97 protein-coding genes and 1 tRNA gene (1 of these 98 running past the window's edge) are annotated in these 115,343 nt (G+C 71.3%); 69 read left to right on the forward strand and 29 right to left on the reverse strand.

What is annotated here, in order from left to right; translation table 11 throughout:
- Positions 1 to 71: 71 nt before the first annotated feature.
- From SSP24_RS10190 to SSP24_RS10205, 4 genes are read right to left on the reverse strand one after another with little or no spacing between them, the layout of a single operon-like run.
- Positions 72 to 395: a DUF202 domain-containing protein gene (locus tag SSP24_RS10190; RefSeq protein ID WP_141309172.1), complete on the reverse strand. Its 324-nt coding sequence runs from the start codon at positions 393 to 395 to the stop codon at positions 72 to 74.
- Positions 392 to 784 carry a YidH family protein gene (locus tag SSP24_RS10195; protein WP_141309174.1) on the reverse strand — a complete coding sequence of 131 codons (393 nt, stop codon included), beginning with the start codon at positions 782 to 784 and terminating at the stop codon, positions 392 to 394. Before SSP24_RS10195 ends, SSP24_RS10190 begins: the two co-directional genes overlap by 4 nt.
- 37 nt (positions 785 to 821) lie before the next feature.
- Entirely contained in the window at positions 822 to 1,331 is a 510-nt protein-coding gene (locus SSP24_RS10200; protein ID WP_141309176.1) for an NUDIX hydrolase, read from the reverse strand.
- Positions 1,332 to 1,373: 42 nt separating this feature from the next.
- Complete coding sequence (locus tag SSP24_RS10205) at positions 1,374 to 2,282, reverse strand: DMT family transporter (RefSeq protein ID WP_141309177.1); 909 nt, start codon at positions 2,280 to 2,282, stop codon at positions 1,374 to 1,376.
- A gap of 351 nt (positions 2,283 to 2,633) precedes the next feature.
- On the opposite strand from SSP24_RS10205, the gene SSP24_RS10210 reads away from it, so the two are divergent.
- The 3 genes from SSP24_RS10210 to SSP24_RS10220 all read left to right on the forward strand — a co-directional run bounded on the left by SSP24_RS10210 (position 2,634) and on the right by SSP24_RS10220 (position 5,409).
- Positions 2,634 to 3,584, forward strand: coding sequence for a hypothetical protein (locus tag SSP24_RS10210; protein ID WP_141309179.1), 951 nt, complete (start codon positions 2,634 to 2,636; stop codon positions 3,582 to 3,584).
- A gap of 492 nt (positions 3,585 to 4,076) precedes the next feature.
- Positions 4,077 to 4,802, forward strand: a complete 726-nt coding sequence (locus tag SSP24_RS10215) for a molybdopterin-dependent oxidoreductase (RefSeq protein ID WP_141309181.1) — start codon at positions 4,077 to 4,079, stop codon at positions 4,800 to 4,802.
- Complete coding sequence (locus SSP24_RS10220) at positions 4,786 to 5,409, forward strand: cytochrome b/b6 domain-containing protein (protein WP_141309183.1); 624 nt, start codon at positions 4,786 to 4,788, stop codon at positions 5,407 to 5,409. The genes SSP24_RS10215 and SSP24_RS10220 overlap by 17 nt, the downstream gene beginning before the upstream one ends.
- On the opposite strand, the gene SSP24_RS10225 is transcribed toward SSP24_RS10220, so the two are convergent.
- Genes SSP24_RS10225 through SSP24_RS10240 form a run of 4 tightly spaced genes read right to left on the reverse strand, consistent with a single transcriptional unit; the run spans position 5,406 to position 9,197 of the window.
- A complete protein-coding gene (locus SSP24_RS10225; RefSeq protein ID WP_141309185.1) occupies positions 5,406 to 6,431 on the reverse strand; it encodes an L-idonate 5-dehydrogenase in 1,026 nt (341 codons plus the stop codon). The two genes, SSP24_RS10220 and SSP24_RS10225, sit on opposite strands and share 4 nt — an antisense overlap.
- 17 nt (positions 6,432 to 6,448) lie before the next feature.
- Positions 6,449 to 7,210, reverse strand: coding sequence for an SDR family oxidoreductase (locus SSP24_RS10230; RefSeq protein WP_141309187.1), 762 nt, complete (start codon positions 7,208 to 7,210; stop codon positions 6,449 to 6,451).
- Positions 7,211 to 7,229: 19 nt separating this feature from the next.
- On the reverse strand, positions 7,230 to 8,627 hold the full coding sequence (locus SSP24_RS10235) for a GntT/GntP/DsdX family permease (protein ID WP_141309189.1): 1,398 nt from the start codon (positions 8,625 to 8,627) through the stop codon (positions 7,230 to 7,232).
- A 42-nt stretch (positions 8,628 to 8,669) separates the two neighbouring features.
- A complete protein-coding gene (locus SSP24_RS10240) occupies positions 8,670 to 9,197 on the reverse strand; it encodes a gluconokinase (RefSeq protein ID WP_141309190.1) in 528 nt (175 codons plus the stop codon).
- A gap of 141 nt (positions 9,198 to 9,338) precedes the next feature.
- Here SSP24_RS10240 and SSP24_RS10245 point away from each other — a divergent pair, with 141 nt between their 5' ends.
- Complete coding sequence (locus SSP24_RS10245; protein ID WP_141309191.1) at positions 9,339 to 10,040, forward strand: FadR/GntR family transcriptional regulator; 702 nt, start codon at positions 9,339 to 9,341, stop codon at positions 10,038 to 10,040.
- A 9-nt stretch (positions 10,041 to 10,049) separates the two neighbouring features.
- On the opposite strand, the gene SSP24_RS10250 is transcribed toward SSP24_RS10245, so the two are convergent.
- The gene (locus SSP24_RS10250) at positions 10,050 to 10,472 is read right to left on the reverse strand and encodes a YchJ family protein (RefSeq protein WP_141309192.1); all 423 of its coding nucleotides are present in this window, start codon (positions 10,470 to 10,472) and stop codon (positions 10,050 to 10,052) included.
- 363 nt (positions 10,473 to 10,835) lie between these two features.
- On the opposite strand from SSP24_RS10250, the gene SSP24_RS10255 reads away from it, so the two are divergent.
- From SSP24_RS10255 to SSP24_RS10350, 20 genes are all read left to right on the forward strand, one after another.
- Positions 10,836 to 12,701, forward strand: coding sequence for a phage tail sheath subtilisin-like domain-containing protein (locus tag SSP24_RS10255; protein ID WP_141309193.1), 1,866 nt, complete (start codon positions 10,836 to 10,838; stop codon positions 12,699 to 12,701).
- A gap of 33 nt (positions 12,702 to 12,734) precedes the next feature.
- A complete protein-coding gene (locus SSP24_RS10260; RefSeq protein ID WP_141309194.1) occupies positions 12,735 to 13,259 on the forward strand; it encodes a phage tail protein in 525 nt (174 codons plus the stop codon).
- Positions 13,260 to 13,281: 22 nt separating this feature from the next.
- Entirely contained in the window at positions 13,282 to 14,004 is a 723-nt protein-coding gene (locus tag SSP24_RS10265; RefSeq protein WP_141309195.1) for a T4 family baseplate hub assembly chaperone, read from the forward strand.
- Positions 13,997 to 14,758 (forward strand): serine/threonine-protein kinase, encoded by a 762-nt coding sequence (locus SSP24_RS10270; RefSeq protein ID WP_141309196.1) that lies wholly within the window; start codon positions 13,997 to 13,999, stop codon positions 14,756 to 14,758. Before SSP24_RS10265 ends, SSP24_RS10270 begins: the two co-directional genes overlap by 8 nt.
- Before the next feature lie 163 nt (positions 14,759 to 14,921).
- Positions 14,922 to 15,749 carry a Pvc16 family protein gene (locus SSP24_RS10275; RefSeq protein WP_141309197.1) on the forward strand — a complete coding sequence of 276 codons (828 nt, stop codon included), beginning with the start codon at positions 14,922 to 14,924 and terminating at the stop codon, positions 15,747 to 15,749.
- Positions 15,750 to 15,782: 33 nt separating this feature from the next.
- Positions 15,783 to 17,789, forward strand: coding sequence for an ATP-binding protein (locus SSP24_RS10280; protein ID WP_141309198.1), 2,007 nt, complete (start codon positions 15,783 to 15,785; stop codon positions 17,787 to 17,789).
- Positions 17,780 to 18,052 carry a hypothetical protein gene (locus SSP24_RS10285; protein WP_141309199.1) on the forward strand — a complete coding sequence of 91 codons (273 nt, stop codon included), beginning with the start codon at positions 17,780 to 17,782 and terminating at the stop codon, positions 18,050 to 18,052. The genes SSP24_RS10280 and SSP24_RS10285 overlap by 10 nt, the downstream gene beginning before the upstream one ends.
- Positions 18,049 to 24,642: an eCIS core domain-containing protein gene (locus SSP24_RS10290; RefSeq protein ID WP_141309200.1), complete on the forward strand. Its 6,594-nt coding sequence runs from the start codon at positions 18,049 to 18,051 to the stop codon at positions 24,640 to 24,642. The genes SSP24_RS10285 and SSP24_RS10290 overlap by 4 nt, the downstream gene beginning before the upstream one ends.
- 26 nt (positions 24,643 to 24,668) lie before the next feature.
- Entirely contained in the window at positions 24,669 to 25,283 is a 615-nt protein-coding gene (locus tag SSP24_RS10295) for a hypothetical protein (RefSeq protein WP_141309201.1), read from the forward strand.
- Complete coding sequence (locus tag SSP24_RS10300) at positions 25,280 to 25,966, forward strand: hypothetical protein (protein ID WP_141309202.1); 687 nt, start codon at positions 25,280 to 25,282, stop codon at positions 25,964 to 25,966. The genes SSP24_RS10295 and SSP24_RS10300 overlap by 4 nt, the downstream gene beginning before the upstream one ends.
- 7 nt (positions 25,967 to 25,973) lie before the next feature.
- Positions 25,974 to 26,351 (forward strand): LysM peptidoglycan-binding domain-containing protein, encoded by a 378-nt coding sequence (locus SSP24_RS10305; RefSeq protein ID WP_141309203.1) that lies wholly within the window; start codon positions 25,974 to 25,976, stop codon positions 26,349 to 26,351.
- Positions 26,344 to 27,483 carry a hypothetical protein gene (locus SSP24_RS10310; protein ID WP_141309204.1) on the forward strand — a complete coding sequence of 380 codons (1,140 nt, stop codon included), beginning with the start codon at positions 26,344 to 26,346 and terminating at the stop codon, positions 27,481 to 27,483. The genes SSP24_RS10305 and SSP24_RS10310 overlap by 8 nt, the downstream gene beginning before the upstream one ends.
- A gap of 22 nt (positions 27,484 to 27,505) precedes the next feature.
- Positions 27,506 to 28,042: a phage baseplate assembly protein V gene (locus SSP24_RS10315; RefSeq protein ID WP_141309205.1), complete on the forward strand. Its 537-nt coding sequence runs from the start codon at positions 27,506 to 27,508 to the stop codon at positions 28,040 to 28,042.
- 22 nt (positions 28,043 to 28,064) lie between these two features.
- Complete coding sequence (locus SSP24_RS10320) at positions 28,065 to 28,409, forward strand: hypothetical protein (protein ID WP_141309206.1); 345 nt, start codon at positions 28,065 to 28,067, stop codon at positions 28,407 to 28,409.
- Positions 28,410 to 28,575: 166 nt separating this feature from the next.
- Positions 28,576 to 28,962, forward strand: coding sequence for a GPW/gp25 family protein (locus SSP24_RS10325; RefSeq protein ID WP_141309442.1), 387 nt, complete (start codon positions 28,576 to 28,578; stop codon positions 28,960 to 28,962).
- Positions 28,959 to 32,051 carry a putative baseplate assembly protein gene (locus tag SSP24_RS10330; protein ID WP_141309207.1) on the forward strand — a complete coding sequence of 1,031 codons (3,093 nt, stop codon included), beginning with the start codon at positions 28,959 to 28,961 and terminating at the stop codon, positions 32,049 to 32,051. The genes SSP24_RS10325 and SSP24_RS10330 overlap by 4 nt, the downstream gene beginning before the upstream one ends.
- Positions 32,048 to 35,824, forward strand: coding sequence for a putative baseplate assembly protein (locus SSP24_RS10335; protein ID WP_141309208.1), 3,777 nt, complete (start codon positions 32,048 to 32,050; stop codon positions 35,822 to 35,824). Before SSP24_RS10330 ends, SSP24_RS10335 begins: the two co-directional genes overlap by 4 nt.
- Positions 35,824 to 37,977, forward strand: coding sequence for a hypothetical protein (locus SSP24_RS10340; RefSeq protein ID WP_141309209.1), 2,154 nt, complete (start codon positions 35,824 to 35,826; stop codon positions 37,975 to 37,977). Before SSP24_RS10335 ends, SSP24_RS10340 begins: the two co-directional genes overlap by 1 nt.
- An 86-nt stretch (positions 37,978 to 38,063) precedes the next feature.
- The gene (locus SSP24_RS10345) at positions 38,064 to 39,593 is read left to right on the forward strand and encodes a DUF6519 domain-containing protein (RefSeq protein WP_141309210.1); all 1,530 of its coding nucleotides are present in this window, start codon (positions 38,064 to 38,066) and stop codon (positions 39,591 to 39,593) included.
- Positions 39,593 to 40,480 (forward strand): peptidoglycan-binding protein, encoded by an 888-nt coding sequence (locus SSP24_RS10350; RefSeq protein WP_141309211.1) that lies wholly within the window; start codon positions 39,593 to 39,595, stop codon positions 40,478 to 40,480. The genes SSP24_RS10345 and SSP24_RS10350 overlap by 1 nt, the downstream gene beginning before the upstream one ends.
- A gap of 49 nt (positions 40,481 to 40,529) precedes the next feature.
- Here the strand turns inward: SSP24_RS10350 and SSP24_RS10355 are convergent, their stop codons facing one another.
- Positions 40,530 to 41,549, reverse strand: a complete 1,020-nt coding sequence (locus tag SSP24_RS10355) for an aldo/keto reductase (protein ID WP_141309212.1) — start codon at positions 41,547 to 41,549, stop codon at positions 40,530 to 40,532.
- A gap of 115 nt (positions 41,550 to 41,664) precedes the next feature.
- Here SSP24_RS10355 and SSP24_RS10360 point away from each other — a divergent pair, with 115 nt between their 5' ends.
- Positions 41,665 to 42,255 (forward strand): TetR/AcrR family transcriptional regulator, encoded by a 591-nt coding sequence (locus tag SSP24_RS10360; RefSeq protein ID WP_141309213.1) that lies wholly within the window; start codon positions 41,665 to 41,667, stop codon positions 42,253 to 42,255.
- A 10-nt stretch (positions 42,256 to 42,265) separates the two neighbouring features.
- Here the strand turns inward: SSP24_RS10360 and SSP24_RS10365 are convergent, their stop codons facing one another.
- The 3 genes from SSP24_RS10365 to SSP24_RS10375 all read right to left on the reverse strand — a co-directional run bounded on the left by SSP24_RS10365 (position 42,266) and on the right by SSP24_RS10375 (position 47,930).
- A complete protein-coding gene (locus SSP24_RS10365; protein ID WP_141309443.1) occupies positions 42,266 to 43,636 on the reverse strand; it encodes a M1 family metallopeptidase in 1,371 nt (456 codons plus the stop codon).
- 59 nt (positions 43,637 to 43,695) lie between these two features.
- Entirely contained in the window at positions 43,696 to 47,562 is a 3,867-nt protein-coding gene (locus tag SSP24_RS10370) for a Pls/PosA family non-ribosomal peptide synthetase (RefSeq protein ID WP_141309214.1), read from the reverse strand.
- Between the two features lie 280 nt (positions 47,563 to 47,842).
- Positions 47,843 to 47,930: transfer RNA gene (locus tag SSP24_RS10375), tRNA-Leu, on the reverse strand.
- Between the two features lie 154 nt (positions 47,931 to 48,084).
- Between SSP24_RS10375 and SSP24_RS10380 the strand changes: the two genes are divergently transcribed.
- From SSP24_RS10380 to SSP24_RS10390, 3 genes are all read left to right on the forward strand, one after another.
- Positions 48,085 to 49,410, forward strand: coding sequence for a M20/M25/M40 family metallo-hydrolase (locus SSP24_RS10380; RefSeq protein ID WP_141309215.1), 1,326 nt, complete (start codon positions 48,085 to 48,087; stop codon positions 49,408 to 49,410).
- A gap of 157 nt (positions 49,411 to 49,567) precedes the next feature.
- Positions 49,568 to 49,801 carry a chaplin ChpH gene (gene chpH / locus SSP24_RS10385; RefSeq protein ID WP_141309216.1) on the forward strand — a complete coding sequence of 78 codons (234 nt, stop codon included), beginning with the start codon at positions 49,568 to 49,570 and terminating at the stop codon, positions 49,799 to 49,801.
- Between the two features lie 112 nt (positions 49,802 to 49,913).
- Positions 49,914 to 50,759 carry a chaplin gene (locus SSP24_RS10390; RefSeq protein ID WP_141309217.1) on the forward strand — a complete coding sequence of 282 codons (846 nt, stop codon included), beginning with the start codon at positions 49,914 to 49,916 and terminating at the stop codon, positions 50,757 to 50,759.
- Positions 50,760 to 50,860: 101 nt separating this feature from the next.
- Here the strand turns inward: SSP24_RS10390 and SSP24_RS10395 are convergent, their stop codons facing one another.
- Complete coding sequence (locus tag SSP24_RS10395) at positions 50,861 to 51,049, reverse strand: DUF5703 family protein (protein WP_141309218.1); 189 nt, start codon at positions 51,047 to 51,049, stop codon at positions 50,861 to 50,863.
- Positions 51,050 to 51,096: 47 nt separating this feature from the next.
- On the opposite strand from SSP24_RS10395, the gene SSP24_RS10400 reads away from it, so the two are divergent.
- A complete protein-coding gene (locus SSP24_RS10400) occupies positions 51,097 to 51,813 on the forward strand; it encodes a hypothetical protein (protein ID WP_141309219.1) in 717 nt (238 codons plus the stop codon).
- Positions 51,814 to 51,886: 73 nt separating this feature from the next.
- Here SSP24_RS10400 and SSP24_RS10405 read toward each other — a convergent pair whose 3' ends face one another.
- Together SSP24_RS10405 and SSP24_RS10410 are read right to left on the reverse strand one after the other, a co-directional pair.
- On the reverse strand, positions 51,887 to 54,169 hold the full coding sequence (locus SSP24_RS10405) for a helix-hairpin-helix domain-containing protein (RefSeq protein WP_141309220.1): 2,283 nt from the start codon (positions 54,167 to 54,169) through the stop codon (positions 51,887 to 51,889).
- The gene (locus SSP24_RS10410) at positions 54,166 to 55,152 is read right to left on the reverse strand and encodes an aldo/keto reductase (RefSeq protein ID WP_141309221.1); all 987 of its coding nucleotides are present in this window, start codon (positions 55,150 to 55,152) and stop codon (positions 54,166 to 54,168) included. The genes SSP24_RS10405 and SSP24_RS10410 overlap by 4 nt, the downstream gene beginning before the upstream one ends.
- A gap of 125 nt (positions 55,153 to 55,277) precedes the next feature.
- Between SSP24_RS10410 and SSP24_RS10415 the strand changes: the two genes are divergently transcribed.
- From SSP24_RS10415 to mshC, 6 genes are all read left to right on the forward strand, one after another.
- The gene (locus SSP24_RS10415) at positions 55,278 to 56,333 is read left to right on the forward strand and encodes an LLM class F420-dependent oxidoreductase (RefSeq protein WP_141309222.1); all 1,056 of its coding nucleotides are present in this window, start codon (positions 55,278 to 55,280) and stop codon (positions 56,331 to 56,333) included.
- A gap of 227 nt (positions 56,334 to 56,560) precedes the next feature.
- Positions 56,561 to 57,349 (forward strand): ferritin family protein, encoded by a 789-nt coding sequence (locus tag SSP24_RS10420; protein WP_141309223.1) that lies wholly within the window; start codon positions 56,561 to 56,563, stop codon positions 57,347 to 57,349.
- A 131-nt stretch (positions 57,350 to 57,480) separates the two neighbouring features.
- Positions 57,481 to 58,167 carry a histidine phosphatase family protein gene (locus tag SSP24_RS10425; protein WP_141309224.1) on the forward strand — a complete coding sequence of 229 codons (687 nt, stop codon included), beginning with the start codon at positions 57,481 to 57,483 and terminating at the stop codon, positions 58,165 to 58,167.
- 121 nt (positions 58,168 to 58,288) lie between these two features.
- Complete coding sequence (locus SSP24_RS10430) at positions 58,289 to 58,879, forward strand: DUF3090 domain-containing protein (protein WP_141309225.1); 591 nt, start codon at positions 58,289 to 58,291, stop codon at positions 58,877 to 58,879.
- Positions 58,843 to 59,661, forward strand: a complete 819-nt coding sequence (locus tag SSP24_RS10435) for an SCO1664 family protein (RefSeq protein WP_141309226.1) — start codon at positions 58,843 to 58,845, stop codon at positions 59,659 to 59,661. The genes SSP24_RS10430 and SSP24_RS10435 overlap by 37 nt, the downstream gene beginning before the upstream one ends.
- A gap of 95 nt (positions 59,662 to 59,756) precedes the next feature.
- Positions 59,757 to 60,986 (forward strand): cysteine--1-D-myo-inosityl 2-amino-2-deoxy-alpha-D-glucopyranoside ligase, encoded by a 1,230-nt coding sequence (gene mshC / locus SSP24_RS10440; RefSeq protein WP_141309227.1) that lies wholly within the window; start codon positions 59,757 to 59,759, stop codon positions 60,984 to 60,986.
- Positions 60,987 to 61,041: 55 nt separating this feature from the next.
- On the opposite strand, the gene SSP24_RS10445 is transcribed toward mshC, so the two are convergent.
- From SSP24_RS10445 to SSP24_RS10465, 5 genes are all read right to left on the reverse strand, one after another.
- On the reverse strand, positions 61,042 to 62,016 hold the full coding sequence (locus SSP24_RS10445) for a PAC2 family protein (protein WP_141309228.1): 975 nt from the start codon (positions 62,014 to 62,016) through the stop codon (positions 61,042 to 61,044).
- A gap of 201 nt (positions 62,017 to 62,217) precedes the next feature.
- Positions 62,218 to 63,834, reverse strand: coding sequence for a glycerol-3-phosphate dehydrogenase/oxidase (locus SSP24_RS10450; protein ID WP_141309229.1), 1,617 nt, complete (start codon positions 63,832 to 63,834; stop codon positions 62,218 to 62,220).
- 49 nt (positions 63,835 to 63,883) lie between these two features.
- Positions 63,884 to 65,425 (reverse strand): glycerol kinase GlpK, encoded by a 1,542-nt coding sequence (gene glpK / locus SSP24_RS10455; protein ID WP_141309230.1) that lies wholly within the window; start codon positions 65,423 to 65,425, stop codon positions 63,884 to 63,886.
- Between the two features lie 81 nt (positions 65,426 to 65,506).
- A complete protein-coding gene (locus SSP24_RS10460; RefSeq protein ID WP_141309231.1) occupies positions 65,507 to 66,301 on the reverse strand; it encodes an MIP/aquaporin family protein in 795 nt (264 codons plus the stop codon).
- Positions 66,302 to 66,615: 314 nt separating this feature from the next.
- Positions 66,616 to 67,380, reverse strand: a complete 765-nt coding sequence (locus SSP24_RS10465) for an IclR family transcriptional regulator (RefSeq protein WP_141309232.1) — start codon at positions 67,378 to 67,380, stop codon at positions 66,616 to 66,618.
- A gap of 371 nt (positions 67,381 to 67,751) precedes the next feature.
- On the opposite strand from SSP24_RS10465, the gene metH reads away from it, so the two are divergent.
- The 4 genes from metH (at position 67,752) to SSP24_RS10485 (ending at position 75,787) form a co-directional block, all read left to right on the forward strand.
- The gene (gene metH, locus SSP24_RS10470; protein WP_141309233.1) at positions 67,752 to 71,264 is read left to right on the forward strand and encodes a methionine synthase; all 3,513 of its coding nucleotides are present in this window, start codon (positions 67,752 to 67,754) and stop codon (positions 71,262 to 71,264) included.
- A gap of 147 nt (positions 71,265 to 71,411) precedes the next feature.
- Complete coding sequence (locus SSP24_RS10475) at positions 71,412 to 72,104, forward strand: HAD family hydrolase (protein WP_141309234.1); 693 nt, start codon at positions 71,412 to 71,414, stop codon at positions 72,102 to 72,104.
- 429 nt (positions 72,105 to 72,533) lie between these two features.
- Positions 72,534 to 74,135, forward strand: coding sequence for an ABC transporter substrate-binding protein (locus tag SSP24_RS10480; protein ID WP_141309235.1), 1,602 nt, complete (start codon positions 72,534 to 72,536; stop codon positions 74,133 to 74,135).
- Positions 74,136 to 74,206: 71 nt separating this feature from the next.
- On the forward strand, positions 74,207 to 75,787 hold the full coding sequence (locus SSP24_RS10485) for an ABC transporter substrate-binding protein (protein WP_141309236.1): 1,581 nt from the start codon (positions 74,207 to 74,209) through the stop codon (positions 75,785 to 75,787).
- A 78-nt stretch (positions 75,788 to 75,865) separates the two neighbouring features.
- On the opposite strand, the gene SSP24_RS10490 is transcribed toward SSP24_RS10485, so the two are convergent.
- Together SSP24_RS10490 and SSP24_RS10495 are read right to left on the reverse strand one after the other, a co-directional pair.
- Positions 75,866 to 76,537, reverse strand: coding sequence for a response regulator (locus SSP24_RS10490; RefSeq protein ID WP_141309237.1), 672 nt, complete (start codon positions 76,535 to 76,537; stop codon positions 75,866 to 75,868).
- A 91-nt stretch (positions 76,538 to 76,628) separates the two neighbouring features.
- On the reverse strand, positions 76,629 to 77,687 hold the full coding sequence (locus SSP24_RS10495) for a RecB family exonuclease (protein WP_141309238.1): 1,059 nt from the start codon (positions 77,685 to 77,687) through the stop codon (positions 76,629 to 76,631).
- Between the two features lie 646 nt (positions 77,688 to 78,333).
- Here SSP24_RS10495 and SSP24_RS10500 point away from each other — a divergent pair.
- The 3 genes from SSP24_RS10500 (at position 78,334) to SSP24_RS10510 (ending at position 81,583) form a co-directional block, all read left to right on the forward strand.
- Positions 78,334 to 79,851 carry a site-2 protease family protein gene (locus tag SSP24_RS10500; protein WP_373306679.1) on the forward strand — a complete coding sequence of 506 codons (1,518 nt, stop codon included), beginning with the start codon at positions 78,334 to 78,336 and terminating at the stop codon, positions 79,849 to 79,851.
- Positions 79,852 to 79,903: 52 nt separating this feature from the next.
- Positions 79,904 to 80,806, forward strand: coding sequence for a tRNA (adenine-N1)-methyltransferase (locus SSP24_RS10505; protein WP_129796971.1), 903 nt, complete (start codon positions 79,904 to 79,906; stop codon positions 80,804 to 80,806).
- 207 nt (positions 80,807 to 81,013) lie between these two features.
- The gene (locus tag SSP24_RS10510; protein ID WP_141309239.1) at positions 81,014 to 81,583 is read left to right on the forward strand and encodes a hypothetical protein; all 570 of its coding nucleotides are present in this window, start codon (positions 81,014 to 81,016) and stop codon (positions 81,581 to 81,583) included.
- Between the two features lie 58 nt (positions 81,584 to 81,641).
- Here the strand turns inward: SSP24_RS10510 and SSP24_RS10515 are convergent, their stop codons facing one another.
- Positions 81,642 to 81,947: a ferredoxin gene (locus SSP24_RS10515; protein ID WP_141309240.1), complete on the reverse strand. Its 306-nt coding sequence runs from the start codon at positions 81,945 to 81,947 to the stop codon at positions 81,642 to 81,644.
- A 244-nt stretch (positions 81,948 to 82,191) separates the two neighbouring features.
- On the opposite strand from SSP24_RS10515, the gene arc reads away from it, so the two are divergent.
- The 6 genes from arc (at position 82,192) to prcA (ending at position 88,364) form a co-directional block, all read left to right on the forward strand.
- Positions 82,192 to 83,958 (forward strand): proteasome ATPase, encoded by a 1,767-nt coding sequence (gene arc / locus SSP24_RS10525; protein WP_141309241.1) that lies wholly within the window; start codon positions 82,192 to 82,194, stop codon positions 83,956 to 83,958.
- Between the two features lie 228 nt (positions 83,959 to 84,186).
- Positions 84,187 to 85,698 carry a depupylase/deamidase Dop gene (gene dop / locus SSP24_RS10530; protein ID WP_373306678.1) on the forward strand — a complete coding sequence of 504 codons (1,512 nt, stop codon included), beginning with the start codon at positions 84,187 to 84,189 and terminating at the stop codon, positions 85,696 to 85,698.
- A 182-nt stretch (positions 85,699 to 85,880) separates the two neighbouring features.
- Complete coding sequence (locus SSP24_RS10535; protein ID WP_141309446.1) at positions 85,881 to 86,099, forward strand: ubiquitin-like protein Pup; 219 nt, start codon at positions 85,881 to 85,883, stop codon at positions 86,097 to 86,099.
- Positions 86,100 to 86,150: 51 nt separating this feature from the next.
- Complete coding sequence (locus SSP24_RS10540; RefSeq protein ID WP_141309242.1) at positions 86,151 to 86,756, forward strand: endonuclease VII domain-containing protein; 606 nt, start codon at positions 86,151 to 86,153, stop codon at positions 86,754 to 86,756.
- A complete protein-coding gene (gene prcB, locus SSP24_RS10545; RefSeq protein WP_141309243.1) occupies positions 86,708 to 87,553 on the forward strand; it encodes a proteasome subunit beta in 846 nt (281 codons plus the stop codon). The genes SSP24_RS10540 and prcB overlap by 49 nt, the downstream gene beginning before the upstream one ends.
- A 61-nt stretch (positions 87,554 to 87,614) precedes the next feature.
- Complete coding sequence (gene prcA / locus SSP24_RS10550; RefSeq protein WP_141309244.1) at positions 87,615 to 88,364, forward strand: proteasome subunit alpha; 750 nt, start codon at positions 87,615 to 87,617, stop codon at positions 88,362 to 88,364.
- 65 nt (positions 88,365 to 88,429) lie between these two features.
- Here prcA and SSP24_RS10555 read toward each other — a convergent pair whose 3' ends face one another.
- Positions 88,430 to 89,440: a LacI family DNA-binding transcriptional regulator gene (locus SSP24_RS10555; RefSeq protein ID WP_141309245.1), complete on the reverse strand. Its 1,011-nt coding sequence runs from the start codon at positions 89,438 to 89,440 to the stop codon at positions 88,430 to 88,432.
- 114 nt (positions 89,441 to 89,554) lie between these two features.
- On the opposite strand from SSP24_RS10555, the gene SSP24_RS10560 reads away from it, so the two are divergent.
- The 17 genes from SSP24_RS10560 to SSP24_RS10640 all read left to right on the forward strand — a co-directional run bounded on the left by SSP24_RS10560 (position 89,555) and on the right by SSP24_RS10640 (position 106,821).
- Positions 89,555 to 90,814: an MFS transporter gene (locus SSP24_RS10560; RefSeq protein ID WP_141309246.1), complete on the forward strand. Its 1,260-nt coding sequence runs from the start codon at positions 89,555 to 89,557 to the stop codon at positions 90,812 to 90,814.
- A gap of 9 nt (positions 90,815 to 90,823) precedes the next feature.
- Positions 90,824 to 92,185, forward strand: a complete 1,362-nt coding sequence (pafA, locus tag SSP24_RS10565; protein ID WP_141309247.1) for a Pup--protein ligase — start codon at positions 90,824 to 90,826, stop codon at positions 92,183 to 92,185.
- A gap of 126 nt (positions 92,186 to 92,311) precedes the next feature.
- Positions 92,312 to 93,313 (forward strand): FKBP-type peptidyl-prolyl cis-trans isomerase, encoded by a 1,002-nt coding sequence (locus SSP24_RS10570; protein WP_141309248.1) that lies wholly within the window; start codon positions 92,312 to 92,314, stop codon positions 93,311 to 93,313.
- 61 nt (positions 93,314 to 93,374) lie between these two features.
- A complete protein-coding gene (locus SSP24_RS10575; protein ID WP_004002537.1) occupies positions 93,375 to 93,746 on the forward strand; it encodes an FKBP-type peptidyl-prolyl cis-trans isomerase in 372 nt (123 codons plus the stop codon).
- A 130-nt stretch (positions 93,747 to 93,876) separates the two neighbouring features.
- A complete protein-coding gene (locus SSP24_RS10580) occupies positions 93,877 to 94,830 on the forward strand; it encodes a helix-turn-helix transcriptional regulator (RefSeq protein WP_141309249.1) in 954 nt (317 codons plus the stop codon).
- Between the two features lie 19 nt (positions 94,831 to 94,849).
- Positions 94,850 to 95,899, forward strand: coding sequence for a helix-turn-helix transcriptional regulator (locus tag SSP24_RS10585; RefSeq protein ID WP_141309250.1), 1,050 nt, complete (start codon positions 94,850 to 94,852; stop codon positions 95,897 to 95,899).
- Complete coding sequence (locus SSP24_RS10590; RefSeq protein ID WP_141309251.1) at positions 95,896 to 96,186, forward strand: hypothetical protein; 291 nt, start codon at positions 95,896 to 95,898, stop codon at positions 96,184 to 96,186. The genes SSP24_RS10585 and SSP24_RS10590 overlap by 4 nt, the downstream gene beginning before the upstream one ends.
- Before the next feature lie 55 nt (positions 96,187 to 96,241).
- Positions 96,242 to 96,436 carry a hypothetical protein gene (locus SSP24_RS10595; RefSeq protein ID WP_141309252.1) on the forward strand — a complete coding sequence of 65 codons (195 nt, stop codon included), beginning with the start codon at positions 96,242 to 96,244 and terminating at the stop codon, positions 96,434 to 96,436.
- 260 nt (positions 96,437 to 96,696) lie between these two features.
- Positions 96,697 to 96,984 carry a Sec-independent protein translocase subunit TatA gene (tatA, locus tag SSP24_RS10600; protein WP_141309253.1) on the forward strand — a complete coding sequence of 96 codons (288 nt, stop codon included), beginning with the start codon at positions 96,697 to 96,699 and terminating at the stop codon, positions 96,982 to 96,984.
- A gap of 48 nt (positions 96,985 to 97,032) precedes the next feature.
- A complete protein-coding gene (gene tatC / locus SSP24_RS10605) occupies positions 97,033 to 97,995 on the forward strand; it encodes a twin-arginine translocase subunit TatC (RefSeq protein ID WP_141309254.1) in 963 nt (320 codons plus the stop codon).
- A 58-nt stretch (positions 97,996 to 98,053) separates the two neighbouring features.
- Positions 98,054 to 98,944 carry a diacylglycerol kinase gene (locus tag SSP24_RS10610; RefSeq protein WP_141309255.1) on the forward strand — a complete coding sequence of 297 codons (891 nt, stop codon included), beginning with the start codon at positions 98,054 to 98,056 and terminating at the stop codon, positions 98,942 to 98,944.
- Between the two features lie 40 nt (positions 98,945 to 98,984).
- Complete coding sequence (locus SSP24_RS10615) at positions 98,985 to 101,834, forward strand: DEAD/DEAH box helicase (RefSeq protein ID WP_141309256.1); 2,850 nt, start codon at positions 98,985 to 98,987, stop codon at positions 101,832 to 101,834.
- 359 nt (positions 101,835 to 102,193) lie between these two features.
- The gene (locus SSP24_RS10620; protein WP_141309257.1) at positions 102,194 to 103,795 is read left to right on the forward strand and encodes a sensor histidine kinase; all 1,602 of its coding nucleotides are present in this window, start codon (positions 102,194 to 102,196) and stop codon (positions 103,793 to 103,795) included.
- Positions 103,792 to 104,199, forward strand: coding sequence for a roadblock/LC7 domain-containing protein (locus tag SSP24_RS10625; protein ID WP_141309447.1), 408 nt, complete (start codon positions 103,792 to 103,794; stop codon positions 104,197 to 104,199). The genes SSP24_RS10620 and SSP24_RS10625 overlap by 4 nt, the downstream gene beginning before the upstream one ends.
- Positions 104,196 to 104,645 (forward strand): DUF742 domain-containing protein, encoded by a 450-nt coding sequence (locus SSP24_RS10630; RefSeq protein WP_141309258.1) that lies wholly within the window; start codon positions 104,196 to 104,198, stop codon positions 104,643 to 104,645. Before SSP24_RS10625 ends, SSP24_RS10630 begins: the two co-directional genes overlap by 4 nt.
- Complete coding sequence (locus SSP24_RS10635; RefSeq protein ID WP_141309259.1) at positions 104,626 to 105,246, forward strand: GTP-binding protein; 621 nt, start codon at positions 104,626 to 104,628, stop codon at positions 105,244 to 105,246. The genes SSP24_RS10630 and SSP24_RS10635 overlap by 20 nt, the downstream gene beginning before the upstream one ends.
- Before the next feature lie 69 nt (positions 105,247 to 105,315).
- On the forward strand, positions 105,316 to 106,821 hold the full coding sequence (locus SSP24_RS10640) for a cytochrome P450 (RefSeq protein ID WP_141309260.1): 1,506 nt from the start codon (positions 105,316 to 105,318) through the stop codon (positions 106,819 to 106,821).
- On the opposite strand, the gene SSP24_RS10645 is transcribed toward SSP24_RS10640, so the two are convergent.
- From SSP24_RS10645 to SSP24_RS10655, 3 genes are all read right to left on the reverse strand, one after another.
- Positions 106,815 to 107,762 (reverse strand): RluA family pseudouridine synthase, encoded by a 948-nt coding sequence (locus SSP24_RS10645; RefSeq protein WP_141309261.1) that lies wholly within the window; start codon positions 107,760 to 107,762, stop codon positions 106,815 to 106,817. The two genes, SSP24_RS10640 and SSP24_RS10645, sit on opposite strands and share 7 nt — an antisense overlap.
- Before the next feature lie 36 nt (positions 107,763 to 107,798).
- Positions 107,799 to 108,647, reverse strand: a complete 849-nt coding sequence (locus tag SSP24_RS10650) for a siderophore-interacting protein (RefSeq protein ID WP_141309262.1) — start codon at positions 108,645 to 108,647, stop codon at positions 107,799 to 107,801.
- Positions 108,648 to 108,775: 128 nt separating this feature from the next.
- Complete coding sequence (locus SSP24_RS10655; RefSeq protein ID WP_229864953.1) at positions 108,776 to 109,705, reverse strand: 5'-3' exonuclease; 930 nt, start codon at positions 109,703 to 109,705, stop codon at positions 108,776 to 108,778.
- A 191-nt stretch (positions 109,706 to 109,896) separates the two neighbouring features.
- Between SSP24_RS10655 and SSP24_RS10660 the strand changes: the two genes are divergently transcribed.
- The 4 genes from SSP24_RS10660 to SSP24_RS10675 all read left to right on the forward strand — a co-directional run bounded on the left by SSP24_RS10660 (position 109,897) and on the right by SSP24_RS10675 (position 114,649).
- Complete coding sequence (locus SSP24_RS10660; protein WP_174864635.1) at positions 109,897 to 110,973, forward strand: quaternary amine ABC transporter ATP-binding protein; 1,077 nt, start codon at positions 109,897 to 109,899, stop codon at positions 110,971 to 110,973.
- Positions 110,966 to 112,786, forward strand: a complete 1,821-nt coding sequence (locus SSP24_RS10665; protein WP_141309265.1) for an ABC transporter permease/substrate binding protein — start codon at positions 110,966 to 110,968, stop codon at positions 112,784 to 112,786. Before SSP24_RS10660 ends, SSP24_RS10665 begins: the two co-directional genes overlap by 8 nt.
- 577 nt (positions 112,787 to 113,363) lie before the next feature.
- Positions 113,364 to 113,930 (forward strand): helix-turn-helix domain-containing protein, encoded by a 567-nt coding sequence (locus SSP24_RS10670; RefSeq protein ID WP_141309266.1) that lies wholly within the window; start codon positions 113,364 to 113,366, stop codon positions 113,928 to 113,930.
- Positions 113,930 to 114,649, forward strand: coding sequence for a helical backbone metal receptor (locus SSP24_RS10675; protein WP_141309267.1), 720 nt, complete (start codon positions 113,930 to 113,932; stop codon positions 114,647 to 114,649). The genes SSP24_RS10670 and SSP24_RS10675 overlap by 1 nt, the downstream gene beginning before the upstream one ends.
- Here SSP24_RS10675 and SSP24_RS10680 read toward each other — a convergent pair.
- On the reverse strand, positions 114,561 to 115,343 hold the 3' portion of the coding sequence (locus SSP24_RS10680; RefSeq protein ID WP_141309448.1) for a TDT family transporter. Its footprint extends 357 nt past the window's final position; the window shows 783 of its 1,140 coding nt (coding positions 358-1,140); the start codon falls outside the window, past its right edge; it ends in the stop codon at positions 114,561 to 114,563. The two genes, SSP24_RS10675 and SSP24_RS10680, sit on opposite strands and share 89 nt — an antisense overlap.

The raw sequence follows: 115,343 nt of genomic DNA on the forward strand, positions 1-115,343 counted from the left end.
GGCCGGGAGACTCGCCCCGAGGTGGGGGAAGGCTTCCCGGAGGGGTGGCCAGAAGACTCCCCGGAGGGGCGCTAGAAGACGAGTGCCGACGCGCACACCGCCAGGGCGACCGTGCACAGGACCGCGGCGGTGGCGTGCCGGGGTGTCAGGGCCGGGGGGTGGCCGGGTGCCGCGAGGGTGCGGATGCGGCGGTTGGCGATCGACAGGAAGCCCAGCCAGAGGACGCAGCACAGGGCGCAGGCGATGATCCGGGGCGCCGTCGGGCCGCCGTGCAGGGCCGTGCGTCCCGCGAGCACCGCGACGACGGTGCCCGAGAGTGTCGTACGCCGCCAGGCGAGGCGGGTCCGCTCCGGCTGGAGCCCGGGATCCCGCGCCTCGGCGTCGGTGGCGCTCACGCCTCCCACCCCACCAGCACCACGACGACCATCGCCACGGCCACCACCGCGATGACGACGCTCAGCAGCGCGGGGAACCGCGACACCGGCAGATCCTCACCCCGGCGCATCGCGCGCTCGCAGCGCACCCAGTGATTGACCGCCCGCAGGGAGCACAGCACGCCCGCCCCGAGCAGCGCGAGCGCCAGCCCCACCCGCCAGCCCCACCTCAGGTCCGGCAGGAACTGGTCCACCGCGAACCCGCCGCCGATCAGCGCGAGCGCGGTGCGCAGCCAGGCCAGAAACGTGCGCTCGTTCGCCAGCGAGAACCGGTAGTCCGGCGTGTCGCCCTCCTCCCGGATCCGCTGGGGCCCGAACCACAGCCGGACGTTTCGCACGAGTTCGCTCACATGCACGACCCTATCGGGATCGGCGCGCCGGGCACGTTCAGTGCCGGAACGCCTCCAGCCGGTGGTACGCCGCCAGCCCGTCCGGCACCCACTCCCACTCGCCGAGCCGCCGCCGTACCTCGTCCTCCGGCAGGAAGTCGTGCCAGGCGACCTCCTCGGGCTGCGGGCGGACCGGAAGCTCGCAGCGGACCTCGTACACCGCGGACCACCAGCTGTGCCCTACGCCGTTGTCGTACAGGAACTTGAACAGATACGAGGGGCGGGGCAGGCCGCTGACGCCGAGTTCCTCCTCGGCCTCGCGCAGGGCCGCGTCGTCGTAGGACTCGCCCGCGCCGACGACGCCGCCGACGAACATGTCGTACAGGGAGGGGAAGACCAGTTTGGCGGGCGTGCGGCGGTGCACGAAGACGCGGCCGTCGGCGTCCCGGGCCTGGATGAACACGCACCGGTGGCGCAGACCGCGCGCGTACACCTCGCCGCGCGGAAACCGGCCGATGACCCGGTCGTGCTCGTCGACGATGTCGAGGATCTCGTCAGCAGCGCTCATGGGGCCATCCAAGCAGCCCGCGTGAGCGGCGGTCGCGGTGGATCAGCGGGTCGCCGCGCCCTGCAGGGCAGGCACCGGCACGACGGCAGTTATCACCGTGCCGCGCGGCATCGCCGGGTGCATGCCGAGGGCGACGATGCCCGCGACGACGGCCGTCAGCCCCGCCGCCTGCCAGGCCAGCGCGCCGGTGTCCGTGTGCAGCCGGTCGCCGAGGAAGCCGACCCCGCAGATGATGCCGGCCAGCGGCTGGGCGGCGGTGAGGGCGGGCAGGGACTTGCGCAGGGGCGCGGTCTCGAACGCGCTCTGCACCAGGATCAGCCCGGTGACGCCGATCAGCAGCACGGCGTACGGCTGCCAGGAGGTGAGCAGCCCCTCCATGCCGCTCGCGGCGAAGCGCTCGCCGCTGACCCGGGTCAGCGCGTCCTGCACGCCGTACAGCAGACCGGCCGCAAGTGCCAGCAGCACCGGGCCCGAGGACAGCCGGGAGCGCTTGGCGCGCATGGTCAGCAGCAGCGCCAGCCCCACCATCGCGCCGATGATCAGCCACAGCCGCAGCGGATCCGCGACCGCGGCGCCGCCGCGCGGCTCCCCGGCCACGATGAACGCGGTCACGCCGCCCGCGAGCAGCGCGAGGCCTGCCCAGCCCTGGCGGCCCAGCGACTGCCGGGTCCGGCGGCGGGACAGGGCGAGGGCGAAGAGCAGGTTGGTCGCGAGCAGGGGTTCGACCAGGGAGAGCTGCCCCTGGCCGAGCGCGGCCGCGCCGAGGGCCATGCCGGCCACCATCAGCGCGATGCCGCCGAGCCAGCTCGGCACCTTCACGAGGTCCAGCAGCAGCCGGGGGGAGAGGAAGTCGCCGCGCGGCGCCTGCTGGGCCGCGTTCTGCTGGAGGACAAAGCCGAAGCCCAGGCAGCATGCGGCGCTCACGGCGAGAACCAGAACCAGGACCGACAAGCTGGCTACCTCGATGATCATCATGGGGGGTGTGGGGGACCGCGTGGGGAGCGGTGTGGGGACCGCATCAGCGCGGTCGCGTCCGGTCACGGCGGCCGGGGCGGGGAGCCGGGGCGGTGGCGTGACGTTCCCGCCATGGTCAGGGGCCAGGTGCGGTGGCGCTATGACGTACGTCACACTCCGCCCGGCGGTGGAGGTCCCGCGCGCGTGCGGTTCGAGCCAACTCCCGTGCCAAGGGCCGTGCTTGACGTGAATCGCGGCGGCGGAAAGCTTGACGATAGGCCTTGGCTATGGGTTTGCTGTCCGGGATCAGCCCGACGACCAGCACCGTTGCCCGAGGAAAGTCCCGCGTTGTCCTTACCCCCGCCACCCTCCGGCCGTGCACGCAGGCCTACGGACGTGGCCTTCGACGCGGCTCTCGACGACGCCGAGCTGGGCGTCGCACGTGCCGCGCTGGCGCAGGGGCGGTGGCAGGCCGCCCGTGCCCTGCTCGCCCGTACCGGCGACGACTGGGACCGGCGCGGACACCGGATCACGGTCCTGGCGCTCGAACCGTGCAGTGCGGCCTGGGCCGGCGAGTGGCTGATCGCCGAGCCGGACTCGGCCGACGCCGCCGCGCTGCTCGCCCTGGCGCGGGTACGGCGTGCCCTGCGCGGCAAGGATCAGCCGGCCCGCGCCCGCGAGGCCTGCCACCGAGCCGCCGCGCTCGCGCCTGCCGACCCCACCCCCTGGCTCGGCCTGCTGATGCTGGAACGTGCGCTGGGCGGCCAGCGGGAGGTGGTGCGGATCTTCGAGGAGGTCCGGGCGCGGTACGCCGACCACCACCACGCCCACCATCTGATGGTCGCCCGGCTCGCCGAGCGCCGCGCGGCCGCAGGCCCGGACCCGCTGCACGAGGTGTACGACTTCGCCCACTGGGCCGCCGAACAGGCACCCGCCGACTCCCCGCTCGCCGTCCTGCCGGTCGTCGCGCACGCCGAGCGGTACCGCGTGCTGGCCGCCGCCGGGTTCGAGCCCGCCAACCCGGCCGCCTCGGCGCACTGGAGCGGACGCCTGGCCCGGCAGGCGCTGGGCGCCGCCTTCGACTGGTGGCTGGAATGGGAGCAGGACGGCCACCCCCGACGCCTCGTCGACCTCAACTACCTCGCGCACGCCAAGTGCTGCGAGGGCCGCGGCGCGGAGGCCGCCGCCCTCTTCCAGCGGATCGGCGACCATGCGACGCCGGAACCGTGGTCGTACCCGGACCGGGACCCGCGCGCGGCGTTCCGGGAGGCCTGCGACCGGGTGCTGGGGGTGGGGTAGCGCGTCGCGGGACGGGAGTCGCGGTTACGGAACGGGCGGGGGCCGTGGCGCTGGAATGGGCGGGAGTCGTGGCGCCGGAATGGGCGGGAGTCGTGGCGCCGGACGGGACCGGAGTCCTGGTCGTACCCGGACCGGGACCCGCGCGCGGCGTTCCGGGAGGCCTGCGACCGGGTGCTGGGGGTGGGGTAGCGCGTCGCGGGACGGGAGTCGCGGTTACGGAACGGGCGGGGGCCGTAGCGCCGGAACGGGCGGGGCAGTAGCGCCGGAATGGGCGGGAGTCGTGGCGCCGGAATGGGCGGGGGCCGTGGCGCCGGACCGGACCGGAGCCCTGGTCGTACCCGGACCGGGACCGCCGCACGGCGTTCCGGGACGCCTGCGACCGGGTGCTCGGGGTGGGGTCGCGCGTCGCCGAGCCGGAGTGCTGGTTACGGAATCCTGACGGCCACCCCCGATCACTGGTCCCACCGCCTCCACCGGTGCTCGAATGGGCGGGTGAACTCCGGACAACCCGAGCAGGAGGGCCGGCCGATCGGCCGCCGGGTCCTGCTCGGCACCCTCGGCCTGGGCGCCCTCGGCGTGGTCGCCGCGCCCACCCTGCAACGCGGACTGGAGTCCTTCCTCGGCAGTGCCGCCGACAAGGACCCCACGGGCCTGACCGGCCTGCTCCCGAACGGCGGCGGCTTCCGCTACTACTCCGTCGCCGCCTCCGTACCGCACAAGAACGCCACCACCTACCGCCTCACCGTCGACGGCCTGGTCGACCGGCCGCGCACCTACACGCTGCCCGAGCTGCGCGCCCTGCCACAGACCCGCCTGGTCCGGGACGTGCAGTGCGTCACCGGCTGGCGGGTCCCCGACACCCCCTTCGAGGGCGTACGGCTGTCCCGGCTGCTGGACGCGGCCGGCGTGCGCCCCACCGCGAAGGCGATCCGCTTCACCTGCTTCGACGGCACCTACTCCGAGAGCCTCACCCTCGACCAGGCCCGCCGCGCCGACGTCCTGGTCGCCCTGCGCATGCGGGACGAGGACCTCAGCCACGCCCACGGCGGCCCCGTCCGCCTCTATGTGGCGCCGATGTACTTCTACAAGTCCGCGAAGTGGCTCTCCGGCATCACCGTCACCGAGGACGTGGAGCCCGGCTACTGGGAAGAGCGCGGCTACGACATCGACGCCTGGGTCGGCCGCTCGAACGGACGGGACGATGAGCCTACGAGCTGACGCGCCCGCCCGGGCCACCCACGTCCACCGGTTCAGCCGGGCCGAACGGTGGGTGCACCGCACGTCCGCCGCCCTGATGGGCGTGTGCGTGCTGACGGCGGCCTTCCTGTACGTCCCCGAACTCGCCCAGCTCGTCGGCCGCCGCGCCCTCGTCGTCTCCGTCCACCAGTGGGCGGGGGTCGCCCTGCCGGTGCCGGTCCTGCTGGGCCTCGTCTCCCGAGCCCTGCGGGCCGACCTGCGGCTGCTGAACCGCTTCGGCCCGCACGACCGCCTCTGGCTGCGCGCCGCCCTGCGCCGGGACAAGCGGCACTCGGCCCGTCCGGCGGGGAAGTTCAACGCCGGGCAGAAGATCTACGCGGCCTGGATCGCCGGGGCGACGCTGGTGATGCTCGGCACGGGCCTGATCATGTGGTTCACCCACCTCACCCCGCTGGTGTGGCGGACCAGCGCGACCTTCGTGCACGACTGGCTGGCCCTCACGATGGGCATCGTCCTCGCCGGCCACATCGGCATGGCTCTTGCGGACCCGGAGGCGCGGCGGGGGATGCGCACGGGTGAGGTGAGCCGGGAGTGGGCGGACCGGGAGCACTCCCTGTGGCGCACCTAGTCGGCGAAGTCCAGCAGCACCTTGCAGGACCGCCCCCGGTCCGCCGCCAGCCCGAACGCCGACTCCGCCTCCCGCATCGGCACCACCGCGCTGATCAGCCCGTCGAAGGAGCGCTCCGCCGCGAGCAGCGCCAGCGCGTCGTCGAACTCCGCGTCGAAGCGGAACGCGCCCCGCAGCTCGATCTCCCGGCTCACCACCAGGTTCCCCGCGAACGGCGTCTGCCCCGGCGGCAGCATGCCCAGCTGGACCACGACCCCGCCGCGTCGCACGAGCCGCAGACAGGTGTCCAGCCCGGCGGCCACCCCCGACGCCTCGATGGCCACGTCGGCCTCGGCCGGCCACCCGGGATCGGCCGGGTCGTCGGCCCGTACGACCGTGTCGGCGCCGGCGGTGCGCGCGTACGCCAGTGCCGTGGGCAGCAGGTCGGTCACCGTGACGTGCGCCGCCCCGGCCGCCCGGGCGGCGGCGACCACCAGGCAGCCGATGGGCCCGGTGCCGGTGACCAGGACATGCTTCCCCGCCACGTCCCCGGCCCGGCGCACGGCGTGCAGGGCGACGGACAGCGGCTCGGCGAGGGCGGCCCGGCGCAGATCCAGCCCGGGCGGCAGGGGCCTCAACTGCTCCGCCGGGACCGCGATATGGGCGGCGAACCCGCCCTGGACGTGCGGGATGCGGGCGGCGCTGCCGAGGTAGCGGGTGTCCCGGCAGATGTTCCGGCGGCCGCCCAGGCACTCCGGGCACGCCCCGCACGGAGTGGCCGGGTGCACCGCGACCGCCGTACCGGGCAGGGGGCCCGCGGCCCCGGCACCGTACGAGACCACCGTCCCGACCACCTCGTGGCCCAGGACCATCGGCTCCCGCAACCGGAAGTCGCCGACCCCGCCGTGCCGCCAGTAGTGCAGATCGGAGCCGCAGACGCCGCCGTAGCGGACGGCGATCAGGGCCTCGCCGGTGCCGGGCGCGGGCACCGGCAGGTCCTCGACGCGCAGATCGCCCGCACCGTGGATCACACAACCCAGCATCACAGTCTCCCGGAAGGTCACAGCACGCTCGTCATGCCGCCGTCGACATACAGCACCTGTCCGCCGACGAAGTCCGCCGCCGGTGAGGCGAGGAACAGCACCCCACCGACCAGGTCCTCCGTGCGGCCCCAGCGTCCGGCCGGGGTGCGGCGGCGGACCCAGGCGCTGAACTCCTCGTCCTCGACGAGGGGGCGGGTCAGTTCGGTCTCGATGTAGCCGGGGCCGAGTCCGTTGACCTGCACGCCGTGCGGGCCCCAGTCGGCGCACATGCCCTTGGTGAGCATCTTCAGGGCGCCCTTGGTGGCGGCGTAGGGCGCGATGCCGGGGCGGGCCACCTCGCTCTGCAGCGAGCAGATGTTGATGATCTTGCCGTGGCCGCGTTCCGTCATCCGTCGGGCCGCCTCCCGGCCGACCAGGAACGCGCTGGTGAGGTTGGTGTCCAGGATGCGGTGCCAGTCCGCGTCCGTGAAGTCCAGGAGCGGCGCGCGCAGTTGCATGCCTGCGTTGTTGACCAGGATGTCGAGCGGGCCCACCCGCTCCTCGACCTCGGCGATCCCGGCGGCCACCGACGGGCCGTCTGTCACGTCGAACACGGCCGTGTGGACGTCGCCGGGGAGTTCGGACGCTGCCTTGGCCAGCCGGTCCGCGTCCCGGCCGTTGAGGACGACCGTGCAGCCGGCCTGAAGCAGCCCGCGGGCCAGCGCGAGTCCGATGCCCCGGCTGGAGCCGGTGACCAGCGCGATCCGGCCGCCGATGTCGAAGAGAGGGTGAGCCGTCATCGTCGTAACTCCACGGGACCTATATGAACAGGGACAACAGGAGGACGATCGCGCCCGCGACCACCGAGATGATCGTCTCCATCACGGACCAGGTCTTGATCGTCTGGCCGACGGACAGCCCGAAGTACTCCTTCACCAGCCAGAAACCGGCGTCGTTGACATGGCTGAAGAAGAGCGAACCGGCGCCGATGGCCAGCACCAGCAGGGCGGTCTCACCGGTCGACATGCCGACCGCGAGCGGCGCGACCAGACCGGCCGCCGAGACGGTCGCCACGGTCGCCGAACCGGTCGCCAGCCGGATCGCCACCGCGATCAGCCAGGCCAGCAGCAGGGCCGGGATCGACCAGTCCTTGGAGATGTCCAGGACCATCTGGCCCACGCCGGTGTCGATCAGCGTCTGCTTGAAGCCGCCGCCCGCGCCGACGATCAGCAGGATGCCCGCGATGGGCGCGAGCCCCTTCTCCACCAGCCCGGAGACGCGCTCCTTGCTGAACCCGGCGGGGCTCAGCAGCGTGAATATGCCCAGGAGCACGGCGGCCAGCAGGGCGATCAGCGGGGAGCCGATCACGTCGAAGACGCGCTGAACGGTGTTCTCCGGGTCGTCGATGACGATGTCGACCAGCGCCTTGGACAGCATCAGGATGACCGGCAGCATGATCGTGAGCAGCGTGGCGCCGAACCCGGGGCGCCTCTTCAGCTCCTCGGAGTTCCGCTGCGGGATCATCCGCTCCGGGGCCGGGACGTCCACCCAGCGCGCCGCGTACTTGGCGAACAGCGGACCGGCGATGATCACCGTCGGGATCGCGACCAGCACGCCGAGCGCCAGCGTCACCCCGAGGTCGGCCTTGACCGCGTCGATCGCGACCAGCGGGCCGGGGTGCGGCGGGACCAGGCCGTGCATCACGGACAGGCCCGCGAGCGCCGGGATGCCGATCCGCATCAGGGAGTAGTTGCCGCGCTTGGCGACCATCAGCACGACCGGGATCAGCAGCACGACGCCGACCTCGAAGAACAGCGGCAGACCGATCACCGACGCGATCAGCACCATCGCCCACGGCATCGAGCGCCCGCCTGCCTTGGCGAGGATGGTGTCGACGACCTGGTCGGCGCCGCCGGAGTCGGCGAGCATCTTGCCGAGGATCGCGCCCAGCGCGATCAGCACGCCGACGCCGGCGACCGTGGAGCCGAGTCCGGCGGTGAAGCTGGTGATGACCTTGTCGAGGGGCGCCCCCGCGAAGGCCCCCAGCGCCAACGACCCGATGGTCAGCGCCAGGAAGGCATGCAGCTTGAACTTGGTGATGAGCAGGACGATGACGGCGATGCCCGCCAGTACCGCGATGCCCAGTTGAGCGTGTCCCGCCGAGGTGATCGGCTCGACGGGGTCCGCCGCCAGCATCTCGACGCTGAGTCTGGTCACGGGGGTTCCCTTGCAGGTGGGTGGGATGGGGAGGGAGGGGGGTTACGGCACCGAGGGCGACGTCGGCTCCAGGGCGTCCAGCGCGGCCACCGCGCGCGCGGTGATCTCCTCGGGGGTACCGGCGACGTCGACCGCGACACCGGTCTCGTCCGCTTGGAGCGGCTGCAGCGTGGCGAACTGCGAGTCCAGCAGCGCGGTCGGCATGAAGTGGCCCTGCCGGTGCGCCATCCGGTCCTCGATCAGCTCCCGGTCGCCCGTGAGGTGCACGAACACGATCCCGGGTGCGGCGGCCCTGAGCCGGTCGCGGTACGACCGCTTCAGCGCCGAGCTGCTGACCACCCCGCCCAGCCCGGTCCGCCCGTGAGCCCAGGCGCCGATGGCGTCCAGCCACGGCCACCGGTCCTCGTCGTCGAGCGGGATCCCGGCCGACATCTTGGCGATGTTGGCCTGCGGGTGGAAGTCGTCGCCCTCGGCATAGGGGACGCCGAGCCGGGCGGCGAGCAGCGGACCGATCGTGGTCTTGCCCGTGCCCGCGACGCCCATCACCACGACGACGTGGGGGGTACGCATGACTGCCTCGCTGTCTTCCTCGACATACGACGTCGCTTCCGACGTCGGCCAAATGAAACCTTTTAGGTACGACGAATTCAAGACTCTGTGACAAATAAGTCTGACTTTTTGATCCAGTGATCCGCCCCGTACGCTGTGTGCATGAGCACGATGGGCCGAGGGCTGCACGGCCGTGTACTGGACACTCTCGGCCCCGAGATCACGGCGGGCGAGTACCCCCCGGGCAGCGTGCTGCGTACGGACGAACTGGCACAGCGTTTCGACGTGTCGCGCTCGGTGATGCGCGAGGCCGTGCGGGTGCTGGAGTCGATGCACCTGGTCGAGTCCCGCCGCCGGGTGGGCGTCACGGTCCGCGCCAAGGCCGAGTGGAATGTCTACGACCCACAGGTCATCCGCTGGCGGCTGGCCGGCGCCGACCGGCCCCAGCAGCTGCGCTCACTGACGGTGCTGCGCTCGGCCGTCGAGCCGGTCGCCGCGGGGCTCGCCGCGAAGAACGCCACGGCCGAGCAGTGCGCGGAACTCACCGAGTGCGCCCTGGGCATGGTCGCCAACTCCCGCGGACACCAGCTGGAGGGCTACCTCTTCCACGACGTGGCCTTTCACCGGGTGATCCTCAATGCCTCCGGCAATGAGATGTTCGCCCGCCTCGGTGACGTCGTCGCCGAGGTCCTCGCGGGCCGCACCCATCACGACGTCATGTTCGAGGACCCCGACCCGGCCGCCGTCACCCTGCACGTCCAGGTCGCGGAGGCGGTACGCGAGCGCGACGCGGAGCGCGCGGAGCGGCTGACCCGGGAGATCACGATCGGCGCGCTGCAGGAACTGGACATCCTGGCGCCGTAAGGCCGCTGCTCAGTCGAGGAACTCCCCGTCGACGTACACCCACGCCCCGTCGACCCGCTCGAACCGGCTGCGCTCGTGCAGCGCACCGCCCTTGAAGGACGCCCGGAACGTCACCGTCCCCGTGCTGTGGAACGCCGACCCCTCGGTCGTGCCGAGAATCTCCAGTCCCGTCCAGCGCATCCCCGGGTCCAGGTCCAGGTTCGCCGGGCGCGTGCGCGGATGCCAGGTGCGCAGCAGGTACCCCTCGTCGCGCCGGACGAAAGCGCTGTAGCGCGAGCGCATCAGCGCCTCGGCGGTCGGTGCGGCGGCGGCACCCCGATGGAATCGGCCACAGCACATGTCGTATGTCTCCGCAAGACCGCACGGGCATGCCGGGTTGTGCGCCGGGGCGGCGGGGCTTGGGCGGCGGGACCTGCTGGTGCGTCGGGACATGCGCTCCATTCTGCTGCACCACGGCCTGTGTGGTTTCTGTGCATCACCTGTCCCGACACGCGCACATCGTGTGCGAGTTGTGTTCGCCGCCCTTCATGGAAACTCCCCCAGACCTGGCGTGAACACGCCTTGCTGGCGCAACTCCCCACTCCCCAAGGTGGGTTGAGCACTTGAGCATCAGGAGTCGCAAGCGTGCGCTTGGCCTGGGTGACCGACCGCCCGGGGTGCCGACGGGGGAACTGCTGGGGTGCGCCTGACCACCACCGCCCATGTGGGTGGCGTCTGCGCGCACCGGCCCGGAAAGTCTTCCTCTGTCATCTCTTGGTGCCTTCGTCCGGTGCCCGAGAAGGGATTGGAGGGGGAATGCCGACGAACGCAGTAGGGCCCGCCCGGCCGACGTATCCCGGTGTCTACGTCGAAGAGCTTCCCAGCAGCAGCCGCACCATCTCCGCCGTGACCACGTCGGTGACCGCGTTCGTCGGTCACACCCGGCGCGGTCCCCTCAACGAACCGGTGCGGGTCACCGGCTTCGCCGAGTTCGAGCGCCGCTTCGGCGGACTCGGCTCGCAGAGCGCCGTCGCCTACGCGGTCCACCAGTTCTTCGCGGGCGGCGGCAGCGCCGCCGTGATCGTCCGGGTCGCCAAGGCCGGCAGCGGCAAGGCCGCCTGCGTCGTCCTGGAGTCCACCGAGGGCCGCAGCGAGAACCGCGTCCTCGATGTCCACGCCAAGGAACCCGGCGTCTGGGGCAACGGACTGCGCGTCGCCGTCGACTACGACACCCCGCACCCCGACGAGACCTTCAACCTGCGGGTGTACGACGCCAAGGGCGACGCCCGCGAGTCCTTCACCGGCCTGTCCATGGACTCCGGTCACGGCCGCTACGCGCCGACCGTGATCAACGCCGGCTCGCGGCTCATCCGCGTCGAGGCCGTCGGCGAGGGCCGCCCCGACCCGTCCGGCACCGTCTCCAAGCCGTTCGGCGACGAGCTGCCGAACCTGGAGGTCGACCTCACCGTCAAGATCGGTGACGTGGAGCGCGAGTTCCGGCTCTACGACCCCGACTACGACGGCGAGGTCCCGTGCTCCGTGGCCGAGCTTGCGCTGCTGCTGGAGCGCAAGCTGCGGGCGCTGCCCGACGCGCCCGGCAAGCACGCCTTCGCGGGCGCCGAGGTCACCCCCTTCGGCCGGCGCATCCAGGTCGTCGCCGGTTCCACCGACCCCGAGGACGTCGTCCGCTTCCTCGGCGAGTGCGCCAACGACCTGGGCCTGGAGGCCTCCGTCAACCCGCCGGTCTTCCCGCTGGAGGGCGGCGAGGACGGCGCGGCGCCCGGCCCGCGCGACCTCATCGGCTCCGAGGCCGACAAAACCGGCATCCAGGCCCTGCGCGGCGTGGCCGACGTCAACCTGCTGTCGCTGCCGGAGCTGGCGTCGTACGAGAAGACCGAGGACATGCTCACCGTCGTCTCGGCCGCGCAGCGGCTGTGCGAGGAGCGGCGGATCTTCCTCCTCGTCGACGCGCCGAGCACCTGGGTGAGCGTGGACACGGCCCGGGCCGGCGTCGCCGCGTTCGACGCCGTGCGCGGCAACCACGCCGCTCTGTACTTCCCGCACATCCAGCTCACCGACCCGCTCACCGGGCGGCTGCGCGCCTTCCCGCCGTCCGGCGCGATCGCCGGCGTCATCGCGCGCACCGACTCCGAGCGCGGCGTGTGGAAGGCCCCGGCCGGCACCGAGGCACGGCTCGTGGGCGTGCACTCGCTCACCGTCGACCTCACCGACCGCGAGAGCGGGCTGCTCAACCCGCTCGGCGTCAACTGCCTGCGCACCTTCCCGCTCACCGGCCCGCTGGTGTGGGGCGCGCGCACGCTGCAGGGCTCGGACGCCCTCGACAGCGAGTGGAAGTACGTGCCGGTGCGGCGGCTCGCGCTGCACGTGGAGGAGAGCCTGCAACGCGGGCTGCAGTGGGTGGTGTTCGAGCCCAACGACGAGTCGCTGTGGCAGCAGATCCGGCTCAGCGCCTCCTCGTATCTGCACACCCTCTTCCGCCAGGGCGCCTTCAAGGGCAGCACCCCGCGCGAGGCCTACTTCGTCAAGTGCGACCACGAGACCACCACCGCCGAGGACATCGCAGGCGGTGTCGTCAACGTCCTGGTGGGCATCGCGCCGGTCCGGCCGGCCGAGTTCGTGATCGTCAGGATCCAGCAGACGTCCGGGCAGTTCGCGCTCTAGTCGCCGCCCCAGGAAAACCGAGGACATTCTCCGATGGCTGAGTTCACGGTCAACGCCCATCGTTTCGACCCGTACAAGAACTTCAAGTTCCTCGTCCTGTGGGACGGCCGTACGGTCGCGGGCATCAGCAAGATCAGTCCGCTGAAGCGGACCACCGAGGTCGTCAAGCACCGGCACGGCGGCGACCCCTCCTCCCCGCGCAAGTCGCCGGGCCGCTCCGAGTTCGAGGGCATCACCCTGGAGCGCGGCGTCACCCACGACCCCGAGTTCGACCGCTGGGCCAACAAGGTCTGGCAGGTCGGCGCCGGCCTCGGCTCCGAGGTGTCCCTCGCGGACTTCCGCAAGGACATCGTCATCCAGGTCCTCAACGAGGCCGGCCAGGTCGCCGTATCGCACAAGCTGTACCGGACCTGGCCCAGCGAGTACCAGGTGCTCGGCGAGCTGGACGCCAACGCCAACGCGGTGGCCATTCAGTCGCTGAAGCTGGAGTGCGAGGGCTGGGAGCGGGACTACGAGGTGCCCGAGCCGACCGAGCCCTCGTTCCTGAACCCGGCCTGAGCCGACGGACAGGGGGGACCTGATGGCTGGGGCGGCCGAACTGCTGGCCACCTGGGAGGCGGGACTCGCCGAGGCACCCGCCGGGCGCGCGCTGCTGCTGCACCGCACCGCGCGCCCGGACCTCGACGCCCGGGCGCTGCCCGCCCTCCCGGTGGGCGAGCGCGAGGCGGACCTGTTCGCGCTGCGCCGGGCCCTGTTCGGCGAGCGCATGCAGATACGGCTGGACTGCGCCGCGTGCGGCGCGGACATGGAGTTCGACCTGGACGCCGGGGAGTTCGCCCGGACGGTCGGGGTGCGCGGGGAGTCCGTCGTACGGGTCGCGCACGACGGATGGGAGGTCGAGTTCCGGCTGCCCGGCGTCGCCGACCTCGCCGCGGCGGCCCGCTCCGCCAACCCGCGCGGGGCGCTGCTCGCGCGGTGCCTGGTCTCGGCGGCCCACGGCGGTACGGCGGTCACCGCGGACGCCCTGCCCGGGCCCGTGCAGCGCCGGATCGCCGAGGCGGTCGAGGCCGCCGACCCGGGGGCCGACGTGACGCTCAACGTGGCCTGCCCCGAGTGCGGGCGGGCCACGCGGGCGGAGCTGGACATCGCCTCGTACCTGTGGACCGAACTGGACTCCTGGGCACGGGATCTGCTCCTCGACGTCCATCTGCTCGCCACCGCCTACGGCTGGAGCGAGCCGGAGATCCTGGCGCTCAGCCCGCTGCGGCGCCGCTACTACCTGGAGATGTGCGCCGATGTCTGACTCCACGTCCGGCTCCGCCACGCCGGGCTCCGAGGCGGCCGACTTCCTCGACCGGCTGATCGCCCGGCACGTCCCGGCCGCCGCCGGTCCGCGTCCGGGTGTAGTGCGGGTACGGCCCCGGCTGCCGGGCCCGTTCGAACGCGTCGAGGCGGTACGGGCCCGGGCGCGGGACACCGACGAGGACACGGACCTGATGTGGCCCACCTCGACGCCGTCCACCGAGCCGCGCCGGGACGTCCCGCGTCCCGGTCCGGCCGCCGAGACGGCACGGCCGCATCCGGAACGGGAGCGGACCGTCGTACACACCGAGCGACTCCTCGGTGAACCGGCGCCGCAGGGGGTGCGGCCCGCCGTGGCCGAGCTGCCGCTGCTGCGGCCCGTGGCGCCGCTGGTCACCGGGCCCCGGCCGGTCCCGGACAGCGGGCGGCGCGCGTCGGGGCGACCGGAGCAGGCCGCCCACCCGACCGCGGCGTCCGCACCCATCCCCCCGGGCGCGGACGCCGCCCTCCCCGCAGCGCCAACCGCCGCGCGTCCTCGGCCCGCGGACACGGCGGCGGCCCGGGAGGCCGTACGGCAGGCCGCGGCCCGGCGGTCGGGGCGGGCGCCCGAGCAGGTGGTGCAGGTGCATATCGGACGGCTGGAAGTGACGGCGTCATCGGGACCGTCCGACGGCGACCGGCAGCGCACGCCCGCGGCCCGGCGGCCGGGGGCGACGGTGAGCCTCGCCGAGTACCTGGAGCGGGGGCGCGAATGAGTGGCGTTCGGGGCGTGGACGCGCGGCGCCCGGGCGTGGACGCGCGGCGCCCGGGCGTGGACGCGCGGCGCCCGGGCGTGGACGCGCGGCGCCCGGGGCGTGGACGAGGGGCGCCCGGTGGCGCGAACAAACATGCGACGAGAGGGACCGAGGAACTGACGCCATGAGCAACGCACTGGCCATCGCCCATGTGACCCAGGCCCTCGCCCTGCTGATCGAGACCAACATCGGGCCCGAGACCGACATGGCCGTGAAGGTCGAGGCCCGCAGGCCACCGGCCGAACCGTCGGTCGACCAGCCCACCATCTCGGTCTTCCTCTACCAGGTCACGCCCAACGTCTCGCAGCGCAACAACGATCTGCCCACCCGCGCCGGCGACGGCACGCTGATCAAGCGCCCGGCCGCCGCGCTCGACCTGCACTACCTGATCAGCGCGTACGGCGACGAGAACGAACTCGTCGGGCAGCGGCTGATCGGCTCCGTGGTGCGCGCGCTGCACGAGATCCCGATCCTGCCCAAGGACATCATCGAACTCGCCGGTGAGAAGCCCTACTTGGCGGCCAGCGACCTCGCCGAGGCGGCCCAGCGGGTGCGGTTCACGCCGACCGTGATGGACATCGACGAGACGTCGAAGCTGTGGGGGATGCTCCACCAGACGCCGTACGCGCTGTCCGTGGTCTACCAGGCGGCGCTGGTCTTCATCGACGGCCGGGAGACTCCCGTGCCGCGCAAGCCGGTGGAGCGGGCGGATGTGCGGGTGCTGCCGTTCGGCGCGCCGGGTGCCCCGAGGCCGGGGGGTGGGCCGGGTGAGGGGGCCGAACCGCAGGAGGCGACGCCGGTCCCGGTCGAGGCCGCCGCGGCGGCGCCGCCCGCCAAGAAGGCCGCGAAGGCACCGGCCAAGACCGTGGCCAAGGCTCCGGCACGCGCCCGCAAGACCACCAGAGCGAGCAAGTCGGCGCAGTCGGAACCCAGGAGAGGCACGGAGAGCTGAGGCGAGATGGCAACCACGGGGGCAGGTGAGGACATGGGGACATACGAGACCGGCGGCACCGGCGGGCTGGGGGCGGCCGCGCTGGCCGAGGAGATCCACCGCGTCCTCGCCCGCGTCGACGCCCACGCGGCGCGCGCCGCCGAGCCCGAGACGGGATCCGGTGCGGAAGGCGCGGACGCCGGTGCCGACGGGGCAGGGCCCGAGCCCGCTCCCGCCGCCGCTCTCGACCCCGTACACCAGCCCACCGCCCCCCTCGACGCCCTCGTCGCCTGTTTCGGCCTCACCCCCTTCGAACGCGACCTCGTCCTGCTCACCGCCGCCCACGAGCTGGAGCCCACGACGGCCGCCCGGTGTGCCGCCGCGAGCGGTGATCCGGAGCGGGCGTACCCCACCTTCTCGCTCGCCCTCGCGGCCCTCGCCGAGCCGCACTGGAGCGCGCTCACGCCGGTGGCCCCGCTGCGGCGCTGGCGGATCGTCGAGCTGGACGACGAGACCCGGCTCACCACGTCCCGGCTCCGGCTCGACGAACGCATCCTGCACTTCCTGCTGGGCTCGCCCTATCTGGACGCCCGGCTGCACGGCCAGCTGCGGCGCGCCCCGGTCCCGGACCGGCTGCCGCCGTCGTACGACCTGGCCGCGAACCGTATCGCCGCGGGCTGGACGACGTCCCCCGGACCGGACGTGCCGCCGCTCGTCGAGGTGACCGGCGGGGATCCACGCAGCCGGGCCGACATCGCGGCCGCGGCGGCGAGCCGGTGCGGCCTCGGGCTGTACGCGATGAGTGCCGACGACCTCCCCACCGATGCCGCCGGACGGGACCGGCTGGCCCGGCTGTGGCAGCGCGAGGCGATCCTGCTGCCCGCCGCGCTCCTCGTCGAGGTGGGCGAACTGGACCGGGACCAGCGGGCGGCGACCGAGGCGTTCCTGGCCGGGGCGGCCGTACCCGTGGTGGTGTCCAGCGAGGACCCGCTGCGCTCCGACCGCCCGCACGGCGCACGCGTCACGGTCCCCCGGCTCGACGACGACGAACAACTCGCCCTGTGGGCTGAGGCGTTCGACGACGTCGACCTGGACGAACGCGAACTGCGCTCCCTGGTCGCCCAGTTCCAGCTGCCACCGCACGTCGTCCGGTCCGCCGCCGCGACCGTACGCCGTGACCTGCCCGGCGAGGACGAGCTGGACGCCGCCCAACTCGCCTGGCGGGCCGGTATGCAGGAGGCCCGGATCGGCATGGACGAGCTGGGCCGGCGGATCGAACCGCAGGCCGGCTGGGACGACCTGGTGCTGCACGAGCGGCAGGTCGCCGTGCTGCGCGAGATCGTCGCCCACGTACGGCAGCGCCCGACCGTCCACCAGGAGTGGGGCTTCGCGGGCACCCTGCGCCGCGGACTCGGCGTGACCGCGCTGTTCGCGGGCGGTTCGGGCACCGGCAAGACGCTGGCGGCCGAGGTCATGGCGAAGGAGCTGGGCCTCGACCTGTTCGTCATCGACCTGTCCCAGGTGGTCAGCAAGTACATCGGCGAGACCGAGAAGAACCTGCGCCGCGTCTTCGACGCCGCCGAGCGCGGTGGCGCGCTGCTCCTGTTCGACGAGGCGGACGCGCTGTTCGGCAAGCGCAGCGAGGTCAAGGACAGCCACGACCGGTACGCCAACCTCGAAGTCAGCTATCTGCTGATGCGGATGGAGGCCTACCGCGGCCTCGCCGTCCTCACCACCAACATGAAGAAGGCCCTCGACACCGCCTTCCTGCGCCGCATCCGTTTCGTCGTCGACTTCCCGTTCCCGGCCGAGCACGAACGCGCCGAGATCTGGCGCCGCGTGCTGCCGCCGCAGGCGCCGGTGAAGGACATCGACTGCGACCTGCTCGCCCAGCTCACGGTCGCGGGCGGCTCCATCCGCAACATCGCCCTGTCCGGGGCCTTCCTGGCCGCCGAGGAGGGCGACCGCCTCCAGATGCGGCACATGCTCGCGGCGGCCCGCACCGAGTACCTGAAGCTGGAGCGGTCCCTGACGCCGACGGAGGTCCGGGGATGGGTGTGACACCGCGGGAGTTCCGCGTCGAGATCGGCGAACTGGCCCTCGAAGGTTTCCGGGTGGACCCCGACCGCGTGTCCGCCGCCTTCACCCAGGAACTGACCCGCCTCATCCACCGGCACGGCGTCCCCGCCGACGCCTCCTGGACCGCCGAGGCCCTGACCGGGCTGCCACCCCTGCCCGCCGGGCTGTCCGCACGCCGGCTCGGCCAGGAACTGGCCCGCGCGGTGCACGAAGGGCTGTCCGGCCACGGGGAGGTGACCCGGTGAGCAACAGCCACACCCAGGACGCCCGAGCCGACCAGTCGGCCGAGGCGCGCCGCCGCAAGCGCAAGGAACAGGCCGCCAAGTCCCGTACGCCCGAACCGAAGAACATCGTCAGCGGCGCCGGGCAGCCTCTTGACCCCGGCGTGCGGCGGGACCTGGAGGAGCGGCTCGGTCACGACCTGGGCCGCGTCCGGCTGCACACCGGCCGCGACGCCGGACAGCTCACGGAGCTGCTCGGCGCGGACGCCGTCGCCGTCGGCCAGGACGTCTTCTTCCGCGAGGGCGCCTTCAAGCCCGGCACGGACGAGGGCCGCCGACTGCTCGCCCACGAGCTGCTGCACACCGTGCAGAACCCGCACGGCCTCGGCGCCCTGCGCGCCGGACGCGAACTGGGCGCCGTCAGCCTGCCGCAGCAGTCGATCGAACGCGAGGCGGAGTCGGCGGCACAGGACGTCGTAAGCGACCGGGAGGCCCCCGAGATCGAGCAGGGCCAGGCCACCCCGGGCTGGCTGCGCTACGCCACCGTCGACGCCGACCGCAGCCGCAGCGAGGCGATCGACCCGGCGACCCTGCTCGACCGGCTCACGAACTCTGTCGTGCGCTCGCTGCGCAGCGACCCGGAGGACCTGTCCAAGCGCACCCGCAAGCAACTCGCCCGGCTGCCCGAGGAGTTGCTCGACGGGGTCCTGATGCGCCTGGAGAGCAGGCTGCTCGGTTCCGAGCACGACCGGGTGCTCGACTTCGTCGACGAGATCGAGGCGTACGACGACTTCGCCGACGACGGCCTGGAACGCGACGCCCACGAGGCTCCCGCGCTCGAACCGGACCTGGCCGGGGAGGTGCGGGCCGAACGGGAGCGCGCGGACCGGGACGCCCGGGACCGGGAGGCGGAGGAGCGGGAGCCGGAGGTGGCGCCCGGGCCGGAGAAGGAGCAGGCACCGGAGGAGGGGGCTGCACCGGGTGCCGAGGGAGAGCGGGGCGTTGGTGCGGCTCCGGGTTCCCCGGCGGGTTCCCGGGAGCCGGAGTCTTCGTCCTCCTCCACCGGTGCGTCGGGCGAGAAGGAGCCCTCGGGCTCGCAAGCCGGTCAGGAGGAGTCCGGTCAGACCGGGCAGTCCGGGCAGGAGAACGGCGGTCAGGCCGGGCAGGAGCAGACCGGCAAGGAGAAGGAGGCCGGCGGCCACGAGGCGACCGAGCGACAGGAGACGCCGGCCGCGAGCGAGGAGGAGTCGGCGGCGAAGAACCGCCCGGGCGCGGCCGAGGCGGCCGTCGCCGGACGGCAAGTGAAGCCGCAGGACAAGCGGGGGCAGCAGCAGCCGACCGGCTCGCCGAACGCGTCCGGCAAGGACACTCAGCTGCCCGGCGCGTTCAGCACGCTCGACGGCAGGCGCAACCAGGACCTCGAAGGCCAGGAGGAGGAGACCGACGAGGACCCCTTCGGCTCCGGCAGCCAGTCGGAGGTCGAGGTCGGGGGAGAGGAGCCCAGCGCCTGGGACACCAAGCTCCAGCCCGAGGACTTCCTGCCGCAGGAGGACCTCGACGTCTCCGGCGTACCGACCGCCGACGAACTGGACCCGTCGTCGTCCCAGTCGCCCTCCCTCCCCTCCTTCCCCGCCCCGCCGCCCACCAGGGCCGACCAGGTACAGGCCGAGCGGGAGGCGGAGGACGCCGAGGACGCGGCGGCGGAGGCGGAGCCGGAGGAGGAGGCCGGTGCGGCGGAGGACGTCGAGTCCTCGGCCGAGGAGACCGAAGGCGGGCCGGAGAGCGGCAGCGCGCTGGGTGGCCTTGCCGTGCAGCAGGCCGCCGCGCCCCCGGCCGTACCCACCACCGGCGCCAGGGATCCCAAGAGCGGCGACGACCCCAAGGCGGGCCCGGTCGCGGCCCAGACCACCGTGCAGGAGGCGCCGAACAAGGCGGAGTCGAAGTCCGAGGGCGGCGGCGAGGCCAAGGAGTCCGCGGCCAAGGAGGAGAAGGGCACCGCCGCGGCGGGCGACAAGGCGTCGGCGGCTCCGGAGAAGGAGTCCCAGCAGGCGGCGGGCGGCCAGTCGGCGCAGTCCGACACGGCGGCGCAGGGGTCGGCGGGCGGCGGCTCGGGTGGTACCGGTACGGGTGGCGGCGGCACCGGTACGGCGGGGTCGGCTCCGGTGCAGGAGCCGCGTACGGAACCGGAGCCTCGTACGGCACCTGAGCCTCGTACCGAACCCGAGACCCGCGCCGAACCCGAATCCGGCAGTCGTACGGAAGCCCCGGCACCGACACCGAAGTCCGCACCGGCATCACCCCCGCCCGCACCCGCCGCCGAGTCGCCTGCCGCGCCGAAGTCGGCACCGGAGACCGCACCGGCCCCGTCGGCCGGGGCACCACGCGGAGGCGGTGGCGGAGGAGGCGGCGGTGGCGGCGCCACGGGCGGACCGGGTGCCGCACCCGCCGCACGCGGCAAGGGCAAGAAGGACTCCGCCCCGGCGCCCGATCTCTCCGGCGTCTCACCCGAGTCGGGCCTGGCCACGGCGGCAAAGCTCAAGCCCCACAAGGCACTTCAGGCGATGGGCGGCGTCGGCGGGGCGGTGGATCGCTCGGTGGGTGACGAGCACAAGACGCTGGCGGCCGCGCCCCCGTCGATGGAACGTCCGGCGGGCGCCCCGCAGACCCTCCAGGGCAAGCCGAAGGCGGACGCCCCGGCGCAGTACTCGCAGGATCCGGCTCAGCAGGCCCAGGAACCGGACCGTGAGAACGCCGAGGTCACCGGCGCGAAGGAGCCCGAGGGCCAGATCGAGGCGGAGAAGGCCGAGGAGCCGAGCGGCTGGGACACCTTCAAGATGGCGCTGGGCTTCGGTATCGGCAAGGTGGCGAGCTGGCTCGGCTTCGAGGTGGACGCGCAGGAGCTGGCGGCGAAGTTCGCCGGGCTGCCGACGAAGGACGAGGCGCTCAAGCAGGCGCAGGCGGGCAACGCGCCCGGCGTGCAGATGCAGGGCGCGGCCGATCAGAAGGCCGGGGAGCAGAGCGGGCACGTCGACGCCAAGGGCCAGGAGACGCTGTCGACGGCGCGTGACGACTCGGGCCGGGCGATGGGCGAGGACCAGGTCTATCCCAACGCGCCCCAGGAGCAGCTCACCGCGCAGGTGCCGGGTGGCCAGGGCGGTGGCGGTGAGGGCGTCGGGGCCACGGGCGTCGGCGGTGCCGTACCGCCGGAGGCGGCGTCCGAGGTGGCGGAGCACGAACGCGGGCCGCAGTTCCAGGCGGCGTTCGCGGACGGCCAGAAGGGCATCTCGGAGGGCCGGCAGACCAAGGACCGCGACTTCAGGGGCGCTCAGGCCAAGCACAAGCAGCAGGTGGACGCCGAGATCGCGGCGAACACGCAGACGCAGGCGGGCGAGCGCGAGAAGGCGATGGGCGAGGTCACCGCCCAGCGCGAGGACTGGCGTACGCAGCAGGACGAGGAGCTCAGCAGCCTCGGCGACAAGAAGACCGAGCGGCACGACAAGATCCGCAAGGATGTCGAGGACCAGGAGAAGCAGACCGACGACAACGTCGAGAAGGAGAAGGACGGCAGCGACAAGAAGATCAAGGACGAGAGCGAGAAGGCGGAGCGGGAGGCGGAGCAGAAGAAGGACGCCTCCGTCCAGGAGTCCGGCAACTGGATCACGAAGGCCTTCGAGTGGATCAAGCAGAAGGTCATCGAGATCAAGAACGCGATCGTCCGGGTGATCCGGGCGGCGCGGGACGCGGTCGTCGGCTTCATCCGCAACTTCAAGCAGACGGTCGAGCGGTGGATCAACGAGGCCCGCAAGAACATCGTCGACGCGATCAAGAAGTTCATCACGGACCTGATCGAGTTCGCGAAGGCGATGGTCCGCGCGGTCATCGAACTGGCGGGCCGCATCCGCAAGTTCATCACGGACCTGATCGCTGCGGCCATCGCGCTGGTCAACCGCCTGGCCCAGGCCCTGAAGCAGGCGATCACGGATCTCCTGAACGCCATCGGCAAGTTGCTGAGCAGTATCCTCGACTTCCTGAAGAAGGCCCTGCTGGCCGCGGTCGAGGCGGTCGTGGCGGCAGTCAAGGCGATCATGGACTTCGCCGCGGGTCTGCTCAGCGCCCTCGGCGACTTCATGCTGATCGCGGTCGACTTCCTCTCCGACCCCGGCGGCTGGCTCAGCGGCGCGAAGAACTCCGCCGTGGACGGCGCGAAGAACCACCTCTTCCGAGAGGTCAAGGCGGCCGTCAAGGACTGGTTCCAGTCCAAGATCGAGGAGATCCTGGGCATCCCGAGGGCCATCCTGGACAAGCTGATCAAGGGCGGCATCACCCTCGAAAAGATCGTCAAGGAGACCTGGGACGCCATCGTCCCCCAACTCCCCCTGATCATCGGCGAGATCGTCATCACCAAGGTGATCGCCAAGCTGACCCCCGGCGCGGGCTGGGTGATGGCCGTCATCGACGCCATCCGCACCGCGATCGGCGCCCTCGGCGAAATCCTCCGCGCGTTCGGCGCGGTCCTCGACTGGCTGAAGGCCGTCCGCTCCGGCGGCGCGGGCATCCTCTTCGCCAAGGCGATCGCAGCAGGCATCGTCGCCCTCCTGGAACTGGCCTACGAGGCCCTCCTGTCCGGCATCGGCAAGTACGTGGCGAAGGTGGGGCGCCGGCTCAAGGGGGTGGCGGAGCGCCTGGGCAAGGACAAGAACGACCCCAAGAAGCCTCCGACGGCAGGCCCAGGCACCCCGACCGACAAGAAGACCACCCCCCGCGGCGACCAACAACAACCCGCCCCCGGCCCCTCCACGCCCCGCCCGACCACGACGACCCCCCGCCCGACCACGGACCGCCCCAAGCCCACAGGCCCAACCTCCGGCCGCCCACCCGCGGGCCCCGGCCGCGACCGCCCGCAGCCGGGAAAGACCGACCCCCGCAGGGACACCCGTCCCACCGCCCCGGCGCCGGCACGTCCCCGCCCGGAACCCGCCCAGCGCCCCAGGCCGGACCAGCAGACCCCGACCAGGCCCCGGGACGACAGGCCGACGGGGGACCGCCCCCGGGACGACCGCGGTTCATCCCGCCCGAAAGACGACGACCGTACTCAGGACACCCGTTCCCAGGACAGCCGTCGCCCCGACCAGGACCCGAACCGTCGCCCCGACCAGGACCCGAACCGTCCCGGGCAGCAAACGTCGCCGACGAAGCCGAAGGACGACAAGGGCGGTCCCGGCAAGTCCAGGGACGGCAAGGACCGGGATGGCGGGGACCGAGACGGCAAGAAGCCCAAGGACAGCGACAAGGGCCCGAAGCAGCCGACGGGTGGCAAGGACAGCGAGCCGAAGGACAAGGACCCGGAGAAGGCCAAGCAGGAGAAGAAGGGCCGGCGGAAGAAGGAAGAGGACTCGACAGACTCGAAGGAGGCCCGGCTCCGGAAGATCGTCGCCAGGACGAGGCCGCGTGTCGACGCCAAGCTGCGCAAGGGATCCGGCGCATTCGCGCTCAAGGCCATGCTGGCCGCGCAGCGCGCCTGGTACCGGCTGACCTCGCACACCGTCGAGGGTTCGGACACCGAGGTCGTCAAGGCCCGGCTGAATCCGGAGAAGGAGGGCAGCCAGAAGCACCGGCTGGCCAAGCAGTTCCAGCTGGTGCAAAGGGCTCAGGAGTTCGCTCGGAAACAGTCCGAGCAGGCGACTCCCGCATCCTCCCAGTCGCCGGCCCCGAGGCAGGGCACCAACACCTTTACCGCCCAACTCGTTCAGGAGCCCCTTCTCAGGCAGTACCCCGCCATCGATCAGGTGATGACGGCCGCGAAGCAGAACGAAGGCGGCGGCCGGGTCGAAGTGAGCGTACCCACCCAGAACCTGCTCCTGGCCTGGAACCGTGGGTTCAAGAACGACCCCGGTGGGTTCCTGGCCACCTCGCACGGCTCCGGGCGTTACCAGGACCTGCGGCTGACGGCCAAGAAGCTCAAGAACTACAAGAAGTTCATCGAGGGTGTCGACGCCATTCAGCGTGGCGATTTCGCGGCGGCGGCCGACACGGGTCACGACATGCAACTGATGATGGAATTCGCGTTCCTGCGCACGATGGTGGAGGGCCGGCGGGAGCCGTTCATGAAGGTGATGGGTCAAGCGGAAATCGGCTGGGCCAAGCGTGCTGAGACCGAGAGCCAGGCCCGTGCCCGGGTGGACGAGATCCTCAGCAGGGGAATGATGACGCACAACAGAAATGTTGCGCTGGCCAGAGATCTGCGGGCAGCCGCCGAAATCGTGGCTCCGGCCGGCAAAGTCAACATTGACAAGCTCGACGACAAGGCTGTGCGGAAAGTCCTCAAGAACCCGACTCCGGGCGTCACACGGCGGGTGCACAAGGGCGAGGTCAAGTGGGCGGAGAAACAAGGGCAGAGAGTTCCCGACGCTTCCGAGACCAGGACATCGGCCGAGTCCGGACAGCAACTCCTCGACCGGACGACTCTCTGGGTGTCGCGGATGACGCCGGATGACGTCCATGTCACGTTCGACGGCTTCGAGGAAATGCTCGACAGGATGCAGGCGATCGTCCGGGAGATCGTGGACAGCGATCCAGAAGTCCTCGACAGGGCACCTAGGCTGTGGACTCCGTGAAGTTGCAAGCAAGGAGAAACGTCATCATGCAGTGGGGTTCCCACCGCGGTCGCCGCATCATCCTCTCCGACGGCCTCGACGAGACCGACGTGGACGAGTGTGCTGCCCTCATGAACGCCGAAAAAGTGCGGGAAACGGTCGCATCCGTGGAAATCGGCCTGTCGCGCGAAGTGACCTGGCGAGTCGTCAACGACTACTACCTGCACTATGGCAAGGAACATCCTTTCGGTATCGGCTTTGTCTTCGCCTCCGGTCCGGAGGAGTCGCAAGTGGCCGAACTGACCGAGATGTTGTCCGATTACTTCGAGCCGCCGAGCGACGAAGAGATTCTCGCTGCCGTGGACAGCAGCCATGTTGTCAACAGTGGAGATCTCGTGGATGCCAAAAGGAGGGCTCTGGTCCGTCTCGGCGTCGGGGCCCCGAGCGACGCGGAACCCCGCTTTCTGGAGAAGATTGCCGAGGCCATGCACTCCGAAGACGAGCGCGTACGTGAGGGTGGGCTGTGGGCGGCAGCGCATGCGCTGTGGCCTCAACTGCTTCCGGACATCGAATCAATGAGCCAGGGCGAGGTGAATCCCGTTCTTCGGGACCAGGCGAGCGCTCTTGCCGGGTACATGCGACAGGAAGGGATCACTCCATGACCCGCTACGCCGACATCCCCAAACCCATTCGCTCCGGCATCGTCGTCGTCAACCCCGACACCGGCACGCCGCAGCGCATCATTGTGCTGCAGTTCAATCCGGACACCCTGGAGCGGAGCGTGGCGCCGCAGTCTGCCGGGGACAGTGGTGACGCCGGAGGGGGCGGGGCCGGGAGTGGGGATCGGAACGAGGCCCTTCGGCTGAAGGGGCCCGCGCAGGAGACCTGGAAGTTCACCGCCGAGATCGACGCCACCGACCAGTTCGAGATCGCCGCGCCCGACGGGATTCATCCGCAGCTGGCGACGCTGGAGATGCTCGTGCAGCCGACCACAGCGCAGCTGCGCGCCGCGAGTCGGCTGGCGCAGAAGGGGACCATCGAGATCAGCCCGATCGAGATGCCGTTGACGCTGTTCACCTGGGGGAGCAAGCGGGTCATGCCCGTGCGGCTGACCGAGCTGTCCATCAACGAGTCCGCCTTCGACGTGAACCTCAACCCCATCCGGGCCTCGCTCAGCATCGGCATGAAGATCCTCACGGTCAGCGACCTGCCCGCCGGACACCGCGGCGCCGACCTGTACATGGCGCACCTCGCGCAGAAGGAACAGCTCGCCGCCGCCGCGCGCGGCGGCAGTGCCGGCCTCCTCGGCCTCAACGGCACCGGCGTACTGAGTGGAAGGGGCTGAACCCAGCATGGCCGGCATCGAGCCTTACGAGAACGCCCTCGACTCCGTACCGGGCGCCCACCCCTACCCCCGTACCAGCCGGTTCCACGATGCCGAGATCGGCATCCACCGGCAGGCCGACGGGACCGAAGTGCGCTACACCAAGCGGCGGTTGCTCCCTCCGCTTCCTCCGCTCGACGACGACCAGGAGACGCGGCAGCACACCGTCGCCGCCGGCGACCGGCCCGACCTCCTCGCCCAGCGGTACTTCGGCGACCCCGGCCAGTGGTGGCAGATCGCCGACGCCAACCCCGTACTCGATCCACGGGAGTTGACGGACGAGGCCGGACGGGTCGTCGACATCCCGCTCTCCGGGGGCTTCCCGCGGGGGGACCGGCGTGTTTGACATGCCCGTGGGGCAGGGCCCCGTCCACGTCACGCTCCAGATGGGGCCGCAGCTCGTCCGGCCCGTCCCGGCCGAGGTCACCGAGGCCATGCTGTCCGCCCAGATCACCGCCACGGCGGGGGAGCGCAGCGGTTTCCAGCTCGCCTTCGACATGACCAAGAACGGGATCATCAGCCGACGGCTGCTGCCCGAGGGCTTCTTCGATCCGAAGACCCGCCTCGTCGTCACCGTCACCGTCAAGGGCACCACCGAGGTGCTCTTCGACGGACTGGTCGTACGGCAGGAGGTCGGCGCCAGCAACCAGCCCGGGCACTCCACCCTCACCGTCACCGGCGAGGACCTCACCCTGCTGATGGACCTGGAGGAGCGCACCGCCCGCTACCCCAACCTCCCGCCCTCCGAGCGGGTCCTGGCCATCCTGCGCCGGTACTCCGACTACGGCATCCGGCCCGACGTCTACACGGAGAAGGTGGCCCAGCCGCCGCACCAGAACCTCCGTGTGCACTACCAGACCGGGACCGACCTGCAGTACGTCACCGAGCTCGCCCGCGCCAACGGGTACACCTTCTACCTCGAACCCGGCCCCGCCCCCGGCCAGTCGTCCGCCCGTTGGGGCCCCGAGGTCCGGCTCGGCATCCGCCAGCACGCCCTCAACGTCAACATGGACGCCAACTCCACCGTCGACCAGCTGACGTTCGCCTACGACGGCACCGCCCGCGAGGAACCGCAGGCCCGCTGGCAGGACCCGGACACCAGGCTGTCCACCCTCCTGCCGCAGCCGCCGATCAGCCCGCTGCGCCCGCCCCTCGGCAAACGCCCCACCCCGGCCCTGAAACGCCGCACCCTGTCAGGCACGGCCAAGCAGCAACGCGGGCAGGCCGAGGCCGAGTTGCTCGCCCGGGCCGCGATCTCCGCCGACGTCGTCTCCGGCTCCGGCTCGCTCGACGTCAACCGGCACGGCTACATCCTGCAGCCCCGCCAGCTCGTCGGCGTACGCGGCGCGGGACGGGCGTACGACGGCGACTACTTCGTGAAGTCCGTGACGCACAACCTGCGGCCGGGCTCCTTCCAGCAGAACTTCACGCTCTCCCGCGAAGGCCTCGAAGCCCGCAGCGACTACGTCCGGCCCTAACACCCACCAGGAGCACCCCAGCATGGCGGCACCCAGCAATCGCTACCTCGGCAAGTACCGCGGCCGGGTCGTGGACAACGACGACCCGCTGCACATCGGCCGTATCACCGTCGAGGTCCCGGACGTCCTCGGCGACGAGCCGTCGACCTGGGCGCTGCCCTGCCTGCCGTTCACCGGGCCCGAGTCGGGGCAGTTCGTCGTACCGCCGCCCGGTACGGGGGTGTGGGTGGAGTTCGAGCAGGGCGATCCGAGCTTCCCGGTGTGGACCGGGTGCTGGTGGGGCGCCGCCGAGGAGCTGCCGCCCGACGCCCGCCGGGAGTTGCTGGCGAACGCGCCGCACAAGCCGGTCGTCGTCCAGACGCGGCTCGGCCACAAGCTCGTCATGAACGACACGCCCGGCGCGGAGGAGGGGATCCTGCTCCAGGCCAAGGGCGGCGCGTACATCCGAATCACCGAGGGAGCCGTGGTCATCGCGACCGGCGCGGGCGCCGAGGTCGTGCTGCGCGGACGTGAAGTGACCATTAACGAGGGCCAGTTGACCGTGCTCTCGAAGCGTTAGCACAAGACGGGGGAGATTCGAAGTGTCCGGGACATCCGGGGGGCTGCTCGGCGCCGCCGCCGTGATCAGCTGCCCGCACGGCGGCCGAGCCGCCGCCGCAACCACATCTGACGGAGCCGTGTTCATCGACGGGGTGCCGGTGGCCACGGCCGCGCACAGCTATGTCGTCACCGGCTGCCCGCACACCGTCGACGGGGTGCCCACGCCCTGTGTCTCGGTCCGCTGGACCGCCTCCGACACCGGCGTCACCGTCGACGGCGCGGCCGTACTGCTCGACACCTCCACGGCCCAGTGCTTCACGGCGGCCTTCGTCCCACAGGGACCGCCCGTCATCCAGGCCGTGCAGCGAAAGGTCACCGTCCGATGAGCCACCCGATGAGCCGCGCGATGAGCCACCCCACGAGCCGCCCGTTGAGCCACCCCACGAGCCCTCGCCCGAGCAGCCCGTCGCGCAGCCCCAGGGGAGGCCCCCGATGACCACCCCCAACAGCCCGATCACCAGCCCCAGCCCTCGATCCCTGGCGAGCCGCCCGATGAGCCCCCGCACACACCCCCGCACCGACATAGCCTTCCCCTTCCGCCCCGACCGTCGCGGACGTACCGCCCACGCCACCCCCGACGAGCACGTCCACGACCTGATCGAGCAGCTCCTTTTCACCAGCCCCGGCGAACGCGTCATGCGCCCCGACTTCGGCTGCGGCCTGCTCGACCTGGTCTTCGCCCCCAACAGCCCGGAGCTGATCAACACCCTGGAGCTCTCCGTCCAGGCCTCCCTCCAGCGCTGGCTCGGTGACCTCATCGACGTGGAGGCCCTCGACGTGATCAGCGAGGACCACGTGGTCCGCGTCCACCTCGCCTACGTCGTCCGCGCCACCGGCGCCCGACGCGAGGACGTGTTCGAAGGGAGGGCCGCCGCATGACGAGCACGACCACGTCCCGACGCTCCAAGGTCCGCGCCGCCCAGCTCAACGGCATCGACGCCGTCGAGGTCAGCGACGACGGGCTGCTGCTCACGGTCACCTTCCTCGGCAAGGCCCCGCACGGCCTCACACCCGAGAACATCCGCATCGACGGCGGCCGCCGCATCACCGGCATCACCGCCGTCGACGTCAGCGTCGAACGCGAGGACGACCCGGAGCTCGACGACCGCCTCTACGTCACCCTCGACCAGGCCGGCGACACCTCCCGCTACCGCCTCTCCCTGGTCGAGACCGACCCCTACGGCCGCCCCGGCACCGAACCCTTCCGCGGCTTCGACCAGCGCTACCACAGCGCGACCTTCGCCTTCCGGCCCGACTGCCCGACCCCGTTCGACTGCACGGAAGGCCACGCCGAGCAGCCGGACTTCCCCGAGACACCGGTCGTCGACTACACCGCCCGCGACTACGACACCATCCGCAAGCTCCTGCTGGACCGGCTCGCCCTCACCACCCCCGACTGGCGCGAACGCAACCCCGCCGACCTCGGCACGACACTCGTCGAGCTGCTCGCGTACACCGGCGACCGGATCAGCTACCAGCAGGACGCGGTGGCGACGGAGGCGTACCTGGACACGGCCCGCCGCCGGGTCTCCGTACGCCGACATGTCCGGCTCATCGACTACGCGATGCACGACGGCTGCACCGCCCGGGCCTACGTCACCGTAGAGACCGCCGGTGACCACACGCTCGCCCCCGGCACCTACCGTTTCGCCTCCGTCGACGTCCGCGCCCTCGACCCGCACGACCGCCCCGAGCCGGGCACCGTCATCGGGGACGGCGACCTCGCCGACCTCGACGAGCGCGGCTCGGTCGAGGTGTTCGAACCGGTCGTCGCCGCCGACCCCTTGGAGCTGCGGGTCGCGCACAACGCGATCCGGCTGTGGACGTGGGGCGGCGAGGTGTGCGCCCTGCCGAAGGGCGCCACGTCGGCCACCTTGCGCGACGACTGGGTGGACCCCGAGACCTGCCGGGACCGCCGGCTCGACCTGCGGCCGGGCGACCTGCTCGTCCTGGAGGAGGTGAAGGGCCCGCGCACCGGCACCCCCGGCGACGCCGACCCCAGCCACCGCCAGGCGGTCCGGCTCACCTCCGTCACCCCGGCCGTCGACCGCATCGAGGACCAGCCGGTCCTGGAGGTGACGTGGGCCGCGGCGGACGCCCTGCGCCGCCCGTTCTGCCTGAGCACCCGGGGCGGCCGCGACTGCCTGCCGGTCGAGGACGTCACCCTCGCCCGCGGCAACGTCGTCCTCGTCGACCACGGTCGCACCCTGCCCGCCCCGGAGACGGTCACCGTGCCGCCCGAGCCCGCCGTCGTCGCCCCCTGCGACCCGCCCGCGTTCGGCTGCGCAGACCGCACCGAGGGCAACGCGCCCGCCCGGCTCATCAACGCCCTGACGGACAAGGCGGAGTCGGGCGACGCCCTCGCCGCCGCCGACGTACGCGAACTCTTCGAGGTCGTCGGACTCGCCGCCACCACCCGCGCCGGTCTCGGCCTGGAAAGCGCCGGCCAGCGGCACGAGCGGGTGGTGCCCGGGACGGCGTACGCCCAGGCCGCGGCGCTGCGGACGCTGCTCGCGCAGACCGTCTACCCCGGGATCCGGCCCCGCTTCCGGCCGGTCCTCGGCCGGGCGCCCGTCGCCCAGGCGGTGCCGTTCCCCGACGCCCGGACCGTGGCGGCCGGGCAGGCCGAGCGGATCGCGGCGATCCCGGGACGGGTACGGCAGCGGCTCGTCGAGCTGTGGCGCAGCGCCCGCGACCGCGACGGACTCGGCGACCAGGAGATCTCCGAACTTGCCGTCATCTACGGCCTGAAGGTCCTGGAGCGCCTCGAACTCCGCCTCCACCCGGTCCGCGCCCTGCGCGAACTGCTCCACCGCAGCGACCAGTTGCTCGACGGCAAGCTCCGCCGTGTCGAGGTGCTCGCCGCCCGCGCCCGCGCGGGCACCGTCCTCGACGGGCACATCGCGTGGGAGATCGCGCACAGCTGGGGCCCGGCGTACGCCGCCGGACTGCACCCCGACGAGCCCGTGCTGCGCGGCCCGGCGACCGAGGCCCTCACCCAGGACCCGCGCCGCGCCCTGCCCGCCGTACGCGTCGAATCCCACGACGACACCTGGGAGCCCCGGCGCGACCTGCTCGCCAGCAGCCCCCGCGACCGCCACTTCGTGGGCGAACTGGAGGACGACGGCCGCCTGGCCCTGCGCTTCGGCGACGGCCGGCACGGCGCCCGCCCCACCCCCGGCGACCGCCTGCGGATCCACTACCGCCTCGGCGGCGGCAGCGCGGGCAACGTCGGCGCGGAGGCCATCAACCACCTCGTCGTCACCGACGACTGCGAGGCCCCGCCCGCCGCCGTGGTCCGCAACCCGCTGCCCGCCACCGGCGGCACCGAACCCGAACCCGTCGAGCAGGTCCGCCAGCTGGCCCCGCTCGACCTGCGCCGCACCCGCCTGCGCGCGGTGACCGCCGACGACTACGCCGACCTCGCCGCAGCCCTGCCGGGAGTGCAGCGCGCGGCCGCCGAGCTGCGCTGGACCGGCAGCCTCCAGGAGGCGCACGTCGCGATCGACGCGTACGGCGACGCCACCCCGTCGGCCGAGCTGCTGGCGTCGGTGGCGCAGGCCCTGGAGCCGTACCGGCGCATCGGCCACGACCTCGTCGTCGGCCCCGCCAGGCTGGTGCCGCTCGACATCGAACTGACCGTGTGCGCCGCGCCCGGCCACCAGCACGGGCAGATCCTCGCCGAGCTGTACCGGGTGCTCGGCGCCGGCCGCGGCGGCTTCTTCCACCCCGACGCGCTCACCTTCGGCGAACCGGTCCGGCTGAGCCGGCTGGTCGCCGTCGCCGCGGCCGTCCCGGGCGTGGAGAGCGTGCACGTCACACGGCTGCGGCGGCTGTTCGAGCAGGACCGAGGAGAGAGGGAGGACGGCGTGCTGCGGCTCGGCCCGCTGGAAATCGCCACCTGCGACAACGACCCCGACCGGCCGGAGAACGGCCGGCTGGCCATCACGTTGGGAGGTGCCCTGTGAGCGAGCACTGCTCCTGCGGCGGCGCGTGCGGCGGCCACGACGAGCGCCTGGCCCCCGCCGCGCCGCACAACCCGCCGGGCCGCACCGCGCTCGACTACCGCGTCGGCGAGTACGGCTCCTTCCTGGCCGCCCTCCTCGACCGGCTCGCCTCGCCCGCGTACCCGGCGCTGCACGGCCTCACCGTGCGCACCCCGGACGACCCGGCGATCGGCCTGCTCGACGCCACCGCCGTCCTCGGCGACCTGCTCACCTTCCACTCCGAGCGGATCGCCGACGAGGCCTACATCCGCACCGCCAACGAGCACCGCTCCCTGGCCCTGCTCGGCCGCCTGGTCGGCCACCGGCCGCGCCCCGGCGTCGCCGCCGCCACCCACCTGGCGTACACCCTCGAACGCGACCCGCGCGCCGAGACGCTGCCGGTCGTCATCCCGCGCGGCGCCCGCAGCCACAGCGTGCCGGCCTCCGCCACCGAGGAGTCCCTGACCTTCGAGACCAGCCGCGACCTGACGGCCCGCTGGGACTGGAACGAGCTGAAGGTACGACGCCGGCGCCCCGCCCTCGTCACCCCCGAGGACCTGGAACGCCGCTCGGAGCTGTTCGTCCAGGGCACCGCCAACTCCCTCCAGACCGGCGACCAGCTGCTGTTCGTCTTCGGTGAGAAGGCGGGCGGCAAACGCAAGCTGCTGCCGGTGGCGAAGGCACGCGTCGACCGCGAGGACGACATCACGGCGATCTCCCTGCCGAAGTCGGCCCCGCCGACGCTGAAGGAACTCGTCGACGAGGTACGGCGCTGGACCGCCGCGCCCGCCGGCCCGGGGGAGCCCGGCGACGAGCCGCCCACCCCCGAGGTGCCGGGCCCGCGCCCGGTCAGCCGTCTGATCGAGGACATCGAGGACCAGGTCCTTGCCCCGCTGCGGGCCGACCTGGACACCGTCAAGACCCCCGAACGGCTCGCGGCCCGCCTGGCCGAGCCGATCGAGCGGCTGGGCGAGGCCCAGGTGCTGGCGACGCCGTACGAGGACGTGGCGGCGTGGTTCGAGCAGCTGCACGCGATGCTCGCGGAACTCGCCGAGCGGGCACTGGAGTTGGCCCCGGTCCAGCCGGACGAGCCCACCGAGGCACGCACGAAAGCCACCGGCCCACAGACCGGCCCGCAGACCGGTCCACAGGCAGACCCGCAGACCGGCCCACAGACCGACCCGCGCGCCGCCGCCTTCCAGACCCTCGCCTCCGTCCTCCCCGCCCTGCGCCCCACCACCCGACGGACCACGGGCCACACCCCTCGCCCCGCCACCGACCCCGCCCGCCTCCTCACCGCCCTCGACCCCGGCCTCGGCACCCTCTACCCGGCCTGGCGCACGGCCGCCGCCCCGGGCACCCCGCAGCTCCTGCGCGAGCTGCTCGCCCTGCGTGTCACCGCGGCCCCCTTCGGCGCCACGGCCCCGCTGAAGCCGGTCCAGGACGACCGCGGCCGGGTCATCCGCACCGCCGACTGGCCGCTCACCGGCGCCGTGCTGACCAGCATGCGAGTTGTCTACGACCCGGCGGGCAAGGTGCCCGTCCGGGCGGAGTTCCAGTACGTCGAGGGCAGCAGCTCAGACCAGCGCGCCGAGAACCTCCCTGTGCCGCAGCCGGTCAACTTCGCGCTGGGCACGGGCCAGGTCGAGCTGTCCACCCGCAGCGGCCAGGACCGCGACCTCAACTGGCTCAACCGGCGCCCCACCGACTCCCAGGAACCCGGCGTCACCGCCCGCCTCCACTCCGGCCTGCCCGAGCGCACCCTGTTCGTGTCCCGGCCGGACGAGAACGGCCTGGTCCACATCGGCGTGCACAACGGCACCTCCGAGCAGATCGCCCTGCGCCCGAACACGGCGGAACAGTTCACGCACGGCGAGTACGAGGTCAGCGTCCGCTACACGGTGGGCACCACCGAGCCCAACGTCGAGGTGGTCATCGCCAGCAAGCCCGAGCCCGTCAACCGCCGGGTGCTCCAGCTGGACACCGTGCACAACGGCATCACCGTCGGCAGCTGGGTGGCGATCCAGCGCCCCGCGAAGGGGGCCGCGGTGCCGGGTGACGCCAATCTCGACTTCGTCACCACACAGGTCGTGGCGGCGCGTACGGCGGCGTACACCAACTACGGCATCACCGGCCGCGGCACCGAACTCACCCTCGCCGACCCCTGGCTGGACGAGTTCGACGTGCTGCTCTCGCACATCCGCGACACCACCGTGCACGCGGCGGGTGAGACGCTGCGCCTGGCCGACGAACCGCTCGGCGAGGACGTGCACGGCAACGAGATCGAGCTGGCCGAGCTGTACGAGGGGCTGCGCCCCGGCCGCACCCTGATGGTCACCGGCGAGCGCGGCGACCTCCCCGGCGTCACCGCCACCGAGGTCGCCGTGATCGCCGCCGCCGACCCGGCCGTCGACCCGCAGCTCCCCGGAGACCACGTCCACACCCGGCTGACCCTGACCGCGGATCTCGCCCATCGCTACCGGCGCGACTCCGTCCGGATCCTCGGCAATGTCGTCGAGGCCACCCACGGCGAGAGCCGCGAGGAGGCCATCGGCAGTGGCGACTCCGACCGCGTCAACCAGACGTTCGCGCTGTGGCAGACCCCGCTCACCTGGCTCGCCGCCACCAACCCGCTCGGCGCGAAGCCCGTCCTGGAGATCCGGGTCGACGGCGTGCTCTGGCACGAGGTCGACAGCCTCGCCGGACGCGGCCCGCGCGAGCGCGTCTACATCACCGGCAGCACCGCCGACGGCCGGACCACGGTGACCTTCGGCGACGGCGTGAACGGCGCCCGGCTGCCCACCGGCCACGAGAACGTCCGCGCCCGCTACCGCTTCGGCACCGGCCGCGCCGCCAACGTGGCCGCCGACCGCATCACCCAGGCCCTCACCCGCCCGCTCGGCGTCTCCGCCGTCACCAACCCGCGCCCGGCGACGGGCGGTTCGGACGCGGATGGGCCGGGCCTGACCCGCCGTACCGTCCCGCTCGCCGTCTCCGCCCTGGACCGCCTGGTCTCGGCCGGCGACTACGAGGACTTCGCCCGCTCCCGCGCCGGGATCGGCCGGGCGGCGGCCCGCGAACTCTTCGACGGGCGGCGGCGCGTCCTGCACGTCACGGTCGCGGGCACGGACGACGTGCCCATCGCCGACGACTCCGACACCCTGCGCGCCCTGCGCGGCGCCCTGACGGAGTATGGCGACCCGAACCTCCCGGTCCGCGTGGACGTCCGCGAGCTGGTCCTGCTGCTGCTGTCCGCCAAGGTCAAGCTGGCACCCGACCACGCCTGGGAGGTCGTCGAGCCCCGCCTGCGCCAGGCCCTGCTGCGCCGACTGGGCTTCGAGGGACGGGAGCTGGGCCAACCCGCCCGTCTCTCGGAGGTGCTCGCCACCGCCCACAGCGTGCCCGGCGTCGACTACATCGACGTCGACGTCTTCACCGGAGTCCCCGCCTCGGCGACCCCGGAACAGCTGGCCGCCCGCCCCGGCACGCCGCAGCCCCAGGTCCCGGCGCACCCGGCGACGTACGACGAGAAGATCCACACCGTCCGGGCCGACGACGGCGAGACGCTCACCTCGGTCTGCGTCCGCCACGGCATCCCGCTCGCCGAACTGCTGCGCCTCAACCCGGACATCACCGACACCCGGCGCCTGCCCAAGGGCCGTTCGGTGTATGTCTTCCGCGGCATCCGCCCGGCCCAGCTCGCCCTGCTGTCGCCGCGTGCCGCGGACACCCTGATTCTGACGGAGGTCAAGTGATGTCCCGGGACGTCCCGTTCGACAGCTCCCGCGATCCGGACGCGCTCGCCGCGCTGCTGCCCCGCTGGCACCGGCTGCGCGACGCCGAGGAGGGCGAGCCGCTGCGCGCGCTGCTCGCCGTCGTCACCGAGCAGCTCGACCGCGTCCGCGACGGCGTGGCGCAGGGCTATGAGGACCTGTTCGTGGAGACGGCGGCGCCCTGGGTGCTGCCGTACCTCGGCGACCTGGTCGGCTACCGCACCCTGCCCGGTTACGAACGCGTCCTGACCACCGGCCTGCACGACGGCGGCCGCTCCGCCCTCGCCGAGGCGGTCGCCCCACGCGCCGACGTGGCCGCGACCGTCGCCAACCGCCGCCGCAAGGGCACGCTCCACCTGCTGGAGGAACTGTCCGAGCGGGTCGCCGACTGGCCGGCGCGCGCCGTCGAGCTGTCCCGGCTGGTGGCGCACACACAGCCGGTCAAGCTGTACGGCGGCACAGGGGCCCACCGCGCCGAACGCGGCCGTCTCGCCGACCTCCGCGACGGTGCCGCCCTCGACCTCGCGGGCGGCCCGTTCGGCGCCACGGCCCGCACGGTCGACGTCCGCCGCGCCGACTCCGGGCGGCGGCAGGGCGGTTGGACCCCGGCCGGGGTCGCCCTGTTCGTCTGGCGGCTGAAGGCGCACGCGCTGACGTCGTCCCCGGCGTACTGCATCGACCGCGCCCGCAACCTCTACACCTTCTCGATCCTCGGCAACGACACCCCGCTGGTCACCAAGCCGTTCCCGGAGCCGTCGCCCACGCACATCGCGACCATCGACAACGTCCCGGCGTTCATCCGCCGCCGTCAGCTCCACGACCGGCTGCTGGACTACTACGGCCCCGGCAAAAGCTTCGTCATCCGGCGCGACGGCGAGGACCAGCCCGTCCCGCCGTCCGACATCGTGGTCGCCGACCTGTCCGACTGGCGCTACCGGCCCAAGCGGGGCCAGGTGGCCGTCGACCCGGAGCTGGGCCGCATCGCGTTCGGTTCGCGCACCGCGCCCCGGCAGGGCGTCTGGGTGGACTACCACTACGCGTTCGCCGCGGACATGGGCGGCGGTGAGTACGCCCGGGACGACCGCGTGCCCCGCCCCGACGCGACGTTCTACCGGGTCGGGCCGGGACAGCCGTACCGCCAGATCATGGACGCCTACCGGGCCTGGCAGCACGACCGGCGGGCGGACCGCACCGGCCCCGAGGGCATCATCGAGATCACCCACAGCGGCGCCTACCAGGAGCAGCTCGACTTCGACCTCGACCCGGGCGACCGCCTCGAACTCCGGGCCGCCGAAGGCACCCGCCCGGTCGTCCGCCTGCTCGACTGGTACAGCAACCGCCCGGACGCCCTCAACATCCGCGCGGTGTCCGAGGACTGCGCCCCGCACGAACGCCCGCGCGTCGTCCTCGACGGCCTCCTCGTCGCCGGACGCGGCATCAACGTCACCGGACCGATGGGCGCGGTCGTCGTGCGGCACTCCACCCTCGTACCCGGCTGGTCCCTGGAACCCGAGTGCGACCCGCACTCGCCCGAGGAGCCCAGCATCGTCCTGGACCGCACCACCGCCTGCCTCCAAGTCGAGCACAGCATCCTCGGCACCATCGAGGTCATCGGCGACGAGGTCACCGAGGAGCCCCTCGACATCCACCTGCGCGACAGCGTCCTCGACGCCACCGCCGACGACCGCGAGGCCCTGTCCGCCCCGGACTGCCGCCACGCCCACGCGGTGCTCCATCTGCACCGCACCACCGTCATCGGCGAGATCCATACGCACGCCGTCCGGATCGCGGAGAACTCGATCTTCACGGGGCGACTGCACGTGGCCCGCCGCGGCATCGGCTGTCTGCGTTTCTCGTACGTCCCCACCGGGTCGCGTACGCCGCGCAGATACCGCTGCCAGCCGGACCTGTCCGGCGGGGTGCGGCCGCTGTTCGTCTCCCAGCGCTACGGGACGCCCTGGTACGGCCTGCTCGCCGACGGCTGCCCCGAGGAGGTCCGGCGCGGCGCGGACGACGGCGCCGAGATGGGCGCCTTCCACGACCTGTACCGGCCGCAGCGCGAGGACGGCCTGCGCGCCCGCCTCGCGGAGTACACGCCGGCGGGCACGGACGCCGGGATCTTCTTCGTGACGTGAGGCGAGAGACATGAGTGATGTGAGAAGCGACGTGAGACCGACCGCCGACTTGAACCGCACCATCCTGAACCAGGGGGACCCCTTCCATGCACGCTGACCTCTCCCGCCTCACGTTCCGCCCGGAACGGCACTACTCCGCGGTCGTCGCCCAGCAGGGCCGCGTCCAGCTCGACGCCGACACCAACGAGCAGACGGCGATCCAGCTCCACCAGGCCCGCACCCTCGCCGCCGACCTGATCGGCCGGCACGGCGGGCCGCGTGACGCGGCCGGTTTCCGGATCGAGTACGTCGGCGGCAAGCACGACCTGGACACCCTGCACATCCACGGCGGCCGCTACTACGTCGACGGCATCCTGTGCGACGCGGACCGCCCGGTGCCCGGCGTCCCGGTCCTCGACGAGGACGATGAGCAGGCCCCGGAAGCGCCCGGTCACTGGACGTACTGGGATCAGCCCGACGGTTTCCGCGACCCGGAGAAGCCCGGCGACCGCCTGCCCTCGCCCGCGCAGTCGCCGTTCGTGGTCTACCTGCACGTCTGGGAGCGCTCGGTCACCGCCGCCGAGGACCCGGCGCTGCGCGAGGTCGCCCTCGGCGCGGCGATGCCCGACACCGCCGCCCGCGTCAAGGTCGTCTGGCAGGTGCTGCCACTGTCGCTGGCCGCGCTGGAGATCGAGGAGACCGACCCGTCCAAGGAGGTCGTCCGCGCCGCCTTCGACCGCTGGGCGCAGCGCCAGTCGGCCCCCTCGGCCCGCCTCGCGGCCCGCAGCGAACGCCCCGACCACGCCGACGAGGACCCCTGCCTGGTCAAGCCGGACGCCCGCTACCGGGGCCCGGAGAACCAGCTCTACCGCGTCGAGATCCACGCCGGCGGCGAGGCGAAGGACGCCACCTTCAAGTGGTCCCGCGAGAACGGCTCGGTGGTCTTCCCGGTCGACGAACTCGACGGCATGTGGGTGCGGTTGGCGACCCTCGGGCACGACGAGAAGCTGGACCTCGACGTCGGCGACCACGTCGAGTTCACGGACACGGCCTACGCCTCCCGTCTCGAACCCCTGCCGCTGCTGCGGGTCGAGGAACTGGACCTCCCCGGCCGCCGCGTCCGCCTCTCCGCAGAACCGGCGCCGGGAGTCGGCCGACTCCCGCACCTCCACCCCTTCCTGCGCCGCTGGGACCACCACGAGGGCCCGAAGCGCAAGGGCCGTACGACCGCCCTGCGCGGCGGCGCCGTCCCGGTCACGGAGGGGGAGTGGCTGCCCCTGGAGGACGGCGTCGAGGTCCACTTCGCCAAGGGCGGCAGCTACCGCACCGGCGACCACTGGATCATCCCCGCCCGTACCGCCACCGGCAGCGTCGAGTGGCCCACCGACCCGGCCCGCCGCCCCCTGCTCCAGGCGCCCGCCGGTATCGCCCGCCACTACGCCCCGCTGGCCCTGGTCAAGGGCGAGTACGGGGCCGTCGACCTGCGCCTCGCCTTCGGCCCGCTGGCCAGCAGCATGCCCGCCGCCGACGAGGCGACGCTGGCGGCCGAGGACCGGGCGCGCCGCGAGGAGCAGGCGGCCGAGAACCGGTCGCAGACGACCGCCGAGGCGGAGGCAGCCGTGGAAGGAGACAACTGATGGCCAAGCCACTGAGCGCGTCCAAGATGGTGGAGATCCTCCGCGCGGAGGGCGTGACGGTCCACGAGGTACGCAACTGGCGCACCCACAACCGCAACAGCAAGGGCCCCTGGGGTCCGGTCAACGGCGTGATGATCCACCACACCGTCACCTCCGGTACCGCCAACTCGGTCGACATCTGTTACGACGGCTACTCCAGCCTCCCCGGCCCGCTCTGCCACGGCGTCATCGACAAGAAGGGCCATGTCCACCTCGTCGGCAACGGCCGCGCCAACCACGCGGGTCTCGGCGACAGCGACGTCCTGCGCGCGGTGATCAACGAGACGAAGCTGCCGCCGGACAACGAGGCCGACACCGACGGCAACCGGCACTTCTACGGCTTCGAGTGCGTCAACCTCGGCAACGGCAAGGACCCGTGGCCGGAGGCGCAGAAGGAGGCCATCGAGAAGGTGGCGGCCGCGATATGCCGCCACCACGGCTGGTCGGAACGCTCGGTCATCGGCCACAAGGAGTGGCAGCCGGGCAAGGTGGACCCGCGCGGCTTCACGATGGACAGCATGCGCAAGCGGATAGCCGCCCGGCTCGGCGGCAAGCCCCAGCCGCCCGCCCCGAAGCCGCCCCAGCCCCAGCCCAAGCCGAAGTACGAGCCCTTCCCCGGCAGCGGCTTCTTCCACGTCGGCCAAAGGTCCCCGATCATCACCGCGATGGGCCGCCGTCTGGTCGCCGAGGGCTGCAGCCGCTACGAGGAGGGCCCCGGCCCCGAGTGGACCGAGGCCGACCGCCGCTCCTACCAGGCCTGGCAGCAGAAGCTGGGCTTCAAGGGCAAGGACGCGGACGGCATCCCGGGCAAGTACAGCTGGGACAAGCTGAAGGTGCCCAACTCCTGAGGTGCCGACGGCTCCGCGCCCGTGCTTGGGGCGCGGAGCCCACGGGAGATCAGCGGCGCCGCAGCGCCGGGTCGAGCAGCGCGGGCGGAGTGTCGTGCTTCTCGTGCGCGGCCAGGTCGACGCCGGGGGCGACGATCGCGTCGATCGCGTCGAGGACATCGGCGGAGAGCACCGTGTCCGCGGCGGCGAGCTGCGCGTGCAGATGGTCCAGGGTGCGGGGGCCGACGAGCGCGCTGGTCACGGCTGGGTGCGCGGTGACGAAACCGAGCGCGAGCTGGATCAGCGTCAGGCCGGCCTCGTCGGCGACCTTGGCCAGCCGCTCGACCGCGTCGAGCCGGGCCCGGTTGGCGGGCAGGGCGGTGTCGAAGCGTTCCGGCATGAACGCCGAGCGGTGGGTGGTGATCTCCCGGCCCTCGCGGATCGCGCCCGACAGCCAGCCTGAGGCCAGCGGGCTCCACACCAGCACACCCATGCCGTACTCCTGCGTCACGGGCAGCACATGGGCCTCGATGCCGCGCTGCAGGATCGAGTAGCTGGGCTGCTCGGTGACGTAACGGCTCAGGTGATGCTCGCGGGCGGCCCACTGCGCCTGGACGATGCGGTGGGCGGGGAAGGTCGAGGAGCCGAAGTAGCGGATCTTTCCCGCGCGTTGCAGGTCGGTCAGCGCCGACAGCGTCTCCTCGTCGCTGGTGCGCGGGTCCCACCGGTGGATCTGGTAGAGGTCGACGTGGTCGACGCCGAGGCGGCGCAGGCTGTTGTCGAGCGCGGTGACCAGCCAGCGGCGCGATGCACCCTGGTGGTTGCGCTCCTCACCCATCGGCATGCTCGCCTTCGTGGCCAGCACGAGGTCGTCGCGGCGGCCGGCGATGGCCTTGCCGACCATCTCCTCCGACGCGCCGTCGCTGTACATGTCGGCGGTGTCGATGACATTGATCCCGCCTTCGAGCGCGGCGTCGACGAGGGCGGTGGCCTCGTCCTGCGTGGTGCGCCCGATCCTGCCGAAGTTCATGGCGCCGAGCGCGAGGGTGCTGACCTGCACGCCGGTGCGGCCCAAGGTGCGGTACTGCATGACAGTTCCTCCGTGGCATGATGAGCGAAACGGAACCCTGTTCCGGTGATGGTGACAGCGACGATACGGAACACTGTTCCGCTTTGCAAGGCTCGATGGCGGAGGGAGCTGCGCGGTGAACGCCAGTGACGACAGCGCGGGGCGCACGGCCCCGCCCAAGCGGAAGGACGCCCGGCGCAACAAGGAGGCCCTGCTCGACGCGGCCGCCGCGGTCTTCGTCACGTCGGGCGTGGACGCGCCGGTCCGCGACATCGCGGCCAAGGCGGGTGTCGGGCTGGGCACGATCTACCGCCACTTCCCGACGCGCGCGGATCTGATCATCGCCGTCTACCGGCACCAGGTCGACGCCTGCGCCGAGGCCGGACCGGCCCTGCTGGCGAGCAGCGCGACCCCGCACGCCGCACTGGCGCAGTGGATCGACCTCTTCGTCGACTTCCTGGTCACCAAGCACGGCCTCGCCGCGGTGCTCCAGTCGGACAACCCGGGCTGCGACGCGCTGCACACCTACTTCATCGACCGCCTCGTGCCCGTGTGCACCCATCTGCTCGAAGCGGCGACGGAGGCCGACGAGATCCGCACCGACCTCACGGCCTACGAGCTCATGCGCGGCGTCGGGAACCTCTGCATCGGCGCGGACAGCGACCCCCGCTACGACGCACGCCGACTGGTCCAGCTCCTCATCGCAGGACTACGCCCACCGCACTGACGAAGCCCTCTCAGGCCCCGCTCGGCGGAAAAGACGGCCGCACCGGAATCCGCAGCTCCTGCTCGGGCAACGGCGGCAGCCCCGGCTCCTCCAGCCACGCCCGGAACAACGCGTCCAGCGGCTCGGTCGCGTACCGGGCCGCATGCGCCGTGAAGGCCGCCGTGGTCACCGCACCACCCCGATGCAGCGCCGCCCATCCCCGCAGCATCCGGAAGAAGGCCTCCTCGCCCAGCGCACACCGCACGGCGTGCACCACGAGCCCACCCCGCTGGTACAGCCGGTCGTCGAACATCAGCTTGCGCCCGGGATCGGCCAGTTTCAGATCCTGCGGCTGCCCCGACAACAGCCGATGCGCGGCCGCCGCATGCTGCTGCGCGGTCGGCCCACCGGACCGCTCCGACCACAGCCACTCGGCGTACTTCGCGAACCCCTCGTTCAGCCAGATGTGCCGCCAGTCCGCGATGGACACACTGTTCCCGAACCACTGATGCGCCAGCTCGTGCGCGATCAGCCGCTCCCAACCCCGCGCCCCGTCGACATGGTTGGCGCCGAAGAGCGACAGCCCCTGCGCCTCGACCGGCACATCTAGCTCCTCCTCCGTCACCACGACGGCGTACTCCTCGAACGGATACAGCCCGAACAGCTCCTGGAACAGCTCCATCATCGCCGGCTGCCGAGCGAAGTCCCGCGAGAACTCCGGCAGCAGATGCGCCGGAATATGCCCGTGCTGCGGCACCCCGTCGGGCCCCGGGTCGCCCAGCAGCACGGTCTGGTACTTCCCGATGGCCAGCCCCACCAGATAACTCGACGTCGGCGCCGACTGCTCGTACACCCAGGTGGTCGTCGAGGCCTTCGTCGTCCGCGTCAGCAGCCGCCCACCGGCGACCACCGCGTACGCGGACGGAGTGGTGATCGAGATCTGGTACGACGCCTTGTCGGCCGGCCGGTCGTTGCACGGGTACCACGAGGGTGCCCCGACCGGCTGACTCGCCACCAGCGCCCCGTCGACCAGCTCCTCCCAGCCGAGCCCGCCCCAGGGGCTGTTCACCGGCTTGGGATTGCCCGACCAGTGCACCTCGACCGTGAACGCGGCCCCGGCCCGCACCGCCTTGCCGGGCCGCACCCGCAGCCGGCCACCGCGATGCGTGTAGTGCGCCTGCCGCCCGTCCACCCGTACCCGCCCGACCTTGAAGTCGGCGAGATTGAGCTGGAACTCGGCGAGCGCCGCCCGTCCCGCGATGGCGTTGATCCGGGCCGTGCCCGCCAGCCGGTTCGGCCCCGGCCGGTAGTCCAGCGCGAGTTCGTAGCGGTGCACCCGGTACCGGTGATCACCGTTGGCCGGAAAGTACGGGTCCGGACCCGCTGCCTGCTGAACCGCCACTGCCGCGTCTGCTCCCTGCGCCATGCTCGTACCACCGCTCGTCCACCGGGGAGCCGCGCCTACCGGCGCCATGCCTCGATCGGGTTGCCCAGCCACCGGGTGTCGTCGGGGACGGACTCCGCCGCCATCACGAGCGACGCCGGACCCAGTGTGCTGCGGGCCCCGACGGTGCTGCCGGGCAGGACGATTCCGCCAGGACCGAGCGTCGCGCCCTCACGGAGAACCACAGTATCCGTCCGCAAGATCCGGTCGTGGAAGAGGTGGGTCTGCAGGACACAGCCCCGGTTCACGGTGGCCGCGTCATCGAGCGTCACCAGGTCCGCCTCCGGCAGCCAGTAGCTCTCCACCCACGTGCCCCGGCCGATCCGCGCCCCGAGCCCGCGCAGCCACGCGGTCATCACCGGCGTACCCGGCACCGCGCCCGCCAGCCACGGCACGGCCAGCACCTCGACGAAGGTGTCCGCCAGTTCGTTGCGCCACACGAAGCCGCTCCACAGCGGATGCTCCCCGCTGCGGTGCCGCCCCACCAGCACCCACTTGGCCACGACGGACCCGACACCCGCGAGCACACCCACCGTGAGCAGCACGAACCCGCCCAGCAGCCAGGCCCACCCGCCCAGCGCACACAGCACCGCCACCGTCACCAGGGCCAGCCCCGCCGAGCAGAACACCGGCACGATCCGGCACAGCTCCACCAGCCCCCGCGCCCACAGCAACCGGGCCGGCGGGTCGTACGTCCGGCTCTGATCGCCGTCGGCCGCGCTGCGCGGCAGCTTCACCGGCGGCAGCCCCAGATACGAGCTGCCCTTCTTCGCCTTCTTCGGCGTGGCCGACAGCACCCCGACGAGCCCACCGTCCGGCACGCTCCGCCCCGGCGCGGTCATCCCGGAGTTGCCGAGGAACGCCCGCCGCCCGATCTCGGCGCGCCCGATCCGCATCCACCCGCCACCGAGTTCGTACGGCGCGGTCAGCGTGTCGTCGGCCAGGAACGCGCCCTCACCGACCGTCGTCAGGCTGGGCAGCGCGAGCACGGTCGACACCTCGGCGCCGCGCCCGATCCGCATCCCGAGCAGCCGGAGCCACACCGGCGTGGCCAGCCCGGCGTACAGCGGAAACAGCGTTTCCCGGGCCCGGTCCATCAGCTGTGTGACGGTCCACGCCTGCCACCCGACCCTGCTGTGCGTCGGATACGTCCCCTCCCGCAGCCCCACACTCAGCAGCCGCACCCCGACCAGGATCAGCAGCGCGTACGCCGCCCCGAAGGCGAGCGTCCCCGGCACCAGCGCCAGCGCGGCACCCCGAAGGGCCTCCGCGAGCCCGTCGCCCGGGCCCACGAACAGGCGCGCCACCGCCAGCGCGGCCCCGGCACCCACCACCGGCAGCGCCGACAGCGCGAGCCCGGAAGCCCCGTACAGCACCCGCCAGAACAGCCCCCGCTCCGGCCGCTCCTTCGGCCAGTTCCGCTTGGCCTTGCCGAGCTTGACCGCGGGCGCCCCGGCCCACCGCTGCCCGGTGGGAATCTGCCCGGCGACGGCCGACCCCGGCGCCACCTCGGCCCGCTTGCCGACCCGCGCTCCCGGGAAGAGCATGCTGCGCGTACCGACCACGGCATGCGCACCGACCTTCACCGGCCCGATCTCCAGCCGGTCCCCGTCCAGCCAGTACCCGGACAGATCGACCTCGGACTCCACGGCCGCGCCCCGCCCCAGCTTGAGCATGCCGGTGACCGGCGGCAGCGAGTGCAGATCGACGTCCTGCCCCACCTTGGCGCCCAGCGCCCGCGCGTACCGCAGCAGCCAGGCCCCGGTCAGCGAGGTCGCCCCGCTCGCCTCGGCCAGCCGCTCCGCCGCCCACAGCCGCAGATGCACACTCCCACCGCGCGGATACCGCCCCGCCCGCACGCCCCGCAGCAACAGCCGCGCCCCACCTGCGGCGAGGGCGAGCCGCCCCGGCGGACTGAACAACAGCACGGCCCCGGCCCCGACGGCCCACCAGGGCGCGGTCGGCAGCCAGGCGTATCCGCTCAGCAGATTCCCGAGGGTGGCCAAGACGACCGTCCACCGCAGCCCGACCAGGGTGAAAAGCGGCACAAGGGCCAGGAGTTGAATCACCTGGGCACGCCGGGGCACGGGGGCGACCGTCCGCCGTGAGCCGTCGTCCTGCGCCGACTCCTCCAGCCGTCGCGCCAACTTCCGCAGCGTGGGCTGCTGGTAGATGTCCAGCACGGCCGCACTCGGATAGCGGGTCCGCAGCCGCGTGGTCAGCTGAGCGGCGGCGAGACTGCTCCCGCCGATCGCGAAGAAGTCGTCGGAGGCCGCCGTGACCGGAATCCCGAGCACCTCGGTCCACTGCTCGGCCAGCCAGGCCTCGGTGCCGTAGAGCTGCTCGGCCCTACCCCCGGTCTCCAGCCCCTCCAGCGGCCAGGGCAGGGCATTGCGGTCGACCTTGCCGGACGTACGGGTCGGCAGTTCGTCGACCGGCGCGAGCAGCGGCACCAGCGCCGCGGGCAGCTCGGCCCGCAGCCGCTCCACCGCCGCCCCCGCGTCCCAGCCCTCCTGGGTGACGACATACCCGACGAGCAGCTGATTGCCGCTCCGCGCGGTCCGTACGGCGGCAGCGGCACCCGCGACGCCGGGCAGCGCCTGCAACGCGGCGTCCACCTCACCCAGCTCGATCCGCCGCCCACCGAGCTTGATCTGCTCATCGGCCCGCCCGAGAAAGACCAGCCCCTCGGGTTCGGCCCGCACCAGATCACCGCTCCGGTACGCCCGTTCCCACCCCAGCGACTCCAAAGGCGCGTACTTCTCCGCGTCCTTCTCGGCATCGAGGTATCGGGCGAGCCCGACCCCGCCGATCACCAACTGCCCACTGCCGCCCATCGGCACGGGCTCCCCGGCCTCGTCGACGACGGCCAGTTCCCAGCCGCGAAGCGGCAGCCCGATCCTGATGGGCTCCTCGCCGGTCATCAGTGCGGCACAGGCCACGACGGTCGCCTCGGTCGGCCCGTATGTGTTCCAGACCTCGCGTCCCTCGGTCACCAGCCGCTGCGCCAGCTCGGGCGGACAGGCCTCACCGCCGAAGATCAGCAGCCGTACGTCATTGAGGGTCTCCGGTTCCCACAGCGCGGCCAGCGTCGGCACGGTCGACACGACCGTGATCTCCTGCTCGACCAGCCAGGGCCCCAGATCGGCCCCGCTCCTGACCTGTGCGCGCGGCACCGGCACCAGACAGGCCCCGTACCGCCAGGCCAGCCACATCTCCTCGCAGGACGCGTCGAACGCGACCGACAGCCCCGCCATGACCCGGTCGCCGGGCCCGATCGGCTCCTCGGTCAGAAACAGCGCAGCCTCGGCGTCCACGAACGCGGCGGCACTGCGATGACTGACGGCGACACCCTTGGGCTTCCCGGTGGACCCGGACGTGAAGATGATCCAGGCGTCGTGCTCGCCCCCGGGCCGCGCGGCCGGAACCTCGGACCGCCCGTTGACGGTCAGCTCGTGCCCGGCCCCGATGACGGCCCGTACCCCCGCCTCCCCGAACACCAACTCGGCCCGCTCGTCCGGGTCCTCGGCATCCACGGGCACATAGGCGGCCCCGGCCGCGAGTACGGCGAGAATCGCGACGTACAGATCATTGGTCCCCGACGGAACGCGGACCCCCACCCGGTCCCCGAGCCCCACCCCGGCGGCGCCGAGCCGCGCCCGCAGCCGCTCCACCTCCACGGCGAGCGCCCGATACGTGAGCCGGACCGCCCCGTCGTCCAGGGCGAGTTCGTCCGGATGCGCCCGCACGGACGCCTCGAAGATGTCCACGAGCGTGCGCGGGGAGGCGGCCGGCCCCCCGGAGAAACGTGCCCTGTCACCGAACCGCTCACGGATCTCTTCGTCGAGCAGGCCGAGAGCACTGCTCTCGTGTATGGCTGCCATCGGGTCCTCGCGTCTCGATCCCGGAAGCTCCGGGGCGCTGGCGGGCCCGCAGGTCTGCCTGGGGTTGTCCGGCTCCAGCTCCGTAACAAGCCGGAAATTTTAGTACGACGGTAAGTTCGACGTCGCTCGGCGGCCATCCGGAAGACGCCGTTCGGGCCGTACCGCAGGGGGTGTTGAGGGCTGTGACCTCGGGATCTTCCCGGCGGGGGAGAGATGGCCCACACGGGGCTCGCAAGCCTTTCGGCAAAGCAAAAGACCCCTGGTGAACAGGGGTCTGAGCTGGTGTCCGAGGGGGGACTTGAACCCCCACGCCCGATAAAGGGCACTAGCACCTCAAGCTAGCGCGTCTGCCATTCCGCCACCCGGACAAGGTGTCTGTCGCGCTGGGTTTCCCCCGCGGCGACGACGTAAACATTACCAGGCTTTCGGGGACGGCTGATCACACCCGCGCGGTCTTGGGGTGGGACCGGGCTCGGGGGAGGATGAGGGGGACCACCAGCGGCGACTGCGGAAGGAAGCGGCGTGAGTGACACGGGCACGGCCGAAGGCGTCACCGGCGAGGACGAGGTCGTCGACCTCTGCCGCGAGCTGATCCAGATCGACACCAGCAACTACGGCGACCACTCGGGGCCGGGGGAGCGCAAGGCGGCCGAGTACGTCGCCGCCAAGCTCGCCGAGGTGGGCCTCGACGCGCGGATCATCGAGTCCCACAAGGGCCGCGCCTCCACGGTGGCCCGCATCGAGGGCGAGGACCCGTCCCGGCCCGCGCTGCTCATCCACGGCCACCTCGACGTCGTACCGGCCAACGCGGCCGACTGGACCCACCACCCCTTCTCCGGAGAGATCGCGGACGGGTGCGTGTGGGGCCGCGGGGCCGTCGACATGAAGGACATGGACGCGATGACCCTCGCGGTCGTCCGCGACCGGCTGCGCAGCGGACGCAAGCCCCCGCGCGACATCGTGCTCGCCTTCCTCGCCGACGAGGAGGCCGGCGGCACCTGGGGCGCGCGCTACCTGGTCGACAAGCACCCCGAGCTGTTCGAGGGCGTGACCGAGGGGATCGGCGAGGTCGGCGGGTTCTCCTTCACCGTCAACGAGCAGCTGCGGCTCTACCTCGTCGAGACCGCCCAGAAGGGCATGCACTGGATGCGGCTCACCGTGGACGGCACCGCCGGTCACGGCTCGATGACCAACGACGACAACGCGATCACCGAACTGTGCGAGGCCGTGGGGCGACTCGGCCGGCACAAGTGGCCGGTGCGGGTCACCAAGACCGTACGGTCCTTCCTCGACGAGCTCTCCGACGCGCTCGGTGTGGAACTCGACCCCGAGGACATGGACGAGACCCTCGCCAAGCTGGGCGGTATCGCCAAGATGATCGGCGCGACGCTGCGCAACTCGGCCGCGCCCACCATGCTCGGCGCCGGCTACAAGGTCAACGTCATCCCCGGCCAGGCCACCGCGCACGTCGACGGCCGGTTCCTGCCCGGCCACGAGGAGGAGTTCCTCGCCGACCTCGACCGGCTGCTCGGCCCCCGCGTGCGGCGCGAGGACGTGCACGCCGACAAGGCGCTGGAGACCGACTTCGACGGCAAGCTCGTCGACGCCATGCAGAGCGCGCTCAGCGCCGAGGACCCGATCGCGCGGGCCGTGCCCTACATGCTCTCCGGCGGCACCGACGCCAAGTCCTTCGACGACCTCGGCATCCGCTGCTTCGGCTTCGCGCCCCTGAAGCTGCCGCCGGAGCTGGACTTCGCCGGGATGTTCCACGGCGTCGACGAGCGAGTGCCGGTGGACGGGCTGAAGTTCGGCGTGCGGGTGCTCGACCGGTTCATCGATGCGTCCTGACTTGGCCCGATGAAACGACACATCAGTAATCGCCCGCGTGTGCGGAGCGTGACCGAGGAGGGTGAACGCGCTCATAGGCTCGTAGCCCTATTAGTTCCTCCTCGTTACAGGTGATGCGATCAGCTACTTGTGATCGCATTGCCAACAAGGAGGAATAATGATCAAGAAGGTCGTCGCTGCTGCGGCTGCCACCGGTGGGCTGGTTCTCGCGGGCGCGGGCATGGCCGTCGCCGACTCCGGTGCCCAGGGTGCCGCCGTGGGGTCCCCGGGCGTCCTGTCCGGCAACGTTGTTCAGGTTCCCGTGCACGTCCCCGTGAACGTCTGCGGCAACACGATCTCGGTGATCGGGCTGCTGAACCCCGCCTTCGGCAACACCTGCATCAACAAGTGACGCTGCCTTTCTGAGGTTCGTCCACGCCGTCGGTCCCGGAGCGCACGCCCTGCCCTCCGGGACCGACCGGTCTTTTCACGTAGGTCAAGAGGGGGAAGGCAGGAATTCAGCGATGCGACAGGGCACCCGCAAGGGACTGATGACCGTGGCCGCGGCGACCGGCGTGATCGCCGCCGCGAGCGGCCACGCCCACGCCGACTCGGGCGCGAGCGGCTCCAGTTCGAACTCGCCGGGCGTGCTGTCCGGCAACACCGTGCAGGCGCCGGTGCATGTGCCGGTCAACGTCTGCGGCAACACCGTCAACGTCGTCGGCATCCTCAACCCGGCGGTCGGCAACTCCTGCGCCAACCAGGGCGGGGGCAAGGCCTCCTCCGGCGGCTACGGCGACGACGGCGCCGGTGGCCACGGCTCCTCCGGGGCACACGCGGACGGGTACGCCGAGGACTCACCCGGCATCGGCTCCGGAAACCACATCCAGGCGCCGGTGCACGTGCCGGTAAACGTCTGCGGCAACAGCGTCGACATCATCGGCGTCGGCAACGCGGCCAAGGACAACGACTGCGCGAACGGCGGCTCCGGCAACGGTCACACCACGCCGCCGGGGGGAGGGGGCGGTACGACTCCGCCGGGCAACCCGGGTAATCCGGGTAACCCCGGTGACCCGGGTAACCCGGGCAACCCCGGTGACCCGGGCAACCCCGGTGACCCGGGCAACCCCGGTGACCCGGGCAACCCCGAGCAGCCCAGCACGCCGGGTGACGACGGCCCTGGCACCGGGGACGACAGTGGCTCCGGGAACGGCGACCGCCCCGGCGGCTCGTCCGTCAGCCAGCTCGGCGGCGACTCCGAGCTCGCCGAGACCGGCAGCGAGCTGCCGGTGGGCGCGGCCGCGGCGCTGGGCGTGGGCACGCTGCTGGCGGGCGCCGTGCTGTACCGCAGGGCGCGCGCCTCGGCGTAGCGCGTCCGGCGGCAGCGCACCCGCCACCGTCACCGTCACCGGAAACGGAGCGGGCCCCGCACCCGGCGGGGCCCGCTCCGTTCCGTTCGCGTCGCCTCAGCTCACCACGTGGCCCGCACCTGGCGGATGATCCGCCGGCGCAGCCGCACCCTGCGGCTGCCGTCGCGCAGCAGGCTCAGGCGGTGCAACTCCCAGTGTCCGTACTCGGCATGGTCCGTCAGCAGACGTGTGGCTTCCTTGCGGGAAACCCCGCGCGGTACGTACACGTCGACAAATTCGTATTCCGGCATCGCATCTATTGTGCGGGCAACGGCCCAGTACGGATAGCGTCTGCTCTATGTCTGATGCTGCGCAGCCCACCGCTGCCGAGGTACGCGCCGCCGCCGAGGCGGTCAAGACCGCGCTCGACCGTCATCTCGCGGCGGTCGAACGCAGGTCGGGAGAGGACGACCCGGCCGTCTACGAGGCGTTCAACCAGCTGGCCGCGGCCGCAGAGGTGTACGACGAGCTGCTCTACGACCGTTATGACGAGGTCACGCCCTTCGAGATCCCGGGTGCGGAGGACACGCTGCCGCCGTACACCGGGCCCGAGGAACCGAACGCCCTGAGTGTGCTGATCCGCCGCGACTACGCGGTGGCGGAGCCACAGCGACTGCTGGCGCAGGCCCAGCGGATCGAGGCGGCGGACGAGGACAGTACGGACACGGAGGGCGCGAGCACGGTCCACGGGGCGTTGGGCATCCTCTTCGGTGAGTTCGAACCGGACGAGATCGCCTCCCGGCACAAGGAGTTCGGCCTGGAGGAGGGCGACTCCACGCTGTGGGTCGCGGCGGCGGAGGAACCGGCCGACCCCGGCGAGTGGCTGGAGGCCCCGTTCGAGAACGTCGACCCGCAGAGCGTGGTCTGCCGCTTCGACGTCAGCGCCGTGTTCGACGAGGACGAGCCGGACGACGACGAGGACGATCCCGACGACCCCGAAGATCTGGAGGACGACCTCGACCTGGACGAGGACGAGGAAGAGGACCTGGAACCCCTGGACGCGGACCGCCGCTGACCAGGCACGCAGCGAACGGCAGGCGGCAGCCACGGGGACACCCCCGTGGCTGCCGCCTTTTGCCGGGGTCGGCTCAGGGCACCTCCGCCGCCACCTGCGCCCCGAGAAGCCCCGGCAGCCGAGTCGTCCGCGGCTTCGCCGAGACCTCCGCGACCGCCTTCGGCAGGGCCTGTTCCACACCGTGGACCACCGACAGGTGGCGCTCCGCGCGGCCGAACGCCGTGTACACCCAGGGGCGGCTCAACGCCTGCGCGGCGTCGCCGGGCAGGACCGCGACCACCGCGGGCCACCGGGTCCCCACCGCCTGGTGCGCGGTGAGGGCCCAGCCGTGGCGTACGGAGTGCTCCACCCGCTCCTTCGGTACGACCACGGCGTCCCCGGCGCACGACAGGTGCAGCCCCTCGGCGTCGGCCTTGACCACGTGGCCGGGGAGCGTACGGCCCGGCGCGGGGGAGTAGGCGATGCGGTCCCCGGGGTCGAAGCCGCCGAAGCGTCCGGGGCCGGGGTTGAGCCGCTCCTTCAGCGCGGCGTTCAGTGCCCGCGTCCCCGCCGCGCCCCCGTGCCCCGGCGTGATGACCACCGTCTGCTCCGGGGGTACGCCGATGGCGCGCGGCACCGAGTCGGCGACGAGCTGCACGGTCCGGTGCACGGCCTCGCCCGCGTCGCGCACCGGCACGATCACGACCTCCTTGCCGGGCGCCTCGACCTGGAGCAGCTCGCCCACACCGACCCCGGACACCAGCTCTCCCAGCGGGCCGGGATCGGGCCGCCGCGAGGCGATGTGGGGGCACTTGCGCACCGCCAGCAGATCCGCGAAGACCCGCCCGGGGCCGATGGACCACAGCACCCCCGGATCCCCGGCCAGCACCAGCCGCGCCCCGTCCGGCAGTGACTCGACCAGCAGCGCGGCCGTCTCCACATCGAGCTGGGGCGCGTCGAGTACGACGAGCAGATCGAGGGCGAGCGCGCCGTCCGCGTCCCGGCCCGGCCCCTCCGCCCCGGACAGCTGCCCGGCGACCGTGGTCACCCCGGCCTCCGGCCCGCCCACCAGCGCCGAGAACTGCCCCCGGCCGACGGGACTGTGCGCGGCGGCCCACACCCGCAGGCCGAGCCCCCGCGCCGCCCGCACCAGCTCCGCCGCCTCGGCCCGGGACGCCTCCCCGCCGGTGTGCAGCACCAGCCCGTGCCCGGCGACCGCCCGGATCAACTCGGCGGCCGCCCCCTGGGTGCCGGCCGCTGCCCGCTCCCACGCCTCGGCCGAACCGTCCTCCTTCGGCGCGGAGTTGATCAACCGGGCCAGACCGTCGGCCAGGCTCTCCTCCGCGAGCGCGTACCGCTCCAGCCCGACGAGGACCCGGACAGGACGCTCCTCGCCCTCGCCCTCGTCCTCCTCCAGCCCGTCCTGGAATGCCAGGGCATCGCCCTCGGCGAGCGCCCCCTGCACGGCCTCCTCCGGGTCCGGCACCCCCCGCTGCTCCAGCGCGGCGGTCAGCGCAGGCATCTCCAGCGCGGTGTGCCCGGCGAGCGCCGCCTGCTCCAGCAGCCACACGGTGACCGCCCGCCCCCGCCGCTCGTCGTCGGGCCCGCACTCCGCCCCCAGCAGCGCCCGCGCGAAACCGTCGGCCTGCTCCGGCCGCACACCGCCGACCCGCAGCAACTGCCAGGGATCGGCCCGTAGCAGCTCCTCGGCGCCCTCACCCAGCACCGTCGCGACCGGCACGGCGAGCGTCTCGGGAGCACCGCCCTCGCTCAGCACCCGCCGCACGCCCTCGACGACCTCGGGCGCGGGCGCGCCCGCCGCGACCGGCGCCACGGGCTGCGTCCGTCGTACCGGCTCCGGGGCCTGCCGCCGGGGCGGCGGCTCCTCGAACACGGTCGCGGGCGGCTTCTCCCCGCTCTCCACCGCACGCACGGCCGCGAGCAGTTCGGCGGCCTTCCCGCTGAGCTTCGCACCGGCCTCGACGGGCCCCTGCCGCTCCGCCTTGCGCCGCTCGATCCGCTCCCGCTCCACCCGCTGAGCCACCAACTCGGCCTCGGCCTCAGAGAGCTCACGGCCTCCGGCATCCGCCTCGGCCTTCCCGGCGTCCGCAGCGTCGGCCCCGGCGTCCGCCTCGGCCTTGCCGGCGTCCGCAGCGTCGGCCCCGGCGTCCGCCTCGGTCTCCCCGGCGTCCGCAGCCTCGCTCGCAGCGTCCGACAGCTCCCCACCCCCGGCACTCGACGCCTCCGCCTGCTCACCAATCCCGCTGCTCCCAGGCGCCCCCGACACCACACCGCCCCCGGCATCCGCAGCCTCGGTCTCCGCGGCGTCCGGCTTCCTCGGCTCGGCGTCCTCGGTGGTCTCCGGCTCCGTGCTCACAGCGTGCTCCAGTCGTGATCGGGATAGCGGTGCACAGGCGCCGACACATCGTCGAGCGCCCGGCAGATCTCGTCAGGAAGACTAAGCGCCTCCACTGACAATGCCGCCGTGAGCTGCTGCGAGGTGCGCGCACCGACGATCGGCGCCGCCACGCCGGGCCGGTCCCGCACCCACGCGAGGGCCACTTGGAGCGGCGTGACCGCCAGCCCGTCCGCCGCCGTCGTCACGGCGTCCACGATGCGGCTCGCGGTGTCGTCGAGGTACGGCTCGACGAAGGGCGCCAGATGTTCCGAGGCCCCCCGCGAGTCCGGCGGCAGGGCGTTGCCCCGGTACTTGCCGGTCAGCACACCCCGCCCCAGCGGCGACGACGGCAACATCCCGATGCCCAGGTCCAGCGCGGCCGGCAGCACCTCCCGCTCGACGCCGCGCTGCAGCAGCGAGTACTCCATCTGCGTACTGGCCAGCCTCGTCCGCACCCCGGGCGCCGCCAGCTGCCAGGTCGCCGCCTTCGCCAGCTGCCAGCCGCAGAAGTTGGAGACCCCCGCGTACCGCGCCCGCCCGCTGCTCACCGCCAGGTCCAGCGCGTGGAGCGTCTCCTCCAGCGGGGTGTCCGGGTCGTAGGCGTGGATGTGCCACAGGTCCACGTAGTCCGTGCCGAGCCGGGCGAGCGAGGCGTCGAGCGCGGCCAGCAGATGCCCCCGCGACCCGTCGAACCGCCGGTCCGGGTCCGGCACGCTCCCGGCCTTGGTCGACAGCACCAGGTCCCGTCGCGGCACGAGCCCTTCTATGAGCCGCCCGAGCAGGTACTCGGCCTCGCCATCCCCGTAGACGTCGGCGGTGTCCACGAGCGTCCCGCCCGCTTCCCAGAACGTCTTCAGCAGGTCCGCGGCATCATGCTCATCGGTGTCCCGCCCCCAGGTCAGGGTGCCGAGTCCGATCCGGGACACACGCAGGCCGGTACGGCCGAGATGCCTCTGCTCCATGTCCGCCGAGATTACTGGCCAGAACTGGTGCCGTGGGTTGCCTGTGGACAACCGATTTCGCTGATCCGGCCCCCACGCTAAGGTCGACGCCACAAGGGACGTTACTGATCAGTAAGGGGAAGGCCATGCAGCTCGGGATCAACCTCGGCTACTGGGGCGCCGGAATGGACGCGGACAACCTCGCCGTGGCCCAGGAGGCCGACCGCCTCGGATACGCCGTCTGCTGGGCCGCCGAGGCCTACGGCTCCGACGCCGCCACCGTGCTCAGCTGGGTCGCCGCCCAGACGGAACGCATCGACGTCGGCTCGGCCATCTTCCAGATCCCGGCACGCCAGCCCGCGATGACCGCGATGACCGCCGCCACCCTGGACTCGCTGTCCGGCGGCCGGTTCCGCCTCGGCCTCGGCGTCTCAGGACCGCAGGTCTCCGAGGGCTGGTACGGCGTCAAGTTCGACAAGCCGCTGTCCCGCACGCGCGAGTACGTCGAGATCGTCCGCAAGGCCATGACCCGCGAGCGCCTCTCCTACGACGGCGAGCACTGGACGCTTCCCCTCCCCGGCGGCCCCGGCAAGCCGATCAAGCTCACCGTCCACCCGCAGCGCGAGCACATCCCGCTGTACATCGCCGCGATCGGCCCCAAGAACCTGGAACAGACCGGCGAGATCGCCGACGGCGCCCTGCTGATCTTCCCGTCCGCCGGCCACCTGGAGGACACCGCGATCAAGTACCTGCGCGCGGGCCGCGAGAAGGTCGGCCGGACCATGGACGGCTTCGACGTCTGCCCGACCCTCCCGCTCGCCGTCGGCGACGACAAGGACATCACTGCCCTCGCCGACACCTTCCGCCCCTACACCGCCCTGTACGTCGGCGGCATGGGCAGCCCGAAGCAGAACTTCTACAACCAGCTCGCCCGGCGCATGGGCTACGAGCAGCAGGCCGCCGAGATCCAGGACAAGTACCTCTCCGGTGACAAGCAGGGCGCCGCGGTCGCCGTACCGCACGAGCTGATCGACCAGACCACGCTGCTCGGCTCCGTGGAGCGCATCGCCGACCGGATGAAGGCCTACGCGGCGGCCGGGGTCACGACGCTGTCGCTGGCGCCCGCCGGTTTCACGCTGGAGGAGCGGCTCGCCTCGCTGCGGGCGGGTTCCGAGGCGCTGGAGCGGGCCGGGCTCGCGTAACGCGTCGTAGCGCCGCCGGAGAAGTCTCCACGGCCGTGGTGGGGGCTCGGGGGTCTTCCCCGCCACGGCCGTCACCGGGAACAACGCGCCGACCAGCGCGCGGTTACGCTCCCGACGCGCCCCCGTCAGTCCATCTTTCGGTGGAGTTGTCCGACACAACTGTTGCCCTGGGACAGCGCGAGCATTTGACTCGTTCTTTGCGGAATTCTGCAGAGAGGTGCTCTCAGATGCTTTCGGCCAAGAGTCTGTTCCAGGAGATCCTCGACAACGACCAGTCGTTCCGGCTGTTCTGCTCCATCGCGGCCAGCGGTGAGGCGCAGGGCGGCTGGGAGAACGCCCGGATCGCCGCGCTCGTGCCCGCGAGCGAGCGCGACCTCGCCCCCAAGATCACCCGCCATGGCGCGGACGAGGACAAGCACGGGCGGATCTTCAACGCGCTGCTGAAGAAGCGCGGCCTCGAACCCGTCGAGGTCCCGCCGGACACCGACTACACGATGCTGCTGGAGAAGCAGGGCATCGGCCTCGCACACGAGAAGCTCAAGGCGGACCAGCCGCTCACCGTGCAGGACATCATCACGTACCTCGCACACAGCCGCGTCACCGAACAGCGCGCCGCCGACCAGATGGTGATGCTCAAGAAGTACTTCGTGGACCACCCGGTCGTCGGCAGGGCGGTCCGGATGATCTCCAACGACGAGGACAACCACCTCGCCTACACCCACGAGGAACTGCTGCGCTTCGCCGGCGCCGGACACGGCCGCCACATCCAGCGCACCCTGCGCGAGACCGCCCTCGCCGAGATCCGCGTCTACCGGGACGTCAGCCTCGCGGTCATGGCCCGCATGGGCCGCATCCTCGGCTGGTCCCGGCCGAAGGCCGCGGTGCTCGCGTTCGGCATCCACGCCGTGTACTGCTACGAGCGGCTCGGCGGCTGGCGGCGCATGGTGACCCTGAAGATGCCCGACCGCCGCAACGCCCTCGGCGGCCCGGCCACCGCCGCCCCCGAGTTCGCCTGAGCGGGTCCCGCCGCGCTGTACGGGCCCGCCCACCCGAGGGGGCGCGGACGTACGGCGCGGCGGAACTACGGCAGCGGTGAGCTGTCGCTCGAAGACTTGGAACTCTCCTCCCTGCGCCTACCCTGGGCCGCATGCCCACGCTGATCCTCGTCCGGCACGGACGCTCCACCGCCAACACCGAGGGACTGCTCGCCGGCTGGACGCCCGGCGTCGCCCTCGACGAGCGCGGCGCCGCGCAGGCCGCCGCACTGCCCGGGCGGCTCGCCGAGCTGCCGATCGCCGAGATCGTCACCAGCCCGCTGCAGCGCTGCCAGGAGACGATCCGGCCGCTGCTCGACGCCCGCCCCGAGCTGCGCGTCCACACCGACGAGCGGATCGGGGAGTGCCACTACGGCGACTGGTCCGGGCGCAAGCTCGCCGAGCTCAAGGACGAACCCCTGATGGAGGTGGTGCAGGCGCACCCGACGGCGGCCGTCTTCCCGGGCGGTGAGTCGATGCGGGCGATGCAGCACCGGGCCGCGGAGGCGGTACGGGAGTGGAACGCGCGCGTGGAGCGCGATCACGGCGCCGACGCCGTGTACCTGATGTGCTCGCACGGGGACATCATCAAGGCCCTCGTCGCCGACGCACTCGGACTTCATCTCGACCTGTTCCAGCGGATTTCCGTAGAACCCTGTTCCATCACCGCCATCCGTTACACCCGTCTGAGGCCGTTTCTCGTGCGCCTCGGGGACACCGGCGACTTCGCGTCCCTGGTGCCCCGCGAGGAACCGCCCGGCGGGGACGCACCTGTCGGGGGCGGTGCGGGCGCACCGTGATCGTCGGCCGCAGTAGGGTGAAGCGGTCGCAGTAACGCCGTACTTGTCCGCAGCCGAGCGTCCGCACGGCGGCCGGTCGGTCCCGATGTCGATGTCGACCCACGATCAATGGAGACAGGACGTGTCCCGTCAGGTGTTCCTCTACGACCCCCCGGACCGCTTCGTGGCCGGTACGGTCGGACTGCCCGGGCGCCGTACCTTCTTCCTCCAGGCCATCGCAGGCTCCCGGGTGACCAGCGTGGCTCTGGAGAAGACTCAGGTCGCAGCGCTCGCCGAGCGCATGGACGAGCTGCTCGACGAGGTGGTGCGGCGCAGCGGCGGCAACGCCGCCGTGCCGGCCGTGGCCCCCGCCGAGATCACCGACAGCGCCCCGCTGGAGACCCCCATCGAGGAGGAGTTCCGGGTCGGCACCATGGCCCTCGCCTGGGACGGCGAGGAACAGCGCATGATCGTCGAGGCGCAGGCGCTGGTGGAGCTCGACGCCGACACCGAGGAGGACCTCGCCGAGGCCGAGGAGCGGCTCCTCCAGGACGAGGAGAACGGGCCCCCGATGCTGCGGGTCCGGCTCACCGGCGCGCAGGCCCGCGCCTTCGCAAAGCGCGCCCTCGACGTCGTCAACGCCGGCCGGCCGCCCTGCCCGCTGTGCAGTCTGCCGCTCGACCCGGAAGGACACGTATGTCCGCGCCAGAACGGATACCGCCGCGGAGCATGACCTCCGAGGAGCTGCTCGCCACCGGTGAGCTGACCGTGCGCGGACGCATCCGGGACGCCTCCAACGCGGCCCTGTACTGCACGGTCGCGTACGACGGCCAGGAGGCCACCTGCGTCTACAAGCCCGTCGCGGGGGAGCGGCCCCTGTGGGACTTCCCCGACGGGACCCTGGCCCAGCGCGAGGTCGCCGCGTACGAGGTCTCCGAGGTGACCGGCTGGGGCCTGGTCCCGCCCACCGTGCTGCGCGACGGGCCGTACGGCGAGGGCATGTGCCAGCTGTGGGTCGAGGCGCGGCCTGACGCCGAGCTGCTCGCCCTCGTCGACGCCGAGGAGCCCGCCCCCGGCTGGAAGGCGATCGGCTTCGCCGAGGTCGGCGACGGGAAGACCGCGCTGCTGGTGCACGCCGACGACGAGCGGCTGCGGCGGCTCGCCGTGCTCGACGCCGTGATCAACAACGCCGACCGCAAGGGCGGCCATCTGCTGCCGACCGGGGACGGACGGCTGTACGGCATCGACCACGGGGTCACCTTCAACGTCGAGAACAAGCTGCGCACCCTCCTGTGGGGCTGGGCCGGTGAGCCGCTCACCGCGGAGGCCGTGGAGGTCCTCCAGCGGCTCCAGCGCGAGCTGAAGGCGGACGGGCCGCTCGCCGAGCGGCTGGGCGCGCTGATCACCGATGCCGAGCTCGACGCCACCCGCGCGCGGGTCGACGTACTGCTCGCCACCGGGACGCATCCCGAGCCGAACGGGGAGTGGCCCGCGATTCCCTGGCCGCCGGTGTGACGGGCACATCCGGGGAGATCGCGCAAGGGTGCCTCCCCGGCCATCCCGCCTGGTCCGGTTCGTATACGGAACTCCAGTCCGGTTAGGCTCAAGACATGCATGCCTGGCCCGCTTCCGAGGTCCCCGCCCTGCCTGGCAAGGGCCGCGACCTGAGGATCCACGACACCGCGACCGGTGGGCTCGTCACCCTCGACCCCGGTCCCGTCGCCCGTATCTACGTCTGCGGTATCACCCCGTACGACGCGACCCACATGGGTCACGCGGCGACCTACAACGCGTTCGACCTCGTGCAGCGCGTGTGGCTCGACACCAAGCGGCAGGTCCAGTACGTGCAAAACGTCACCGACGTCGACGATCCCCTCCTGCAGCGGGCCGACCGTGACGGCCTCGACTGGGTCGCCCTCGCCGAGCGGGAGACCGCGCTGTTCCGCGAGGACATGACCGCCCTGCGGATGCTGCCCCCGCAGCACTACATCGGCGCCGTCGAGGCGATACCCGGCATCGTGCCGCTGGTGGAGCGGCTGCGCGACATGGGCGCGGCCTACGAACTCGAAGGCGACATCTACTTCTCCGTCGAGTCCGACCCCCACTTCGGCCAGGTGTCCAACCTGGACGCGGCCGCCATGCGGCTGCTCTCCGCCGAGCGCGGCGGCGACCCGGACCGCCCGGGCAAGAAGAACCCCGTCGACCCGATGCTGTGGATGGCGGCCCGCGAGGGCGAGCCGAGCTGGGACGGCGGTTCACTCGGCCGGGGCCGGCCCGGCTGGCACATCGAGTGCGTGGCCATCGCCCTCGACCACCTCGGGATGGGCTTCGACGTCCAGGGCGGCGGCTCCGACCTCGCCTTCCCGCACCACGAGATGGGCGCCTCGCACGCCCAGGTGCTGACCGGCGAGTTCCCCATGGCCAAGGCCTATGTGCACGCCGGGATGGTCGCCCTCGACGGCGAGAAGATGTCCAAGTCCAAGGGCAACCTGGTCTTCGTCTCCCGGCTGCGCCGCGAGGGCGTCGACCCGGCCGCGATCCGGCTCGCCCTGCTCGCCCACCACTACCGGGCCGACTGGGAGTGGACCGACCAGGTACTCCAGGACGCCGTGGCCCGACTCGACCGCTGGCGCTCCGCCGTCTCCCGGCCCGACGGACCGAGCGCCGACACGCTGGTCGAGGAGATCCGCGAGGCCCTCGCCGACGACCTGAACGCCCCGGCCGCGCTCGCCGCGGTCGACCGCTGGGCGGCTCGGCAGCAGGAGCAAGGCGGTACGGACACGGGCGCCCCCGGCGTCGTAACCCGTGCTGTGGACGCGCTGTTGGGCGTGGCCCTGTAGGACACCACTGTGGGCCGCTCCCTCCCGGCGGGGGAAGCGGCCCACACTGCTGCACTCACTCCTCGGAGGAGTCCTCGTCGTCGGTGCCCGGCTTCGGCGGGCGGGGTCGGCTGCTCGGGTTGTCCCGCAGGAACGGCGGGATCTCGCCGCCGTCCGCCGTCGCGTGCCCGCCGGGCGTGGGCGGGGTGCCGCCGTCCCGGCGACGCAGATACCGCTCGAACTCACGGGCGATCGCCTCGCCCGACGCCTCCGGCAGCTCCGCGGTGTCACGGGCCTCCTCCAGCGTCTGCACGTACTCCGCGACCTCGCTGTCCTCGGCGGCCAGCTGATCCACGCCCACCTGCCAGGCCCGCGCGTCCTCGGGCAGCTCGCCCAGCGGGATGCGGACGTCGATCAGATCCTCCAGACGGTTGAGCAGGGCCAGCGTCGCCTTCGGGTTGGGCGGCTGCGACACGTAGTGCGGTACGGCCGCCCAGAGCGACACCGCCGGTACGCCCGCGTGCGTGCACGCCTCCTGCAGGACGCCGACGATGCCCGTCGGGCCCTCGTACTTGGTCTCCTCCAGGTCCATCCGGCGGGCCAGGTCCGGGTCGGACGTGGTCCCGCTGATCGGGACCGGACGGGTGTGCGGGGTGTCGCCGAGCAGGGCGCCGAGGATCACCACCAGCTCCACGCCCAACTCGTGCGCGAAGCCAAGCAGTTCGTTGCAGAACGAGCGCCAGCGCATGGACGGTTCGATGCCGCGGACCAGCACCAGGTCCCGCGGCTTGTCGCCGCCGACCCGGACCACCGACAACCTTGTCGTCGGCCAGGTGATCTTGCGGACGCCGGCGTCCATCCACACGGTGGGCCGGTTCACCTGGAAGTCGTAGTAGTCCTCGGCGTCGAGCGCCGCGAACACCTCGCCCTTCCACTCCCTCTCGAGATGCGCGACCGCGGTGGAGGCGGCGTCGCCGGCATCGTTCCAGCCCTCGAACGCGGCCACCATGACCGGGTCGATCAGCTCGGGAACCCCCTCGAGCTCGATCACCCAGTGCCTCCTTCCGACGTGCCTCGCCTGACGCCCCAACCTTACGGCGTGCGGCGGGGGCACCCGCAGCCCCCTTGCACGGGGGAGTGAACGGATCACTGCCCCGTTCGTCACCCCGGGACACCCGCGTTCCGGGCCGCAGCACACCGAAGACGGGGGCGGCTCCGTCGGCGTGGAGCCGCCCCCGTCCGTCGCGTTCGGCTACTTCTTGTCGATCAGGTCCTGGACCTTGGCGCGGACGTCGTCCGTGGCCAGGCCGCGGATCGTCAGGGTCGTGCGACGGCGCAGCACGTCGTCCGCGGTCTCGGCCCACTCGTGGTCGCGGGCCCAGACGACCTGGGCCCAGATCTCCGGGGCGTCCGGGTGGACGCGCTGGGCGAGCTCGGGGTTGTCGTTGGCCAGGCGGGCGATGTCGAACGCCAGCGAGCCGTAGTGCGTGGCCAGGTGCTTGGCGGTGTCCGCCGCCATGCGCGGGCCAGGCGCGGGGCGGTCGGTCAGCAGGCGGTGGGCGACCGCGCGCGGGTTGGCGACACCCGGTAGCGGCAGCTTCTTCGGCAGCGAGGCGATCGGCTCGAAGTCCTCGCCGAGCGGGCGGCCCGGCAGCGCCTCCAGCTTCTTCATGATCGTCCGGCCGATGTGGCGGAAGGTGGTCCACTTGCCGCCCGCGACGGACAGCATCCCGCCCCGGCCCTCGGTGACCACCGTCTCGCGCTTGGCCTTGGCGGTGTCACCGGGTCCGCCCGGCAGCACCCGCAGACCCGCGAAGGCGTATGTGATCAGGTCCCGGTCGAGCTGCTGGTCGCGAATGGAGAACGCGGCCTCGTCGAGTATCTGGGCTATGTCCTTGTCGTTGACGGCGACATCGGCCGGGTCGCCCTCGTACACCTCGTCGGTGGTGCCGAGCAGCAGCATGTCCTCCCAGGGGAGGGCGAAGGTGATGCGGTACTTGTCGATCGGGGTGGCGAGCGCGGCCTTCCAGGGTGAGGTGCGCTTCAGGACCAGATGCGCGCCCTTCGACAGGCGGATGGACGGCGCGGCATTGGGGTCCTCCATCTTGCGCAGGTGATCGACCCAGGGGCCGGTCGCGTTCAGCACCAGGCGGGCGTTGACGCCGAACTCGTCACCGGACAGGCGGTCCTTGAGCTCGGCGCCGGTCACCCGGCCCTGAGTGAAGCGCAGGCCGGTGACCTCGGCGTGGTTGAGGACGACCGCGCCGGCCTCGACGGCCGCGCGGACCGTCATCAGGGCCATCCGGGCGTCGTTCATCTGGTCGTCGCCGTAGACGGCCACGGCCTTGAGGTTCTCGGTACGCAGCTCGGGCACGTCCGCCTGCGCCTTGGCGGGCGAGAGCAGGTGGCCGACGCCGTCACCGAAGGCGGACAGTGCGGAGTAGGCGAAGACACCCGCGCCGAGCTTCGCGGCGCCGTGCGGGCCCCCCTTGTACACGGGGAGGTAGAAGGTGAGCGGGTTCGCCAGGTGGGGGGCCACCTGGCGGGAGACCGCACGGCGTTCGAAGTGATTCTCCGCCACCAGCTTCACCGCGCCGGTCTGCAGATAGCGCAGACCGCCGTGGAGGAGCTTGGAGGAGGCGGAGGAGGTGGCGCCGGCGAAGTCGCCGGCGTCGACCAGCGCCACCCTCAGGCCGGACTGCGCGGCGTGCCAGGCGGTGGAGATGCCCAGGATGCCGCCGCCGATCACGAGAAGGTCGTACGACGCCTTGGCGAGCTGCTCCCGGGTCTCGGCTCGGCTCGGGTTCGAGCCGGAGGCCGGGCGCGTGCCCAGGGCAGGCACGGACTGCAGGGTGGACTGGCTGGTCATGTCGGGTTTTTACTCCTCGTCAGCCGACTGTGCGTCAGCTCTCGTCGAATCAGCTCTCGTCTTCGTCGAGCCAGCCCATGGTCCGCTCGACGGCCTTGAGCCAGCTCTTGTACTCACGGTCGCGGGTGTCCGCGTCCATGCGGGGGGTCCACTCGGCGGCCCGCCGCCAGTTGGCGCGCAGCTCGTCGGTGCTGGACCAGAAGCCGACGGCGAGACCGGCGGCGTAGGCGGCGCCGAGGCAGGTGGTCTCGGCGACCATCGGGCGCACCACGGGGGCGTCCACGAAGTCGGCGAGGGTCTGCATCAGCAGGTTGTTGGAGGTCATACCGCCGTCGACCTTCAGCGCGGTCAGTTCGACGCCGGAGTCCTTCGTCATGGCGTCGGCGATCTCGCGGGTCTGCCAGGCGGTGGCCTCCAGCACGGCGCGCGCGAGGTGCGCCTTGGTGACGTACCGGGTGAGGCCGGCGATGACACCGCGGGCGTCGGAGCGCCAGTAGGGGGCGAACAGGCCGGAGAAGGCGGGCACGAAGTAGGCGCCGCCGTTGTCCTCGACCGTCAGGGCGAGGGTTTCGATCTCGGCGGCGGTGGAGATCAGGCCCATCTGGTCGCGCATCCACTGCACCAGCGCGCCGGTGACGGCGATGGAGCCTTCCAGGGCGTAGACCGGCTGCTGTCCGCCGATCTGGTAGCCGACGGTGGTCAGCAGCCCGCTGTAGGAGTTGATGAGCTTGTCACCGGTGTTCATCACCATGAAGGTGCCGGTGCCGTACGTGGACTTGGTCTCGCCCTCGGAGAAGCAGGTCTGCCCGAACAGGGCGGCCTGCTGGTCGCCGAGTGCGGAGGCGACGGGGATGCCGCCGAGGAGGTCGCCGAGCTTGCCGCCGGTGATCTCGCCGTAGACCTCGGCGGAGGAGCGGATCTCGGGCAGCATCGCCAGCGGCACACCGATGGACTCGGCGATCTTCTCGTCCCACTGCATGGTGTGCAGGTTCATCAGCAGGGTGCGGGAGGCGTTGGTGACGTCGGTGACGTGGTGGCCGCCGTTGACGCCGCCGGTCAGGTTCCAGATGACCCAGGTGTCCATGGTGCCGAAGAGGATGTCGCCGGCTTCGGCGCGCTCCTTCAGACCCTCGACGTTGTCGAGCAGCCAGCGGGCCTTGGGGCCGGAGAAGTACGAGGCCAGCGGCAGGCCGGTCTCGCGGCGGAAGCGGTCCTGGCCTACGTTGCGGCCGAGTTCGCGGCACAGGGCGTCGGTGCGGGTGTCCTGCCAGACGATGGCGTTGTGGACGGGTTCACCGGTGTTCTTGTCCCACAGCACGGTGGTTTCGCGCTGATTGGTGATGCCGATGGCCTTGATGTCGTCGCGGGTGATGCCGGCCTTGTCGATGGCTCCGGCGACGACCTCCTGGACGTTGGTCCAGATCTCGGTGGCGTTGTGCTCGACCCAGCCCGGCTTGGGGAAGATCTGCTCGTGCTCCTTCTGGTCGACGGAGACGATCCGGCCGTCCCGGTCGAAGACGATGCAGCGGCTGGAGGTCGTGCCCTGGTCGATCGCGGCGATGAACGGGCCGGCGGTGTGGGCGTCGGTCACTGTGTGCTCCTGGAAGTCCGTGTGGTCTGGGGCTGGTTACGGCGTGATGCGTGCGGCTGCGAGAGCGGACGTACCCGCTTCTCAGGCAAAAGCGACGTTGTAGAGGCCTGCGGCGGCTGCGGCGCCGATCAGCGGGCCGGCCACCGGGACCCAGGCGTAGGACCAGTCGGACCCGCCCTTGTTGGGCAGGGGCAGAAGGGCGTGCACGATGCGCGGACCGAGGTCACGGGCCGGGTTGATGGCGTAGCCGGTCGGGCCGCCGAGCGAGAGGCCGATGCCGACCACGACGAGGGCGACCATCAGACCGCCCAGGGTGCCCAGGCCGTTGCCGTTGTCGTTCACGCCCTGCGTGAGGACGGCGATGACCAGCACGAACGTACCGATGATCTCCGTGGCGAGGTTCATCGCCGCGTTACGGATCTCCGGACCGGTGGAGAAGACACCGAGCACCGGGCCCGCGCCCTGCTCCTGCGCCTCGACCGCCTTGGCCTGGGAGGACTGTGCGCCCGGGCCGCCGACGATCTCCTTGTCGGTGAGGTGCGCGTGGAACTGGCCGTAGTAGGCGACCCAGACCAGGGCCGCGCCGATCATGGCACCGAGCAGCTGTCCGCCCCAGTAGATGGGAACGTTGCTCCAGTCGCTGTCCTTGATCGCGATGCCGAGGGTGACGGCCGGGTTGAGGTGGGCGCCGGACAGCGGCGCCGAGATGTAGACGGCCGTGAGCACCGCGAAACCCCACCCGAAGGTGATGGCGAGCCAGCCGGCGTTGCGGGCCTTGGAGGCCTTGAGAACCACGGCGGCGACCACGCCTCCGCCGAGGAGGATGAGTATGGCGGTACCGATGGTCTCGCCGATGAAGATGTCGGAGCTGGACACCCGCGACTCCTTTGTCCTTCGTCCAGGGGAAGCTGAACCCCGCGTCCCTACGGAGGTCAGTCGGCCCTTGGCGTTGTCACACTCTAGCGCGTATTGCCGGTAGCTGTTCGACAATGCCGACCGATGGACGGGAGTCTTGCTTTGGCGTTACGCACACGTCAAGAGCTCTCTTGTTGAAAGCGCGATGGTGGTTGATTGTGTTGAGTTGTGGGTCGATGGATCATGCAGATCCTGCTATGCCACTTATGCCCGTTTCAGCGTAGGCCGAGAGCCGGAACGCCGTACGACGTCCCGGTGTCTGCCCTGGATACTGCTCAGAAGCGCCCGGCGCCCAGATCGCGCGACACCGCGCGGGCGCAGTCCCGCACCGCGGCGATCAGCTCGGGCCGCAGCTCCCCGTCCCGGTACAGCCGCTCCACCGCTCCGGTGATGCCGACCGCGCCGACAGGCATGCGCCGCCGGTCGTGGATGGGCGCGGCGATGGAGGCGACGCCCTCCCAGGTCTCCTCGACGTCCGCGGCGTACCCACGCGCGCGGATGAGGTCCAGGATCTGTTCGAAGTCGCTCAGATCGCACACGGTGCGGTCGGTGAAGGCCTTGCGGTCGGACTCCAGGGCCTCGCTGTGCGCGACCGGGTCGTAGGCCGACAGGACCTTGCCCAGGGCCGTGGAGTGCAGTGGCTGCATGGCGCCGATCTCCAGCACCTGCCGGCTGTCGTCGGGCCGGAAGACGTGGTGCACGATCAGCACGCCCTGCTGGTGCAGGACACCCAGGTAGACGCTCTCGCCGCTGGAGCGGGCCAGGTCGTCCGTCCACACCAGGGCACGCGCGCGCAGCTCGTGCACGTCGAGGTAGGTGGTGCCCAGGCGCAGCAGCTCGGCGCCCAGCTGGTAGCGCCCGGAGGCCTCGTCCTGCTCGACGAAGCCCTCCTGCTGGAGGGTGCGCAGGATGCCGTGGGCGGTGCCCTTGGCGAGGCCCAGTGAGGAGGCGATGTCCGACAGGCCCAGCCTCCGCTCGCCGCCCGCGAGCAGGCGCAGCATCGCGGCCGCCCGTTCGAGCGACTGGATGTTCCGTGCCATCGCCGTCCTGCCTCCGTCCCCTTCGACCGTCGAGCTGCGACGTCGCTGCCGCCGTCCGGCAATGTCCACTGTTCGGCAATGCCGAACACTACCGGTCCATGCCGACCTCCCGCCAATGGGTGGTCGGCAGTTGTTGTGTCCCTCGTCCCCCGGAGGTCCCCCAGGCGTCCCCGAGGCGTCCCCGAGGCGTCCCCCGGCGTCCTCAGGAGTGACCTGGGGGAGGCCATCCTGGTCCGCCTCGTGGACGCCCCTGACCATAGGCGGCCGGTCCCGGCTACCCTGGCCGCGTGCGCTCTTCCCCCGGACTCTCCGGACGAGCATCCGAAGGAAGCGCAAAGCCGACAGCCGTCGCACTCCAGGGAGCCCCTTAAATGGCCTCGTCGCCGCAGTCCCCCGCCACCGACAGCCGGACCCGTGCGTCCGCCCTCCGTGAGGCACTCGCCACCCGTGTGGTCGTCGCCGACGGAGCGATGGGCACCATGCTCCAGGCGCAGGACCCCACCCTCGACGACTTCCAGAACCTCGAGGGCTGCAACGAGGTACTCAACGTCACCCGCCCGGACATCGTCCGTTCCGTGCACGCCGCGTACTTCGACGCGGGCGTGGACTGCGTGGAGACCAACACCTTCGGCGCGAACCTCTCCGCCCTCGGCGAGTACGACATCGCCCACCGCGTCGGCGAGCTGTCCGAGGCCGGTGCCCGCATCGCCCGCGAGACGGCCGACGACTACGCGCGGCGGACCGGACAGCAGCGCTGGGTGCTGGGCTCGATGGGCCCCGGCACCAAGCTGCCCACCCTCGGCCACACCACCTTCGCCGCGATCCGCGACGCCTACCAGCGCAACGCCGAGGGCCTGCTCGCGGGCGGCGCCGACGCGCTGCTCGTGGAGACCACGCAGGACCTGCTCCAGACCAAGGCCTCGGTCGTCGCCGCCCGCCGGGCGATGGAGACGGCCGGTTACGACGTACCGCTGATCGTCTCGGTGACCGTCGAGACCACCGGCACCATGCTGCTGGGCTCCGAGATCGGCGCCGCGCTGACCGCGCTGGAGCCGCTCGGCATCGACATGATCGGCCTGAACTGCGCGACCGGCCCGGCCGAGATGAGCGAGCACCTGCGTTTCCTCGCCCGCCACTCCCGCGTCCCGCTGTCGTGCATGCCGAACGCCGGTCTGCCCGTGCTGACCGCGGACGGCGCCCACTACCCGCTGACCGCGCCCGAACTGGCCGACGCCCAGGAGAACTTCGTCCGCGACTACGGCCTGTCCCTGGTCGGCGGCTGCTGCGGTACGACGCCGGAACACCTGCGCCAGGTCGTCGAGCGGGTCCGTGACCTCACCCCGACCGAGCGCGCCCCGCGCCCGGAGCCGGGCGCCGCCTCCCTCTACCAGTCGGTGCCCTTCCGCCAGGACACCTCATACCTGGCCATCGGCGAGCGCACCAACGCCAACGGCTCGAAGAAGTTCCGCGAGGCCATGCTGGCCGGCCGCTGGGACGACTGCGTGGAGATGGCCCGGGAGCAGATCCGCGAGGGCGCGCACATGCTCGACCTGTGCGTGGACTACGTCGGCCGCGACGGCGTCGCCGACATGGAGGAACTGGCCGGCCGCTTCGCCACCGCCTCCACGCTGCCGATCGTGCTGGACTCCACGGAGGTCGACGTCATCCGGGCGGGCCTGGAGAAGCTCGGCGGCCGCGCGGTCATCAACTCGGTCAACTACGAGGACGGCGACGGCCCCGAGTCCCGCTTCGCCAAGGTGACCGGGCTGGCCCAGGAGCACGGCGCGGCGCTGATCGCGCTGACCATCGACGAGGAGGGCCAGGCCCGCACCGTCGAGAAGAAGGTCGAGATCGCCGAACGGCTGATCGCCGATCTGAGCGGCAACTGGGGCATCCGCGAGGAGGACATCCTCATCGACTGCCTCACGTTCACGATCTGCACCGGCCAGGAGGAGTCCCGCAAGGACGGCATCGCCACCATCGAGGCGATCCGCGAGCTGAAGCGCCGTCACCCGGACGTGCAGACCACCCTGGGCCTGTCGAACATCTCCTTCGGCCTGAACCCGGCCGCCCGTATCCTGCTCAACTCCGTCTTCCTCGACGAGTGCGTCAAGGCGGGCCTGGACTCGGCGATCGTGCACGCGTCGAAGATCCTGCCGATCGCCCGCTTCGACGAGGAGCAGGTGACCACGGCCCTGGACCTGATCTACGACCGCCGCAGTGAGGGCTACGACCCGCTGCAGAAGCTGATGCAGCTCTTCGAGGGCGCCACCGCCAAGTCCCTGAAGGCGGGCAAGGCGGAGGAGTTGGCCGCGCTTCCCCTGGAGGAGCGTCTGCAGCGCCGCATCATCGACGGCGAGCGCAACGGCCTGGAGGCCGACCTCGACGAGGCCCTGCAGAGCCGCCCGGCGCTGGACATCGTCAACGACACGCTCCTGGAGGGTATGAAGGTCGTCGGTGAGCTGTTCGGTTCCGGCCAGATGCAGTTGCCGTTCGTGCTCCAGTCCGCCGAGGTGATGAAGGCCGCCGTCGCCTACCTCGAACCGCACATGGAGAAGACCGACGACGAGGGCAAGGGCACGATCGTGCTGGCCACCGTGCGCGGCGACGTGCACGACATCGGCAAGAACCTGGTCGACATCATCCTGTCCAACAACGGCTACAACGTCGTCAACCTGGGCATCAAGCAGCCGGTCTCCGCGATCCTGGAAGCCGCCGAGGAGCACAAGGCCGACGTCATCGGCATGTCCGGACTCCTGGTGAAGTCCACGGTGATCATGAAGGAGAACCTGGAGGAGCTCAACGCCCGGGGCCTGGCCGCCGGCTACCCGGTCATCCTCGGCGGCGCCGCCCTCACGCGCGCCTACGTCGAGCAGGACCTGCACGAGATCTACGAGGGCGAGGTCCGCTACGCCCGGGACGCCTTCGAGGGCCTGCGCCTGATGGACGCCCTGATCGGCGTCAAGCGGGGCGTGCCGGGAGCGAAGCTGCCGGAGCTGAAGCAGCGCCGGGTGCGGGCGGCCACCGTCGAGGTCGCAGAGCGCCCCGAGGAGGGCCACGTCCGCTCCGACGTCGCCACCGACAACCGCATCCCCGAGCCGCCGTTCTGGGGCACCCGCGTCATCAAGGGCATCCAGCTCAAGGAGTACGCCTCCTGGCTCGACGAGGGCGCCCTGTTCAAGGGCCAGTGGGGCCTGAAGCAGGCCCGCACCGGTGAGGGACCGTCGTACGAGGAACTCGTCGAGACCGAGGGCCGGCCGCGGCTGCGCGGGCTGCTGGACCGGCTCCAGACGGAGAACCTGCTGGAAGCGGCCGTGGTCTACGGCTACTTCCCGTGCGTGTCCAAGGACGACGACCTGATCCTCCTCGACGAGGCGGGCAACGAGCGCACCCGCTTCACCTTCCCCCGCCAGCGCCGCGGCCGTCGCCTGTGCCTGGCCGACTTCTTCCGCCCGGAGGAGTCCGGCGAGACGGACGTCGTCGGCCTCCAGGTCGTCACCGTCGGCTCCCGCATCGGCGAGGAGACCGCTCGGCTGTTCGAGTCCGACTCCTACCGCGACTACCTCGAACTGCACGGCCTGTCCGTGCAGCTGGCCGAAGCCCTCGCCGAGTACTGGCACGCGCGCGTGCGCGCCGAACTCGGCTTCGCGGGCGAGGACCCGGCCGACATCGAGGACATGTTCGCGCTGAAGTACCGCGGCGCCCGCTTCTCGCTGGGCTACGGCGCCTGCCCCGACCTGGAGGACCGGGCGAAGATCGCCGACCTCCTGGAGCCGGAGCGGATCGGCGTGCGGCTGTCCGAGGAGTTCCAGCTCCACCCCGAGCAGTCCACCGACGCCATCGTCATTCACCACCCGGAGGCGAAGTACTTCAACGCACGGTGACGTGGGAACGCACGGTGACGTGGGATACGACTCGCCGTGACGCTCCTCACCGCACACTGATCGGAATCGTCGTACACTGGTCGGTCCACTGAAGGCCGGTTCCCGACCCGGGAACCGGCCTGCTCGTCCCTCCAGGAGGTACGCCGGATGACGACGACGGTCCCCGCAATCGGCACCCGTACGGCCGAAGGCTCAGCACTGCAGGCCGTGCTCCTCGACATGGACGGCACCCTGGTGGACACCGAGGGCTTCTGGTGGGACGTGGAGTGCGAGATCTTCGCCGGTCTCGGGCACACCCTCGACGACTCCTGGCGCCATGTCGTGGTCGGCGGCCCGATGACCCGCAGCGCGGGGTTCCTGATCGAGGCCACCGGCGCCGACATCACCCTCGCCGAGCTCACCGTCCTGCTCAACCAGGGGTTCGAGGACCGGATCGACCGGGCGCTGCCGCTGATGCCGGGAGCCGCCCGGCTGCTGGCCGAGCTCGCCACGCACGAGATCCCGACGGCCCTGGTCTCGGCCTCCCACCGGCGCATCATCGACCGCGTCCTGGACTCCCTCGGGTCCCAGTACTTCGCCCTGACCGTGGCCGGCGACGAGGTCGCCCGCACCAAGCCGCACCCGGACCCGTACCTGTTCGCCGCCGCCGGACTCGGCGCGGACCCGGCCAGATGCGCGGTCGTGGAGGACACCGCGACCGGCGTCGCCGCGGCGGAGGCGGCGGGCTGCCATGTCGTGGCCGTGCCCTCGGTGGCCCCGATCGCCCCGGCCGCCCGGCGTACCGTGGTGGACTCCCTCGAAGTGGTCGATCTGGCATTTCTGCGCGCTCTGCTGAACTGATGACACAAATGCGCGGGGCGTTCACGCACCGTGCGGCAGCGCGGGGAACAGCAATTCATCGAGGAGGAATTCGAATCGTGCGGATGGCCGAATTCCGGTACCTCCACACACAGTTCGAAGTGTGACGTTCACCACTCCAAATGGGGTCGACACGGTAGTGCATGTGTGCTGTCCAGCCCCATGATGGTGCGGCTGCCCCGGCTTTGTGTCCCGATTCATGGGACGCTGCACTAATCCTTCCCCTGTCGGGTTTTCAGTGCGTCCACGCCCGGTTTCGCAGCGTGATGGACGCTCAACTCCGGTGGCCGCGAACCCCGTCACGGGCGCGCACTAATCTCATCGCGAGAACCTCACCCCCGCCCCCGTGATCCGCCGCGACACCCCTGCATGCCGGATACACGGACCTGACAGCTGTGGAGATTGCCGAGCATGAACCGCAAGACTTTGGTGCTGCCGGCCGTGGTCGGTCTGCTGACGCCCGCGCTCGCAGCTTGCGGCGGGTCGGACGCCGGCAGCGACGGCGGGCGCCCGATCGTCGTCGGTACCACGGACCGGTTCATCGCCACGAAGGACGCCCCCGCGCCCCTCGACCCGGCGTACGCCTATGACGTCGGCACCTGGAACGTGCTGCGCCAGACCGTGCAGACCCTGATGGTCCAGCCGCGCGGCGAGGGCGCCCCCGTCCCCGACGCCGCCGAGAGCTGCGGCTTCACCGACACCGGCAACGAGCGCTACGCCTGCAAACTGCGCCCGGACCTGAAGTTCTCCAACGGCGACCCCATCACCGCGGCCGATGTGAAGTACTCCATCGACCGGGCCCTCGCTCTCAAGTCGGACAGCGGTGTCTTCGCCCTGCTGTCCACCATCGACACCGTCGAAACCAAGGGCGACAACGAGGTCATCTTCCACCTCAAGACCGCCGACGCCACCTTCCCGTACAAGCTCTCCACCCCGGTCGCGGGCATCGTGAACCCCGACGCCTACGAGAAGAACAAGCTGCGCGACGGCTTCCAGGTCGACGGCTCCGGCCCGTACACCCTCAAGGCCGAGGAGAAGGACGGCGAGCTCGTCAAGGCCGAGTTCACCAAGAACCCCCACTACCAGGGGGCGTTGAAGGTGAACAACGAGGCGGTCGACATGGTCTCCTACCAGGACGCCGACGCCATGGGCGCCGCCCTCGACAAGGGCGACATCGACGTGATGACCCGCACCATGACGCCGGAGCAGATCAACAAGCTGGCCGCCGCCGACGGCGATGTCGACCTGGTCGACGTGCCCGGCCTGGAGATCCGCTACCTGGCCTTCAACACCGAGGCCCCCACGGTGAAGGACAAGGCCGTACGCCAGGCCATGGCGCAGCTCGTCAACCGCGACCAACTCGTCTCCGAGGTCTACGGCACCCAGGCCGAACCCCTCTACTCGCTCGTCCCGGCCTCCATCACCGGCCATTCCAACGCGTTCTTCAACAAGTACGGCGACCCCAGCGTCGCCAAGGCCAAGGCCCTGCTCGAAGACGCCGGCGTCAACACCCCTGTGAAGCTGACCCTGCACTACACGACCGACCACTACGGCGCCGCCACCAAGAAGGAGTTCGAGGTGCTGCGGGCGCAGCTCAACGACAGCGGCCTGTTCGACGTCGGTATCGAGGGCACCCGCTGGGACACCTTCGTCCCGGCCGAACGGGCCGGCAAGTACGACGTCTTCGGGATGGGCTGGTTCCCCGACTTCCCGGACGCCGACAGCTTCGTCGCCCCGTTCCTGGACAAGGACAACTTCCTCAAGTCGCCGTACGCCAACAGCGAGATCCGCAACACCCTGATCCCGGAGTCCCGGCGCGAGGCCGACCGTCTCGCCGCCTCCAAGACCCTGAACACCATTCAGGACATCGTGGCCGAGGACGTCCCCGTGCTGCCCCTGTGGCAGGGCAAGCAGTACGTGGCGGCGCGTGACGACATCACCGGTGTCGCCTACGCCCTCAACTCCTCCGCCACGCTTCAGCTGTGGGAGCTCGGCCGTGGTGTGAGCGGCTGACCCCTCCCCGCACGCGCCCGGGCCCTGGACGGCGGCCCCGGGTACTTTCGAGAACGACGTAAGGCACGCACGTGAACATGCGCAACCAGTGGCCAATCCTGCCGATCGTGGCGGGCCTGGCCTCCGGCCTGCTGACCGGATGCGGTTCCGAGTCCGGCGACACGGGGGAGAACGGCTCCAACGTGGTCATGGGGATGTCCGACGACGTCCTGGCCACCGATCCGGCGTCCGGCTACGATCCCGGCTCCTGGCTGTTGTTCAACAACGTCTTCCAGTCGCTGCTCAGCTTCCCCAAGGGCGGCACCGAGCCGCAGCCGGAACTGGCCCAAGGGTGCAGCTTCACGGACACCTCGACCAAGGTCTACAAGTGCACCCTGAAGGACGGGCTGAAGTTCAGCAACGGTGACCCGCTCACCTCGGAGGACGTCAAGTTCTCCTTCGACCGCATGCTGAAGATCGACGACGCCGACGGCCCGGCCATCATGTTCCCCATGCTCGACACGGTCGAGACGCCGGACGAGAAGACCGTCGTGTTCAACCTGAAGGTCGCCGACGCCACCTTCCCCAGCAAGATCGCCTCCGGCGCCGGCTCCATCGTCAACCACCGCGAGTACGACGCCGACAAGCTGCGCGAGGACGGCAAGGCCGTCGGCTCTGGCCCGTACAAGCTCGACTCATTCAGCGAGAACGAGGCCGTCTTCTCGGTCAACGAGAACTACCAGGGCACCGCCGACGTGCAGAACTCCGGCGTCACCATGAAGTTCTTCCACGGCGACCGCGGCGCGCTGAAGAAGGCCCTGCTGGCAGACGACATCGACATCGCCTACCGAGGCCTGAGCGCGGCCGACATCGCCGACGTCGAGAACGCCGACGCCGACTCGGGCGTCAAGGTCATCGAGGGCAGCAGCGCCGAGGTCCAGCACCTGGTCTTCAACATGGACGACCCGGTCGCCGGAAAGCTCTCCGTCCGCCAGGCCATCGCCCACCTGATCGACCGCGACGCCCTCATCGAGGACGTCTACCAGGGCACCGCGACCCCGCTGTACTCGATCATCCCGGCCGGTATCGGGGGCCACAACACGGCCTTCTTCGACACCTACGGCGCCCGCCCCTCCAAGGCAAAGGCCGAGGCCGCGCTGCGCGCCGACGGCATCACCGACAAGGTGAAGCTCACCCTCTGGTCCACCCCGTCGCGCTACGGCCCCGCCACCGACGAGGAGTTGCAGGCCATAGCGGCCCAGCTGAACGCCAGCGGCCTGTTCGCCGCCGACGTGAAGTCCGTACCCTTCGACCAGTACGAGCAGGACATCGCCGACGGCAAGTACGGGGTCTACGTCAAGGGCTGGGTGCCCGACTACCCGGACGCCGACAACTTCACCGCCCCGTTCTTCGGCGAGGGCAACGTGCTGGGCAACAACTACAGCAACGACACGATCACCGGCACGCTCATCCCGCGCACGGCCGCGCAGAGCGACCGCGCCGCCACCGACGACGAGTACGGCGAGCTGCAGGACATCGTCGCCGAGGAACTCCCCATGCTGCCGGTCTGGCAGGCCAAGCAGTACGCGGTCGTCCGCGAAGAGGTCTACGGCCTGGAGTACTGCCTCGACGCCTCGACCGTCTTCCGGTTCTGGGAGATCAGCAAGGGCTGAGGCCCCGGTACGCCAGCGCCGCGGGCGCCCGCTCCTTGGGAACGGGCGCCCGCGGCGTCGTACGGCTCGCTGCGACCGTCACTGTGCGCCGGGGCGCACCAGGCCGCTCTCGTACGCGTACACCGCGGCCTGCACCCGGTCGCGCAGCCCCAGCTTGGTGAGGACGTGGCCCACGTGGGTCTTGACCGTGGTCTCGCTGACGAACAGGTCGGCGGCGATCTCGGCGTTCGACAGGCCGCGCGCGACCAGCTTCAGCACCTCGACCTCGCGCTCGGTGAGCGTGTTGAGGGTGTCGGGCACCGGCTCCTCGCCGGACGGCAGATGCGTGGCGTACTTGTCGAGCAGGCGGCGCGTGATACTCGGGGCGAGCATCGCCTCGCCGGCCGCCACCACGCGGATCGCCTGCACCAGCTCACCCGCGGGCGCGTCCTTCAGCAGGAAGCCACTGGCGCCGGCCTTCAGAGCCTCCACCACGTACTCGTCGAGGTCGAAAGTGGTCAGCACCAGCACCTTCGCCGGACCGTCCCGGCCCGGTCCGGTGATCTGCCGGGTCGCCTCCACGCCGTCCATCCGCGGCATGCGGATGTCCATCAGCACCACGTCGGGCTGCAGGGCCCGCACCTGGTCGAGTGCCTGGAGGCCGTCTCCGGCCTCGCCGACGACCGCGATGTCCTGCTCGGCCTCCAGGATCATGCGGAAGCCCGTACGCAGCAGCGGCTGGTCGTCGACCAGTAGGACGCGGATGGCCACGTAAGTCTCCTTCGCTAGGTGTATCGGCCCACAGGGCTGTTCACGCGGCTGATCAGCCCCCGCGTCTGCGGCATGATCCAAACGACAGGCCCTAGTCCGGCCCCATTCTGCCCTGCGTCGCCGGGCGCGACTCCGGCGCCCTCACGGATGCGGGCTCGACATCCCCGGCGTCGCCGGTCCGGCGCACGGGCAGCGGGTACGGCGGGGGAGTGCCGCCGAACTCCGGGCAGTGCGCCTGGTGGTCGCACCAGCCGCACAGCTTCGTCGGCCGGGGCCGCCAGTCGCCCGTCTCGGTCGCCTGGCGGATCGCCTCCCACAGCGCCAGCAGCTTGCGCTCGACCCGCTCCAGATCGGCGAGGACGGGATCGTACGTCAGCACGTCACCGCTGCCGAGATAGACGAGCTGGAGCCGGCGCGGGACCACCCTCTTCAGCCGCCAGACGACGAGCGCGTAGAACTTCATCTGGAACAGCGCGCCCTCGGCGTACTCGGGCCGGGGCGCCTTGCCCGTCTTGTAGTCGACGATGCGGACCTCGCCGGTCGGCGCCACGTCGACCCGGTCGATGATGCCGCGCAGCCGCAGCCCCGAGTCCAGCTCCGCCTCGACGAACAGCTCACGCTCGGCGGGCTCCAGGCGGCTCGGGTCCTCCAGCGTGAACCAGCGCTCGACGAGCTGCTCCGCCTCCGCCAGCCAGCCCGCCAGCCGCTCGCCCTCCGGGTCGTCGGCGAACAGCTCCTCGACCTCCGGCTTGGCCTCGCGCAGCCGCTGCCACTGGCCGGGGATCAGGGACTTCGCGCGCGGCGCCGTGCGCTCCGCCGCGGGGGCGTCGAAGAGGCGCTCCAGGACCGAGTGCACCAGGGTGCCCCGGGTCGCCGCCGCGCTGGGCTTCTCCGGCAGCCGGTCGATCACCCGGAACCGGTACAGCAAAGGGCACTGCATGAAGTCGCCGGCACGCGAGGGGGAGAGCGACGTGGGCGGTATGACGACGGGCTCGGTGACCACGGTCGTGGCGGCGGCCTCGGCTGCCGCCGTCACCGCTGTCATCGCGCTCTCCGTCGTAGGCTCGACCATGGCGGACGGATCCGGATCCGCCGCCTCGGCCCTGCCGCCGCTGTGGGGCTCCGCCGTGCCCTCGGTGCTGGTGTCCATGCCCACAGACCATACGGCCCGCCACTGACAGTGACCCAGCCGCGGTCGTGACAGGTGCGACGACAGGGGAAACAGAGGGGGTGCCGGGGCGGAACGCGCCCCCACGGACGCATACCATCGACCCGAGACCCTTCCGCCCGGCAGGCGCGGGAGACGCTTCGAACGAGGGGACACCGTGGACGAGAGCGGCGGGAGCGGACAGCCGCGGCCGGGCACCGACGAGGCGGACCGCCACCAACCAGGCCGTACGACCCCGGCCACGGACCCCGCACGCCCGGACCCGCCCCGGCCGACACCCACAGGCCCCGAGGCCGAGACACAGACCCCGGACCGCGCACCTGCCGACGCGACCGACCCCGAGCCGGACTCCGCCCATGGTGCGGGCGGCACGCGGCAGGGAGAGCACCCGGGAGAGTCTGGCTACGGGGAGAAGTCGGAGGGGCCCCTGGGAGCACGCGGCGACGCGCAGCCGGGCCAAGGGCTGGGAGAGAGCGGCGTCGGGCAGCCGGGCCGGGATCTGAGAGAGAACGGCGACGGGCAGAAGCCGCACGGACACGGCGACGCGGAGAAGTCGGGCGGCCTCGGCGACGGGCCCCCTCGCGGCGAGCGTGACGGACACCCCGACGCAGAGCACCCGCGCGACGACCTGACCGGACGCGGCGACAGCGAGCGGCCGGGCGGACAGGGCGGCAGCGACTGGCCGGGCGGACAGGGCGGCAGCGACTGGCCGGGCGGACACGGCGACAGTGAGCGCCCGGGCGGACACAGCGCCAGCGCCCAGCCGGGCGGACACAGCGCCAGCGACCGGCCGGGCGGACACAGCGCCAGCGACCGGCCGGGCGGACACGGCGCCAGCGCCCAGCCGGGCGGCCTCGGCGCCAGCGCCCAGCCGCCCAGCGACCAGCACCCACACACCGCCCCCCAGCACCCGACCACCCCCACCCCCAACCAGCCCCACCGCACCCTCGCCCACGCCACCCCCGACAAAGGCACCACCCCCCAGCGCCCCCCGGAGCCGCGCGGTGGGCTGCTGATGGGGCGGCCCTTCGGTGTGCCGGTGTACGTCGCCCCCAGCTGGTTCCTCGTCGCCGCGCTGATCACCTGGGTGTTCGGCGGGCAACTGGAGCGCGTCCTGCCCGAGCTGGGCGCCGCCCGCTACCTGGTCTCCCTCTTCTTCGCCGTCGCCTTCTACGCCTCGGTCCTCGTGCACGAGCTGGCCCACACCGTGGCCGCCCTGCGCTACAAGCTCCCGGTCCGCCGTATCCAGCTGCAGTTCTTCGGCGGGGTCTCCGAGATCGAGAAGGAGGCCGAGACGCCGGGCCGCGAGTTCGTCCTCGCGTTCGTCGGCCCGCTGCTCTCCCTCGTCCTCGCCGGCCTGTTCTACCTCGCCATGCAGCCCGTCGAGCCCGGCACGGTCCCCGGCGTCCTGCTGGCCGGCCTGATGATCTCCAACCTCATCGTGGCCGTCTTCAACCTCCTGCCCGGCCTCCCCCTCGACGGCGGCCGCATGCTCCGCGCCGTCGTCTGGAAGATCACCGGCAAGCCGATGAGCGGCACGGTCGCCGCCGCCTGGGTCGGCCGCGCCCTCGCCGTCTCCGTCCTGATCGGCCTCCCGCTGCTCACCCAGTCCGGCGCACTCGGCAGGGACGCCACGGACAACGTCGGCATGGACACCGTCATGGACGCCCTGCTGGCCGCCATCCTCGCCGCGATCATCTGGACCGGCGCCGGCAACAGCCTGCGCGTCGCCCGGCTGCGCGAGCACCTCCCCGAACTGCGTGCCCGCACCCTCACCCGCCGCGCCGTCCCGGTGCAGAGCGACACCCCCCTCTCGGAGGCCCTGCGCCGCGCCAACGCCGCCGGCGCCCGCGCCCTGGTGGTCGTCGACGCCGAGGGCAACCCCCTGTCACTGGTCCGCGAGGCCGCCATCGTCGGCGTACCCGAACACCGCCGCCCCTGGGTCGCGGTCAGCGGCCTCGCCCAGGAACTCACCGACGGCATGCGCGTCTCCGCCGAGCTGGCCGGCGAGGACCTTCTGGAAGTGCTCCGGGCCACACCCGCGACCGAGTACCTCGTGGTCGAGGAGACCGGCGCGATCTACGGCGTCCTGTCCGCCGCCGACGTCGAGCGCGCCTTCGTGAAGGCCATGGCCCGGCCCTCCTGAGGGGCCCCTCCCAGTGGTCCGCGGCCCTCACAAACGCCGGTAGGCTGGTCACATGTCCGAACCGACCGGTGCCGCCCGCAGGCGCGGGCCCTTCAAGGTCGGGGACCAGGTACAGCTGACCGACCCCAAGGGCCGCCACTACACGTTCACGCTCGAGGCCGGGAAGAACTTCCACACCCACAAGGGTTCCTTCCCGCACGACGAACTGATCGGCGCTCCCGAGGGCAGCGTTGTCCGCACCACCGGAAACGTCGCCTACCTCGCGCTGCGCCCCCTGCTCCCCGACTACGTCCTGTCCATGCCCCGCGGGGCAGCCGTCGTCTACCCCAAGGACGCGGGGCAGATCCTCGCCTTCGCCGACATCTTCCCCGGCGCACGCGTCGTGGAGGCCGGCGTCGGCTCCGGCTCGCTCAGCAGCTTCCTGCTGCGCGCCATCGGCGACCAGGGCATGCTGCACAGCTACGAGCGCCGCGCGGACTTCGCCGAGATCGCCCAGGCCAACGTGGAGCGCTACTTCGGCGGCCCGCATCCCGCCTGGCAGCTCACCGTCGGCGACCTCCAGGACAACCTGTCCGACACCGACGTAGACCGCGTCATCCTCGACATGCTCGCCCCCTGGGAGTGCCTGGAGGCCGTCTCCAAGGCGCTCGTGCCCGGCGGCATCCTGTGCTGCTACGTCGCGACCACCACCCAGCTCGCCCGGACCGTCGAGTCCATCCGCGAGATCGGCTGCTTCAACGAGCCGACCTCCTGGGAGACGATGATCCGCAACTGGCACATCGAGGGCCTCGCCGTCCGACCGGACCACCGGATGATCGGCCACACCGGCTTCCTCCTCACCGCCCGCCGCCTCGCCGACGGCGTCGAACCGCCCATGCGCCGCCGCCGCCCCGCCAAGGGCGCCTACGGCGAGGACTACTCCGGCCCCAACGCCGACGGAGGCATCGGCCGCTGAGACGGCCCCTGGCCTGCCCCGAACAACCTCACGGCGCCGTGGCCGAGTTCCCGCACAACGCCCGGAACTCGGCCACGGCGCCGCTGCGTTGACGTACCGCCAGACGCCTCCTTCACCAGGGCCGACCCCCGCCGTTCCCCAACACTGTGACGTGTGGCACCATGCTGGCCACCCCCACCGGCACAGCCCTCACAGGAGACACTCCTAGTGCAGCAATCCGCCGTTCCGGAACTGGCACACGCGCACCCCCGCCCCATCCACTGGGTCGCCACCGCGACGGCCGTCGCCGGTGTCCTCGCCCTGTCCTCGCTGCTGCAGCCGGACTCGGCGACCGCCGCCCAGACGCCGGGCCGCGAGCCCCGTCCGGCCGCCGCGCCACCCGCCACCGACGGTGTCGACTTCCCCCTCGAATGCGGGCCCGTGAAGGCCCTGGTGGAAAAGAAGGCGTCCGGAGATCTCGACGGCGACGGGCGGCCGGAGACGGTCGCCGTCGTGCACTGCGACGCCGGCATCAGCACGCCACCCGACGGCGTCTACGTCCTCACCCAGGGCGACGACTCGACCGAGCCCCGGGTGGTGGCCACGCTCGTCGACCCCAAGGACCGGTTCACCATCAGTGACTTCGCCGTCCGCGACGGCGCCGTCCTCGCGACCCTGCTCGGCTACTCCTCCTCCGACGTCCCGACCTGCTGCCCGGACCTGGAGCAGGACGCGAAGTGGCAGTGGAACAACGGTGCGTTCGTCCGCTCGTCACCCGCCGACGCCCGGAGCGTGTGAAGCACGCAACCCGCGCGTGTGAGAAATCAGACAGTCGTAACTACCCGTAAGGATCCGGTCACTCTGCGTCCGGACCGTAGACCTCGACCCTGTCCGAAGCTCGACGTACATGGATGCACTCGCCCGGACACTCCTTCGCCGAGTCGACCACATCCGTGAGGAGCGGCAGCGGTACGGGCGTTGTGGCTCCCTTGGCCTGCAACAACTCGTCGTCCACGCTCTTCACATAGGCCAGACCATCAATGTCCAGCTCGAACACCTCAGGCGCATACTGGGCGCAGATGCCGTCGCCGGTACAGAGATCCTGATCGATCCAGACCTCCAGTGCCTCGCCGTCGACTCCGGCCTCCTGCTGCACGGTCACCTCTCCTACCCTTTGCCCGCCCGGCCGTACGGGAATCCGGCCAGCTCTGACGGGTGTTGAACGCTTCGACCCTACCTCCGCTCGCTTTCGTATCGCGTTCGCTGGGTATTCCCCTGGCGTGAGGGAGAGCGCAAGGGTGAAGATCGGACACACCCCGACAGTCTTTGTGATCTAGGGGTTTCAATCGACACCCACCCAGGTAGGGTCTGGAAGCGTCCAGCTCCCCTTGGAGGAGGTGAGGACCGTGGCAGCCCACGACGACGACATGAACCGCGGCATCCGCCCGGGACGCGGGTCCGACGACCCGGCCGGGCAGATCGCCTACCTTGAGCAGGAGATCGCCGTCCTGCGACGCAAGCTCGCCGACTCTCCGCGACACACGAGGATTCTCGAAGAGCGGATCGTCGAGCTGCAGACCAACCTGGCCGGCGTGTCCGCACAGAACGAGCGACTCGCCAACACGCTCCGTGAGGCCCGCGACCAGATCGTGGCCCTCAAGGAAGAGGTCGACCGGCTCGCACAGCCACCGGCCGGCTTCGGTGTCTTCCTGCAGGCGAACGAGGACGGCACGGCCGACATCTTCACGGGGGGCCGCAAGCTCCGCGTGAACGTCAGCCCCAGCGTCGAACTCGACGACCTGCGGCGCGGCCAGGAACTAATGCTCAACGAAGCGCTCAACGTGGTCGAAGCCATGGAGTTCGAGCGCGTCGGGGACATCGTCACCCTCAAGGAAATCCTCGAGGACGGCGAACGCGCCCTGGTGCTCGGGCACACCGACGAGGAACGGGTGGTACGGCTCGCCGAGCCGCTGCTGGACGTCACCATCCGCCCCGGCGACGCCCTGCTGCTCGAACCCCGCTCCGGCTACGTCTACGAGGTCGTGCCCAAGAGCGAGGTCGAGGAACTCGTCCTCGAAGAGGTCCCCGACATCGGCTACGAGGCCATCGGCGGCCTCGGCAACCAGATCGAGGCCATCCGGGACGCCGTCGAGCTCCCGTACCTCTACCCGGACCTGTTCAAGGAGCACGAACTGCGCCCGCCCAAGGGCGTCCTGCTCTACGGACCGCCCGGATGCGGCAAGACGCTCATCGCCAAGGCCGTCGCCAACTCGCTGGCCAAGAAGGTCGCCGAGGTCACCGGCCAGGCCGCCGGCAAGAGCTTCTTCCTCAACATCAAAGGCCCCGAGCTGCTGAACAAGTACGTGGGTGAGACCGAGCGGCAGATCCGCCTCGTCTTCCAGCGAGCCCGGGAGAAGGCCAGCGAGGGCACCCCCGTCATCGTCTTCTTCGACGAGATGGAGTCCCTCTTCCGCACCCGCGGCTCCGGCGTCAGCTCGGACGTGGAGAACACCATCGTCCCGCAGCTGCTCGCCGAGATCGACGGCGTGGAGGGCCTGCAGAACGTGGTCGTGATCGGTGCCTCCAACCGTGAGGACATGATCGACCCCGCGATCCTGCGCCCCGGCCGGCTCGACGTGAAGATCAAGATCGAGCGTCCGGACGCCGAGGCGGCCAAGGACATCTTCGGCAAGTACCTCACCGAGCGCCTCCCGCTGCACGGCGACGATCTCACCGAGCACGGTGGCGACAAGTCCATGACAGTCCAGAGCATGATCCAGACCGCGGTCGAACACATGTATGCCGAGACCGAGGAGAACCGCTTCCTTGAGGTGACCTACGCCAACGGCGACAAGGAAGTCCTCTACTTCAAGGACTTCAATTCCGGCGCCATGATCGAGAACATCGTCGGCCGCGCCAAGAAGATGGCGATCAAGGACTTCCTGGAGCACAACCAGAAGGGCCTGCGCGTCTCCCACCTCCTCCAGGCCTGCGTGGACGAGTTCAAGGAGAACGAAGACCTGCCCAACACCACCAACCCGGACGACTGGGCCCGCATCTCCGGCAAGAAGGGCGAACGGATCGTCTACATCCGTACCCTCATCACCGGAAAGCAGGGCGCGGACACCGGACGCTCCATCGACACGGTGGCGAACACCGGTCAGTACCTGTAAAAGACAGGGCGGCTGCGGGTGCCCTCACCGGGTACCCGCAGCCGACTGTTTTTCAGGCGTACGCTCGCGAGGTAAGCAAATGATCTCCCCACCAGCGCAAAGGCGTTCTAGGCTCTTCCGTACCGCCGAGTCGCGCAGTGCGGGGACGGGCACCGCACACGCAACCGAGCGCCAGCGGTATCTGAGCGGTGTCCACGACCGAGGCCGCCGCCGGGCAAGGAGGGCCGCATGACCGTACGGCGAGTAATGGGCATCGAGACGGAGTACGGGATCTCCGTCCCCGGCCACCCGAACGCCAATGCCATGCTCACCTCGTCCCAGATCGTCAACGCCTACGCGGCGGCGATGCACCGGGCCCGCCGGGCCCGCTGGGACTTCGAGGAGGAGAACCCCCTGCGGGACGCCCGAGGCTTCGACCTCGCCCGCGAAGCCGCCGACGCCAGCCAGCTCACCGACGAGGACATCGGCCTCGCCAACGTCATCCTGACCAACGGCGCCCGACTCTACGTCGACCATGCCCACCCCGAGTACAGCGCCCCCGAGGTCACCAACCCCCGCGACGCCGTCCTCTGGGACAAGGCCGGCGAGCGGATCATGGCCGAGGCCGCCGAGCGGGCCGCCGCGCTCCCCGGCGCCCAGCCCATCCACCTCTACAAGAACAACACCGACAACAAGGGCGCCTCCTACGGCACGCACGAGAACTACCTGATGAAGCGGGAAACCCCCTTCTCGGACATCGTGCGCCACCTCACGCCCTTCTTCGTCTCCCGCCAGGTCTTCGCCGGAGCAGGCCGCGTCGGCATCGGCCAGGACGGACACGAACACGGCTTCCAGCTCAGCCAGCGCGCCGACTACTTCGAGGTCGAGGTCGGCCTGGAGACGACACTCAAGCGCCCGATCATCAACACCCGCGACGAGCCGCACGCCGACGCCGAGAAGTACCGCCGGCTGCACGTGATCATCGGCGACGCGAACCTCTCCGAGATCTCCACCTACCTCAAACTGGGCACGACCTCCCTGGTCCTGTCCATGATCGAGGACGGTTTCATCGCGGTGGACCTGGCCGTGGACCAGCCGGTCCGCACCCTCCACCAGGTCTCCCACGACCCGTCGCTCAAGCGCCTGATCACCCTCCGCAGCGGCCGGACCCTCACCGCGGTCCAGCTCCAGATGGAGTACTACGAGCTCTCCCGCAAGTACGTCGAGGAGCGCTCCGGAGCCGATGCCGACGAACAGACCAAGGACGTCCTGCAGCGCTGGGAGGACACCCTCAACCGGCTGGAACACGACCCGATGAGCCTCGCCGGCGAGCTGGACTGGGTCGCCAAGCGCGAGCTGATGGAGGGCTACCGGCGCCGCGACAGCCTCGACTGGGACGCCGCCCGGCTGCACCTGGTCGACCTCCAGTACGCGGACGTACGCCCCGACAAGGGCCTGTACAACCGCCTGGCCGCCCGCGGCCGGATGAAGCGGCTGCTGACCGAGGAGAACGTCGAGCGGGCGAAGTCCAAGCCGCCGGAGGACACGCGCGCCTACTTCCGCGGGCGCTGCCTGGAGCAGTACGCCGACGACGTGGCCGCGGCCTCCTGGGACTCGGTGATCTTCGACCTCCCGGGCCGGGACTCGCTCCAGCGCGTCCCAACCCTGGAACCGCTTCGCGGAACGCGTAATCACGTCAAGGAGCTCCTGGACCGCTGCCGTACCGCGGAAGACCTGGTCAGGGTCCTGAGCGGCGGCTGAGCGGGTACCCGGGCGGGGCCGGGCGCGCAGGGTGGAAACCCTGGCGCCCGGGAATCATCGAGGTGGCCCCCGTACGTTGGAGAAACTGCGGGGCCATTGTCAGACCCGGCTTGTAGGGTCTGATCATGACCGATCGGCAGCGAATGCCGAAGACATCGGGCGAACCGAGCGGGGTGAGGGTTATGGCGACCAAGGACACCGGCGGCGGACAGCAGAAGGCAACACGCTCCACCGAGGAGGTCGAGGAGCAGGCAGCGGAAACGCAGGCTGCGGAGGACCTCAAGGAGCGTCACGAGAAGCTGAGCGATGACGTCGACTCGGTTCTGGACGAGATCGATGACGTACTCGAGGAAAATGCCGAGGATTTCGTGCGCTCGTTCGTGCAAAAGGGTGGACAGTAGGGGGTGCTCTACTCGTTCTTCCTTTGAATCGAAGGTCGGCGGGGGTGAGGGTTGGCTATCGAGCCGAGCGCGAAGCAGTGCACTGGCTGCAAGCGAGACCTGCCTGTGGAAGCGTTCGCGCGCGACAGGAATCGGCGTGATGGCCTTCAGGTGCGGTGTCGGGAGTGCGTGGCGGAGTACAGCGCCGCGCACTACCGGCGCCGTCGAGAGGCCATAGGCAAGCCGGTGCGAGAGATGGTGGATGTTCCGGCTGGCCACAAGCTTTGCCGGACGTGCGGGGAGGTCAAGCCGCATAGTGAGTGGCATCGCAACGCAACCGCGTCCGACGGCCTGTCGACGCGCTGCAAGGCGTGCCGGGCGGCACAGAGTCGGCGGGACCATCTGAAGCGCCAGTACGGCATCACCGAAGCCGAGCGCGAAGAGTTGGTCGCCTCTCAAGGTGGCGTCTGCTGCGTATGTTTGGCGGCCGTGCCCGAGCATGTGGATCACTGCCATGAGACGGGTAGGGTCCGTGGCGTACTGTGCTTCAGCTGCAACGCTGCACTGGGGCAGTTCAAGGATCGGCCCGACGTCATAAGGCGGGCTGCTGTATATGTGGAAGGAAACGCGTGGAAGCCAACACTCGTAGCACCGGGCGTCTACCAGCTGCCTTCCTGACGCCTGGGTCCTCCTCGTTCATGGACTTCCTGTCCGAGCACCAGCCGGAGCTGCTGCCCGGCAACCGGCAACTGCCGCCCACCCAGGGTGTGATCGAGGCGCCGCACGGCACGACCATCGTCGCCGTGACCTTCTCCGACGGTGTCGTACTCGCCGGTGACCGCCGCGCAACGATGGGTAACGTCATCGCGCAGCGGGACATCGAGAAGGTCTTCCCGGCGGACGAGTACTCGGCCGTCGGTATCGCCGGCACCGCCGGTCTGGCCGTCGAGATGGTCAAGCTCTTCCAGTTGGAGCTGGAGCACTTCGAGAAGGTCGAGGGCACCCAGCTGTCCCTGGAGGGCAAGGCGAACCGGCTGTCGACGATGATCCGCTCCAACCTCGGCATGGCCATGCAGGGCCTGGCCGTGGTGCCTTTGTTTGCTGGTTATGACCTGGATCGCGGCAAGGGCCGCATCTTCTCCTACGACGTGACGGGCGGCCGTTCCGAGGAGACGGGCTTCGCGGCCACGGGCTCCGGCTCGATCTTCGCGCGCGGCGCCATGAAGAAGCTCTTCCGTGAGGACCTGACCGAGGAGCAGGCCACGACGCTCGTGGTGCAGGCTCTGTACGACGCGGCAGACGACGACTCGGCGACCGGTGGTCCCGATGTCGCCCGCCGGATCTACCCGATCGTCACCGTGATCACCGAGGACGGTTTCCGCCGGCTCACCGAGGACGAGGCCTCCCAGATCGCCCGCTCGGTCCTGGAGCGGCGGCTTGAGCAGCCCGACGGTCCGCGGGCCGCGCTGCTGTAGTCGGCGGCCGCTGTTGTTTGAGGGTGATCCAGTGACTTCGACAGAAAGGGACGGATAACCGGTGTCGACGCCGTTCTATGTCTCACCTCAGCAGGCCATGGCCGACCGGGCGGAGTACGCCCGCAAGGGCATCGCCCGGGGCCGCAGCCTGGTCGTGCTGCAGTACGCCGACGGCATTGTGTTCGTCGGTGAGAACCCGTCCCGCGCGCTGCACAAGTTCAGCGAGATCTACGACCGGATCGCGTTCGCGGCGGCCGGTAAGTACAACGAGTACGAGAACCTGCGCATCGGCGGTGTCCGCTACGCCGACCTGCGCGGTTACACCTACGACCGGGACGATGTGACCGCGCGTGGCCTGGCCAACGTCTATGCGCAGACGCTGGGCACGATCTTCTCCAGTGCGGCCGAGAAGCCGTACGAGGTGGAGCTGGTCGTCGCCGAGGTCGGGGAGACGCCCGAGGGTGACCAGATCTACCGGCTGCCGCACGACGGTTCGATCGTGGACGAGCACGGCTCGGTCGCGGTCGGCGGCAATGCCGAGCAGATCAGCAGCTATCTGGACCAGCGCCACCAGGACGGCATGACGCTCGCCGAGGCGCTGAAACTGGCCGTGCAGGCCCTGTCCCGCGACACCAATGGCACGCAGCGGGAGATTCCCGCCGAGCGGCTGGAGGTTGCGGTGCTGGACCGGACGCGTCCGCAGAAGCGCAAGTTCAGGCGGATCACCGGTCGGCAGCTGGCCCGGCTGCTGGAGGCGGGCGGTGCGTCGTCCGCGGCGGAGGCCGAGGACGAGTCCGCCGAGGAGGAGTAGGCTCCCCGGCCCCACCTCATCCCGTTTCGGAAGCCCCGGTCGTCGACGGCCGGGGCTTCCGGCGTTCAGAGGGCCGGTGGCGGCGCCGTGGAGCCTCGTACGACGAGCTGGACCGGGATGTCGCCGGCGTCGGGCTCGCGGCCCTCCAGGACCGCCAGGAGGGCCCGCATGCCGCGTTCGCCGAACAGCTCGGCGTCCAGGCGTACGGTCGTCAGTTCCGGGTCGATGGCGGTGGCCAGGGCGAGGTCGTCGAGGCCGGTGACGGAGATGTCGTCGGGGATGCGCAGGCCGAGGCGTCGGATGGCCTTGTAGGCGCCGGCTGCGAGTTTGTCGTCGTCGCAGACGATGGCGGTGGCGCGGTGGCGCCGGAGTGCGGTCTCGGCTGCTGTCAGGGCGTCTTCGATGGCGATGGGCGCGCGGGCGGTGTGCACGGTCGTGCCGGGGACGGCTCCCACGCGTGCGGCGAGTTCCCGGGCGCGCACCTCGAACGTCCACGAGGGCACGTCGGCCGCCAGGTGCAGGAAGTGGCGGTGGCCGAGGCCCAGCAGGTGTTCGGCGACCTGGCGGATGCCGTCGGTGATGTCGAGGTTGACGGTGGCGGCGCCCAGGCTGCCTGTCGGGTCGCTGTCGAGCATGACCAGGGGGAGCTGGTCGCCGCGGATGGCGGTGAGGGCGTCGGCGGCCATGGAGGAGGCGATGACGCCGTCGAGGGCGGCCTGGGCGGACGCGAAGGGGTCGCGGGCGGGGCCGATGCCTTCGGGGGAGGGGTAGAGGACGACGCCGAAGCCGTGTTCGGCGGCGACGCGGGCGGCTCCGGTGTAGACGCCGGCGAAGAATTCCGTGGTGAGGGCGGGGACGACCAGCAGGACGGTGCGGGTGTGGCCGAGGCGGAGGCTGCGGGCGGCCAGGTTGGGCCGGTAGCCGAGGTCGCGGGCGGCTTCGCGGACCCGTTCGGCGGTCGCCTCGGAGACGCGGCCGCGCCACTTCTCGCCGAGCACCAGTGAGACGGCGGCCTGGGAGACCCCGGCGGCCTCGGCGACGTCCCGGCTGGTGGGGCGGGTGCCGGCTCGTGCCACTCGGCCTGCTCCTTCGTCGGGATGTGGTCCGGGCTCCGCCTGGACGGGTGAACAGCGCTCATGGTACGTATGACAGTGGACGTTATACGTAAAACTTCGGCGGAGGGGCGGGACATGGCCGCGGGATACGTGGAGATCCTCAGGGCGAAACACGCCACGAGGCTGCTGGCCGGCACGCTCGTGGGGCGGCTGCCCAACGCTACCGCCGCGATCGCGATCGTGCTGTTCATCCGCGCCGAGGGCGGCTCGTACAGCCTGGCCGGGGCCCTGGCGGCGGTCTACGGGGTCGCCAACGCGGTGGGTCAGCCCCTGCTCGGGCGGCTGGTCGACCTGTACGGGCAGCCGCGGATCCAGCTGCCCGCCGCGCTGCTGTCGGCGCTCGCCATGGCCGTCTTCGCCTTCAGCGGCACCGGAGCGCTGCCGCTGTCCTACGTCGCCGTCGGCGCCGCCGGGCTCTTCACACCGCCGCTGGAGGGCGGGCTGCGCGCGCTGTGGTCGTCGGTGCTGCGCCGGGAGGACCAGGTGCACACGGCGTACGCCATGGACGCGGTGGCGCAGGAAGTGATGTTCACGGTGGGGCCGCTGCTGCTGACGCTGTGCGCCTCGCTGTGGTCGGCGCAGGCCGCGCTGCTGGTGCTGAACGTCGTCGGGGTCCTCGGCGCGCTCTCCGTGGTGGTGTCGCCGCCCTCGCGCGCGTGGCGGTCGGCGCCGCGTGAGGCGCACTGGCTGGGCGCGCTACGCTCGCCGGGGCTGCTCGCGCTGCTGGCGGCGTTCCTGTTCGTGGGCGTGGCGCTCGGCTCCATCACGGTCGCCGCCGTGTCGTACGCCGACGACCGCGGCGGTGACGCGGTGTACGGCTGGCTGATGGCAGCCGTGGGGCTCGGCGCGCTGGTCGGCGGTGTCGGCTACGGGGCGCGGCAGTGGGCCGGTGCCCCCGAGCGGCGACTGCGGGTGCTGGTCGGGCTTCTGGCGGTGTGTTATCTGCCGCTGATGCTGATGCCGGGGCCCGTCGCGATGACGGCGCTGGCCGCGCTGGCCGGGGTCTTCCTGGCGCCCGCCATCGCGTGCGCGTTCGTCATCGTCGACCGGCACGCCCCGCGAGGGACCGTCACCGAGGCGTTCTCCTGGCTTGTGACGACGTTCACCGTGGGCGCATCCGTCGGAACGGGGCTGGCGGGGCCGGTCGTCGAGTGGGGCGGGGCGCTGTGGGGCTTCGCCGTGCCCGGTGCGGCGGGGGCCGTGTCGCTGCTGGTTCTGCTGGCCACGGGGCGGGTACTCGCAGCTCCCGCCAGGACGGCGGTTGTTGCGGCTTCATCGGAAAATGATCCAAATCGTGCTGCCGAACCCCGTTTCAGTTCAGGGGATCGGGCGTAATGTTCAGTCATGGACCGCCGCATTTTCGGGCTGGAGAACGAGTACGGCGTCACGTGCACGTTCAGGGGACAGCGCCGTCTGTCGCCTGACGAGGTGGCGCGGTACCTCTTCCGCCGTGTCGTGTCATGGGGCCGCAGCAGCAATGTGTTTCTGCGGAACGGCGCCCGCCTGTATCTCGATGTGGGCTCCCACCCGGAATACGCGACACCCGAATGTGACAACGTGATCGAGCTGGTCACCCACGACAAGGCCGGCGAGCGCATTCTCGAAGGCCTCCTGGTGGACGCGGAACGACGCCTGCACGAGGAGGGAATCGCGGGCGACGTCTACCTCTTCAAGAACAACACCGACTCCGCCGGCAACTCCTACGGATGCCACGAGAACTATCTGGTGGCCCGGCACGGGGAGTTCTCCCGGCTCGCGGACATCCTGATTCCGTTCCTCGTCACCCGGCAGCTGCTGTGCGGCGCCGGCAAGGTGCTGCAGACCCCGCGCGGCGCCGTGTACTGCGTCAGCCAGCGCGCCGAGCACATCTGGGAGGGCGTCTCCTCGGCGACGACCCGCTCCCGGCCGATCATCAACACGCGCGACGAACCGCACGCGGACGCCGAGCGCTACCGCCGCCTGCATGTCATCGTGGGCGATTCGAACATGTCCGAGACGACCATGCTGCTCAAGGTCGGCGCCACCGACCTGGTGCTGCGCATGATCGAGGCGGGCACGGTGATGCGCGACCTCACCCTGGAGAACCCGATCCGGGCGATCCGCGAGGTCAGCCACGACATAACGGGCCGGCGCAAGGTGCGCCTGGCCAGCGGCCGGGAGGCCTCGGCGCTTGAGGTGCAGCGCGAGTACTACGAGAAGGCCGTCGACTTCTGCGAGCGGCGCGGTATCCGCACGGGCACCGTCGAGCAGGTGCTGGAGCTGTGGGGCCGTACGCTGGAGGCGATCGAGGCCGAGGACCTGGACCGGATCGGCACCGAGATCGACTGGGTCATGAAGTACAAGCTCCTGGAGCGGTACCGGGCCAAGCACAACATGACCATGTCGCACCCGCGGGTCGCGCAGATAGACCTCGCATACCACGACATCCACCGCCGTCGTGGCCTGTACTACCTGCTGGAGAAGAAGGGCCAAGCCGCCCGGATCTGCAACGACTTGAAGATCTTCGAGGGCAAATCGGTTCCGCCGCAGACCACTCGGGCCCGGCTGCGCGGCGACTTCATCCGGCGGGCGCAGGAACAGCGCCGGGACTTCACCGTCGACTGGGTCCACCTCAAGCTCAATGACCAGGCCCAGCGCACGGTGCTGTGCAAGGACCCGTTCCGTTCGGTGGACGACCGGGTGGAGAAACTGATTGCCGGTATGTGAGCCATGCGTTTCGAGTGAGGCGGAACGCAACACGGGCGCCGTTCGTTTCCCGTACGGCGCCCTTCTCACGCCGTAGAGTTGCGCGCACGCCAATCAACAAGATCGACCGATTACGAGGCCCCCACCGTGCGCCGACGCTCACTCCTCATCGCCGTTCCCGCTGGACTGGTCACGCTCGCCGCATGCGGCGACGAAGGGTCCGACTCCGGCAAGGCCAGCGACACCGCGTCGCCCTCGGCCCCGGCGACCTCCGCCGCGCCGACGCCGAAGATCGTCGACGGCCCGCTGCCGGCGATCACCGCGGGCACGAAGTTCGGCGAGAAGCCCACGGTGGCCAAGGGCAGCGGCGATCCGTCGAAGGACCTCGCCGTGAAGACCCTGATCGCGGGCGGCGGCCGTACGGTCGCGGAGAACGACTACATCGTGGCCCACTACCTGGGCCAGGTCTGGGACAGCGCGAAGGTCTTCGACAACTCCTACGACCGCAAGACCCCGCTGCTCATCCAGCTCGCCCAGGGCGGCATCATCGACGGCTGGCGCTATGGCCTGACCGGCAAGAAGACCGGCAGCCGAGTCGCGATGGCCGTGCCGCCCACCTGGGGGTACGGCGAGCAGGGCAACGCCCAGGCGGGCATCAAGGGCACCGACACGCTCATCTTCGTCGTCGACATCCAGGACACCTTCAACGCCCGCAGCTCCGCCAAGGGCACCGACGTCGCTCAGGACAACGTGGACCTGCCCAAGGTCGGCACCAACACCGACGGCAAGGCGCCCTCCATCGAGGTCCCCAAGACCGACGCGCCGACCGAGCTGGTGGCGAACTACGTCATCGAGGGCGACGGCGAGGAGGTCGGCGCCGACAGCACCGTGCTGGTGCAGTACAAGGGCGTGCTGTGGGACACCGGCAAGGAGTTCGACTCGTCGTACAGCCGCCAGTCGCTGACGTCGTTCTCCCTGCAGCAGGTCGTCAAGGGCTGGGCGCAGGGCCTGACCGGCAAGAAGGTCGGCAGCCGCGTGCTGGTCGTCATCCCGCCGGAGCTGGGGTACGGGGACAATCCGCCGCAGGGCAGCGGCATCGAGAAGGACTCCACGCTGGTCTTCTCGGTCGACATCCTGGCGAAGATGTGATCGTTCGGGAATGTAAGACTGTGTGTGTTCGCCTATCCACAGACATGCAGGAGCTGAAGACGTGAGCATCGACAAGCCCGAGATCGACTTCCCGGGCGGCGAGCCCCCGGCGGACCTCGAGATCAAGGACATCTGGGAAGGCGACGGCCCCGTGGCGCAGGCGGGCCAGACGGTCACCGTGCACTACGTCGGTGTCGCCTTCAGCACGGGCGAGGAGTTCGACGCCAGCTGGAACCGCGGCACGCCGTTCCGCTTCCCGCTCGGCGCGGGCCGTGTCATCAAGGGCTGGGACCAGGGCGTGCAGGGCATGAAGGTCGGCGGCCGCCGCCAGCTGACCATCCCCGCCCACCTCGCCTACGGCAACCAGAGCCCGACCCCGGCGATCAAGCCCGGCGAGACGCTGATCTTCGTGGTCGACCTGCTCGGCGTCTGAGCAGGACCCGACCGGAGCCGATCATCTGGGGCCCATGCCTGTTCGGGCATGGGCCCTCGGCTTTTGCCAGGGCCCCGCGGAGCGGTACGGTCATCGGTCGGAAGCACCATAGGGAAGGCGAAGGGCGTCGATGGCCATTGCCAAGGCCGAGCGGCTGATGAACCTGGCGCTGTGTCTGCTGGGAACGCGGCGGCCGCTCAGCAAGCGCGAGCTTCGAGAGTCCATCGAGGCCTATCTCGAAGCGGGCAGCGACGACTCCTTCAACCGGATGTTCGAGCGAGACAAGGACGACCTGCGCGAGCTGGGCCTGGTCATCGAGACCGTCGAGAACCTCGACGGCGAGGTCGGCTACCTCGCCCGCCGCGACAGCAACCGGCTGCCGCCCATCACTCTCGACGCCGAGGAGGCCGCGGCCCTGGGCCTGGCCGCCAAGGTCTGGCAGCAGGTCCGGCTCGCCGGCGCGGCCAGTGGCGCCCTGCAGAAGCTGCGCGCCGCCGGACTCCCCGAGGACGTCGACCCGTACGAGGCGCACGGCGCCTTGGAGCCGCGCATCCCCGTGCACGAGGCCGCCTTCGAGCCGCTGATGCTGGCCTGCCGCGACCGCCGCCCGGTCGCCTTCGAGTACCGCAAGGCCACCGCCGCCCACCCCGAGACCCGGCACGTGGAGCCCTGGGCGCTGGAGTGCTGGCGCGGCCACTGGTACCTCGCGGGCTGGGACCGCGACCGCGGCGCCGAGCGGGTCTTCCGGCTGTCCCGGATCACCGGCAAGGTGCGCACCCGCGCCGGCCGGTACACCGCGCCCGTCCCCGACGTCGTCACCGTGCGGGAGACAGTCGCCGGGTGGGCCGGGGAGACCGCCGACCGCAGCGCGCGGATCCGGCTGCGCTCCGGCGCCGGGTACCCCCTGCGGGCGAAGGCGACGGCGGTCAGGGAACTGGGCGACGGCTGGGACGAGTTGGAGATTCCGTACGGCCACGGGCTGGACGCCTGGCTGGTGGAGTTCGGGCCGGACGTGGTGGTCCTGGAGCCCGCCGAGCTGCGGGCCGATGTGGTGGACCGGCTGCGTGCCGTGGCCAAGGGCTGAGGGGGAGCGGAAGAAGACAGTGGCCGGCAAACCGATCAGGCCCGCGAACGCCATCGACCAGACCCGGCGGATGCTCTCCCTGGTGACGTATCTCAAGGAGCGCCCCGGAGCGCGGGTCGAGGACGTCGCCCGCGCCTTCGGCATCACCGAGGAGGAGCTGGTCTCCGACCTCGACGTGCTGCCCATGTGCGGCACCAGCTTCCGCGGCGGCGATCTGCTCGACATCGACACCGACGGCGAGCGCATCTGGTGGCACAACCCCGCCGCCCTCGGGGCGGAAGCGGCCGAGCCGCTGCGCCTCGCCGCCGACGAGGCGACCGCCCTGCTGGTGGCCGCCCGGGCCGTGTCCACCCTGCCCGGACTGCGCGAGAGCGACCGGCAGGCGCTGCTGCGCGCCACCGCCAAGGTGGAGGCCGCGGCCGGTGAGGCGGCCGGCGCCAGCTCCCGGCTGTCGGTGACCTTCGAGTCCGAGGGCGGCGTCTTCGCCGACGTCGACCGGGCGATCTCGGAGCGCCGCCGACTGTGGATCCGCTACTACTCACCGGCCCGCGACGAGGTCACCGAGCGCGAGGTCGACCCGATCCGCCTGGTCAGCGTCGGCCACACCTACGTCGAGGGCTGGTGCTACCGCTCCGAGGCGCGCCGCACCTTCCGCCTCGACCGGGTCGCCGAGATCAGGGTCCTCGACGAGCCGTCCGCCCCGCCCGAGATCGAGCTGCGGGACCTGTCCGAGGGGCTGGTGCAGCCCGCGGCCGAGGACCCGGAGGTCGTGGTCGAGGTCGGGCCCGGCGGCCGCTGGGTCGCCGAGTACTACCCGCACGACAGCGCGGATGAGCTCGCCGACGGCGGGCTGCGTATCACCCTGCGCACACCCGACCCTGCGTCGCTGCGCCGCCTCGCCCTGCGCCTCGGCCGGGACGGGCGGATCGTCGCCCCAGGGGAGCTGGCCGACAGCGCACGGCAGGCGGCCCGCGAGGCGCTGGCGGCGTACGACGGGATCGAGGCGGAGGCTCCCGGGACCGTTCCCCCGGGTAACACAGGACACGACAGGCAGGAGCAGGGACTGTGAGCGAGTCGGCGTCTGGGGTGCGGGGGATGACGGTGGCGTCCGCGTTCGCGGGGATGAGAAGCGTGACCCCCCTGGTGTTCAGGGCCGGCTGCCCGGACTGCCGGGGCCGCTTCGAGCTCGCCGCCGGCGCCCTGCGCCTGGCCATCGGCGCCACCAGCCGCACGACCTTCTACTCCTTCACCTGCCCCGACTGCGGCGCGTCCGTCCGCAAGCCGGCCGGCGAGCGCATCATCGAGCTGCTCACCGGAGGCGGAGTCCGCACCCTGCGACTGCACTCCACGCTGTAGCGCCCACGCTCACCCTGAGCACACGAGCCGCCGTGCAGGCCCTAGGCTCAGGGGCATGTTCTGGCCGATGTTCGCGGTAGCTGTGGGTTTTCTGGGGATCGCCGTTCTCGGCGTGCTCGCTGTTCGGGTCTTTGTGGAGGCGCAGCGTCTCGGCAGGCAGGTGACGGAGTCCGCGCGTCGTATCAACCGGGCTGCGGAGGATCTGGAGCGGGCGGCGGTGAGCACGGCACGGTCTGTGGACGCGCTGTGAGCCGCCCGGTGCAGCCCTGTGATTCCAGTGCTTGATGGGCCTTTGGGTCGCTTCGCCCTGTCAACTTCCCCCATGCGGAAGGTACGCTGCTGGTCGCGGCCCGGAAAACGAGGCCCGGGCCGTGGACCGGGAGTACGCACGGGGATTGCCTCACGTTCACCCCTGGGCGTTACGATCGCTGCCAGCACGGTCGTTCGGACACTTGTCCGACCGGTCGGACAGCACCCCACCCACCCGCCTCGGTGAGAAGGTAAAGACTTATGTTCGGAAGGCTCGGAGCCCCCGAGATCATTCTCATCCTCGTCGTCATCATCCTGCTGTTCGGCGCGAAGAAGCTTCCGGACATGGCCCGCTCCCTCGGCAAGTCCGCGCGCATCCTGAAGAGCGAGGCCAAGGCGATGAAGGACGACAACAAGTCCTCCGCCCCGGCCGATCCGCCGCACACCGACGACCAGCAGCCCCCGGCTCAGCGCATCATCCAGGCCGCCCCCGGCGACGTGTCCAGCTCCCGCCCGGTCAACGAGCCGACGGACACGACCAAGCGCTGACGCAGGACCGGTGATCCCCCGGCCTGCCGCACGAGATGGGAACGTGGGTTGCTGAAGCCTGCCCGCAACAAGGAGAAGGATCCCGAGGGGCGGATGCCCCTCGCGGAGCACCTTCGTGAGCTCCGCAACCGGCTCACGAAGGCACTGCTGGCCATCGTCGCCGTCACGGTCGTCGCCGCCTTCTTCTACAACGACATCATCAACTTCTTCACCGAGCCGATCCTCGAGTCGGTCGGTTGCCCGCAGTCCTTCGAGGAACTGGCCCGCGCGTCCGCGGAGAACGCCAGGAACACCGAGCCGTGCGCCCAGATCACGATCAACGGTCTGCTCGCGCCGTTCACGCTGGCCCTGAAGGTCTCCCTCATGGCCGGCATCGTGCTGGCCTCGCCGGTCTGGCTGTACCAGCTGTGGGCCTTCGTGGCCCCCGGTCTGCACCGGCACGAGAAGAAGTACGCCTACGCGTTCGTCGCCACCGGCTTCCCGCTCTTCCTCGGCGGCGCCTTCTTCGCCTACAAGGTGCTGCCCACGACCGCGAACGTGCTGATCGAGTTCACGCCGTTCGGTGTCGACAACCTGCTGCCGCTGGACGACCTGCTCGACCTCGTCACCCGCATGGTGATCGTCTTCGGCCTCTCCTTCGAGCTGCCGCTGCTGCTGGTCATGCTCAACTTCACCGGCGCCATCTCGGGCAGGCGGATGCTCGGCTGGTGGCGGGCGATGATCATGGGCATCACGGTGTTCGCGGCGATCGCCACGCCCAGCACCGACCCGCTGACCATGATGGCGCTGGCCGGACCGATCTGGATCCTGTACTTCGCCGCGGTGATCGTCTCTCTCGTCAACGACCGGCGCCGACGTCGCCGTGAGGCCCTGGGTCCCGCCGACGACGAGGCCTCCGAGCTGGACCTCACGCCCGAGGACATCGGCGAGGTGGAGACCGTCAGCGCGAGCCGCGCCCTGCCCGAGCAGTCGAGCAAGGACCGGGTCAACGGATACGACGACGTGACCTGAGGCAACGGTTATCGCGGCGTGATCCGAAGATCGCCAAGCACCTCGTAGGGTCACTGGCGTGACCAGCGAGATCACCCTCTTCGTCAACCCCACCGCGGGCCGCGGCCGGGGCGCCCACGTGGCGCAGCCGGCCGCTTCCGCTTTCCGGGCGGCCGGATTCTCGGTGCGTACGGTCATCGGGCAGGACCCCGGTGACGCACTGGCACGCGCGCGTGCCGCCGTCGCGGACGGCACCGGAGCACTCGTCGCCGTCGGCGGCGACGGCATCGCCCATCTCGCCCTCCAGGCCGTCGCCGGCACCGACACCCCGCTCGGCCTGGTCGCCGTAGGCACCGGCAACGACTTCGCCCGCGCCCTCGGCCTGCCCGTGCGCGACCCGGCCGCCGCGGCCCGGTTGATCGCCGAGGGGCTGAAGGACGACGGGGTGCGGGACATCGACCTCGGCCGGGTGGGCGAGCGCTGGTTCGGCACCGTCCTCGCCTCCGGCTTCGACTCACGCGTCAACGACCGCGGCAACCGGATGCGCTGGCCGGTCGGCCGCTTCAAGTACGACCTCGCGATGATCGCCGAACTGGCCGCGTTCCGCCCGTTCCCCTACCGGCTCACCCTCGACGACGGCGAGGTCCGGGAGATCGAGGCGACCCTCGTGGCCGTCGGCAATGGATCGTCGTACGGCGGCGGCATGCGCATCTGCCCGGGCGCCGATCTCACCGACGGGCTGTTCGACATCACGGTCGTCGGCGACTGCAGTCGCAGAACCCTCCTGCGGGTGTTTCCGACGGTCTACCGGGGCGGACACGTGGACCATCCCAAGGTCACCGTGCATCGGGCGGCGCGGGTCGAGATCGCGGCCGACGGCATCACCGGGTACGCCGACGGGGAGCCACTCGGGCCGCTGCCGGTGAGCGTGCGGTGCGTGCCCGGGGCGGTGCGGGTCGTGGGCCGCTGAGCTGCGGGTATCGCCGGATTCACAGCAGCGGATCCGGATAATGATCGTCCTGTTGTCAGTGCGGACCGGTACGCTCGAAAGCACGATGACTGAGGACCTCTCACCGGCCGAGCGGTACGTGGCGGCGCGTCAGCGCGCCGCCGAGCAGGCCACCGCGCTCGCGTCCTTCCGCGAGATGTACGACTTCGGCCTCGACCCCTTCCAGATCGAGGCCTGCGAGGCACTTGAGGCGGGCAAGGGCGTGCTGGTGGCCGCTCCCACCGGCTCGGGCAAGACGATCGTGGGCGAGTTCGCCGTCCACCTCGCCCTGCAGCAGGGCAGGAAGTGCTTCTACACGACACCCATCAAGGCGCTGTCGAACCAGAAGTACAACGACCTGTGCCGCCGCTACGGCACCGAGAAGGTCGGCCTGCTCACCGGCGACAACAGCGTCAACTCCGACGCCCCCGTGGTCGTGATGACCACGGAGGTGCTGCGGAACATGCTGTACGCGGGCTCGCAGACCCTGCTCGGCCTCGGCTATGTGGTCATGGACGAGGTGCACTACCTCTCCGACCGCTTCCGCGGCGCCGTGTGGGAGGAAGTGATCATCCACCTGCCCGAGTCGGTGACCCTGGTGTCACTGTCCGCGACCGTGTCCAACGCCGAGGAGTTCGGCGACTGGCTAGACACCGTCCGCGGCGACACCGAGGTGATCGTCGCCGAGCACCGGCCCGTGCCGCTGTTCCAGCATGTGCTCGCCGGGCGCCGGATGTACGACCTGTTCGAGGAGGGCGAGGGCCACAAGAAGGCCGTCAACCCCGACCTCATGCGCATGGCCCGCATGGAGGCCACCCGCCCGTCGCTCCAAGACCGCAGGCGCGGCCGCGCGATGCGCGAGGCCGACCGGGAGCGGGAGCGGCGGCAGCGGTCGCGGGTGTGGACGCCCAGCCGGCCCGAGGTCATAGAGCGGCTGGACGCGGAAGGCCTGCTGCCCGCGATCACGTTCATCTTCAGCCGCGCCGCCTGCGAGGCCGCCGTCCAGCAGTGCCTGTACGCCGGGCTGCGGCTGAACGACGAGGAGGCCCGGGAGCGGGTCCGCATGCTCGTGGAGGAGCGCACGGCCTCGATCCCGGCCGAGGACCTGCACGTGCTCGGGTACTACGAGTGGCTGGAGGGCCTGGAGCGCGGCATCGCCGCCCACCACGCGGGCATGCTGCCGACCTTCAAGGAAGTCGTCGAGGAACTGTTCGTCCGAGGCCTGGTGAAGGCGGTCTTCGCCACCGAGACGCTGGCCCTGGGCATCAACATGCCCGCCCGGTCGGTGGTGTTGGAGAAGCTCGTCAAGTGGAACGGCGAGCAGCACGCCGACATCACCCCGGGCGAGTACACGCAGCTGACGGGGCGTGCGGGGCGGCGCGGCATCGACATCGAGGGCCACGCCGTGGTGCTGTGGCAGCGGGGGATGAACCCCGAGCACCTGGCGGGACTGGCCGGGACACGGACGTATCCGCTGCGGTCCAGCTTCAAGCCGTCGTACAACATGGCGGTCAACCTGGTCGAGCAGTTCGGGCGGCATCGCTCGCGGGAGCTGCTGGAGACGTCGTTCGCGCAGTTCCAGGCCGACAAGTCGGTCGTGGGGATCTCGCGTCAGGTGCAGCGCAACGAGGAAGGGCTCGCCGGTTACAAGGAGTCCATGACCTGCCACCTCGGGGACTTCGAGGAGTATGCGCGGCTGCGGCGCGAACTGAAGGACCGCGAGACCGAGTTGGCCCGGCAGGGTGCGGCGGAGCGGCGGGCCGAGGCCGCTGTCGCGCTGGAGCGGCTGCGGCCGGGTGACGTCATTCATGTGCCGAGCGGGAAGTACGCCGGGCTGGCGCTGGTGCTCGATCCGGGGCTGCCGGCCGGGCGGTCCAACGGCCACCGGGGGTTCGAGCAGCACGACGGGCCGCGGCCGTTGGTGCTGACCGCGGAGCGGCAGGTCAAGCGGCTGGCGTCGATCGACTTCCCGGTGCCGGTCGAGGCGCTGGAGCGGATGCGGATCCCGAAGTCCTTCAACCCGCGCTCGCCGCAGTCCCGGCGGGACCTGGCGTCGGCGCTGCGCAACAAGGCCGGGCACATCGCGCCGGATCGGCAGCGCAAGCGGCGGTCGCAGGCCGCGGACGACCGGGAGATCGCACGGCTGCGGGCGGCGCTGCGGGCGCATCCGTGTCATGGGTGCAACGACCGCGAGGATCACGCCCGTTGGGCCGAGCGGTACCACCGGCTGCAGCGGGACACCTCGCAGCTGGAGCGGCGGATCGAGGGGCGGACGAACACCATCGCCCGTACCTTCGACCGGATCGTCGCGCTGCTGACCGAGATGGACTATCTGCGCGACGACGAGGTCACCGAGCACGGCAAGCGGCTGGCGCGGCTGTACGGCGAGCTGGATCTGCTCGCCAGCGAGTGTCTGCGCGAGGGCGTGTGGGAGGGGCTGTCTCCGGCGGAACTCGCCGCGTGTGTCTCGGCGTTGGTGTTCGAGGCGCGGGTCGGTGACGACGCGCTGGCGCCGAAGTTGCCCTCCGGCAAGGCGAAGGCCGCGCTCGGTGAGATGGTGCGGATCTGGGGGCGGCTGGACGCGCTGGAGGAGGAGTTCCGGATCACGCAGACCGAGGGGGTCGGGCAGCGGGAGCCGGATCTCGGGTTCGCCTGGGCCGCGTACATGTGGGCCTCGGGCAAGGGGCTCGACGAGGTGCTGCGCGAGGCGGAGATGCCGGCGGGGGACTTTGTGCGGTGGTGCAAGCAGGTCATTGATGTGCTGGGGCAGATCAGTGCGGCTGCGCCTGTGGGGTCGACGGTTGTGAAGAACGCCCGGAAGGCTGTTGAGGGGTTGCTGCGGGGGGTTGTCGCCTACTCGTCGGTGGGGTGACAGTTGTTCGGCGGGTGCGGGGTTCGTTGTGGCTGGTCGCGCCCACGCGGCGGAGCCGCATATTGACACTGCCCCGCGCCCCTGAGGGGCGTCACCTAACCGTCTATTTCACTCATCACGGTGAGTTGTTTTCGTATGCCCGTACGCCGTCACGCACCGTGTGCGAATGTGATCTCAGCGTGTAAATGGGGTCGAGCGTACTCCTGTTGCGGGTGCTGTTTCAGGCGGTTGCTGAATATGACACGGCGATGATCCGGTCGGACTAAGCTCGCCCGCAGCGCACCGAGTTGCGGTGTATTCGTGCGCCTGTTCCCAAAAATCCTGATGATCCCAACAGTCCCATGACGCAGAGGGCCCACATGGTGAGTGTTCAATCCCCACCCGCACGCCGTGAACTTCCCTACGCGCGCGTGCTGTTGCTCCCCGCGATACTGATGGCCGCGGCTACCGGAGCGGCCGTCGCCCTGGTGACGCCCTCGGCCCGGGTCGCGGTCGGCCTCTGCGGCGCCGTCGCCACGCTGCTGGTGATCGCCACCGCGGCCGAGGCGGTACGCCGCGGCCGTGCGCTGCGGGACGCGCAGGCCGAGCACGCCCGTCACAGCGCGTATCTGGAGCGGCGTATCGCCGACCACCACGAGGACTGGGTCCGCTTCGGCGAGGAGATCGTGCCCACCGCGCTGCGACGGATGGCCGGCGGTGTGACCGCCGTCGAGGTGATCCGTCAGCTGAGCCTGGTCGATCCCGCCTTCCGGGACATGCCCGACCCACAGCGCCAGCTGCTGAAGAAGCTGATGCGCATCGTGGACCACGAGGAAACCCTGCGCGACTCCGCGGCCCGTTCCTTCGTCACCATCGCCCGGCGCGTCCAGGCGATCGTCCACCAACAGGCCAACGAGCTGCGGGAGATGGAGGAGGACCACGGCCGCAACCCCGAGGTCTTCGACGACCTGCTGCGCATCGACCACGGCAACGCGCTGATCGGCCGCCTCGCCGACTCCATCTCCGTCCTCGGCGGCGGCCGCCCCGGCCGCCAGTGGCCCCTGCCGGTGTCCCTGTACAGCACGCTGCGCGGCGCCATGTCGCGGATCCTGGAATACCGGCGCATCAAGCTGGACAACATCGCCCGCATCAGCGTCAAGGGCATCTACGTCGAGCCGGTCATCCACGCCTGCGCCGAGCTCTTCGACAACGCCACCCGCTACTCGCCGCCGAGCACCAAGGTGCACGTGACCGCGGTCCAGGTGCAGACCGGCGTCGCCATCGAGATCGAGGACGCCGGCGTCAGCTTCAGCGAGGAGGCCCGCGCCCGGATCGAGGGCATGCTGGAGCGCGCCAAGGCCGGCGTCGACCTCCAGGACCTCGGTGACGCCCCGCGCCTCGGCCTCGCCGTCGTGGGCCGCCTGTGCCGGGCGTACAACATGCAGGTCGCGCTGCGCTCCTCGGCGTACGGCGGGGTCCGGGCCGTGGTCATCGTGCCGAGCAACATGCTGACCGACGAGCCCGGCGTCGGACTCGCCCACGGCATCGGCGCCACCTCCGTGCCCACCGTCTCGCCCGACGCGCTGGAGGGCCCCAAGCGGCCCCCGAAGCGGCGCCGCCCGACCAGCCCGAAGGTCCCGGCCACGGTCTCCATGGAGGACGACGTCCCGGTCGTCACCGAGTGGACCGCCAACGGCCTGCCGCAGCGCCGCAGCCGGGTGAAGACCCCGCTCAGCCAGCGGATCCGCGAGCAGTACGCCGCCGAACGCGCCGAAAAGGAAGCCGCCGAACGCGAAGGGCGCGAACCCCGGTCCGTCTGGGGCGCCCCCGAACCCAAGCCCGAGAACAAGGACCAGCCCCCGCCCGGAATGTGGGTCGAGGCCTTCATGGAGGGGCTCAAACGACCGAAGCCGACCTCGTCCACCCAGCCGACCAACGAGCCGGCCCGTGCCCAGGCCGACGACGAGAGGGACCCCAACTGATGGCGTACCGAGCGAACTTCGACTGGATGCTCCAGGACCTCGCCAAGGGCGTACCCGGCATCCAGATGATCGTGGTGCTCTCCGCCGACGGACTGCGCATCGCCCGCCACGGCGGCGACCCGGACACCGCCGACCGGGTCGCCGCGGCCTGCGCCGGACTGCAGAGCCTGGCGAGCGCCGTGGCCGACGAGATCCCGACCAGCGACGGTCAGATGCGCATGATCCTCATCGAGGTCAACGGCGGCTACTTCTACCTGATGGCCGCCGGGCCCAACGCCTACCTCGCGGTGCTGTCCAACATCGTCGCCGAACCGGGCCTGATGAGCGCCCAGATGCGCGACCTCGTCGACCGGATCGGTCCCCACCTGACCAGTCCGCCGAGGCGCAACGGGAAGGCCGTATGACTCCTCCGCAACGCAAGCGGCGCTCCCCCAGGGAGGAGCCCTCCCCCCAGCCGCAGCCGGCCCCCCAGGAGGGCGGCGCGGGCAACGACGCCACGGACGGCACGCAGGGCAAGGACGGCAAACCCTCCAACCCCGAGCGCCTGTTCGTGATCGGTGAGGTGGACGGCGATCGCGCGGAACTCGACCTGGTCACGTTAATCGTGGCGCGCGCCGAGCCGAAGCCGTCCACCAGTCCGGAACAGGCGGCGGTGCTCCGGCTGTGCGCCGCCCCGCTGTCCGTGGCCGAGTTGTCGGCCTACCTCAGTCTGCCGTTCAGCGTGATCACTGTCCTGCTCACCGAGATGCTGACGGCCGAACTCGTGCAGGCACGCGCCCCAGTCGTCCGCCAGGCGCTCCCTGACCGTTCCATCCTCGAAGCGGTGATGCATGGACTTCAAAAGCTCTGACACCGTCCCGGGCCCACGCACCGAGGACCATCTGCCGCACACGGCACAGGCCGCGGTGAAGATCGTCATCGTGGGCGGCTTCGGGGTCGGCAAGACCACCATGGTCGGCTCGGTCAGCGAGATCAAACCGCTGACCACCGAGGAGACCATGACGCAGGCCGGCGTCGGTGTCGACGACGACTACGGCTCCGACTCCAAGACGGCCACCACCGTGGCCATGGACTTCGGCCGCATCAGCATCACCGACCAGCTCGTGCTGTACCTCTTCGGCACGCCCGGCCAGGAACGCTTCTGGTTCCTGTGGAACGGGCTGTTCGAGGGCGCGCTGGGCGCGGTGGTCCTGGTCGACACCCGGCGGCTGGAGGTCAGCTTCGACGTCATGGGCCGGCTGGAGGAGTGCGGCGTGCCCTTCGTGGTCGCCGTCAACACCTTTCCGGACGGCCCTCGTTACCCGATCCCGGAGCTGCGCACGGCGCTCGACCTGTCCGAGGAGATCCCGATCCTGGAGTGCGACGCCCGCCGCCGCGCCTCCAGCAAGGAGGTCCTGATGACGCTGATGCGTTTCCTGCACTCCCTCGCCATGACGGGCCAGCTCACCTGACCCGGCCGCACCGCCGCAGCCCCACTCCCCAGACAACGGTTCCCCCACAGTTTCCGAAAGCGACTCGCTGTGACGCCTGAATCCCACTCCGCGACCGGCACGGACGACCTCTCCGTCAGCCCGCCCCCCGGCTGCCCCGCCCACAACAACCTCGGCCCCGGCGGACTGCACCGGCTCTACGGCCCCGAGGCACAGGACCTGGGCGCCCTGTACGAGAAACTCCGCACCGAGCACGGGGCCGTGGCGCCCGTGCTGCTCCACGACGACGTACCGATGTGGGTGGTCCTCGGCCACGCCGAGAACCTGCACATGGTCCGCTCGCCCTCGCAGTTCACCCGCGACAGCCGGATCTGGCGGCCCCTGCTGGAGGGCATGGTCAAACCCGACCACCCCCTCATGCCGCACATCGCCTGGCAGCCCATCTGCTCGCACGCCGAGGGCGACGAGCACCTCAGGCTGCGCGGCGCGGTCACCGGCGCCCTGACCACCATCGACTTCCGCGGCCTGCGCCGGCACATCACCCGCTACACCCAGATCCTGGTCAACCGGTTCTGCGAGGCGGGTGAGGCCGACCTCGTCAGCCAGTACGCCGACCACCTGCCGATGGCCGTGATGTGCGAGATCCTCGGCATGCCCGACGAGTACGGCGACCGGATCGTGCACGCCGCCCGCGACATGCTCAAGGGCACCGAGACCGCGATCGCCAGCAACCAGTACATCGTGGACGCCCTCGGACGGCTCGCCGCCAAGCGCCGTGCCCATCCCGAGGAGGACTTCACCAGCCACCTCGTCACCCACCCGGCCGGCCTCACCGACGACGAGGTCCGCGAACACCTGCGGGTGGTGCTCATCGCCGCCTACGAGGCCACCGCCAACCTCCTCGCCAACGTGCTGCGCACCGTGCTCACCGACCCGCGCTTCCGTGCCCAGCTCAACGGCGGCCAGATGACCGTGCCCGAGGCGGTCGAGCAGTCCCTGTGGGACGAGCCGCCGTTCAGCGCGGTCTTCGCCTACTTCGCCAAGCAGGAGACGGAGCTGGGCGGCCAGCGGATCCACAAGGGCGACGGGCTGCTGTTCGCCCCCGCGCCGGGCAACGTCGATCCGCGGGTACGGCCCGACCTGACCGCCAACATGCAGGGCAACCGCTCCCACCTCGCCTTCGGTGGCGGCCCGCACGAGTGCCCCGGTCAGGACATCGGCCGTGCCATCGCGGACATCGGTGTGGACGCGCTGCTGATGCGGCTGCCGGACGTCGAACTCGACTGCGACGAGGAGGACCTGAACTGGTCCGAGTCGATCTCCTCACGCCACCTGGTCGAACTGCCGGTGCGGTTCGATCCCAAGCCGCCGCAGGACGTGATGGAGAAGCCCGGCCTGCAGACGGTGCCCCGCCAGCGCAGCACCTGGCAGGTCAGCACCCCGGCACCCGAGTCGGCGCCCCTGCCCGAGGCCTCCCCGGAGCAGGCGGCCACCGCCACCGCGGCGCCCCAGCAGCCCGCGCCCGCCGCGGAACCGGCCATCACCCGCAGGCTGGGCGTCTGGAAGCGGTTCCTGCGCTGGTGGCGGGGTTACTGACCGGCCCACTCCGGGTCCCCGGACCAGGCCGTCAGCGTCCGCCCGCTGCGGAAGACATGCGCCCGCCCCGTGACCGGATCGGTGAACTCCAGCTCCCGCGCCAGCAGTTGCAGCGGGCGCCGGAAGTCACCGGCCGGCACGGGGTCGGTCACCACCGGATACAGCGGATCGCCGAGGATCGGCACGCCCAGCGCGTTCATGTGCACGCGCAGCTGATGCGTCTGCCCGGTGCCGGGCACCAGCCGGTACCGGGCCAGAGCCGCGCGGTGCTCGATCAGCTCGATGCGGCTCACCGCGTTCGGCTCGCCCTCGACCTCGCGGGCGGTCAGTGTGCCGCGCTCCTTCACGATCCGGCTGCGCACGGTCCGGGGCAGGGCCAGCGTCGGGTCGTACGGCGCCACCGCCTCGTACACCTTGCGCACCCGCCGGTCCCGGAACAGCGTCTGGTACGTGCCCCGCTCCTCGGGCCGCACCGTGAACAGCACCAGCCCGGCGGTGAGCCGGTCCAGCCGGTGCGCGGCGGTCAGCGTCGGGATCCCCAGCTCGCGGCGGAGCCGGGCAAGCGCGGTCTCGGCGACATGGCCGCCGCGCGGAGTGGTGGCGAGGAAGTGCGGCTTGTCGACGACGACGATGTGCTCGTCGCGGTGCACGACCCGCAGCGGGAACGGCACGGGCACCTCGTCGGGCAGCTCCCGGTGGAACCACACGAACATCCCCGGCACATACGCCGCGTCCGGCGCGACCGCCGTCCCGTCGGCCCCGACGATCAGCCCCGCCTCGAACATTCCGTCGACGACCCCGGCGCCGGCCCCCGTCAGCCGCTGCACCAGGTGCTCCCGCACGGTCGCCCATGCCCCCTCGAAGGGCAGCCGCACCCGCACCGGGTCCACGCCGTCGCGCTGCGGCAGCGGGGAGGGTGGAATCCGGGTCTTGCGTCTCATCACGCCGAACGATCTCGGTGAACGACCCGCGTACGCCTACGCGGCCGTCGCCCCGGTCTCCTGCTCCGCCTCGATCCGGGCGTTCCACTCCCGCTTGGCGGCCTGCCAGCCGTCCTCGTTGTGGCCGAGGCGCCAGTAGCCGGAGATGGACAGGTCCTCGCGGGGGATCTGGCGCTCCATGCGCAGCAGCCCGCGCAGCTCCTTCACGAACGCCGCCTCGCCGTGCACGAACGCGTGCACCCGGCCCTCGGGGAACTCCAGCGCCCGGACCGCCTCGACCAGCGCCTCACCGATGGGACGGTCGCCGCGGTGCAGCCAGACGACCTCCGCGTCGGAGTCGATCTTCTGCTCTTCCTGGGGCCCGGCGATCTCCACGAAGGCCCGGACCTCGGCGCCGTCGGGGAGTGACTCCAGGGCGGCCGCGATCGCGGGCAGCGCGCTCTCGTCACCGGCGAGCAGATGCCAGTCGGCGCTCGCGTCGGGGGCGTAGGCGCCGCCGGGGCCCATGAAGCGCAGGGTGTCGCCGGGCCGGGCGCGCATCGCCCAGGGGCCGGCCAGGCCCTCGTCGCCGTGGAGGACGAAGTCCAGCGTCAGCTCGCGCAGTTCGGGGTCCCAGGCGCGCACGGTGTAGGTCCGGGTGACCGGCCACTGCTCGCGGGGGAGCTCCTCGCGGATCCGCTGCAGGTCGAAGGGCTCCGGATAGGTCACGCCCTCGGCCGGGGGGAACAGCAGCTTCACATAGTGGTCGGTGCACGTACCCGCCGCGAACTCGGCGAGGCCGTCGCCGCCGAGCACCACGCGCTGCATGTGGGGGGTCAGCCGCTCGGTGCGGACGACCTGGGCGGAGTGAGCCCTGCGCGGCTGGCGGGCCGGACGTTCTGCCATGACGGCCTCCCTGATCCCGAATAACTTAGGCTTACCTAAGCTAGCACTTCCGTCCCGCCGATGCCGCTCAGCTGCTCAAGTGGGTCTCTTCGGTGTTCAAGTGTATGAGTCCGCATCGCCCGTTTTTGTCACGATTCGAGAGTGGTGCGCAGCCGCTGCAGCGCGCCGCCGAGCCCCCAGCGCCCCGACAGCGCCTCCAGGGCCGCCGGGTCGCGCGGCGTGCGCGGCAGGACCGTGTCGACGTCCGGCAGCGGCACATCGGACGCCACCCGCACGACCGTCGGCGCCACCGCCAGGTAGGGCCGCGCCTCGTCCAGCCGCTTGCGCTGGGCCGGCGTCAGCTTCGACGTGCGGTCGTCGACCGCGGCCAGGATCCCGGCCAGGTCGCCGAACTCGGCGAGCAGCTTCGCGGCCGTCTTCTCGCCGATGCCCGGCACGCCCGGCAGACCGTCGCTGGGGTCGCCGCGCAGCAGGGCCAGATCCGCGTACCCACCGCCGTCGACGCCGTACTTCTCGCGCAGCCACGCCTCGTCCGTGAGTTGCAGGGTGCCCACGCCCTTCAGCGGGTACAGCACCCGCACGCCGCGTGCGTCGTCCACCAGTTGGTACAGGTCCCGGTCGCCGGTCACGATGTCGACCGGGCCCGTGGCCCGCGCGGTGAACGTGCCGATCACGTCGTCCGCCTCGTACCCCTCGACCCCCACGCGTGCGATGCCCAGCGCGTCGAGGACCGCCTCGATGACCGGCACCTGCGGTGACAGCGTGTCCGGCACCTCCTCCACGTCCGGCCCGAGCTCGTGCTCCTCGGCGACCCGGTGCGCCTTGTACGACGGGATCAGCTCGACCCGCCACTTCGGGCGCCAGTCGGCGTCCATGCATGCCACCAGGTGCTCGGGGTGGTGGTCCCTGACCAGCCGGTCGATGAAGTCGAGCAGTCCGCGCACGGCGTTCACCGGCGTGCCGTCCGGCGCCCTCACGGAGTCCGGGACGCCGAAGTAGGCGCGGAAGTAGAGCGAGGCGGTGTCGAGGAGCATCAGTCGTCCGGTCACGTCCCGCATCATGCCGTACCCCACCGACAGTCACCCGGTCACGGACGGGGCGTGGCAGTCGTGAACGTGCTGTGAAGCGGATCACGTCGCGTTTGCCCTGAACGCGTCTGGGCAGGCGCCGCCTCGGAGCGATGCCGGTTGCAAATTCAACTGTTTGCGGCCCTTCGTCTCCTTCCTTGCCGTCGAGACGAGAGGTACGCGTGTCAGCCAGGCTTGAGGCCCAGCATCTCTACAAGGTGTTCGGCAGACGACCGGACGAGGCAGTGGACAGGCTCCGCGCCGGAGCCGACCGGGAGGAGTTGCGGGCCGACGGCACGACCGCCGCCGTGATCGACGCCTCCTTCACCGTGGAACCGGGCGAGATCTTCGTCGTCATGGGCCTGTCGGGTTCCGGCAAGTCCACACTGCTGCGCATGCTCAACGGGCTGCTGGAGCCCACCGCCGGAACGGTCAGTTTCGACGGCCAGGACCTGACCGCGCTCTCCGACCGCGAGCTGCGAGAGGTCCGCGCCAAGAAGATCAGCATGGTCTTCCAGCACTTCGCGCTGTTCCCGCACCGCAGCGTGCTGGAGAACGCCGCCTACGGCCTGGCCGTGCAGGGCGTGCCCCGCGCCGAGCGCGAACGCCGCGCCGGCGAGGCGCTGGCCCTGTGCGGACTGGACGGCTGGGCGAAGTCCTGGCCCGACGAACTGTCCGGCGGCATGCAGCAGCGCGTCGGCCTGGCCCGTGCGCTCGCCACCGACGCCGACCTGCTGCTGATGGACGAGTCCTTCAGCGCGCTGGACCCGCTGATCCGCCGCGACATGCAGGACCAGCTGCTTCAGCTTCAGCGCACACTGAAGAAGACCATCGTCTTCATCACCCACGACCTGAACGAGGCCATGCGCCTCGGCGACCGGATCGCCGTCATGCGCGACGGCCGGATCGTGCAGACCGGCAGCGCCGAGGACATCCTGCTGCGCCCCGCCACCGACTACGTGGCCTCCTTCATCCAGGACGTCGACCGCTCCCGCGTGCTGACCGCGGGCGCGCTCATGGACACGTCGGTCACGGCCGACGCCCCCCTCTGCGCCTGCGAGACCGCGACCAGCGAGACGCCGTTCGTGGAACTGTGCGCGATCAGCGCCCGCCTGTCGCACCGCGTCTCGGTCGTGGACCGGGCGAACCGGGTCATCGGCGTCATACCGCGGCAGCGGCTGGTCGGCTTCCTCGGCGACGAGACGGCCGACCCCGCGCCCTGCGACAACCCGGACGGGAAGGCGACCACCCATGCCTAGGCTTCATCTCGGCGACTGGGTCGACTCCGGCGTCGACTGGCTCGTCAACCACCTCTCCTGGCTCTTCGACGCGGTCAAGGCCGTCGTCGAGGGCATGTACAACGGCATCAACGACGTCCTCACCGCCCCCGAGCCGCTGCTCCTGGCCGGCATCCTCGCGGTGCTCGCCTGGTGGCTGCGCGGCCTGCTGGGCGGCGTCCTCGCCTTCGCCGGCTTCGCCCTCATCGACTCGCTCGACCTGTGGGACCGGGCCATGTCGACCCTGTCCCTGGTGATCGTCGCGACCGTGATCGCCTTGGTGATCTCCGTCCCGCTGGGCATCTGGGCGGCCCGCTCCAAGACCGTCAGCGCGGTCGTCCGGCCCGTGCTGGACCTGCTCCAGACCATGCCGTCGATGGTCCTGCTGATCCCGGCGATCCTGTTCTTCGGCATGGGCGTGCCGGCCGGTGTCATCGCCACCCTGATCTTCGCGCTCGCGCCCGGCGTCCGGATGACCGAGCTGGGCATCCGTCAGGTCGACGCCGAACTCGTCGAGGCCGCCGAGGCGTTCGGCACCACGCCCCGCGACACCCTGTTGCGCGTGCAGCTGCCGCTCGCCCTGCCGACCATCATGGCGGGCGTCAACCAGGTCATCATGCTCGGCCTGTCGATGGTCGTCATCGCCGGCATGGTCGGCACCGGCGGTCTCGGCGGCGCCGTCAACGAGGCGATCGGCCAGCTCGACATCGGCCTCGGCTTCGAGGCGGGCCTCGGCATCGTCGTCCTCGCCATCTACCTGGACCGGATCACCGGCGCGCTCGGCGAGCAGATCTCCCCCCTCGGCCGCCGCGCCGCCGCCCGGGCCCGCGCCGCGGGCGACCGCCGGGCGTGGAACCACCGCCCCCGCCCGGCCGTCGCGGTCGTCGGCGCGGTCGTCCTCGCCCTGGTCGCCGGCGGCATGGGCGTCTTCGGCACCTCCACCGGCACCGCCGAGGCCTCCGCCACGGACGTCGGCAAGGGCAAGGAGATCAAGCTCGGCTACATTCCCTGGGACGAGGGCATCGCCTCCACGTACCTGTGGAAGGAGATCCTGGAGCAGCGCGGCTTCGACGTCACCACCACGCAGTACGCCGCCGGCCCGCTCTACACCGGCCTCGCCACCGGCCAGATCGACTTCCAGACCGACTCCTGGCTGCCGACCACGCACGCCGAGTACTGGAAGAAGTACGGCAAGCAGCTCGACGACCTCGGCTCGTGGTACGGCCCCACCTCCCTGGAGCTGACCGTCCCGTCGTACATGAAGGACGTGAACTCCCTGGAGGACCTGAAGAACCACGCCTCCGACCTCGACGGCAAGATCGTCGGGATCGAGCCGAGCGCCGGAATGATGGGCCTGCTCAAGGACAAGGTGCTCAAGGAGTACGGGCTGGAGAACTCCTACGACGTCGTGGACGGCTCCACGCCCGCGATGCTCGCCGAGCTGAAGCGGGCGTACGCCAAGAAGCAGCCGATCGTCGTCACGCTCTGGTCGCCGCACTGGGCGTACAGCGAGTACGACCTGAAGAAGCTCAAGGACCCCAAGGGCGCCTGGGGCAAGGGCGACGGCGTGCACACGCTCGCCCGCAAGGGCTTCGCCGAGGACAACCCCGAGGTGGGTGAGTGGCTGCGGAACTTCTCCATGACGGAGGCGCAGCTGACCGGTCTGGAGGCGCAGATCCAGAAGTCCGGCAAGGGCAAGGAGCAGGACGCCGTGCGCACCTGGCTCAAGCAGAACCCCGGCCTGGTCGACGAGTGGGCCCCGGTGGGCGAGGGGCAGAGCCAGGCGGCCGGGTGACCTGACGGGCCCGGTCGCCGGTGCGAGGGGTGGGCAGCGACGTACACGCACGCGCGTGTGCGGCCGGGCCCACCCCTCGTGGCATTGCGGCCACCCGAGGTGCACCGTCCGTACGAAAAGGATCCGGACAACCACGCAGCGCTACGCCTCCACCTGAACCCGGCCGTCAACTGCGCGGCGCGCACCCCGACTTGCGCGGCGCCCGACCGCCTGGTCGCCTCAGGCCCACGGCGGGAACATCCGGGTCCGCTCGCGCATTGAACCGAACAGCGTCAGGCTCGTACTGATCGACGGTCAGGGTCGCGGGCGTACCCGCGCGACCCTGCGGCCGAGGACGGTTCCGGCCCGCTGGTCAGCCCGTTCGCCCCGAAGGAGGAGTCCGCGGCCGGTACCGCAGGGAAGCTGATCCAGTGGCGCGAACTGTGAGGTCGCGGGCCACGCTGGGTGACGGCGATGTGACGGGCGCATGAAACGGTTTGCCGAACATGCGTAGGGTGCAGAGAACTCATCAGAAAGGAGTGCGCCCGGACAGCGGCGTACGCGGACCGGCCGACGAGCGAAGGAGGGAGCCGGAGCGATGGGCGACCACAAAGAGCAGCCCCTTCGGGTGGGCGCGGCCGTGCGGCGGCGTCGTCGTGCCCTGGAGCTCACCCTCGCCGTCGTGGCCGAGCGCAGCGGCCTGTCGGTCCCCTTCCTCAGCCAGGTCGAGAACGACCGCGCACGGCCCAGCCAGACCTCCCTGGAGAAGGTCGCCGACGCCCTGCGCACCACCGCCGTCGAACTCCTAGCCGCCGCCGACCCGGCGTGCAGCGTCGACGTGGTGCGCTGCGAGAGCATCGAGCCGACGCCGGAACCGCAGGTGCGGCCCCTGGTGCGCGGTCACCACCAGATGCACGCCTCGGAGTTCACCGGCGACCATGACGCGGGCCGTGAGTTCCAGTACCGCAACGACCAGTTGATGTACGTCGCGGACGGCGCCGTGGAGGTCGAGGCGGAGGGCCGCGTCTATCGCCTGGGCCGCGGCGACACCATGTACCTCACGGGCGGCGTCCGGCACCGCTGGCGGGCCGCCGAGCCGGACACGCGGGTCCTCGTGGTCGCCGTGGCGGAGCACATCGAGGCCGTCCACGACAGGCCCCGATAGTGCGGGTCGTCTCACTGGTGCCGTCGCTGACGGAGGCCGTCGCGGTGTCCGCCCCCGGACTCCTGGTCGGCGCCACGGACTGGTGCACCCATCCGGCGGACCTCGACGTCACCCGCGTCGGTGGCACCAAGAACCCCAAGGTCGACCGCGTCCTCGCGCTCGCCCCCGACCTGGTCATCGCCAACGAGGAGGAGAACCGCGCCCCCGACCTCGACGCCCTGCGCACGGCCGGCGTGGAGGTCCTGGTGACCGAGGTGCGGGACGTGCCGCAGGCCTTCCGGGAGCTGGCGCGGGTGCTGGACGCCTGCGGGGCCGAGCCGCGCCCGGCGTGGCTGCGGGACGCGGAGCAGGCCTGGGCGCGGCCACCCGTCCTGGAACCGCGCAGAACGGCCGTCGTGCCGATCTGGCGGCGGCCCTGGATGGTGCTGGGCCGCGCCACCTTCGCGGGCGACGTCCTGGCCCGCCTCGGCGTCGACCACCGCTACGCGGGCCACACCGACCGCTACCCGCGCATCCCGCTCGACGAGCTGCGCGCCGCGGCCCCCGACGTGGTCGTGCTGCCGGACGAGCCCTACCGTTTCACCGCCGACGACGGCCCGGAGTCCTTCGAGGGCCTGCCCTGCGCGCTGGTCAGCGGGCGGCACCTGACGTGGTACGGGCCGTCACTGGCCGAGGCGCCACGGGTGCTGGCCGAGGCCCTGAGAGCAGTGCTCCGCTGAGCAGACCGCGCGCCGTCCGTACGGCGACGACGGCCCAGGCGGCGACCAGGACGCCGTACAGGCCGATGGCGAGCCCGTCGAAGACTGCGAGCCCGGTGTGCCGCCCCAGCGCTTCCGCGCCGGTCACGCAGGTGCCGACGGGAAAGGTGAACGCCCACCACGTCATCGCGAACCCCATGCCCTGTCGCCGGGCCCGCACCACCAGCGCCGTCGCCAGCGCGCACCACAACAGCGCGAAGCCCATCACCGGCACCCCGTACACCACGACGAGGACGCTCTCGCCGTAGGGCGCCGCGTCCGCCACATTGCCGACGGCCGTCGTGGACTGCCCCAGCGGGCCCAGCACCAGGAACAACGTCGGTGTAAGGGCGAGCGGCAGCGGCCCGGCGGTGAGCAGCCGGGCGAAGATCACCGGCAGCGTGATCAGGGTGGCGAGCAGACTCAGCCCGAACAGCGCCACGCAGGCCAGCAGCAAAGTCTCCCGGGCCTGCCCGGGCGGCAGATACGGCACGAGCAGCGGCCCGAGGGCCGCGGACACCATGGGCGCGACCAGCGGCAGCAGCCAGACAGGAGTGGCCTGCCGTGGATCCGGCCGGTGGTGTACGGCCATCAGGTACGGGACGGCGACGGCGGCCGCCAGCCCGAGGACCGTCCCGGCCGTGAACAGCACGGCGTCGAGCGCCACCGCCGCCTC

The sequence above is a fragment of the Streptomyces spinoverrucosus genome (assembly GCF_006539505.1).
Taxonomy (GTDB): domain Bacteria; phylum Actinomycetota; class Actinomycetes; order Streptomycetales; family Streptomycetaceae; genus Streptomyces; species Streptomyces spinoverrucosus.

Bases quoted from the DNA above. Each gene is read 5' to 3' on its own strand.
- SSP24_RS10425 (WP_141309224.1), top strand. From the start codon at position 57,481: ATGCCCACGCTGATCCTCGTCCGGCACGGACGCTCCACCGCCAACACC.
- SSP24_RS10245 (WP_141309191.1), top strand. From the start codon at position 9,339: ATGAGCACGATGGGCCGAGGGCTGCACGGCCGTGTACTGGACACTCTC.
- SSP24_RS10595 (WP_141309252.1), top strand. From the start codon at position 96,242: ATGTTCTGGCCGATGTTCGCGGTAGCTGTGGGTTTTCTGGGGATCGCC.
- SSP24_RS10300 (WP_141309202.1), top strand. From the start codon at position 25,280: ATGACCCGCTACGCCGACATCCCCAAACCCATTCGCTCCGGCATCGTC.
- SSP24_RS10280 (WP_141309198.1), top strand. From the start codon at position 15,783: ATGGGGACATACGAGACCGGCGGCACCGGCGGGCTGGGGGCGGCCGCG.
- SSP24_RS10535 (WP_141309446.1), top strand. From the start codon at position 85,881: ATGGCGACCAAGGACACCGGCGGCGGACAGCAGAAGGCAACACGCTCC.
- SSP24_RS10645 (WP_141309261.1), bottom strand. From the start codon at position 107,762: ATGAGACGCAAGACCCGGATTCCACCCTCCCCGCTGCCGCAGCGCGAC.
- SSP24_RS10480 (WP_141309235.1), top strand. From the start codon at position 72,534: ATGAACCGCAAGACTTTGGTGCTGCCGGCCGTGGTCGGTCTGCTGACG.
- tatA (WP_141309253.1), top strand. From the start codon at position 96,697: ATGTTCGGAAGGCTCGGAGCCCCCGAGATCATTCTCATCCTCGTCGTC.
- SSP24_RS10670 (WP_141309266.1), top strand. From the start codon at position 113,364: ATGGGCGACCACAAAGAGCAGCCCCTTCGGGTGGGCGCGGCCGTGCGG.
- SSP24_RS10370 (WP_141309214.1), bottom strand. From the start codon at position 47,562: ATGGCAGCCATACACGAGAGCAGTGCTCTCGGCCTGCTCGACGAAGAG.
- SSP24_RS10330 (WP_141309207.1), top strand. From the start codon at position 28,959: ATGACGAGCACGACCACGTCCCGACGCTCCAAGGTCCGCGCCGCCCAG.
- SSP24_RS10240 (WP_141309190.1), bottom strand. From the start codon at position 9,197: ATGCGTACCCCCCACGTCGTCGTGGTGATGGGCGTCGCGGGCACGGGC.
- SSP24_RS10505 (WP_129796971.1), top strand. From the start codon at position 79,904: ATGTCCGAACCGACCGGTGCCGCCCGCAGGCGCGGGCCCTTCAAGGTC.
- chpH (WP_141309216.1), top strand. From the start codon at position 49,568: ATGATCAAGAAGGTCGTCGCTGCTGCGGCTGCCACCGGTGGGCTGGTT.
- SSP24_RS10230 (WP_141309187.1), bottom strand. From the start codon at position 7,210: ATGACGGCTCACCCTCTCTTCGACATCGGCGGCCGGATCGCGCTGGTC.
- SSP24_RS10410 (WP_141309221.1), bottom strand. From the start codon at position 55,152: ATGGAGCAGAGGCATCTCGGCCGTACCGGCCTGCGTGTGTCCCGGATC.
- SSP24_RS10275 (WP_141309197.1), top strand. From the start codon at position 14,922: ATGAGCAACGCACTGGCCATCGCCCATGTGACCCAGGCCCTCGCCCTG.
- SSP24_RS10615 (WP_141309256.1), top strand. From the start codon at position 98,985: ATGATCGTCCTGTTGTCAGTGCGGACCGGTACGCTCGAAAGCACGATG.
- pafA (WP_141309247.1), top strand. From the start codon at position 90,824: ATGGACCGCCGCATTTTCGGGCTGGAGAACGAGTACGGCGTCACGTGC.
- SSP24_RS10225 (WP_141309185.1), bottom strand. From the start codon at position 6,431: ATGCTGGGTTGTGTGATCCACGGTGCGGGCGATCTGCGCGTCGAGGAC.
- SSP24_RS10395 (WP_141309218.1), bottom strand. From the start codon at position 51,049: ATGCCGGAATACGAATTTGTCGACGTGTACGTACCGCGCGGGGTTTCC.
- mshC (WP_141309227.1), top strand. From the start codon at position 59,757: ATGCATGCCTGGCCCGCTTCCGAGGTCCCCGCCCTGCCTGGCAAGGGC.
- SSP24_RS10200 (WP_141309176.1), bottom strand. From the start codon at position 1,331: ATGAGCGCTGCTGACGAGATCCTCGACATCGTCGACGAGCACGACCGG.
- SSP24_RS10355 (WP_141309212.1), bottom strand. From the start codon at position 41,549: ATGCAGTACCGCACCTTGGGCCGCACCGGCGTGCAGGTCAGCACCCTC.
- SSP24_RS10450 (WP_141309229.1), bottom strand. From the start codon at position 63,834: ATGACCAGCCAGTCCACCCTGCAGTCCGTGCCTGCCCTGGGCACGCGC.
- SSP24_RS10390 (WP_141309217.1), top strand. From the start codon at position 49,914: ATGCGACAGGGCACCCGCAAGGGACTGATGACCGTGGCCGCGGCGACC.
- metH (WP_141309233.1), top strand. From the start codon at position 67,752: ATGGCCTCGTCGCCGCAGTCCCCCGCCACCGACAGCCGGACCCGTGCG.
- SSP24_RS10285 (WP_141309199.1), top strand. From the start codon at position 17,780: ATGGGTGTGACACCGCGGGAGTTCCGCGTCGAGATCGGCGAACTGGCC.
- SSP24_RS10260 (WP_141309194.1), top strand. From the start codon at position 12,735: ATGGCTGAGTTCACGGTCAACGCCCATCGTTTCGACCCGTACAAGAAC.
- SSP24_RS10265 (WP_141309195.1), top strand. From the start codon at position 13,282: ATGGCTGGGGCGGCCGAACTGCTGGCCACCTGGGAGGCGGGACTCGCC.
- SSP24_RS10635 (WP_141309259.1), top strand. From the start codon at position 104,626: ATGGACTTCAAAAGCTCTGACACCGTCCCGGGCCCACGCACCGAGGAC.
- SSP24_RS10345 (WP_141309210.1), top strand. From the start codon at position 38,064: ATGCACGCTGACCTCTCCCGCCTCACGTTCCGCCCGGAACGGCACTAC.
- SSP24_RS10655 (WP_229864953.1), bottom strand. From the start codon at position 109,705: ATGCGGGACGTGACCGGACGACTGATGCTCCTCGACACCGCCTCGCTC.
- SSP24_RS10620 (WP_141309257.1), top strand. From the start codon at position 102,194: ATGGTGAGTGTTCAATCCCCACCCGCACGCCGTGAACTTCCCTACGCG.
- SSP24_RS10415 (WP_141309222.1), top strand. From the start codon at position 55,278: ATGCAGCTCGGGATCAACCTCGGCTACTGGGGCGCCGGAATGGACGCG.
- SSP24_RS10650 (WP_141309262.1), bottom strand. From the start codon at position 108,647: ATGGCAGAACGTCCGGCCCGCCAGCCGCGCAGGGCTCACTCCGCCCAG.
- dop (WP_373306678.1), top strand. From the start codon at position 84,187: ATGACCGTACGGCGAGTAATGGGCATCGAGACGGAGTACGGGATCTCC.
- SSP24_RS10400 (WP_141309219.1), top strand. From the start codon at position 51,097: ATGTCTGATGCTGCGCAGCCCACCGCTGCCGAGGTACGCGCCGCCGCC.
- SSP24_RS10255 (WP_141309193.1), top strand. From the start codon at position 10,836: ATGCCGACGAACGCAGTAGGGCCCGCCCGGCCGACGTATCCCGGTGTC.
- SSP24_RS10420 (WP_141309223.1), top strand. From the start codon at position 56,561: ATGCTTTCGGCCAAGAGTCTGTTCCAGGAGATCCTCGACAACGACCAG.
- SSP24_RS10270 (WP_141309196.1), top strand. From the start codon at position 13,997: ATGTCTGACTCCACGTCCGGCTCCGCCACGCCGGGCTCCGAGGCGGCC.
- SSP24_RS10305 (WP_141309203.1), top strand. From the start codon at position 25,974: ATGGCCGGCATCGAGCCTTACGAGAACGCCCTCGACTCCGTACCGGGC.
- SSP24_RS10560 (WP_141309246.1), top strand. From the start codon at position 89,555: ATGGCCGCGGGATACGTGGAGATCCTCAGGGCGAAACACGCCACGAGG.
- SSP24_RS10315 (WP_141309205.1), top strand. From the start codon at position 27,506: ATGGCGGCACCCAGCAATCGCTACCTCGGCAAGTACCGCGGCCGGGTC.
- SSP24_RS10340 (WP_141309209.1), top strand. From the start codon at position 35,824: ATGTCCCGGGACGTCCCGTTCGACAGCTCCCGCGATCCGGACGCGCTC.
- SSP24_RS10475 (WP_141309234.1), top strand. From the start codon at position 71,412: ATGACGACGACGGTCCCCGCAATCGGCACCCGTACGGCCGAAGGCTCA.
- SSP24_RS10465 (WP_141309232.1), bottom strand. From the start codon at position 67,380: ATGGCACGGAACATCCAGTCGCTCGAACGGGCGGCCGCGATGCTGCGC.
- SSP24_RS10630 (WP_141309258.1), top strand. From the start codon at position 104,196: ATGACTCCTCCGCAACGCAAGCGGCGCTCCCCCAGGGAGGAGCCCTCC.
- SSP24_RS10250 (WP_141309192.1), bottom strand. From the start codon at position 10,472: ATGTCCCGACGCACCAGCAGGTCCCGCCGCCCAAGCCCCGCCGCCCCG.
- SSP24_RS10435 (WP_141309226.1), top strand. From the start codon at position 58,843: ATGTCCGCGCCAGAACGGATACCGCCGCGGAGCATGACCTCCGAGGAG.
- SSP24_RS10665 (WP_141309265.1), top strand. From the start codon at position 110,966: ATGCCTAGGCTTCATCTCGGCGACTGGGTCGACTCCGGCGTCGACTGG.
- SSP24_RS10350 (WP_141309211.1), top strand. From the start codon at position 39,593: ATGGCCAAGCCACTGAGCGCGTCCAAGATGGTGGAGATCCTCCGCGCG.
- SSP24_RS10325 (WP_141309442.1), top strand. From the start codon at position 28,576: ATGAGCCCCCGCACACACCCCCGCACCGACATAGCCTTCCCCTTCCGC.
- SSP24_RS10495 (WP_141309238.1), bottom strand. From the start codon at position 77,687: ATGGACACCAGCACCGAGGGCACGGCGGAGCCCCACAGCGGCGGCAGG.
- SSP24_RS10295 (WP_141309201.1), top strand. From the start codon at position 24,669: ATGCAGTGGGGTTCCCACCGCGGTCGCCGCATCATCCTCTCCGACGGC.
- SSP24_RS10220 (WP_141309183.1), top strand. From the start codon at position 4,786: ATGAGCCTACGAGCTGACGCGCCCGCCCGGGCCACCCACGTCCACCGG.
- SSP24_RS10580 (WP_141309249.1), top strand. From the start codon at position 93,877: ATGGCCATTGCCAAGGCCGAGCGGCTGATGAACCTGGCGCTGTGTCTG.